The organism is Synechocystis sp. FACHB-383 (assembly GCF_014698605.1).
GTDB classification, from domain to species: domain Bacteria; phylum Cyanobacteriota; class Cyanobacteriia; order Cyanobacteriales; family Microcystaceae; genus Synechocystis; species Synechocystis salina.
Genome location: NZ_JACJTJ010000030.1, coordinates 1 through 114,361 on the forward strand (window position 1 = coordinate 1; position 114,361 = coordinate 114,361).

Consider the following 114,361-nt stretch of genomic DNA (forward strand, 5'->3'; position numbering starts at 1 on the left):
CCCTCAACCGGCTATGGCTTCCCGTCGTCAGCACCACCGCCGCCTTTATGCCCTTGAGTTTACTCTCCAGGTCTACTCCTACGAGTCCTCTTAAACTTTTGTCAGTCAATCAGGGTCATTTCTAAAGAAAATATAAAAAAGAGGGGAGAGAAGAAATTTAGTTTTTGTGGTGGAGTGGTAAAAATTGAGTATTGTGGATGAGCAGTTTACCCAATGTAGCCAATGTGAAACGTAAGCCATATGTGAGTGGAATGAGTGATGCAGAGTGGAAGATAATCGAGCCCAAGCTACCGGCACATAAGGGATTTGGGTGTCCCAGAGAGGTAGACCTGCGAGAAATTATCAATGCTATCTTCTATGTACAGCGCACAGGATGCCAGTGGGAGATGCTCCCCCATGATTTTCCGCCCCATCAGACAGTTTATAAATATTTTCACAAGTGGCAAAGGAAGGGTATCTGGCAAAGAATTTATGATGAATTACGTAAAGAAGCGAGAGAAAAGACGGGAAGAGTTCCCGACTCCAGTGTGGCAATGGCTGACTCCCAATCCGTTAAAACAACGGAAAAAAGGGGGAAGTCTATGGTTTTGACGGTGGCAAGAAAGTTAAAGGACGTAAACGGCACATCGTAGTGGATTCCCAGGGCTTTATTTTAGGATTATTAGTAACGGAAGCTAATGCTTCAGAGCGCTTAGGAGCGGTAGTGATTTTTGATGAGTTGCGTCAGCATTTATCCTCACTGGAAGTGATTTACCTAGACCAGGGCTATTGCGGGGAAAATTTTGCTCGGGCAATAAGGCAAGTGTGTGGAGAATCAGTACGGCTCGAGGTCGTCAAGCGTTCCTCCAAAGAATTTGAAGTTTTAGCCAAGCGTTGGGTGGTAGAGCGTACTTTTGGTTGCTTAAATTACTATCGAAGATTGAGCAAGGATTATGAACTTTATACCGAAATCAGTGAAGCCATGATTTACGGCGCCCTCATTCGTATTATGCTTTCCCGTATTACTTCTTAATTTTTACTTTAGAAATTAGCTCTTAGGGGGGGAACTGCAAAGCCACCCTGCCTCCTCAATTCTGAGGCGAATAGGATTCAAAGTCCCCCAATGTTTGGGGATTGAGGTGAAAAATTAACGCTTTTAACTCTGGAACGGAGGATTCCGCCTATTGTCAGAATGTAAGGCTCGCTACTCCTTGGGGTAGAGAGCTGTTCTTTGGATAGGAAGCTCCAACTTCAGCGCAAGCGAGTCGGGGTAGTTCACAACAGCCTCCTAAAGGTCGAGGAAAAAGTTATCGGATAATTCATAAATTTTGGCAATGTCTAACAAAAAATTAAGACATTGTTCCGGATCCATGGCGTTGGGGCGTAGGGTGGTAAAGCCGGAATACTTTAACACTAACGTCTTGACTTGCTCTGTCGACAAATCATTCACCGTGATGGCTTGCATAGACCAAACTTCAAAATTTCTGCTTTTAATCGGTACACACTCAATGATTTGGGGGGTATGGTGACGCTCGTCCTGGACGATGCGGTGATAGGTTTCATTGATTTGTTCACACTCCCCCTCCAACACCTGTAAAAAAGCGGGCTTGCTGTAGCAGAGCAGCCCGGTAATGCCATTGGCCGGATTATTTCTTTGGGAAGATTCTAAAATATCTTTTAAATCCTGGGGCTGTAGGTTGGGAATGCCCTGACTGCTGTAAATCAAACGATACAAACTCATTTTTGTGTTTAGCTTTTAGCTACTTTATAATTTTAGGATTAGTAATATTTTGGATTGCTGTCTGGATTAGGATTGAGAAGAACAGTGGCTGAAAAGTGAAATCAATCCCCTCAAACTGTCTGCCCATCACCCAGAAAAGCTGTCAGGAGTTGGTTTTATTAGTGGGAAGAAATTCTGCCAACCGACCAAGTAATTCCTCAGGTAGAAAAGGCTCGCTCAAGTACCCAGACGCTTGACAAAGTTTGGTACGGATACCGCTGATTAAATTGTCTCCTTTACCCAATAGTAGGATTGGCACATCTTTAAGTTGATTTGACTTACGACAAAACGAACAGAGCTGATAGCCGTTCATATCGGGCAGGTCAGTATTTATAATAATCAGATCGGGAGGAGAATTCAACAAAACTGTCAAGGCTCGGAAGGGATCCTCTAACACTGAAGTTCGATAGCCCTCTTTTCCTAAAGAATAGGCCATCATGCGTTGGTGAGCTTCCCTATGGTCAACATAAGCCACCAAATAGCGATCGTCCGTTTGAATTTCTTGATAGGGGAGCATTTTAATCTCACCAGTCTTGACCATGGGCTGTAACATCAATGCCAGCTCCAAAGTACTGATTTCTAAATGTCCAGCAATTTCGTACAAGCAATTTAAATTTTCCAAGCAAGTGTGGAAGCGCCTTAACCAATGTTGGCCATGGAGGTTATTTTTCACCAGATTTTGGCGCAAACTAAGCCAATTTTCCACTAGAGGTCGCTGGAAGGGCGAATTAATATAGGATCTTAGTTCCCACCAGTAGCGAATTTTATGCTTAATGGGAGTAATGGTTTTTTCTAACTCTAAATTTAAAAACAGTTCGCTCAGTTCTTTTTCCTGATTAAAACGATAGGATGTTTTGGGTAAAGAAAGCACCTGAACTAAGGCTTCTTGGCTGGCTTGGGTCAAAATCGAACGGGTTTGCTGAAAAGAAAAAACATCCTTTTTCCATAATCCGGAAAGAAAAAGATAATCGTCAGCAATTCTCGACGGCAGTTCGATACCCCTCTGACGGAGGGTGCTACCAATCAAATAGTTGAGTCTTTCTGAACAACCGTTGGCACTGTTAGCCAGGTGAATACGACCATCCCCTAAATACACTTGCCAATAAACAAACTCGTCGAAGGGGTTTTGAACCACTAGTTTGCCGCTGGCTTTTTGGTTAACAAGGGCATAGAGGAGCTTGGCGGGGATTGCCTGCTGAATTTGGACATTACCTGGGGAAGAGACGGATAAAACTGAATTGCTCATTATGGTGGTCGGACGGTGGATAGAAATTGACGATGTTGAAATTAGTTAATTAGCGGAGCAATTGGCTGATTGTTTAATGGTATTGTGCCTTATTTGATTTCTAAGACTTCGACTGTTTGGGCTAATTTAGCCAGATTGAGGGGCGAATTTAGTCTAAAGTTACCGATAAAATCCATGGGATATTGAAGCATTAATAAAAATATTAAAGATAAATTATTTAAACTGTGGCCAGGGGGCGGGAATCCAAAAAGGATGATGTTCTGAAAAGGGCAGTGGCATCTTGGTCCGTTAAAGGGCGACTGAATAGGTAACCTTGACCATAGTCACAATCCATGGATTTGAGCACAGCTAACTGTTCTGAACTTTCTACTCCTTCGGCAATAATTTTCAAGCCTAGGCGGTGCCCCAGTTCGATAATGGTTTGGAGAATTACTTGGTTTTTTTCCCTGGTCAAAAGGTCATCTAAGAAGGATTTATCAATTTTTAACGTCTGGAGAGGTAAATCCTTCAGGTAGGAGAGGGAGGAATAGCCGACACCAAAATCATCAATGGCAATTTGTATGCCCATATCATTTAGTTGATTGAGGTGGTGAATTGTTTCCCCTGGTTCGCAGAGCATAAGACTTTCTGTTACTTCTAGGGTTATTTGTTGGCAATTTATTTTAGTTTGGCTAACAATATTTTTTATTTCGCTTATCAGGTTTGTTTCTTGCAATTGACGCAGGGATAAATTGACCGATAACTTGAAAGGAGGAATGCCCTGGGAAAGCCAGCGTTGGTATTGAAGACAACTTTGCTGTAACACCCAGTAACCCATGGGGACAATTAAGCCAGTTTGTTCAGCAATGGGAATAAACTCGGCGGGGGAAATCAAGCCCAGGCGGGGATGATGCCAACGAATGAGGGTTTCGACCCCCAATAAAGCTCCAGTTTTGATGTCAACTTGCGGTTGGTAATGGAGATGAAATTTGTTCTGCTCTAGGGAATGGGCCATTTCCCAGGCTAGGTTTTGAATTGGGTGGTTAGATTGCGCAGAGTTGACAACCTTATTAACCCCATGTACGGTCAGGGATTTGTTACTAAAATTTGGGATAAGAAAGTTACGAAACCATTGTGACAAATTGTCCAACATTGCTTGCGGTGAGAAAACAAAATTTAGTGAGGAGGTAGGGAACCAATGGTAGATTTTATCACCACGGTAAGGCGAGGAATTCATAACATTTATTTGTTCCAAAAAGAGTAAAGTTATCGATTTTTAAATAAATGCAATTAAGTTATCCTAGACAAACACCAAGCTTAGATGCCAAGTTTGGAAGCAATTGAACTGCGCTTAATATTTTCTTTACATTCATTAAATCCTAACGTAGTCCAGGGAGAAAATTCAATGATCATTACAGACTAATTCCTCCTTGGAGTGCGGCTTTGCTGCTGCAATTAACAGTTTTGGGGATGGAACGCTTGGGCAATGGGCATGCGCCAACCACTGCCAAAGGCCCGATCCGTGACTTTCAGACCCGGGGCGGCCTGGCGACGTTTGAATTCAGATCTTTGCACTAATTGGCAAATTTTTAGTACAGTTTCACGTTCAAAGCCAGCGTTGATAATTTCCTGGGGGGATTGGTGTTTTTCAATTAATCTGCCGAGGATGCCATCCAAAATATCGTAGGGGGGAAGGGAGTCGGCGTCTACCTGCCCTGGTTTGAGTTCGGCGCTGGGGGGCTTGGTGAGGACGTTGGGGGGGATGATGGTTTGTTCCCGGTTGAGCCAACGGCACAGTTCAAATACTTGGGTTTTGGGCACGTCGGCGATCGCCGCTAGGCCACCGTTCATATCCCCATAGAGGGTGCAGTAACCCACCGCCATTTCTGACTTATTGCCAGTGCTGAGGAGTAGATGGCCAAATTTGTTGGCGATCGCCATGAGGAGGTTGCCCCGGATGCGGGACTGGAGATTTTCTTCCGCAATGCCAAAGGGAGTGCCCTGGAAGAGGGGTTCTAGGGCTTGGTCGTAGGTAGCCATAATTGGGCCAATGGCAATGGTCTGGGTAGCAATGCCCAAATTGTCCGCTAAGGCTAAAGCATCCTGAACAGAATGGTCGGAACTGTAGGGAGAAGGCATCAGAATTCCCAGGACATTTTCTTTTCCTAAAGCTTCGACGGCAATGGCCGCCACCAGAGATGAATCAATGCCGCCACTGAGGCCTAAAATTGCTTTACTAAAACCGCATTTATGGAGGTAATCCCCCACCCCCAATACCAGAGCTTGCCATAACTCTTCGGGGCCCGCCATGGGCAAGCTAGCTAATTTTTGCCCAATTAATTCCCCTTTATTGAGGTCATAATTTAATAGAGCTAAATCCTTCTGAAATAATGGCGATCGCCCGATAATTTTACCTTGATTATTGACCGCAAAACTACCACCATCAAAAATTAAATCGTCGTTGCCTCCCACTTGATTAACATAAATTAAAGGAACATTAGATCTTTTGGCACTGTGGCTAATTAAAGATTCTCGCAGGCGATGCTTGCCACAACTATAGGGAGAAGCGGACAGGTTAACAACTAAATTTACCCCCTGATCGATCAAATCCGTGAGGGGATTAACTTGGTAAAACTTTTGCCCCCAAAAGGCTTCATCGTTCCATAAATCTTCACAAATAGTTACACCAATTTTGACATTTTTGTAAGTAAAATATTTACTCTTGGGGGCCGAGGCAAAATAACGGTCTTCATCAAAGACATCGTAGGTGGGCAGGAGACATTTATGAAAGCGCTGTTTTACCTTTCCTTGCTCAATTAATACAGCACTATTCCAAAGTTTTTTTTGCCCCTGATGTTCTGCCTCGTGGTGCGGCGTAACAGTGCCCACCAAAACTGCCATAGAAGGGGGGATTTTTTCCGCCAACCGTTGTAATTCCCCCTCCAATTGCTGCACAAAACTTGGATTAAGTAACAAATCCTTAGGGGGATAACCACATAGGGCTAATTCCGGAGTTAATAGTAAATCAGCTCCCCTTGCCTGGGCTTGCAGGGCCGCAGTGACGATTTTTTTTGCATTCTCGGCGATCGCCCCAATGGTGGGATTAAGTTGGGCAAGGGCAATGGTAAACATAGTCAGAGGGGTATTATGGTAATTATCACTTTAATCCACCGACCTCAATTCAGACAAATATGAGGGCCTTATCTTTAAAAGGGGCAAAGGCCTGGGCATCAAAACGAAAAAGACTGGCGGGACGACCCACCCCTTTACTGATTTTTTGGCCAGTATCCTTGAGAAAACCCAACTTCAGTAAGCGGGAGCGGAAATTAGAATAATCAGAAAAATCTTCCCCTAAAACCGTGGTGTACAGTTGAAATAAATCGTTTAAGGTGAACAATTCTGGCAGCACTTCAAAGGCAATGGGACTGTATTCCAACTTATTACGGAGCCGTTGATAGCCATAGTCAAGGATTTGATTGTGGTCAAAGGCCAAGGGGGGAATGGCCGCCACATTATGCCAACTGACCTGACTGAGATTTTTGCTCATTAGCTGGGCATCTTCGTAGCGAATTAAAGCAAAATAGCTGACGGAGAGATACCTGACCCCGTACTGCTCCGGGGCCTCCCTGGGGTCTCGACCAGGGTTGCCAAATGTGTATAACTGTTCTAGGTAAAGATTTTTGACGGCAATTTTCTCTGACAAAATCCGGTGGGCGGCCCCCTCTAAGGTTTCCCCCATTCTCACTAAAGTACCGGGAAAGCTCCAATGATTTTTGTAGGGCTCATCTTCCCGTTTAACTAATAAGACCAATAAACGATGCAGGTGGGTATCGACGGAAAAAATCACATTATCCACACCCACTTTGAAGTCAGCTAAATAGTTTGGTCGAGGCTGGCCCATAGGATTTATCAATAATTTGTTTGACCTATATTTGTCGGCGTTTACCGGTCCAATTTTGGTTGACACTGGGGGCAAAAGTGGGCCGAACGGCCAGCTAATTTAAGTTTGGCGATCGCCGTACCACAATGGCGACAGGGTTCCCCTTCCCGACCATATACCTGGGCTATACCACCGTAATTACCATTGATACCCGTCACCTGACGATAGTCACTGAAGCTGGTGCCTCCCGCGGCGATGGCCGCCGTCAACGTGGCTTTGATTTGTTGATGTATCCTTTCACAGTCCTGCCTACTAACCTGATTACTGCCCATGGTAGGGTGCAAGCCACAAAAAAATAGCACCTCATCGGCGTAAATATTACCCAACCCCGCCACCAAGCGTTGATCCAACAACGCATTTTTTAAAGGACGGCGACTAGATTTCAGCTTTTCGTAGAGATATTCCGCCGTAAAATCCGCTCCAAATGGTTCTGGCCCCATCTGCCCCAGCCCCGTAATTACTTCGGCCCAAGGGCGATCGCCTGGTAGGAGCCAAATTTTACCAAAGGTGCGGGTATCGACAAAGCGTAACTCCCGGCCACCTTCGAACTGGAGCACCACCCTAGTGTGCTTTGGCCTCTGCTGACTCCGCTCCGCCCAGAGTAACTGTCCTGTCATGCGTAAATGGCATCCCAACCACCCTGTTGGGGCTTTGGTCTGACTTTTTCTGAGTTCCCCCAGCAAATACTTACCCCGCCGTTGCCAGCCCACCAAGCGACAACCGGTAATTTGACTTTGAAAATCCTCAACAGAAAAGGGGTAGGCAAGACTGCGATCAAGCAACACTTCCCCTCCCCCGATGGTCTGCTCCAGGGTCAAACGATTGAGCCCCCGGCATACTGTTTCCACTTCTGGTAGTTCTGGCACAGTTCAACGATGCAAATTTAGTCCATGGTCAAGACTATTTTGCCGCTGCTTGCACCAATTCCAATTCATTCTCGGCAAAGTTGTTGGTGTTTACCCCGGAAGCACTACCGCTGAAACCGTTGTAGTTCACCCGCTCGAAGCGCACAATCACCGGATAGAGAATGCCGCTTTTTTCCACACTAGCAACCGTGCCAACATCACCGTACCAGTAGGACTCAGTGCGTTTGATTCTAACTTTGTCACCACGATTTAAGGCCATGATTTAATTCCTTAGATAATTGCGATTTGTAAAAAACTATCCCGTTTGCTGGTGTCCCAAGGAAGCCCCAGGCAACAACCCAGCCCACTTAACGCCAAATTCTACCAGCTTTATTCTGCGTCCTCCCCCTTCCCCCGACTTTCCTAAAACAATTCTTTACATATCAATGCCCTGGGGACCAGTTCCAGAGATAAGATCTCGACCAAATGTCCCTTTCTGGAACAATGGATGGATAATGGAAGGACAATCGGTAGTGATAAATAATTTTAAATTTTCTTTAAACTCGCCCCTCCATTTACCAAAACCAAATAAAATTCTTTTGTACCGCAGTCCGGTATAGGGTTTGATTCCCAGACCGCCCGATGGTCTGAAGGTTTTCCTAGCAAGAAAACCATGGTGTAAGGGGAGTATGGGGTTGAAGACTGTGCCCCCAATCCCCAAGTCGAGAAATCATCAAAAAAGTCAAAATGACCTACAATCACTTTTTTAAATGTGACCGATGGCTAAGATTTTAGTAATTGAAGACCAGCTAGAGGTCAGGCAGAACATAGAAGATATCCTCACCTTGGAAGACTATGAAGTTATCTCTGCCCCCGATGGTGAAACCGGTCTGGCTTTGGCGAAGCAACATCTACCGGACTTAATTCTCTGTGATGTGATGATGCCCAGGGTAACGGGATTTGAGGTGTTGATGACCCTGCGTCAGGATCAGGAGTTGGCAGTTATTCCCTTTATCCTGTTGACAGCGAAGGCGGATCACCATGCATTTCGCCAGGGGATGGAATTGGGGGCGGATGATTATTTAACCAAACCCTTTACCATTGATGAATTACTCCATGCCATTACCAGCCGTTTAGACCGCCATTATCAGCGCCAGGCCATGGTGGAAAGTCGTCTGGATAATTTGCGCCAGCACGTCACCCGTTCCCTGCCCCATGAATTGTTGACCCCCCTGAACGGTATTTTGGGCACGTCCCAGTTGATGATCAATTTCTACGATTCCCTGTCCCACAATGAAGTGATGGAATCGTTGCATGACATCAAAACCTCTGGGGAGAGACTCTACCGTTTGGTGGAGAATTTTTTGTTAATGGCGGATTTAGACTTGCTGTTGGCCAGTCCCGCTCGTCTACAGGTGTGGCAATCCCGTTTGAGTCAATACACTGAATTACCATCGAGTTTGGTCCCGATGTTGGAAAATTTGGGACAGAATCAACCCCGCCGTCAGGACGTGGAAATGATGGTTGTGCCCCAGCGCATCCAAGTGGCCGAGCCGGATTTTCAGAAAATTATTCGAGAGTTGATCGACAATGCTTTTAAGTTTTCCCTGCCTGGCACCCCAGTGCAACTGGAAGCAGTGGTTAAAAATGGCCTCTGTGAACTGACTATCCAAGATCACGGTAGGGGCATGACCAAAGAGGAATTAGGTTCCATCGGCGCCCATGTCCAATTTCAGCGCTCTGAATTTGAGCAACAGGGTTCCGGCCTGGGGTTGACCTTAGCCCAACGGCTAACGGAACTCTACGGTGGCCAATTGGCGATCGCCAGTGTCCCCGGGGAAGGCACCACCATTACCATTCAGGGCTGGGAATCGACCCCCATTTAAAGCACTGATGAACTGGTGAATAGTATTGAAAGTGATATTTTCTAACATCTCCTGGCAGCGCCACAATCTGCCCCGCTTTAAATCCTAGGTAAGTTATTTTTAAAATATTGTCCCATTCTCCCTAGTTGATGGGAGCGTTGCCTGTTTGCCGATAGTTGTAATGTAATTCCCCATGGATAGCACTCCCCACCGTAAGTCCGACCATATCCGCATTGTCCTAGAAGAAGATGTCCTAGGCAAAGGGGTTTCCACCGGCTTTGAAAGATTGATGCTAGAACACTGTGCTCTGCCTGAAGTGGACTTGGACGGGGTGAATCTGGGGCTGAACCTCTGGGGGAAATCCCTCGCCTACCCCTGGTTGATTAGCAGTATGACCGGGGGCACTCCAGAGGCCAAGCAAATTAATTTGTTTTTGGCGGAGGTGGCCCAAACCTTGGGCATTGCCATGGGTTTAGGTTCCCAACGGGCCGCCATTGAAAATCCTGATTTAGCCGCCACCTATCAAGTCCGGTCCGTGGCGCCGGACATTTTACTTTTTGCCAATCTCGGATTAGTGCAGTTAAATTATGGCTACGGTTTGGCAGAAGCCCAGCGGGCCGTGGCCATGATCGAAGCGGACGCTTTGATTTTGCATCTCAACCCCCTCCAGGAAGCAGTGCAACCCGATGGCGATCGCCGTTGGTCGGGGCTCTGGTCCAAGCTGGAAACATTGGTACAGGGTTTGGAAGTGCCGGTCATTGTCAAAGAAGTGGGCAATGGTATTAGTGGCCCGGTGGCCAAAAGATTGCAGGAATGTGGCGTCAGGGCGATCGATGTGGCCGGAGCCGGGGGCACCAGTTGGAGTGAAGTGGAAGCCCATCGACAAACCGATCGCCAAGCGAAGGAAGTGGCCCATAATTTTGCCGATTGGGGATTGCCCACAGCGCTGAGTTTGCAACAGGTGGTGCAAAACACTGAACAGATTCCCATTTTCGCCAGCGGCGGTATTCGTTCCGGCATTGATGGGGCCAAGGCGATCGCCCTGGGGGCCACCTTGGTGGGTAGTGCTGCACCGGTATTGGCGGAAGCCACAGTCAACACCCAAAGGGTTTATGACCATTACCAGGCCCGCTTGAGGGAACTGAAAATCGCTGCCTTTTGTTGTGATGCGGCCAATCTGACCCAACTAGCCCAGGTTCCCCTCTGGGACAGACAATCAGGACAAAGGTTAACTAAACCTTAAGGGACATTTTGCTCTGGTTGACGATACAGTGAAGGCTGGACTGCTTGATCTCGATATAGCTGCGGAGTAGGGCATCAAGCCATAGTTTTCCTTCAATAATCCCCCCATGAAATGGCATAAAGAAAGCAAAGTATTATTACAAGGAGTACATCATCCCCTCGGTTTAACCTATCTAGAGCAGATGCGGAGTTGTGGTACCAAACTGGTGGCGGGGGTGAGTCCGGGCCATGGGGGGGAACTGATTGACGATTTGCCGGTATTTGACTTGGTAGATTTGGCCGTTAAAACCGTAGGCTCCGTGGACATTAGTTTAATTCTCAATCCCCCCTACCGAGTTTTAGATGCGGCCCTAGAGGCGATCGCCGCTGGCATTCGTCAACTGGTAATTGTGTCCGCCGGAGTCCCCCCCCTGGATATGATCACCCTCCTGCGGGAAGCCCAAGCTACCCACACCCTGATCCTTGGTTCCGGCAGCCAAGGCATTATGGTGCCCCAACAGTTTTCCGTCGGTACCCTGGACCCCAATTGTTACCTGCCTGGGCCCATCGGCATTATTAGCCACTGTGATCGCCTCACCGACGACATTGCCCAAACCTTAAGCGCGGCCGGCCTGGGGCAATCCATGGTAATCAGCCTGGGCACCGACGGCCTCAATGGTTCCAACTTTGAGCAATGGCTCCAGGTGCTGGAAGAAGACGAACAAACGGAAACTATTTTATTGCTGGGGCAACCCAACAGTAACGGGGAAATGAGGGCGGCGGATTATGTGGCCTCCGCCATAGAAAAACCCGTAGTGGCCTATCTAGCGGGGCGGGGCGCAAAAATCAAACGGCATTTTGGCGACTCCCTAACCATTGTGGCCAACCAACTATCCCATAAACGTCCCCTCTTAACCAGCGTCGAGCAAACGGTACAAGCCTTTGAGAAAGCTAACATTCCGGTGGCGGAAGCCCCCTGGGAACTGCCCATTTTTTTACCCCTAGCCATGGAAAGTCGCCATTTGGGCGGTGATTAGGGCAAAGATGATGGAGACAGCTTCTTTTTTTCCCTAGCGGTCACCATGGGGTTGGTTACCACCCCAAGCTTTCAGCTATGCTTATTGGAGTAGCGGGAAGAATCTTGATAGACTGGCTGGGAGCTATGCCAATTTGTGTGATTGAGTTTGAGGAAAATTGTTGATGAAAGCCATGATTTTGGCCGCCGGCAAGGGCACTCGGGTCAGACCAATCACCCACACCATTCCCAAGCCGATGATCCCCATTCTGCAAAAACCAGTGATGGAATTTTTGCTGGAGTTATTGCGGCAACACGGTTTTGATCAAATCATGGTCAATGTGAGCCATCTGGCGGAGGAGATAGAGAGTTATTTTCGGGATGGGCAGAGGTTCGGCGTACAAATAGCCTATTCCTTTGAAGGGAATATTGTCGATGGCGACCTGGTGGGCAAGGCCCTCGGATCGGCAGGGGGATTAAAAAAAATTCAGGAGTTTAATCCCTTTTTTGACGATACTTTTGTGGTGCTTTGTGGTGATGCACTAATTGATTTGGACCTCACCACTGCGGTCAAGCTCCACCGGGAAAAGGGAGCGATCGCCACCATTATCACCAAAACGGTGCCCAGGGAATTGGTCTCTAGCTATGGGGTAGTAGTTACCGATGACAATGGCAAAATTTTAACCTTCCAGGAAAAGCCAGCGGTGGAAGAGGCCCTGAGCACAGAAATTAACACGGGCATTTATATTTTTGAGCCGGAAGTGATTGACTACATTCCCTCCGGTCAGGAATACGACCTGGGGGGGGATCTATTTCCCAAGCTGGTGGACAGCGGCCTACCCTTTTACGCGGTCAATATGGACTTTGAGTGGGTGGATATTGGTAAAGTGCCGGACTATTGGCAGGCCATCCGGGGGGTACTTTCCCGGGAAATAAAAAATGTACAAATTCCCGGCATTGAAGTTAGACCGGGAGTCTATACCGGCATTAACGTGGCCGCTAACTGGGACAATATCGAAATTGAGGGCCCAGTGTATATTGGTGGCATGACCCGCATTGAAGATGGGGTAAAAATCATTGGCCCTTCCATGATTGGCCCCAGTTGCCTAATCTGTCAGGGGGCGGTGGTGGACAACAGCGTAATTTTTGAGTATTCCCGTTTAGGCCCCGGGGCCCGTTTGGTGGATAAATTAGTCTTTGGTCGTTACTGTGTGGATAAAACCGGAGCGGCGATCGATGTGCAGGCAGCGGCTTTGGATTGGTTAATCACCGATGCCCGCCATGCGGCCGTGCAATATCGCCAGGAGTATCCGCCCCAAAGGGAAATTTCCAAACTTCTCCAGCCGGAATAGTGGGAGAAATGGACTGGTGAGGAATTGTTTTCTTTTCCCCTGGTTACAAACTTTGATTGAATGGGGGAAACTTGGACAGATAACCTAGCTAGGCAATTCTAATTTTTGCAGGGATAGCTGGGCTGCCTGGGACACTTGGGGATGTTCGTCCCTAACCATGAAAGTCAGAGCGGAACGACTCTGGTCACAGGGTAAATTACCCAGGGCTTCCGCTAATCTTTGGCGAATTAACCAATCTTCGTGGGAAGCAAACGCCAAAATTGCCTCCACCGCATCCACCGCGCCAATTTCCCCTAGAGCCGCGATCGCCGCTTGTTGCACCACTGCTTCATCACTTTTCAGCGCTTCTAGCAAGACAGTTTGGGCTCGAATATCTTTTAAATTGCCTAGGGCCACCGCCGCACTGAATCGCACCAGCCATTCCGTATCTTCGTAAAAAGCTCGGCAGAGGGGATGGAAAGCCCGTTCGTCTTCTAGGTAACCCAGGGCCCCCGCCGCGTCGGCCCGGATGCCGTAATCTTCATCGGTTTCCAACAGCTTAACCAGAATGGGATAGCATTCCTCCGTTTGCTTAATGCCCAGGGCAAACACCGCCATGGAACGCACCTGCAAAGTATCGTCATCCAGAACTTTCTTAATCAGAGGCACCGCTTCCTCGCTGGAATAGGGTCTAAGGGAAGCTAGGGCAATGAGGCGATCGCGGGAATTGGGGCTGTCGAGTTGGCTGGCAATTTGTTCGAGGGTCAGGGCTGTCATGGCTAGGTTTCTGAGAATTTCTTCTGCCATTGTAACAAAACTTTATAAAACCATCTTGGTGTTCTCCCCCGGCGATCGGTCGGTAAACCCCCCACCGACAAATTTTCCCCAGGCAACATAATCCCGTAAACTTTCTTAATATAGTTCGTCCCCTGAGGACAGGAGGAAATTGCGGTGACCATTACCTTTGTCAAAGAGCAGAAAGATATTATTGTGGCCCAGGGTGCCAACCTAAGGGAAAAAGCCCTGCAGAATGGCGTTGATATTTACACCTTGAAGGGAAAGTTGATGAACTGTGGCGGCTACGGCCAATGTGGCACTTGCATAGTGGAAATCACAGCGGGCATGGAAAATCTTTCCCCCAAAACCGATTTTGAAAATAGGGTGTTACGCAAAAAGCCCGACAACTTTCGCCTCGCTTGCCAAACCTTGGTCAATGGGCCAGTGAGTGTGAATACCAAACCCAAAGGCTAGGGGCGATCGCCGAGGATTTAGGATTTGCTCAAGCCTTGTCGAGGGTAGGCATCCCCCTTAATATTAAGTTTCAAAATTACCCTCAAATCTAATTAATAACCGTCTCTTTCGAATCCCCAGGGTGGAGGCCGGGAGATTTCTGTTCTTCCCCTGGTCCGGCTGGAGCGGCATTCTGTTTGGCTAGTTCCCGTTCCAGGGTGCTGAGTTCAGACTGGAAGCGAATTTGTATTTTGGGTCCCGAACTGGCTAGACGCAGAACCATGCCATCCTTTAGGACGAGTTCTTCCACGGTTTCCGCTTCCATATAGGTGCCATTGGCCCCCAAGTTAACGGCAACCCAACCATCCCCTTCTGGTCGGAGCTCTAAATGGTGGCGGGATACTACAGCACTGTAGAGTACAACATCGTTATCCGCCGCCCTACCCACACGGATGCTTCGTTCCGATTCAAAGGTCCAGCTCTGGACAGCAACGCTTTTACCCGGCAGGAGGAGGGTGAGTGTGATGGCGGACATTCAAGTTATGCGTGCATTTGATTAACTGTTTCCCATTGTACGGTCTGTCCTGCTTTTGCACCCAGACAATCTTGACGGGGCTGATCGCCGGAGAGTCAGTCGTATTAAGGCGTCCTTAATGTCAACGAAGGAAATCAAGCCGAGGCCACAGGGCAGATTTTGCCAGCGCCATGTTTTGATAATATGGGAAGCCTAACTATCATGCCCGATTACCTCGGCATTGATAACAATTACCGACAAATTAACCCTAGAAAATTACCTGACTGCGTTTAGCGAAGGGGAGGATTGACCGCGATGGACAATAAGCAAATGTTGATGATTCCGGGGCCAACTCCCGTACCAGAAAAAGTTTTGTTGGCCATGGCAAAGCATCCCATTGGCCACCGCAGTGGTGATTTTAGCAAAATCATCGCTGAACTGACGGCAAACCTCAAATGGTTACACCAAACCCAAAATGATGTTTTGATGCTGACCACCAGCGGCACGGGGGCGATGGAGGCGGGCATAATTAACTTCCTCAGCCCTGGCGATCGGGTGTTGGTGGGTAATAACGGTAAATTTGGCGATCGTTGGGTTAAGGTGGCCAAAACCTTCGGTTTAGCAGTGGAAGAAGTTAAGGCCGAATGGGGCAAGCCTTTGGATCCCAATGCCTTTAAAACGCTGTTGGAAGCGGATACTGCCAAGACCATCAAAGCTTTGATCATTACCCATTCCGAAACCTCAACGGGGGTACTGAATGACTTGGCCGCCATCAATACCGCTGCCAAAGCCCACGGTGGAGCGTTAATGATTGTGGATGCGGTGACCAGTTTAGGAGCCACTCCAGTGGCGATCGATGAGCTGGGTCTAGACGTGGTGGCATCCGGTTCCCAAAAGGGCTACATGATTCCCCCTGGGCTGGGATTTGTCTCCGTCAGTCGCAAAGCTTGGCAGGCTTATGAAACTGCCACCATTCCCCGCTTCTATCTGGATTTGAAAAAATACAAAAAATCCACCGATGAAGATAGCTCCCCCTTCACTCCCCCCATCAACCTAATGTATGGGTTGCAAGCATCCCTGCAAATGATGAAAGCGGAGGGCCTAGAGGCTATTTTTGCCCGCCATCAACGGCACACCAATGCGACCCGGGCGGCCATGAAAGCTTTGAACCTACCCCTATTTGCCCCTGACAATGCGGCCAGTAATGCCATCACCGCCGTTGCGCCCCTGGGAGTGGAAGCGGAGAAAATTCGCAGTACCATGCGCAAAAAATTCGACATTGCCATGGCCGGTGGGCAGGATCACCTCAAAGGTAAAATCTTCCGGATTGGGCACCTGGGCTTTGTCTGTGACCGGGATATCCTCAGTTGCATCGGGGCTTTGGAAGCCACTTTGATTGAACTTGGTTATGAGGGTGTGAACCCTGGAGCTGGGGTGGCTGCTGCCGCTGGAGTTTTGGCCCAGGGTTAAAAAAGCCCTAGCAATCTCAAAATATCAACAATGGCGATCGCCAAATATCCCCACAGAGGGGAGGTAAACCAGGGAATGAAAATTCCGACCTTGGATTTATCTCCTCTTTTTCGGTGTCTGTATTTGGCTAGTGAGACTAACTAGAGTCACTGTCACCAAGCCGGCTTTCAAAAGAACTGATAGGGTGAAAGTAGTTGGACGCAGGGCTTAAATTTTTATGCAGTTATCCATTTGTTTGCCGGAAACTCCCCTCACCGTAACTCCGGAGCAATTTCTGGCGATCGCCGTTGCCAACCCAGACCTACGCTTAGAGAGAACTGCCAACGGAGAGTTAATTGTGAACCCACCAACGGGGAGTGAGTCCAGCCGCCGTAATCTGAGTATTACTGCACAGCTCTGGAATTGGGCTGAAAGCCATTCTGAGTTGGGAGTGGCATTTGAGTCTTCCTGTGGTTTTCGTTTACCTAATGGTTCTACCCGTGCCCCCGACGCGTCTTGGATCAGTCGTGAACGTTGGGAGGCCTTGAGTCCAGTGGAGAAAGAGGGATTTGCGCCCCTTTGTCCCGATTTTGTAGTCGAATTGCGCTCCAAAACTGATAGCCTGTCTACCTTGCAAGAAAAAATGCGGGAATATATGGAGAACGGTGCCCGTTTAGGCTGGTTAATCGATCCCCAGAACTGTCAAGTGGAGATTTATCGTTATCGTTCAAAGGAAAAAACGGTGGAGATTCTCGTGCAACCAGAGGCCCTATCGGGGGAAGATATATTGCCTGATTTTGTTCTTTCCTTGATCCGCATCTGGCCTTAACTGCATTTCAGACCACTATTTCTGCCTTAACCATTGCTTAATGGGGAAAACCGTGCTAAGCTTCCAACCCTATGCACTACGCCATCCCCAAAACCTACGCCGAACTAGATGCCCTACGCCGTTTCCCCGCTAACGAGGAATTGGTGGCAGTGGCGATCGCCGGGGTCATTAACTGGGCCCGGGCCAACGAGCAGTCTTTGGATGACGTGGTTCAGGAAATTTTGGCGGAGGATGGTTTATTGGATTATGTCCAAAGGGACCGCCTCAGTGAGATGATTGTGCAGGCTTGGCAGGCGTTACCGCATTTGCCCAATCCTTTGCCCAGTGGAGCACCGTCTGTACCCGGGAACTGGTGGGAGCCTCGCAGTAAAGCCGTAGTAAAGGTTCCGTCCCACTAAAACGAATTAATAGCCAACCGCCACCGGCCATGCGGAATTTGTAGCCGTCGGTGGTCAATAGATCTGTCACCTTTTCCCCAGCGATTTCCTTTAGGGGGTTTTCATTTAGGGTTTGTACCAAGGCAGTGCGGACAGCCATGCTGGCCAAAGGTAAATCAATGCGGTCATATTCACTAACAAAGCCGACTTTTTCCTGGAGCCGACCATATTGCTTACTAATATCCTGCCGGGACTGCACCACCGTTTCCAACACATACAGGGCCGATAACAGGGCATCCCGTTCAGGAATGTGACTCCCATAGCCAATGCCACCGGACTCTTCCCCACCAATCAACACTGGGCTAGTTAACATCCTGTCGGCTATGTACTTATAACCGATCGCCGTTTCTGTGAGGGGAATGCCGTAAAGCTCTGCCAATTTTGGGATTAGGTCGGAGCCGCTAACGGTTTTAACGATTTCCCCCTGGAGGCCCTTTTGGGTAGCCAGATGGTAAATCAAAATGGGAATTAAACCCTGGGAACTGAGAAAATTGCCCTGGCCGTCCACTGCGGCAATGCGGTCCGCATCCCCATCAAAAATCAAACCCACCCGCAACTCTGGCCCACCAGCTTCGGCCGCCGTTTTCAGCGCTGCTAATAATTTGGGGACATATTTGGGCAAAGGTTCCGGGGATCCACCACCAAACAAGGGATCCCGATCGCCGTTAATTTCATCGATGGGGCAACCAAGCAACCGTTCCAAGCCACTGGCGGCAGCCCCGTGCATCACATCGGCAAACACCCGCAATTTTCCTTGTTGAATCGCAGTTCTGATGGGCGTCACATCCACTTTGGCCTGTAAACCCTGGCAGTAACTAGGCCAGGGATCAAAATACTGCAAACTGCCTCCTGATGAGGGCGGGAGCAAGGGATTTTGTAATTGGGCTTCGATTTTTGCGGTAATGTCTCCCCCCACAGAACCCCCAAAGGCCCCTTTTACCTTGAGCCCTAAATAGTTGGCCGGGTTATGGCTAGCAGTTAAAACCAAGGCGCCTAGGGCATTTTCCCGGTGGGCAGCCCAACTAAAGGCCGGCGTGGGAGCATAACATTCGCTCAACCAAACTTCAAAGCCCAACTCCTGCACCGTCTGGGCCACCAAAAGTGCAAATTGTTCCGCCATAAAACGGCGATCGTATCCCACAATTAAGCGATGTTCCCGACCATTACCGCCAAATTCTTCTGCCAACACCTGGGCCGCCGCCGCCGCTACCAAAGCCACCCGCTCAAAGGTAAATTCTGCGGCAATTACCCCCCGCCAACCATCGGTACCAAATTTAATCGGAGCAGGAGTGTAAACCATGACAAACCCATTTATTTTTGGAGCAATTACCCGTGGCTATTTTACCCCAAGCCTTGGCTTTCCCTTTCCCCTGGGGCAGGATTTTCTAGAATGGGAGAGTCCCCCACCATCGCCCCCCTGAACGCCATTGAGCCGCACTTACCAAACCCTAGGCATTGTCGTTAAAGGTATGGCCTTTGGGGAATCCGATCGCCTAGTGACCATTTTTTCGCCGGAATATGGACTGATTCGAGCCATTGCCCCCGGGGCCAGAAAACCAAAATCTAGCCTCAGGGGCCGCACCGAGCTATTTGTAGTCAATCAGTTTCTGCTATTTGCGGGAAAAAGTTTAGACCGCATCAACCAGGCGGAAACCCAATACTCCTATCCCGGCCTGGGGCAAAATGTTTGTAATTTGGCGGCGGGGCAATATTTAATCGAACTAATCCTGGCCCTGGGGACGGAAGCCAGCGCCCAGGCATCTCTGTATGAACTGTTCACTGAACATTTACGCCGGTTGGAAACAGAAGCAACGGCGGAGGATATTTATGGCCATTTGGCCCAAGCGTTGTTCCATTGCCTGGGAGCGGAGGGCTTTGCACCCCAATTTCATCACTGTGCCATCACGACCCAAACCATTCGCCCTAATTTTTACGATCACCAATGGCGGGTGGGCTTTAGCCCGGAGTTGGGCGGTATTGTCGACCTGGGAAATAAGGAGGGTATCGGCCCCATTCCCCAAATGCGCCGCTTAACCGCCATGGAACTCAGTTTGTTACAACAACTCAACCAAGCGACTCTACCGGATCCCCAGCAATTCCTACCGGCGATCGCCCGGAAAAATTTTCGCCTCTGGGACTGGGTGAAAGCGGAAAATCTCATGCGCCACTACGCCCAACGTCAACTGGGAAAAAGCTTCCGGGCCGCTGTTTTGCTGGATAGTATGTGGGAAGTCGATTTCTAGACTAGCTTCCCCTCCCCGTTCATGCCCAATTAATCAATATCAATGCTTTGGGGGCGATTATCCTGGGTCGTTTGATTAATGTCTGCCCCAGAAAAGTCCGTTACCCCTTGCTTTTGTAGCCATTTTTTCAAGGGATCATCGGTCAGTTTTAGCCGCAGTACACCAGATACAAACCCCCCAGCGAAGGCGATCGGTTGTTGGCAAAGTTCACGGGTCACTGGTTTAAGTTCTTCAAGAAACATGGGCATTAGCAATAAAGTTCGAATGGCGAAAAATTGCGAGACAGGCAATACCCGTCATTATACTCAATTAACCTCTGGCTGAGTTTGGACAAGTACAACTAAAATCCTTGACAGATGAGGCTTTCACCATGTAATGTCCTGTCTTTTCAGTCGAATATCAACGCTAAAACGATTCTCAGGCTGGCCAAAACAGCAATAGCCCTAGGCGAGCAAACTTGGTTGTGCATTCTTGCGTCTCCATTGCCCTCCCCAGTCTAGGAGTTAGTTGATTATCATGATTTATTAAGACGCCGCAACAAATGATCTAATTTTACGTTAGCATTCCGTCAAGAATGATAATTTGTGCTGTGGCTTCACCCCTATATTTGATACATGTACGTAATTTACGTAATTATCGCACTTTGCCCAGTAGTCTTCAGTAGAATATCGAACACCGGAGGTTGATGTTTGCCAAAAATTTTTAAAAGATCAAGTAATTTATGATATTTTAAAGCGGTTATCTTCTTCTCAGGCTTTTGAATTAAGAGATGTTAAAATTTGAAAAATAAATATCTAATTTGACAATAAAATACCCAGGAAAAACAGAAGCTTATGACTGATAATGACCCGCTTAATCTTCGTCCCACCCAGGTGAAAGATTTGACTAGAATCTTACCCTTGGTTGAAGCATTTTATCAACATTTTAGTTATCCATTCAGTCAAACGGAAAAAGCTCAAACTCTACGAGAACTTTGGAACAATCCCGACAGAGGTTGTTTTTGGTTAATTGAGCAAGACCAAGGCGTTGTCGGTTATGTGTATGTTTCCTTTTATTTCAGCCTCGAATTTGGTGGCAGAACTGCTTTTATTGATGAATTATTTATTTCATCCGATCGCCGTGGTCAGGGAATTGGTTCACGCATCATCGAACTAGTGGAAGGGGAGTGCCGAAAGCTTAATCTCAAAGCATTACATTTAGAGTCGGAACGCAGTAATGAAAGAGCCACAGCTTTGTATAAAAGAATGGGTTTTGTCGACTATGATCGTCGTTTACTAACCAAACATTTGAATGATTGTTAAAAGGTAGGGATCGATTAGCCGAATCTGCCGGCCACGTAATCCCTGGTTTGGATTTCCTGGGGACTAGAGAAAATACTCTGGGTGCTATCAAATTCCACCAACTGACCGATGCGACTTTCGTCAGTATTAAAAAAAGCCGTGTAATCCGATACCCTCAGGGCCTGTTGCATATTGTGGGTAACAATGGTGATGGTCACCTTTTCCCGCAGACTTTTAATCAATTCCTCAATTTTGAGAGTGGAAATGGGATCGAGGGCGGAACAGGGCTCGTCCATTAGTAGCACTTTGGGATTAACCGCTAGAGCTCTGGCAATGCATAATCTTTGCTGTTGTCCCCCCGATAGACCCAAAGCGGACTTTTTCAAACTATCTTTGACCTCATCCCATAACACAGCCCTGGTGAGGGAGCGTTCCACAATTTCATCCAGTTCTCCCCGGCTAGCCCGGCCACTGAGCTTAACCCCATAGACAATGTTGTCGTAGATACTAGTGGGAAAAGGATTGGGCCGTTGAAAGACCATACCAATTTCCCGACGCAGACTGTTGATATTGACTTTAGGGTCGTAAATGTTTTGCCCCAAAAACTCCACTGTTCCCGTCACCTTGACCCGGCCTTCCAGTTCGGCAATGCGGTTAAAAGCCTTGAGCAAAGTTGATTTACCACAGCCAGAGGGACCAATCATAGCAGTGACCCTACCAACGGGGATTGCCATGGTTACCCCCTCCAACACTTTTTTGGTGCCGTAATAAAATCCCAAACCTTCAACCCTGAGGGCAGGTTGTACACCCGCTGTCATTGAACCGGACAAATTAGTCATAGATGGTAAACGGGGAAAACTGAAAAATTAACTATTGATGGCAGATTTAAAAACGCCGACGGATCAGCAAACGAGAAAATAAATTAATGGTTAAAACCAGCATTAACAGTACAAGGGAAGCGGTCCAGGCAATATCATTCTGTTCTTCAAAAGGAGAACTGGCATAGTTGTAAATCAGTACAGGAAGGGAAGGAGTGGGGGCCATTAACCCCTCCTGCCAGAATTGACTGAATAGGGCAGTGAACATTAAGGGAGCGGTTTCTCCAGCGGCCCTCGCCACCGCCAGCAGTACCCCTGTGGTAATGGCAGGAATGGCACAGGGAATCACCGTTTTGACTGTGGTTTCCCATTTGCTGGCCCCCAGGGCGGCGGAGCCTAGGCGATAGTGTATGGGGACTAACTTGAGGGCTTCCTCCGTGGTTAAGGCAATAATGGGAGTCATAATTACCCCCAAAGCCAGGCCTCCGGCATAGGCCGAAAATTGTTTGGTGGTAATAACCAATACTCCGTAGGCGAACACCCCCACAATTACCGAGGGCACACTACTCAGGATCACGGTGACAAACCGTACCCCATTGGCGATCGCCGAGCCAGCCGCAAACTCCGCTAAAAATACCCCGGTCATTACCCCCAGAGGAACACTAAAAAGAGCGCCTAAACCCACCATGGTCAGGGTTCCCACAATGGCATTGGCAAAACCGTTGGGTTCCCCCTCCACCCCCACCGGGGCCGGTAGATGGATAAACACTTCCCAGGAAAGGGTGGGCAAACCCCGTTGAATAATGGCGGCTAAGATGGCCAATAGGGGGAGCAGGGCCAGAAGGGTTAGGGTAAAGGACAACCCTCCCATTACCCAGGCAAAACCATTACGGAATAAAGGTAAGGGAGCAAGCAGACTACCAGGGTCCATATTTTTCATGGCTTTACTGTCCCTCCCCTTGGCGACGAATAGTTGCCACCATCAACACCGCCAGACTATTAATGCCTAGGGTGATAACAAAGAGAATTAAAGCTAAGTACATCAAAGCGCCGATGTGTAGCTCATCCACTGCTTCGGCAAACTGATTGGCCAGCACAGAGGGAATGGTGTACCCCGGTGCCAACAAAGAAGCAGAGATAATATTTGAGTTACCGATCACCATTGTTACTGCCATGGTTTCTCCCAGGGCCCTACCCAGGGCCAAAATAGTGGCACCGACAATTCCCGAACTAGCGGAAGGCAAAATTACCAGGCAAATAGTTTCCCACCGAGTTGCCCCCAAGGCCATGGACGCACTGCGGAGGCTGGGGGAAACAGAAAGTAAAATATCCCGGCTAATGGAGGCGATCGTGGGAATAATCATCACCGCTAGCACCAGTCCCGCCACCAGCATGCTGGGGCCAAAGGGTTCTGTGCCAAAGATTGGCAACCAACCTAGGTATTCAAACAATGCCACCTGCAATGGCATTAGCACGGGGATAAAGACAAAAATTCCCCACAGGCCAATGATTACACTGGGAATAGAAGCAATCAGTTCCACCAAAAAGGCAATGGGAACCCGCACTGGGGAAGGCAGAAGATTTTCGCTGGTCATCACGGCCACCGCCAGCCCCAACGGGAGGGCGAACACCAGGGCAATGAGGGAACTCACCACCGAACCCAAAATGTAGGGCAAGCCCCCAAACAGTTGTTCGCCGCTGTCCCACTGTTGACTGAGGATAAATTCCCAACCAAACTTGGCGATCGCCGGTTGGGCATCGGCAAAAACCACCCAGGCGATCCAACCGAGAATCACCACCACTCCGAGGGAACAGAGACGGGTCAACTGTTTAAAGCCCCAGTCCAAAGCACTGCCCAGGGCATTTCCTTGGGTAATATCTGCCCCCAGGACCGGGGGAATTTCCGGACGAGGCGAAAAACCTTCCACCATAGCTATTGCTCTAATCTTCAGTAAGTTTGCTGACTATTTAATTTTGTCCACCGCCGCAATTACCCGTTGGGCCACCGCCGGGGGAACTTTGGTGTATTCCAATTGGGTGTTGTAATTTTGACCAGTGGTTAAAATCCAGCGCACCAGAGCTTTGATGTCCTTAGCAGTGGCAGCATTTTTGTTGTTTTGGTACACCAACAACCAAGTCAAGCCCACAATGGGATAACCGGAAGCGGGATCATTTATTTCTGCCACAAAGTTAGCGTCAAACTTAGCTCCACTGATGGCTTTATTAGCTTCCGCCAAGCTCGGTTCCACATATTGGCCAGCTTTGTTTTGCACCTTAGCTGTTTGTAAATTTGGTCCCTCATTGCGACGGGCAAAGGTGTCCTGGACATAGCCGATCGCCCCGGGGGTTTGTTTAACCGTGGCGGCTACTCCATCATTTTTAGGACCCTTGAGCACCTGGAAACCCCAGTTGGGATCCTGACTGGCCCCAATCTTGCTCCTAAAGGTACTATTTATGGCACTGAGATGACTGGTAAAAATATCGGTGGTGCCACTACCATCAGCCCTTACCACCACCCGAATTGGCATATTGGGCAGCTTGGAATCGATCTGGTTCCAAGTTTTTAATTCCCCAGTAAAAATTTTACCCAGGGCTATCCTGGAAAGTTGGACTTTTTTGCCCGGTAAATTGTAAACCACTGCCACAGCTCCACCGGCGGTGGGAACCATGACCACCCCCCGTTTCATTTGTTGACGTTGGGCGGAAGTAGGCACTGCATCGGTAGCACCAAAGTCCACGGTTTCACCAATGAATTGACGGATACCAGCGCCACTACCAACGGAGTTGTAATTGACAGTGTTGCCGGTGGCTTTTTTATACTCGGCAAAATAGCGTTGATAGAGTGGTGCAGGAAAACTTGCCCCCGCCCCATTTAAGGTACCGGCGATGGCCTGACCAATACTACCAAAACCGACTATGACGCTAACTACTGAAAAGGTAGCAACTTTTTGGAATGAACTAAGCATAGGAACTTGCAATGGGAATATGGTGCAGTTGAAAAAGTCAGCCCTTCTTTACTGATAGGGCTTCCATTGGCATCGCTATCGACCGAAAAACGGCAAAAACCTCTGGTTAGACCGGCCGTTTACTGTCAATAAACCCAGAAACTTGTCTGGGGATTTCTAGCTAACAATATTAGTGGCATTTTGTTCATTTACAACCGCAAAAATATTTTTATTTTTAATGCATAAATTCCCCAGAAAGTCGATTAACTTCCGGTTAAATCTTGCTTATTTTACCCATGGTTATCATTTCATTAAGCCTAGATTAACGCCATATTAAGACTAGGTTAAAACGAGTAAAATTATTGTCTAAATACGACGACTATTTTTTCCGTCATCCTTGGGCAAAATTTTCCTGCCCTTGCCACATTTGATGTGTAAATTTGAGCCATTGGTAATGGACTTTAAATTCATCGACAAAATACTTACTCCCCCAGCCCAGAATGTAATTTGCGTATTCATGCACTAGTCCACGGTCAGAAGTAATTTAGGTTTATGATGGGTGGACAACTGTAAAGAAACTTTAAGCAGTTGCAACGTCTTTCCTTTCCCCCCAGCAAATTATTCCGTGAGTTCTTTCCAGGCCCTGCGCCAACTATCCCCCTCCACCCAAAAAACCTTTGCCCTGTTGTTTGCTTCAGTGCTGATGTTTTGGCTCAGCCTCACTTCCCTCCTGCCTACCCTGCCCATGTACGCCCAGGATGTGGGGGCGACGAAACAACAGGTGGGCTGGATTATGGGGAGTTTTGCCCTCGGCCTGTTGGGCTCCCGCGTTTGGATTGGTCAGTTGGTCGATCGCCAGGGGAGAAAAATTGCCATTGTCATTGGGGCATTGGTGGTGGCCCTGGCCCCATTGGGCTACCTACTCACTGCCACGGTGGGGACTTTAATGGCAATTAGAGCTTTCCATGGCATTTGCTTGGCCGCCTATACCACCGGCTATAACGCCCTAGTGGTGGATTTATCCCCGCCTCAGCAACGGGGGGAAATTATTGGCTATATGAGTTTGGCAGTGCCCATTGGCATGGGATTTGGACCGGCCATGGGAGCTTACATTTCCCAAGCCATAGGCTACGAAGTCCTGTTCATCATTTCTTCCCTGTTGGGCTTTATTTCTCTAGTCTTGGCCCTGCAGGTGCGGGAAAACCGTGCCCCAGACCAGTCGTCAGCAGAGGAGGTTTTCGGCGATCGCCCCCGACCCCGTTCCATTGGCAAACTAATCACCAGTCGATCCATGGCCGTACCCACCCTTGTGTTACTGCTGATTGGGCTTCTGTTTGGTAACTTAGCCACCTTTTTGCCCCTATTTGTGCGGGAAATTAACCTAGCCGCCTATGCCGGAGTTTTTTACAGTGTGGCGGCGATCGCCAGCTTTGTGCCCCGCCTCTTCCTTGGCCCCTTGGCAGACACCTATGGCCGGGGGCTATTCATTGCCGGTAGCTTGATTTGCTACTTGCTATCCATGGTGTGCCTGGCCCAGGCTGATAACTCTTGGGAATTATTGACTGCCGCCGCCCTGGAGGGAGCTGGCAGTGGCATTTTATTGCCCACCACCATTGCCTTAATTTCCGATCGTTCTTCCCTGGAGGAAAGGGGTCGGGTTTTCTCTGTTTGTATGAGTGGCTTTGATGGGGGCATTGCCATTGCCGCACCAATTATGGGGGTGCTGAACGAAATGTTTGGTTACCGCCATGTATTTTGGCTCAGCGGTGGATTGGCCCTGGCCGCCATCATGGTTTTTGGCATCTTTTCTAACCCCACCATCGGCCGTTCCCTCAAGTTTTGCATTGGTCGCAGTCGAGACCTCTACGCCACTCCTCAATAGACCCAATGGGCTTGGTTAATTCCTGTCAACGGTGGAAAATCTTGTTAAGCTAGAAGAACACTTAGGCGATCGTTCCTAGATTTTTCCTGCCCAGTTCCATGCTGAAAAAATTTTTCTACCATGGCGCTCAGCAGGGTCGCCATTGAACAATTGGGGAAAATTTCAGTGCTGCATCTTATCTATATTTTGGCCTTCACGGTGATTGCCTTCCTTGCGGTTAGCAACCTGATTCGGAGCTTAATTTCCGTCAGCATGGGTAGCCAGCGCACCCCGCCCAACAGTTTTTCCCGTCGCTTTGGCCAGAGTAGTCATCCAGAATTATTTGACGACCAGGGTGTGCCCATTAGCGAACCCTTATTGGTGATGCGCTCCGTTAATGTGGACGATGCCAGGGAAAAGTTGAATGCTATTTTTGATGCTTCCCCCAGCGTTACCCTCCAGGAAGGGGAAGACGAAAAATAATCCTATTAAGCGTCAGTAGAAATTAGTTTTTCCCTAGGCATAATGGCCATAATAGTCGGCTAGGTAGTGTCTCCCCGGCAACGCTAAAATGGGATTTATTCCGTATGCAATAACAATGGTTAAAGGTACACTGTAGCCTGAACCCTGTTGCCGTGACGGCCTGAAACCATCGCATTATGGATTTAAAAGCTTTAATTCGGGATATACCGGACTTCCCCAAGCCAGGCATTATGTTCCGGGATATTACCACCCTGCTCAACAGTCCAGAGGGACTGCGCTACACCATCGACTCCCTCGTGGAACAGTGTCAAGCAAAGGAACTGATGCCGGATCATGTGGTGGGCATGGAATCCAGGGGGTTCTTATTTGGCATGCCCCTTGCCTATCAAATGAACGCCGGTTTTATCCCTGTACGGAAGCCAGGTAAATTGCCCGCCCCAGTCCACCGAGTAGAGTATGATTTAGAGTACGGCAAAGATTCTTTGGAAATCCACCAAGATGCTGTGGCTCCCCACCACCGGGTCTTAATTGTGGATGACTTAATTGCCACGGGGGGAACCGCCAAGGCCACCGCTGAATTGCTGAGTCAGCTTGGCTGTGAGGTGTTGGGTTTTGCTTTTATCATCGAGCTTGTGGCCCTGAATGGTCGTCAGTGTTTACCAGATTTACCAATTATTTCTTTGGTGGAATATTAAGGGTTGGAATGGCATTCAGTTAGCTCCAAGAAACCATTGGCAAGATTTTAGTTAGCCCCCAAATCGACCGACTAAAGCTCCGGCAATACCAGAGCATTTTGGTCTGTCTAGCTCTTTCCCAAACTTGGGGACCCAAAGGCAATTTTAAAATCCACTCTAATTACCCTTACCTTTGTCGCCACCAGGTAAACACCGCCAGTCCCAGACCGATTAGGGGAACAATTACCCAGGTTAACCAGCCCAAAACCGTAGCCCTTCGTACCCCTAAATTAATACGGCGATCGGTGGGATCTTTGGCCCGCAAACCAAGGGGTTGGTCGATGTTTTCCGCCAACCATTGCACACTGTTGAGAAAAATATCACCGTTCACAGCTTCGTTAAACCAAGCATTGGTGGCAAAGGCCGCACTACCCACCACCACCATCTTGGCCGGGGGAAGCTCTGGGTTGGGCTTGCGATCTTGCTCTTCTGTTTGGGCTTGATCATTACCACTATCTCCGTTTTCTCTGGCCGGTGATTCCTCGTGATCTGCGGCTTGATCGCCATCATTTTCCTGCACCGCCTCTGGCTGATTGGTGCCATTGCTGGTGGGACTAGGGCTCGGAGTGGGAGAAACTGTGGGATTAGGGGAGGGGTTAATTGCTTCGGAGTCACTATCATTACTTGTCTCCGTTTCCTTGACTGAACTGGCTTCTTTTCCTTCCCTGGTCAAAGCTACAGCCACATCGAAGGGGCCTAACAAGTCCGTTTCTGGGTTTGGTTGCAAGTCTTCACTAATTAGTTGGGTGGCATACATTAAGTCCGATGCTTCCACTAGGGTAGTGGCTTGGATACCAGGTTCTTCCTTAGTGGCTACGGGGCGTACCAGGGGAAAAATGGCGATCGCCCCTTGGAATTTTTCGGTGATGGGATGGTTGCCGTAGCGATCAAAAATGGGGATGGTGGGGTCAAGGCCAAACACACTGCCAGCTCCAGAGAGATCAATTACCAATCTGGGGTCAAAACCAACACCCCAGGGCTCAAGGACGTCTTCTAGACCGGCATCGGCTTCCGGGGAGATCATCACCAATAAGTTACCCCCCTGGTCAGTGTACTGCTGTAGGGCGACAATTTCCGGCGCTAAAAACTTGCGGGTCGGCCCAGCAATGACCACTGCATCGGCGTCGGCCGGAATGCCCCCGTCGGTGACTACATTGAGGGACTGGACGGCCACACCAAGGTTTTCCAAGGCGGTCACTGCGGCGGAAACGCCCCCTGGTTCGTTATTGAGGGGCAGCTCCCCATGGCCCTGGACGAAGTAAATTTGTGGTGTTTCTTGCCGTTGGGCTTTAGCAATGGCATTGGTGAGTTGAATTTCTGAGAGGGCTTCCCGTTGTTGAAAGCTTAGGAGATTCTGTACTAGCTGCTTTTTGTCACCGTACTCGACAAATACATCTCCCTTATTTTGCACATTGAAGTCCTGCACCAGCTTGGGACGGCGATCGGGATGAACAAATTCAAAACTGAATTGATCGCTAAAACGTTGGTAATTTTGCAGGAGTTTACGATCCTGTTCACTGGGGGCATCGTCGAAAATCCAAACTTTCAGGGGTTGTTTCAGCTCTGCCACTAGGCTTTGGCTTTGGCGAGCGAGGGTAAAACGTTGATTTTCGGTTAAATCCCAGGTGACGGGATAGCGAAAAGCGATGTAGTTAATGAGGGTTAAAATCACCAGCACCGCTAGGGTGGAAGCAATGACGTTAGCGCTGGATTGGGTCGATCGCCGTCCGAGAAAACCTTGGGACCGTTGCCAGAGCCAGGTCCACCAGAGGAGAAAAAAAATCACCGCTATCCCCGTTAAACCTAGGTATAAACTACTCATCACCCCCGTTACCCCCAGGGCAATGCCCCCCGCCAAACCAAAGGCGATCGCCGGTAAAAAGGCATATTTCCCGTAAGTCCGAAATAGAGCAGTAAGCCGAGCCATAGTTTATGTGATGGGGAATCCTCCGTATCGTATCTTACCGAAATAGGCAACCCATACATGGGATCAGAGTTCCGGCCAGCTTAACCAAAACTTTTAAACTGGGTGACATTGGGCACGGATCAGCAAATAATTGGTGTTAGCCCTGCCGATGCTGATTACCTTTCGCCCACGCCATGACTACTGCTCTCTTCCTCTGTTTGTGCCTATTCCTCATTACCTATTTCATGGGTTCTATCCCCACCGGCTACCTAGCGGGTAAATTATTGTTAGGCATTGATATTCGGGAGCATGGTTCCAAATCCACCGGGGCCACCAATGTATTTCGCACCCTCGGGAAACCAGCGGCGATCGCCGTTTTAGCGATTGATATCAGTAAGGGGATCATGGCCGTGGCCTTGGTACGGGCCATTTACGGGGGCGACTGGTTACCAGCCTTACCAGCAGATTGGCAAAATTGGTTAACGTTGGGGGTGGCCATTGCGGTGGTGCTAGGGCACAGCAAATCCATTTTTCTCCGGTTTTCCGGCGGTAAATCCGTTGCTACCAGCCTAGGGGTGTTATTCATGCTCAATATTTGGTTGGCCCTGGGCACTTTGGTCACCTTTTTAGCTGTAATTTTCTTCACCCGCATTGTTTCCCTCAGTTCCATTGTGGCGGCGATCGCCGTTAATGGTATTGCGCTAGCGCTCCAATTGCCTCCGCCCTATCTTGCCTTTACCCTGCTGGCGGGTATGTACGTGATTGTTCGTCACCGCAGCAACATTGAACGAATCTTCCAGGGCACAGAGCCAAAATTAGGGGAGAAAGTCTCTTCTGTACCGGAGAGAAAAGGGGTCGCCTAACCATAGTTAGATCCTCCCGCTTGGCGAAGAATTCAGATTACTTTAATTCACCAGGGAAAAATGTTGGCGGTTTCAGCCAGGCTATCCAACTCCCGTTGCATCTGAGTTTTTACCAGTTGATAACACTGATCCACATAATCCTTATCTTTGGCAGCGTCGTTGCCGTAACGCTCAAAGTAGATCGGTGGACAGATGCGGGTGTGCATGGTTAACGGGAAGGGCACATGGGGGAGGGGCCCCAATGCTAGACCCCAGGGTAAACCCAAATAGATGGGAAAAACCACCGGATCAACGTCCAATAACCAAGGCATACCAAGGTCATGGAGATATTTAACCTGGTCGTAGCAGTCCCCCATAACTAACAGAGTTTCGTGGGAACCAACGGCGATCGCCGGCACAATGGGCACCTGCTGTCTCAGCGCCAATTTGATAAAACCTTTACGACCGGCAAAATAAATTTGGTGGCGTTGGTTAAAGGGACGAAACACATCCTGGGCTCCACCGGGATAGACCAACACGCTGGCCCCGGATTGCAGAGCGGCGATCGCCATTTTGGGGTGGGCTTGGACAGCCCCTACTTTAACGGCCAACTCCGCCATTGGGCGGCTCATTTTCCAAACGGTGGGATGCATCAAACCGTACACGGGACGGTGTAAACCCTGATGACGAAACCAGTCATAGATCATCATTACCATGTCTGGCGAAGAAAGGCCGCCATTATGGGACCCCACCAGCAATACCTGTTCCGGCGGCAAATTTTCCCAGCCACTGGTCTGCACCCGGAAATAGTATTTGTAAAACCATTCCCAAAAAGGCATTAATTGTTTGATGGTTTCCGGATCCCGTCCCCCCAAAGACCAACCATCCAGGGCAGGATTAGATTCAAAAAACGGCGATCGATCATTGGTCGCTCTTAGCACAAAAATATTAACCGTTTAGTAGGGCTTCAACAAATTCATAGCTGGAAAAGGGGCGCAAATCCTCAATGCCTTCCCCTGCTCCAATAAAACGAATGGGCAGATTCAACTGCTGGGCCACCGCCAGGGCTACCCCTCCCTTAGCACTGCCATCTAACTTGGTCAGCACCACACCGCTCAATTTAGCGGCCTCGGCAAATACTTCCGCCTGGCGTAAACCGTTTTGCCCCAGGGTAGCATCCAGCACCAATAGGGATTCCACGGTGGCATTGGGGGCTTTTTTGTCGATAATGCGACGAATTTTGGCCAGCTCGTCCATCAAATTTTTCTTATTTTGCAACCTCCCTGCCGTATCTACCAACAGCAGATTAACGTTACGGGACTGGGCCGCACTAATGCCGTCATAGACCACTGCTGCCGGGTCAGTGTTTTGTCCGGGGTTAGCAATGACCGGCACGCCACTCCTTTCCCCCCACACTTTTACCTGTTCCACCGCCGCTGCGCGAAAAGTGTCCGCCGCCGCAATCACGCATTCATAGCCCGATTGTTTAGCCATAAAAGCTAACTTACCAATGGTGGTGGTTTTGCCGGCCCCATTGACCCCCGTTAATAACCAAACATTCAACCCTTCCGCTTCCGGGGCAAATTCGGGACTGGGCAGGGATAGCAGAGGGCGATCGAGGATGGAACGCAAAATTTCCTTGAGGAATTCAATGGCCTGTTCCGGCGGCAACGCTTCCTCCCGCAATTTGTCCTGGAGGGTGGTGATGATGTAGTCGGTGGCTTCAATGCCCACATCGGCCTGGAGCAGAATGGCTTCAATTTCTTCCACCGCCGCTTCGTTGAGGGGTCCCTGGCCAACAATGGATTTAAGCTGGTTGACCAAGTTAACCCTGGTTTTGCTCAGCCCCTGGCGCAGTTTTCTCAGCCAATCAATTTCTTCTGCTGACACGTCCGCCGCCGATCGCCCCTGAGCCGCTAATACCTTAGCTGACCAGATGAAATCATCATCCATGGCCATGGATTCAGCGGTAAGAGTACCTGCCACTGTGGCCTCTTCCACCGCCGTTTCTTTTAGGGCTTCCAGGCGATCAGATTTTTGCAACCAAGCAGGGCCCGTTGCTTCTTCCAGCGGGGCAGTGGGGCTATCTTCTACCGTCACCGTTGCCGATGGTTGGTCGGATGCCAAGGGCATAAGATCAGCTTCCGCTTCATCCGTTTCTGTTTTCTCCTCCACCGTTGTCTCTGTAGAGGAGTCCGGCGGGGTAACAGTTTCCGCTTTACGGGCCTGAATATTTTGGTATGCCGTTTTAGCCCATTGGAGATAATCCTCGGGGTTGGCAGTGGGGGGGCTTGGTTCCTCCGGGGCGGGAGTAGCTAATTCCACCTTTGGAGAATCTTCCTCGCTGGGGGATTCAGTTTCTGCCTGCATTACCTCCGGTGCCAATTCAGGACTAACCTCCGCCCCTTCTGGGGGAGCAGACTCGGGGGCGGTGTTATCTTTACCAAACTGACGACGGAACCAATTAAACATACATTTGCGAAAAAATACGAAGCCGGCCAAAATTCTAGGCGATCGCCCTGGGACGGAAACCCCATGCATGCTAGATGACCACTGTGCCTAGTCTATCGAAAAAATGGGTTTAAAACCCCGTCCCTTAGCTTAGGACGTCTTTGTGTTAACCTGTGGATGCCCGCGCCACGAGAGGCAAGATTGGTGGTTCTCGCCGACTAGAATGCATGACCAAAAGGAAATACCTGAACACAGGGGCGTCATAGTCTAGGAATGAGAAAATCGAAACTATAAATTAAAAGTTTGTTTTGTCTGCGGTGGGGCACATCGTGGACGTAAAAACAAATGTCTGTGGAGGGGAATCTGGACGGGGTCTTGCGGGGTCTTGGAACAGAGATGGCACAAGACTAGACAAACCCAGTGAAGCAGGAATCCCTCACCTAAAGGCGTGGGAGCTGTCAACGGTTTTTCTTGCCCTGGGGAGGCGGAGGCCAAAAACCCGGGTAATTTTTCCACCGGCCCCTTGGGAATGAGCGCTTCAGTTTTCCTGGACAGTTTAATTGTTCTGTTCCCTCACAGTGATCGGTAAATCCGTTGCTCCCGCATAGAACACGAGAATCTTGACGGGGCTATCCCCGACGTTGCGGCCATTGTGTACTGTATTTACCACCTCAGCGATGGCTTCCCCCGCTTTAATTAACTTTTTTTGACCATCCAGGAGGGTAACTTCCAATTCCCCTTCCATAAGCACACCAAAGGAGGGTACTGGATGGGAATGCCAACCCGTTTCAGCACCGGGGGCAAGTTCGATGATCATGCCGGTGATTTCCGCCTGCCCTTCCGGATACGTCAGGGGTTGACCATCCCAACTAGTTTCGGTTTTGAGGATGGTGTTAACTTTGATCGTTTCCGCAGGCTCAAAGGCAAAAACTCGGGGCTGACAAACAATGACTGTGGCCAGGGCAAACAAGCTGGGGATAAACTTCATGGCGATAAAGGTCTGATTCTACCGGTCTTAACCAATTTTGCGCTATGGACCACAATTCAAGACCAAAATTCTCCATTGGCTAGGTTTTCTGCCAGAAAGTTTTGGCGATCGCCTTGCCAGGAAAATTAATAAAGTTCATACTTCAGCAGGGTACAGGGCAAACCGCCATTGTTAATGGGGAAACGGGCGGAGGTTCTCAAGCCAATGCGTTTTGTCAAAGCCTTGTTACCGCTCAAAATGAAGGCCGTCCAGCCCTTAAATCTTTGCTTGAGCACATCCCCTATTTGTTGATAAAAATCTCCCAAAGCTTCTGCTTGGCCAATGCGCTTACCGTAGGGAGGATTACAAATTAGCATGCCCTGGGCTGCTGGTGGTTCAATGTCGGCAAAATCGAGTTGTTGCCAATTGATCTTTCCTGCCAACTGACATTGCTGGGCATTGCTTTTAGCCTCCTGAATTACCCCCCGATCGCCGTCACTGCCCCACAGGGGAGCCTGGAGTGTATCCTTTTCCCCGGCCTTAGCTTCCTCAAGGAGGGATTGCCAGAGGTCTTGGTCAAAATCGGGCCATTGCTGGAAGCAAAAACCAGGCTGGAATTTGCCAGGAGCAATGTTTAAACTTTGTAGCCCTGCTTCCAACAGAAATGTGCCAGAGCCACAGAGGGGATCATAGAGGGGCTGTTCCGGGGTCCATGCCGCTATGGTTAGCAAAGCAGAAGCCAGGGTTTCCTTCAGGGGAGCTTGGCCCATGGCTGGACGATAACCCCGACGGTGCAAACTGAAGCCGGTGCTGTCAAGGCTAAGTTGGCAATGGTTTTGGTGAATGTGGGCATTGATAACAATATCTGGCTGCTCCAGGTCAACACTAGAGCGGCGTTGATGGCGATCGCGCTGTTGATCGACAATGGCATTTTTCACCTGGAGGGCGGTGAAGTGGCTATGGTTAAGCTGGGGATTTTTGCCAGTGCAGTTAATTTGTATGGTCTGGTCGGGGCTGAGAAATTCATCCCAGTCTATTTTTTTAATACTGCGGTATAGGTCCTGGGCGTTAAAGGCTTTGACCGTGGCCATGGGCATCAGCACCCGGTAGATTAACCGAGACCAGAGGTTAATGCGATACAGCAAGGCCCGATCGCCTATGAAGGCAACCCCAGCAAATTCCGGCTTTACCTGTTCTGCCCCCAATTGACTCAATTCCTGGGCGGCGATCGCCTCTAGTCCCCGGGCTACGGTGGCAAAATAGGGCCGAGTTGTTGCAGAAAAGGCACGGGTATCTGGCATAGCAAATGGTAAAGGATGGGAGGGACTGCTCATCTCCATGGTCAACGAACTAAACTAAGTCCCCGCTTCCCCGCACTGCCATTTAGCTAAAACGGGGAGTCGTGCAATAGGGACAATCAAGCCATTCCTGTTGCAGTTCCGCCGCACAAACACGACAGGTTAAGGCACTCTTGCGCTTAGCCCGCATTTCCGACTCCAGTCCCGTATCGGTGAAGGTGACCCGTTCCACTTCTTCCAAGGTGGTGTAGCCTTCCTGCACCAAATTAAGACTATAGGCCAATAGGGTAATCATGCCCTCTTCCACGGCACAGTCCTTAATGCGGTCAGTGGTGGCCCCTTGGTTAATCAACTCAGCAATACGCTCAGAATTACGCATCACCTCATAGACCCCCACCCGGCCCTTATAACCACTGCCACTACATTTTTGACATAAACTGCCCTGTTGCCGTGCCAAATGAATCTCATCGGGACTAAGGGTATTGGCTTTATAAAAAGTGACCACTTCATCCCCGGAGGCGGACAGCCCAAAGCGGGATAATTCCTCCTTGGTGGGATGGTAAGCAATCCGACATTCCGTACAAACCTTCCTCATTAGCCGTTGGGCCAACACCCCCAGCAATGACCCAGAAACCATAAACGGTTCCACCCCCATTTCATCCAACCTGGCGATCGCCCCCGCCGCATCATTGGTGTGGAGAGTAGTTAGAACCAAGTGTCCAGTCAGAGCCGCCTCAATGGCCGTTTTGGCCGTCTCCTTATCTCTGGTTTCCCCCACCAGAATCACATCGGGGTCTTGGCGCATAAATGCCCGCAGAATATTAGAAAAATCCATGCCCTTTTCCCGAATCACCTGTACCTGGGTGATGCCCGGTAAAGCATACTCAATCGGATCTTCCGCCGTGTTGATATTCACCTCATGACTATTGCGTTCCGCCAGTACCGAGTACAGGGTGGTGGATTTCCCCGATCCGGTGGGTCCCGTCACCAACATCAAGCCATAGGGCCGAGCGGCCAATTCCCGCACCGTTTGTAGGGTTTCAGGGTTAGTAATCAAGAAATCCAAACCCAGTTGGGTGGCGGAGTTGTCCAAAATCCGTAAACACACCTTTTCTCCATAGCGGCTTGGTAGGGTGTTAACCCGAAAATCCACTTTCCTACCCTGGTAAATACGGCGAATTTTGCCATCCTGGGGCGACCTCCTTTCGGCAATGTCCATATCCGCCATAATTTTGAAACGGGCCACCACTGCGGGGGTAATCTTCCGGGGCAGAGGATCAAAAGCCTGATTTAAAACCCCATCCTTACGGAAACGAATTCTCAGGGTTTCCTCCTGGGGCTCAACGTGAATATCAGAAGTACCCTCCTGTAAAGCCTTAGCCAAAATTTTATTAACTAGGTTAATGACCGGAGCTTGGTTGGCGTCGTTAGAATCCAGCGCATTGTCAACGTCATCCTTATCCTCGGACAAATTCATGTCGATGGAGCCGACAATATCCGTCAAATCATTAAGTTTATCAAGGGCCCTTTCCTGGTCTTTTTTATCCTGGGCCGCCTCCCACTCCTCCCGGATGGAATAATACTGGTCTAGGAGTTGGTTAAAATCATCCTGGGTAACCACCAAACGGCGTAATTCAAAACCTTTGACCCGCAAAATTCGGTTCAGTTCATCCTGGGCGGCTAAGTTATCGGGGTCTACCATGGCCACCAACACACTGGGAGGATCCCCATCCTGTTGGGCTAGGGGAAGAAACTTGAAGCGCCGACAGGTATCCAAAGGGAAAAATCGGCCGATCAGTTCCGCCATCTGCTGGGTGGCAACTGGAGCAACCTCCGGATCGACACTGTCCACCCCGTAGAGTACTTTGAGCTCAAATAATTGATTTTTTTTGTACTGTCGCAGTAGTTCTGGAGACAATTCCCGACCGGTGAGCGCCTTAAGCTCCTCGGGCAAAGACCGTCCGGTTTTTTTAACCTGAACCAGGGCCTGTCGCAATTGTTCGGCATCCACATGGCCCCCCGCCACCAATTTATTACCGAAGGGGGAAAAATAATTCCGTAGGGCAACGGCACGGCTTTTCTTGGAAGAGGAGGAAGATGTCATAGCAAGACCTACCCAGATTCGTATAATGTAAACTATTCCCTAGCCAATGGTGACCATCGGTGATTATTCCCAATCATAATCCCCTGGTCTAGTCAAATGGCTGCACTAACTCACCTGAATTGAAATAACATCTTCACAACTCCACCAATTCATAATTCGGAGTTTTTTTCAGGTCGAGTTACGCTTAGATAAAGTGTACAACTAGGTTTCGCCTTATACGATGAACGAAGATCAAGTTTCCCTCGAAAATCAAACCAACCCAGTTCCCCCAGAGGCTGGTAATATTCCCACCGCCACTCCGGAGGAAAGTCCCCAACCTACTGATGCCGTGTTAGAGGGACAGTCCGGGGAGCAGTCGGAGGGCCCAGAAATCGATGTGGAAGCTGGGCCAGCAGGGGATGATGTCGAGGAAAAAAGTAGTGAAGAAATAATCGCCATCCTGCAAAAGGATTTGGCTAGCCATCGTCAGGAATTGGCTGAGCAGTCGGAGCAACTAGACTCCGTCAAAAAACGCTATGTGGCCCTGGCTGCTGAGTTTGATAATTTTCGCAAGCGTACCCAAAGGGAAAAAGAGGAGCAGGCAAAAGTTATCAAGGGAAGAACAATCACAGAACTTTTGCCAGTGGTGGACAATTTTGAGCGGGCTCGCACCCAGATTAAGCCGAACTCCGACGGAGAAAATCTGATCCACAAAAGTTATCAAGGGGTCTACAAAAATCTGGTGGACAGCCTTAAAAGTTTAGGAGTAGCTCCCATGCGTCCTGAGGGAAAACCCTTTGATCCCAAATACCATGAGGCGATGCTCCGGGAACCCACCGCTGAATATCCTGAGGATACGGTGATTGAAGAGTTGGTACGGGGTTATCTTTTAGACGACATCGTACTGCGTCACTCCATGGTTAAGGTGGCAGTGGCTCCGGAAGAGGGAGTAGAGTCCGGAGAAGAAGACACTAACCCCTAGGGCTTATTGGTCTGAGGGCAGTGGTTTCCCATGGTCATTTTTCAGGGATTTTGGTCTTTGGGAAAGGTCTGGGGACCTGTCTCTTCCCCCCGATCGCCCCAGTATTAAAGAATTGGCAGAACGGAATGGGAACATAAAATTGGTTCTAAGGATGACCAAGTGGGGCGTAATGGTCTAAATTTGCATCAAAAGGCTTAAATTTTCCTAGAAAATACTTAGAAGTCAACAATTGTTTTTCGGGGTCAGCAGTTATGGGCAAAGTCATTGGCATTGATTTGGGAACCACCAACAGTTGTGCTTCTGTGTTGGAAGGGGGTAAACCCATTGTGATTACCAATACGGAAGGGGGCCGTACCACGCCGAGCATTGTTGGTTTTAGCAAGGGTTCCCAAAGATTGGTGGGGCAATTGGCTAAGCGTCAATCGGTGACCAATGCGGAAAATACGGTGTATAGCATTAAGCGATTCATTGGGCGGCGTTGGGATGACACAGTGGAGGAACGTTCCCGGGTGCCCTATAACTGCGTCAAGGGGCGGGATGATACTGTCAGTGTGTCCATCCGGGGTCAGTCCTATACTCCCCAGGAAATTTCCGCCATGATTTTGCAAAAACTGAAGGCGGACTCCGAGGCTTTTTTGGGGGAGCCGGTTACCCAAGCAGTCATTACGGTGCCGGCCTATTTCACCGATGCCCAGCGCCAAGCGACCAAGGATGCGGGGACGATCGCCGGCTTGGAAGTAATGCGGATTATCAATGAGCCCACGGCGGCGGCTTTGGCCTATGGACTGGATAAACAGGAAACGGAAGAGTTAATTTTGGTGTTTGACTTAGGAGGGGGAACATTTGATGTTTCCCTACTGCAGTTGGGCAATGGGGTATTTGAAGTGCTATCCACCTCCGGTAATAATCATTTGGGGGGGGACGATTTTGATAATTGTGTTGTCCAGTGGATGGCAGAATCCTTTAGGCAGAAGGAAAATATTGACCTGAGCACGGATAAAATGGCAATTCAACGACTGCGGGAGGCAGCGGAGAAGGCCAAAATTGAGCTCTCTAGCATGCTGAACACAACCATTAACTTGCCTTTTATCACGGCGGATGAGACGGGGCCCAAACATTTGGAAATGGAACTTGCCCGGAGTCAGTTTGAGGAACTGACTAAGCAGTTGCTGGAGGACACAAGGGTTCCCCTCACCCGGGCGTTGGACGACGGTGAGATCAAGGCTAGTGATGTCCACCGGGTCATTTTAGTGGGAGGTTCTACCCGTATTCCGGCCATTCAACGGGTTATTCAAGAGTTTTTCCCCGATAGTCAGTTGGAGCGTTCCGTTAACCCTGATGAGGCGGTGGCGTTGGGAGCCGCTATTCAAGCCGGGGTCATTGGGGGCGAGGTGGAGGATGTGTTGCTGTTGGATGTAACGCCTTTATCCCTAGGTTTGGAGACTTTAGGGGAGGTGACAACGAAAATCATTGAACGCAATACCACCATCCCCACTAGTCGCTCAGAGGTTTTTTCCACGGCGATCGACGGACAAACGTCGGTGGAAATCCATGTGCTCCAAGGGGAAAGGGCCATGGCCAGGGATAACAAAAGCCTAGGTAAGTTTTTGCTGGCAGGGATTCCTCCCGCTCCCCGGGGGATGCCCCAAATTGAGGTCAGTTTTGAAATTGATGTTAATGGTATTCTCAAGGTCTCCGCCCAGGACCAAGGCACCGGCAAGGAACAGAGCATTGTCATTAGCCATACCGGTGGCTTGAGCGGTGGGGAAATTGAAAAGATGCGCCAGGATGCTGAACAGTATGCTGCCCAGGATCAACTCCGTCTGCGGATGATGGAGCTACAGAATCAAGCGGAGAGCCTTTTCCACACCTACGAGACTACGCTCCAGGAAAATGGCGAACTGGTGCGGGAAGAACTCAAATCTTCCAGTAAGCAGAAGAAGGACCAATTGGCGATCGCCTTACGGACTCCCAATACTCCAGTGGAGAAATTGCAGACCTTGGTGGAGGAATTCCGGCAGATTATCTTACTTATTGGGACGGAAGTCTATCAACAGGGCAAGGGAGTTGGTAGTAATGAATTTGCTAATTTTGTTCAGGGCACCAGCAGTGGCGCGAGCCAAATGATTGAACCGCTGGAAACCAATTTGAATACACCCCAGACCTCTCCTGCCATCACCATGACTCCCGGCACCATGATCAATGGCACCATCAATCCCGGTGGTATGGATTATGTGGAAACTGCTCCGGTGTACGGTTTAGATGATGGGGAGGAGTTTGATTTTGACTCTGACGAAACTGTTTACAGTGATTATGAAGCAATCGATTAGTCTAGGTTAATTGCCTGTTTAACTATCTTATTTTTTGATGAATTGGCCCAATATGCCCCCTGGCGATCGCCGTTGGTTGTGGATTGGTCTAACGTTGCCCCTGTGCCTGCTCAACGGTTGGGTGCTACTGCAGCTATTGGATTATTTTCAGTCCCCCCTGAGAATTTTTATTATTGCCAACCTGATCGCTTTTATTCTTGGCTATCCGGTGCGTTGGCTCCAGCGATATCCCCGTCTGAAATTGCCCTACGCAGTGATATTGGTATTGCTCACTACGGCGATTATTTTGGCGGCGATTGGCCTGTTAATAATTCCTAAATTAGTGGATCAAATTCGTACTGTTTTACAGCTTTTGCCCCATCTCAATACCCTAGGCGATCGTCACTTAGAAAACTTGGACAATCTAAGTAGTCAGTGGGAGATTCCCACCAATTTCCGTGCTTGGGGTCGGGAATTGTCCAGTGAATTTCCCAATCAAATTCGCTCCATTACTAATCAACTAGTAAATTTATTAATTTGGACTGCGGGTAGCTTAGTGGAAGCTGGCTTTATTTTCATTATGACCGTCTATTTGTTACTGCGGGGGCAGACATTTTGGGACGGTATGTTCCGTTGGCTACCCATTGATTGGCGTCATAAGGTAAGGCAAAGATTACGCCACAGTTTTCAAAATTATTACATTGGCCAAGCCACCGTAGCGGCCCTACTGGGGGTCAGTTTAATCATCGCTTTGAGCATTTTTCAAGTGCCCCTGGCCCTGCTGTTTGGTATGTTTGTGGGCTTTATGGCCTTTTTCCCTTTTGGCGGCGGCACTAGTATTGTTTTAATCAGTATTATTGCCAGTTTTCAAAGTATTTGGTTGGGCATTAAAGTCCTGGCGATCGCCACTGTGGTGGACCAGGTGGTGGAAAATGGCCTAGCCCCGAGATTACTGGGTCGTGTCACTGGAGTGCATCCCGTCTGGATTTTACTTTCTTTGATGATTGGAGCCAAGGTGGCTGGATTATTGGGCATTTTAGTGGCGATCCCCATTGCTAGTTTTGTACGGGATATGCTCAGTGATTTTATCTAGTATCTAGTGCCATGGATCACAATGGGGCAATTGAATTAACGTTGAGGACTAACTTCCAACTTCACAGTGCCATCTTCTATCTGTAAGCCCTGTAAATTTAATTCATCCAGATTTACCTGTAGTATCTGCTTTAACTTCTCCGGTGGCACATTCAACCGTTGGGCCACATCCGCGACACTAAAGCTCAATTCACCAATTTTAATGCGGGAATTTTCGGTCATGATCAGTTGCCCTGCTTCCAGTTGGGGCGCCCCTTCTATGCCGACATAAAAAGGCTGATTTTGACTGGGTAGCAGTGGTAAAACCCGCTCCACAATGCGTTGTTGCCCCGGGGACAGTCGGGCATTGTTTAACATGTTGGGGTCTAACACCGTGCCTACTTCTAAGGATTTCTCCCTAATTTGGGTTTGGATCCGGGGTACAGATTCCATCTTCAGTTGACGACCCACTTCCCCTTGTAATACCTGTCCCAATTCTTTTTCCGTCAAGGTGACCCTAACTGGTTCCAGGCGATCGCCATCATTTCCTTGGACCACTTCCCGACGAATCTTCTCTTGGAGAAAATCTGCCGGAGGAGCAATGGCTGGCGTAGATGTTTCCGCCTCAAACCAAGCCGGGATTTGGGTTGCCCTGCGCCAAAAATAGTAGCCTAACCCCGCTCCGGCGATCGCCAATAGCACGAGGAGAGTAAAAATCTTTTTCAGCATTGTCAACGGTTAGCAGTTAGTTTGCCCTGGGCCCATAATCATAACAATGTTGATATGAAGTCTTTGCATTCTCTCTGCCATCAGTTCACAAAGAATACTTGAACCCAACGTTCCTCGCCCAATATTAATTGACCAAGCTAGACCACCAGCGCCGCTGACCGGCCAACTGCCAAATTTGTAACACCCCTTTGATTAGAGACCAACGTTTTAGCAAAAGATTGTACTGCTGCCGTAGCTGTCGGTTTTTTTGGGCCAGATTAGTCAACAAAGCAGGGGCCGGAGCAAAAAGATTATGACAACAGCTTTCCCAATGATCGAGACGCTTGGTGAGTCGTTGTAACTGTCGATAGATGAAATAAAGCCTAATTGCGAGGAAGATATTGCCCAGGGCCAGACCAAAGTTAAAACAGATAACGAACAGCAACATCGAATGTTAAAATGGGGGGTCAGTTCGGGGAATTAGCTCAGTTGGTAGAGCGCTGCGATCGCACCGCAGAGGTCAGGGATTCGAGTTCCCTATTCTCCATAAACTCTACCGTGCCATGGTTTTACCACGGTCCAGCCGGGCAGGTAATTCCCGCCTAGCGTTAACGCCAACGTTGATTTTCCAGGTCACGAATTTGTCGTTCCAGGCGATCGATGCGCCCCCGCAACTCGTCCATTTCCGACTGACGGGGTAAGCCCAAATCCTGGAGCATATTTCGCAGTTGTCTTTCTAAATTTGCTTCAATTTGTCCCTGCTCACTTTTGATTTGGCTCATTAAATCGTCCACAAAAGCGGTGGCTTGGTCGGCGTTAATTTTGCCTTCTTTCACCCATTGGTCACTCACATCGCTGAGTTTTTCCGCCACTAGGGTGGTGGTGCCCACACCAATCATCAAGAGTTGTTTTAGCCAGTCGTTTGTATCCATGGAGGGTTACGGGATTGAACAAAGTTGATAATTTGCCGAAAGTTGAGCTGAAGAATGGCGACCCAATTCCTCCTTGCCCTTCTCGTCAACCATAGCAAAAACCACCTTAAACGTTTTAACTTTCCAGTTCTGGGTTGCCAGTGGTCCACGGCCATACCCTCCCTGGGCTGTTGCTATATAATGGGCGGCACGGTCTTATGGGCGATCGCCGCTGAAATATTTATTTTTGAGAGTATGAATTTGATTACTTGGTTAGCTGATTTTTCCCGGGGCCACTGCGTTGGCATTTGCGCCGCCCTGGTACCGTCAATTTTACTCTGCACCACCATTTGCGCCGGTTTAATTGCCCTGGACCGACCCCGCTGGTCAGTTAACACTGCCTACGTTGCCACCCTAGCCGCCTGTGGCGTAATGGTGCTCCACGTTGCTTCTTGGTTCAGTATTGGGGTCATTACCCCGGTCACCTTTATTTTGTTGGGGCTTTCCCTGTCCTGTGGGGGCTTAGCTACCCTGTTCTGGCGATGCTCTCCCCAATGGCAAGAATTTTATCACTCTGGATTGAGGGAAATAATCAAAGCTAAATGGCCCCAGACCTTAAAGATTTGACATTCCCACGACCCCTGTGGTCGAGGCTCTCTGCGAGATCGCCAACTATGACAGAACCAGCCAACAATCATCCCAGTCCCCCGCCGCAAAATTGGTTGTTCAAATGGTGGAATTCCCTCAACGCCATCACTCGTCTCTTGGTGTTGGTGCTGGGGGCTCCTCTGATGGTGCTCAATGCCAGGGCCCTATCCTCCATTTTTGGCTATTTTGAGTCCCTTTTTGTCATCAGCCTAATTGCCTCCGTCATCGCCTTTTTACTCAATTACCCAGTGGCGTGGCTAGAAAAACAGGGGGCAAAACGTTTTGTTGCAGCCAGTTTTGTCTTCCTCACCGCCCTAATCATTTTCACCGCCTTGGGGGTAACCCTCATTCCCCTCGCCCTATCCCAGGCCCAACAACTAGTGGCCCGCCTACCGGATTGGCTCGATTCGGGTCAGAAGCAATTGGTATTGTTGGATCAAAAAGCAGAAATTCTTGGTTGGCCGGTTAACTTTGACGGTCTCATTCCCCAAATTAATAGCCGCCTAGCCGCTGAGCTACAAAACCTGGCCGGTAGCACTCTCAACTTAGCCCTGAGCCTAACCGTGTTCACCGTGGTGCGTTTGCTGGACGTGCTATTAACGATAATTTTGACCTTTTATCTACTCCTCCATACTGACGACGTTTGGCAAAGCATCATTGGTTGGTTGCCAGAGCGCTTCCAAAAACCTTTTTCCGATACCCTACGCCGCAGTTTCCAAAACTATTTCCTCGGTCAATTGGTCTCCGCCACTTGCATGGCCCTGGGACTGATTTCTGGCTTTTTACTACTCAAGGTTCCCTTTGGCTTACTTTTTGGCCTCACGGTGGGGGTGATGGCCCTGATTCCCTTTGGTGGCTCTGTGGGCATTGTGCTAGTCACTTTTTTGGTGGCCCTGCGGGACATTGGCATGGCTTTGCAACTACTGGCGGTGGCCTTAGTTATCCAGCAAATTGTTGAAAATGGCATTGCCCCCAGGGTGCTGGGGAGTGTGACGGGGTTAAATCCCTTTTGGGTTTTGATTTCCCTCTTAACCGGAGCCAGAATCGGTGGCCTACTGGGGGTGATAGTGGCTGTGCCTTCGGCGGTGATGATTAAAGAGGCCCTGGGGGCAATCCGCAGTATGAAGCCCTTGGTGCCAGCCCCAGACCCTAATCAAGATCCTTTGTATTTTAAGGGACAGGAAGAGGTGCGTCCCTTACCGCCCCGCCCCTGAATGTTAGGGTTTGCTTCGTATCAAAAACTACAGCAAATTTGAAATTGATTGACCCTAAGAGCTTAAGGAGAGACAGGACGGGGTAAGATTACTCTCTAGCCAGTGACAGCCATCTCGGTTGGCAATTTGTCCTTGCCCTAACTCCCCGATCTCAATGAGTAACGAAATTTACCTTAACCATCCGACCTTCGGGCTTTTGTATCAGATCTGTTTTTTGGATGACAATCAGGAAATTTTTACTACCCTTTATGCCCAAAGGTTATTTTTTTTGGTAAAAACTACGCCAAATAATACGCAGTTCGAACCAATTACCAGGGCAGACGCCAAACTGCTAATTGAAAATCGTCTGAGATTTTTGCGCCGGGCGGGGGATTTTAAAGCCTATGACGTGTTGGCAAAGTTGCATAAAAACACTTTTTGAGATTGATTTCTTGGCCAACATTGTCGGAGATTACGCTGTGATAAAACATTTTTTCATTCCCCTAGGGTATTTTGTCTGGGCCCAAGCAAACTAATTGCGCTACCCTGAGCCTGGATAAACCCTTGGTAAATTAAAACGAATTTAAGGATTGAAATTTATGTTGCTCAAAAGTGCTGTTGCTTGGTTGGCTTTAACCTTTACCACTGGCCTAGCGGCGATCGCCCCGGTGCAGGCGGAAACGGTGTTGGAGAGGGTGGCCCGCACAGGGGAATTACGGGCTGGAACCCGCATCGATGCGGTGCCGTTTGGTTTTCAACTGGCCAATGGGGACATAGAGGGTTATGGAGTTGATTTAATGGCCTTAATTGGTCTAAAGTTAGCGGCAGAGAAGGGCAAGACCATTACCGTTGATTTAGATACAGTTACCCTCCAGAATCGTTTTCAGGCGATCGCCAGTGGGGAATTAGATATAGTTTGTGAAGCCACGACCATTACCCAAGACCGCTTGGAATTGGTGGATTTTTCGGCGCCATTTTTCATTTCTGGGGCCAAGTTTTTAATGAAACAAGCCAGTGTGGATGGTTTTCAAATTAATGGCACCCTGGAGGGGATTCCCATTGCCTACATTGAAAACACCACCACCTTCGACATTATTCCCCAGATTTATCCCTTGGCCCAGTGGGTGGCCGTTCAGGATCGTGAGGAAGGCATTGCCCAATTGGATAAGGGACAGGTAACTGCGGTGGTCAGTGACGGTATTTTGTTGGTGGGGGAACTGCTGAAGCAGGGTAAAGATCCCGCTGATTATGCTTTGGGGCCCTATCAACCCATTACCACGGAACTCTACGCCTGTATTCTGCCCCAGGGGGACCGGGACTGGAAAAGGTTTGTGGACGAGGTCATTTCCAGCACGGAAAACCATGACCTGTTGCAAGAATGGTTCAACCTTGACCAGAGCAATGTGGTGCGGGTTGATCCTCTCTAGATTTCCATAAATTTTGCATGGGCGATCGCCGGGGGACAGGGCCGGAGTCCCCCCATTGCGGCAATAAACTAAACCTTTTTCCTTAGGGGTTAGGGACCAGTTAGCAAGATTTCGGTTGGCTCCCCAAACCGGCCTACTAAAGCTCCGGCAATGATGGGAAACCAGCTCTGATCCTGATCTCACTCTGCTACCCCAATTTGGCAGGAAGGGGGCTCTTAAAACCCCTTGTTAGTGCTCTATATGCCCGCATGGCCGAGGGCTAGACCAGTGGCTAACATACCAAACACCAGAAATGGCTGGGCACTGGCTTGATATTTGACATCATTTTCCAGGGGATTACGGAGAAAATACATATCCTGAAAAGTTATCTGGGGAATGAGCAGTAGCAACACAATGGTGGCGTAAAGCTGTTGGTGCACATAAATCAGGTATCCTGCAATACCCGCTTGGAAAACGTCGATCATGATCACACAAATCCAGGCTGCTGTCCCGATGCCAAACATCACCGGCAAAGACTTTAACCCCAATTGGCGATCGCCTTCCACACTTTTAAAATCGTTAACCACCGCAATGCCCAAACCAGCCAAGCTATAAATCAGGGTCAACACCATAATGGTGGGGTTGAGAGTACCAAACAGAGCATGGCCTGCCCACCATGGTAGGGCAATGTAGCTAGCCCCCAGGGCATAGTTTCCCAACCAACCGTTTTGTTTAAGCTTCAACGGCGGTGCGGAGTAAATATAGGCAATAAATGCTCCCCCCAGGGTCAGCACGGTCATAATGGGAAAATCATGGTGAGCCCACACATCCAGACCATAGGCAACACCAATACCCACCACCAACAGGATCAAAATTTGCGCCACCACCTGGGGCACAGAAATGGCCCCGGAAGGAATGGGTCGGTAGGGTTCATTGATGGCGTCGATTTCCCGGTCGTAAAAATCATTGAGGGTTTGGGTATAGCCGGTCATTAACGGGCCGGATAACAACATACAGGTGAGGGCTTTGAGAGAATCCTCCACTGACCAGATGTAGCCCCCCGACGAAGCGGCCCCACAGACCACCCCCCAGATCAGGGGAATCCAAGTGATGGGCTTCATCAACTGGAGCCGAATTTTCCAAATGGAACTTTCCCCTGGGGCAGCCCCTTTCATGCCCAGTAACTGCCGAGCCTTGGCTTGGTTTTGGCCGGTATTTTGTGTGTCAGACATAAATGATTCAAAGGTTGACTAGCGTACCCAAAAACACTGACCCAGCCTATCACCCTTGGGGCTAGGAATGCCATGAAACAGCGGGGGTTTGTCCAAGGTGGAGATTTTTTTAACCCAGGCTCTGGAGAAAGTTTTCCAACATTTGTTTACCTTCCTTGGTCAGAATACTTTCCGGGTGGAATTGCACGCTCTGCACATGGGGATAGTCCCGGTGTCGGAAAGCCATTACCATACCATCAGCTAACCACGCCGTCACCTCCAGGCACTCCGGTAAACTCTCCCGCTCCACAATCAAACTATGGTAACGGGTTGCTTGCACGGGACTGGCCAGGCCAGCAAAAATGCCCTGTTGTTTATGATAAATCTGGGAAGTTTTGCCATGCATTAATTCCGGGGCGGCCACCACCTTGCCCCCAAATACCTGCCCGATGCTCTGGTGCCCCAGGCAAACCCCTAAGATTGGTGTGGAGGCGCTCAGCTTTTCGATTAACTGGAGGGAAATGCCCGCATCGTCGGGACGGCCAGGGCCGGGGGAAATGACAATGGCATCGGGCTGGAGGGATTTAACTTCTTCGAGGCTAATTTGATCGTTGCGATACACCCGTAGATCTTCGGCCACGGCATACTTCTGCCCCAATTCGCCTAAATACTGAACGAGGTTGTAGGTAAAACTGTCGTAGTTATCTATAACCAGAATCAACTGGAATGCTCCTTTGCGGTCAAATGTGGACGGGGATTAGACCATCAAGGATAGCAGTGGTGGTAATAATAAACAGCCCCCCACTATCACTGCGGCGATCGCCGCTAACAATACTGCCCCGGCCGCACAGTCCTTGGCAATTTTGGCTAGCTCATGGTAGGACTGCCCTACCGTTAAATCCACCACTGATTCCAAGGCTGTATTTAACAACTCCAAAATCATTACCAGGGAGGAAGTCAGGGCCAACACCGCCACGGCGATCGGAGCTAACTGCAACAGAAAACCCGCTGTGACCACCACTGTACCCATAAAAGTATGAATACGAAAATTCCGTTGGGTGACAAAAGCATAGCTAACGCCGGCCCAGGCGTAACGAAAACTTACCAACAGATTGGGGGCCACCTGCCAGGCATTTTTTCTCAACGGCTTTTTAGCGCCGGGCTTGGGGGCAGGCACCACCAGAGCCAAGGGAGGAGGGGACTGGGTCTGCTTAGCCTTGCCGGATAAACCCTGATCAGCAAAAACCGCCGAGGATGGGGAAGACATGGGATATACCGATTTCATGAGCTACGACTCCGAGCAGTGTAGTCGACAGAACAATTCTCCTATGTAACCTGGGTTACAAGTTTCTAGACTAATAGGGGAGGATGCTGGCCGATTAAGGTTAACAAATAGGATTGCTGGGACAACATGGTGGTGAGGGAGGCTTCGTCAGGATGGTCCCAACCGAGGAGATGGAGTAGGCCGTGGGCCGTTAACCACACGACTTCTAATTTTGTACTATGACCCCGTTCCTTGGCTTGCTGGTCAGCCCGTTCTAGGGAAATTACTATATCACCCAAATAAAGAGGTTCCCCCATTTCTTCAGATTCTGTTAAGGGGAAATCCACTTCCAGGGCCGCAAAAGCCAACACGTCGGTGGGCTTATCCTGGTGACGAAATTGCTGATTTAACTCTTGGATACGGCGATCGCCGGTAAATAGTAGAGTCAGTTCGTAGCTGGGGGCGGGGGGCAAATTCTCGGCCAGACAATTTAGCCAGCTTTGACACCACCCTTGCCAGGGATTGGCCAACAACTCTTCCACCCACGGGCCAGCCACGGCAGAACCAGTTAAGTCAGTTTGTAGGCTTAGTTCCACTGCAATTTGGTGAATGGAGGTAGGGGCCATGGCCTTAGCGGGTTAGGTAGGAAATCCCCACCAGCACTCCGAGGAGGGCACTGGCGGACAGAAAGAAATGGGTCAGGGATTTGCCCTTTTTCCGCACCATGTTACGCATGGCCAACTTGACATAGGTTGGTGGTGGTTCCGCCGGGGACGGATTAGTAACTTCTGGTGCTTCTGGGGTGGGTAAATCACTCATGGTGGATAGATGGGGATTGGCTAGGCCAAATTAGGTGAGGTGAGTAGTTTGAAATAAACCTATTTGTTGGAGTTATTGGTCAACTCAAGGGCTTTTATGGTGGTAGAACTTAAAAACCAAACCCCAGCCACATAGCTTTGGTGACCATAATTGGGCCGGAAGTTAGTCCCGGAGGCAGAGAAATTTAAAGCTAAGGTCCAACGGACTAGATGCTCAGCCACCCTAACTCTAGTGAGGAATTTTGCAAAATGCAAGCTTGCCCGGTAGCCATGGTAGGATAGAAGGCTGGATTTATCCAAAGATTTCATTAACTTTGCACGACTGGGCTTTAATTTAACCCAGGCCGGCGGAATTTTACCCCAATACCCCCCGGCGATCGCCTTCTTTGCCCCCCATGAAACACACCCTCTCTGTTTTAGTTGAAGATGAAGCCGGAGTTCTAACCCGCATTGCCGGACTATTTGCCCGCCGTGGTTTTAACATTGAGAGCTTGGCGGTGGGATCGGCGGAACAGGGGGACGTTTCCCGCATCACCATGGTGGTGCCAGGGGATGAGAACACCATCGAACAACTAACCAAGCAACTTTACAAGTTGGTTAATGTAATCAAAGTGCAGGACATCACCGAAACCCCCTGTGTGGAAAGGGAATTGATGTTGGTCAAGGTGAGTGCCAACGCCCCCAACCGGGCGGAGGTAATTGAACTGGCCCAGGTATTCCGGGCCCGCATTGTGGATATTTCTGAAGACACCGTCACCATCGAAGTGGTGGGAGACCCAGGTAAAATGGTGGCAATCCTCCAGATGTTGGCCAAGTTCGGCATTAAAGAGGTGGCTCGAACGGGCAAAATTGCATTAGTGCGGGAGTCCGGCGTCAACACGGAATATCTGAAATCCCTGGAGTCCAAGTTTTAGGGCCTATCCCTCATTGGTTGACCGTTCATCAATCACTTTTTCCCCAGGGTTGTCCTGAGCTCTTTGCCCAGTATTTGCAAACATCTCCATGGCTGATCGATTTTCCCCATCAGATCCCTCCCTCGCATCCCAACTGGAAGCTACCCTGGGGCAACTTGAACAGGTAATCCAAAAGTTACAGGCCAATCCCCAACAGAGCGTCCAGCTTCCTCGGGCCGCCGTTGACCGCCTCCAGGCTACGGCCAGTCGATTAGCAGTGTTGGTCAGTAACGCTCCTAATTCTGCCCCCCCTCCTCTGCAATCAGGGCCCCTCCCTGGCGATCGCCAAACGGAGCAGTGGGATGACTTTTTTGCCGATGCCATCGCCGACCAGACCACGACATCTCTCGCCCCGACCCCCTCTGTTAAACCAGCCAAGAAAGCAAAATTTGGTATTCTAGCCACCCTGGCCACTGCGTTGTTAGGAATTTTGGTGGGGGTTGTGCTCTGGATCGGGGTTCCCTCCATTAATGTGCCCCCCCTTTGGGACCAGTTGGTGGCCCAATGGGCCAAAGTAACTGCCCTACTACCGGAGTCAGAGCAACCTCCAGTGACGGCCCCGATCGCCGATTCGGCACCGGTAAGCCCTGGGGTAACGCCCGGAGAAGCAACGAATTCAGCTCAAGAAACTGGTTTGCCCTCCGTGTTGGAAGCCCCCTCTCCCCCGGCTCCCGTGGCCATTTCGCCCCTGCCTCTGGCCCCCCTAACCCCGGAACAGAGTTTATTGGCGGTGATTCAGCGGGAATTGGTGGATTTAGAGGGACTTTATCCTCCCCAGTTGATGGAACGCATTGAACCGAACTTTTTAGCCAGCCGTTTGACTTTGACGGTGGGAAATTCGTGGCAAGAATTGTCCTCCAAACAGCAACAAACTCTCCTAGATGCCCTATGGCAGAGGGCCCAAAAGCTTTCCTTCCAACGGCTATGGATTTACGATCTAAGGGGAGAACTCATTGCCCGATCGCCGGTGGTGGGACAGGATATGGTGATTTTTGAGCTTCCCTAGAACCATGGGATTCGTTAGTTTTCCCGCCTTGGTGTCGATACGTCTTGTGTCCGGGGACTAAGAACCGGGAAACTGTGGATGGAATCCCGTTTTCCCATAACCGTCAACAAAATTAGGTCAACTCGGAGAAAAACATGATCAAACTATACGGTGCTCCCCAAAGTCGAGCCTCCATCATCCAGTGGTACCTGGAAGAATTATCCCTGCCCTACGAATTTGTTAACGTTAACCTCAAGGAAGGGGAACATCGCCAAGCTCCCTACCTGGCCATTAATCCCTTTGGCAAAGTGCCGGCGATCGCCGATGGGGACTTTTACCTTTGGGAGTCCGGTGCAATTCTGCTCTACCTAGCGGAAAAAGCCAGTACCATTCCCGCCGATATCCAAGTCAGAGCAGTGGTTAACCAATGGATACTGTTTGCCAATTCCACCCTGGCCAATGGTTTATTTATTGAAGCGGTGCGGGAAAAGGAAATGCCCCGACTGTTGCAATCTTTGGAGGAAATTCTAGGGCGATCGCCATTTATCCTCGGAGAAAAATTTTCGGTGGTGGATGTGGCGGTGGGGTCAATTTTGGCCTATGTCCCCATCATGCTCAAACTTAACTTTGATGGCTACCCTGCGGTGGCAGCATACGTCCAAAACTTGGTGCAAAGGCCAGCCTTCCAAGCTTCCATTGGTGCCCGCTGACCACTAGCCAGCCAAGCTAAAAAAACTCAAAGCCCATGGCGGCAACTATAGTCTGTTTCTATAGTTAAACTAAACTATATGATTGGCAGAAATCCAAATTTGCCGGTAATTTGCCCCAGTCAACGGTTGGGGGGTAGGTAGATTTGGTACAGTGAATGCCAGAGGGGATTTTTTTGCTTTTAACTTTAACCTAAATCCCTGGCGATCGCCCCTAATCCTTGCTTCCTTCCCACCTTGTTGGCAACTACCATGGTCCACTCCTCCAGCCTTTCAGGGACAGCGAACAATCACCACGGTCAAGGAAATAACCAGGAAATTTCCCCGACGATCCCCGACTGGCCTGCGGTATGTCAACAGTTGCTCTACCGGGCCTTACCCTGCACTTCAGTGCAAACCCAGCCGGAATTCGTTGTGAAAAAGCCCGGTCGCATTCCCCGTTCCCTTAAGGTCATTGCCAGCGAAGCCACCAGCGAGCACAACGCCCAGACTAGCTATGGCCCCCTGGAATTTTTGGACAGTCTATTGGCTCCAATTGCCGAAGGAGGGGAAAAAAGCCGCTACTTAGCCATTATGGGGGAAGCGGGATCTGGGAAAACAATTTTTTTACAACATTTTGCCCAGGGTCTATGGCAACGCTACCAAGAGGGCCGAGCCCATTGCTTACCCATCTGGCTTAACCCCTCCCGCTTTAAACACCGGAGCATTAAAGATTATTTGTTTGGCCCTTGGTTACAGGAAGCCATGACCCTCAATGGGGAAATTCCCCCGACGACCTGGCGGGAGAGTTTACAACTAGGACTCCAGGCGGGGCAGTTTTGGTTGGTGCTAGACGGAGTTGATTACACCTTTACCGACCCGGGGCAAATGTCTGCGGCCCAGGGAAGCCTAACTTGGCTCAAGGATAGCTTGGCGGAAGTGCCCGCCACCCCAGTGCTATTGAGTTGTCGTCCAGACACCAGGCGCAATGATCCCCGGGGACTGGCCGGTTTTACCCGTTATCAGTTGGAGCCATTACTCTATCCTGGGGAGGTGGAAATTGCCATTGAAGATTATTTCACCCCCGATCGCCCAGCTCAATCGGAAAACCAAGGCCAACCCAATGCCCTAGCTACTGCTCTCAAGGAAGCGTTGGCCAATCCGTTGGTGAGCCATTTACGGCCCTATTTGCTCCGGCCCCGGCGCTTAATGTTGTGCTGTCGCTTTTGGCGGGATCAACCGAGGGATTTTCCTGTCAGCAGTGGAGCTTTGTATCGCCAATTAACTAAGGCTTTTTACCTGTGGCAAAGCGAATGGGCCTCCAGTAAACCAGGCCAGCAAGAGGAGTTGGCCCAATTGTTGGGTCAATTGGCCAAGCAAATGCTGGGGGAAAATCCAGTTGACCATCGCCCCCTATCCCCGGCGGAGGTGGAAAAAATATTTGGCAAAGATTCCCCCCTGTTGCGTTCGGCGTTGCAATTGGGCTGGTTAATGCCCAAGACCGCTGTGCGTAAGGGAGTTTGGGAAAGGGGTTATGGCTTTGCCGACGATACTTTTCGGGATTATTTTGCTGCCCAGGCGATCGCCGATTGGCACTTTTTCCTCGATATTTATCGGCATCAGTATCGTATTTTTGCTCCGGAGTGGCAGGGAGTATTGACCTTTTGGTGGGGACGGGAGGATATCGGCCTAGTCAATAAACAGGCTTTTCTCCAGGTGATGTTGGAGTTTGACGACCGTTGTAGCCCGGAAAATTTCTATGGACTCAGGGCTTTAGAGAGTGCGGCCTTGGCCCTGCGGGAATGCCCAGACCTCACCCAGGCCGATGAGATTGTGGCCAGATTGTTAGCCCAAGGTTTAACCCCAGTGGGAGGTAATGGCAGCCAACAAAAATGGGCCATGGAGATTTTAGCGACAACCCACCGTCCGCCGGTGATCCAAGCCCTCCTCAAAACTCTGCAAACCACCGAGGATGACCGAGTATATGGCCAATGTTGCCAATGGCTGGGGCAGTGGGGCCAGGGATTTCCCCAGGTGATCGGAATTTTAGAGCAACAGCTAGCCCTCCATCAACAATCCAGTTTACGCTTTGCCATTGCTTCGGCGCTGATCTTAATTGATCCCGCCAGTTCCCCTGGAGTAGCTACTTTCTTGGCAGCCCTGCACCCTGACCAAAAAGATTACAGCTTAGCTTTCCAAACCCTGGCCCATTGCGGCGTGGGCAATTTGTTAGTGATTAAAGCTCTGCTGGATTTGCTTTCTCCAAAATTATCGGTGCTGCACCATCGTCAGGTATTGCAATGTTTGGAAGCGGTAGGCAAAAACCAGAACCTAGTCATTGCCAGTGTGCTGCAAAAACTCAGGCTTTATCCTCCTGGGGCATTTCTCTGTCAGATGGCCGAAAGTCTTGAAAGGATCGACCCCGGAAATCCTACGGCCCTGGTGGTTTTGCAACGGCATATCCAAGCGGATCAACCCCTACCCTTGCGAAAACAGGCCATCTATAGTTTGGGGGAAGTGGGGGTGCCATCGCCCGCAGTGGTGGCCAGCCTAGCAGATCTACTAATGGCGGAGGAGGATGTTTTTGTCCGTTGGTTGATTGTCAGTAGTCTTGCCAAAATTGCCCAGGGAGACCCCACGGCGATCGCCACCTTAACTACCCTAGTGGAAAAGGCCGTGGCCCAACCCCGCAGTGAAGAAGGGGACTGGCTGCTCAATGAAACTATCCAAGCTCTGCTGAAGGTCGATCCCCACAACGTCGGTATTTTGCCTTCCCTAGTCTATCTGTTGGAAAACACGGCAACCAGCGAGCATCTACAAATTTGGGCCGAAATTTTGGGGCGCCTTGACCCGGGCAATCCCATTGCCATTAATACCCTCCTCCGTCTGTTGCGTAACAAGGAGGATCCCTATAGCCAACGGCAAGCGGCCACCAGTTTAGCCACCATTGATCCAGGCAATCTCTCTGCCCTCATGGCCCTGATTAATCTCCTGCAAAATAGCGATAACGAAAGTATCCGCCTAACTGCCGCCCAAGATTTAGCCCTAGTGGGAAAAAATAATCCCGCCGTGTTGGCTGCCCTGATCCGCGTTGTTGGCACCAATGCCGAGGGGGAAATTCTCCGGGCGGTGGTGAAAACCCTGGCCCAAATCGGTCCCAACAATCGAGAGGTAGCCCAGGCTCTGTTGGGGTTATTGCTGGAAAAACCTGAAGATCGGGTCCGTCAGGATGCGGCCCAGGCTTTGATCAAGATTGTGCCCCGTAAGTTGCTCCCCACGGTGGTTCATCAGTTGCAGGAGCTATGTGCCCAGGCCCAGGGGGAAAACTCGGGAGACCATTGGCAAATTTTTTGGTACTGCGCCCAACAAATGACCTATGCTGATTTTTATCAAGCATGGCATCAAACTCCCCTAGCGGTTTCTGGCACCAGTATTCCTGGGAAAAGTTCTAAACAAAGATCTTTTTTCCGTTACTCCCTGGCACAAACTTTACAGGGGGAAAATGCTCCCCTGAATGGTTGTCAGGTAATTTGGATTGATACTAGTCAATTTTTGAGTTTGGATAATCCCAGTGTAGATATCTACGACCAAATGCTTGACCAAAATTGTCCCGAATTTGATGGGGCTATCCCAGATAATTTGTCCAAGCTACGGTTCTACTGGCATCAATTGCAACGCAAGCAAGGCCATCCCCTGCTGTTGTTATTTGAACAGTTGAGTCCCTCCCCCCTAGGTCTCGAACAACTTTGGCAGCAGTTGGCCACCTTCCATGGCCCGATCGCCATTTTGGGAGTGACACCGGCCCCGAAAACTGTGGTGTTGCCCTATTTTCAGTTGCGGGAATCCCAAACTACGGCGGGGGAAATTGTCGCTTGGTTGCAAAATTGTCTCACCTCCACTTGAAATCTTGAAATCATTACACTTTGGCTATGACCTATTGTTTGGGTTTAATTAATCGTTTTGGCATGGTCATGGGGGCAGATTCCCGCACCAATGCTGGAGTGGATTACACTTCCGCCTACAGGAAATTATTTGATTATTCCCTCCCCGGCGATCGGGTTTTAATTCTTTGCACCTCCGGCAACTTAGCCATTACCCAGGCCGTACTTCATCAGATTGACCGGGATATTCAGCGGGACGACGGTGAGCATCTCCATAACATTGCCACTATGCACGAAGTTGCCACCTACATCGGTGGTAAAGTGCGGGAAATGCAGGAAAAAGACCGACCCTGGCTGGAAAAAGACGGCATTGATTTTCAGTGTAATTTTCTCTTGGGTGGACAAATTAAGGGGGAACCCCACCAGGAATTGTACTTAATTTATCCCCAGGGCAATTTCATCCAAGCCACCAAGGAAACCCCCTTCCTACAAATTGGCGAAACTAAGTACGGCAAGCCGTTGCTGGACCGCACCATCACCTATGACACTCCTCTGGAAGCCATGGCCAAATGTGCCTTGCTTTCCATTGACTCCACTATGAAGTCGAATATTTCCGTTGGCCCTCCCATTAATCTGACCATGGTGGAAGCCAATCATTTCTCTGTGCGCCACACCCTGCAACTACGCCTGGGGGATCCCTACCTCGCTAAAATGCGTAGTCTCTGGGAATCCTATGTTCGCCAAGCCTTCGAGTCCATGCCCAATGTGGAATGGGAAGCCAACCAAATCGATTCCGGCGAGGATGTCTTGATTGATTGAACTACAACAGGGTTACAATGCCGGAGCCCAGATTGTAGTAAGCACCAACTATTGTCAGCTTTTCTTCAGCCATCAATTCGCTTAGCACCGAGGATTGTTTTAGCACTGCCATTTGGTGTTCAACATTGGCTTTGGTGGCCATGGTCACACTGGCGGCATTGCTGTTGTCATCGGTAACAGAGCCGATATCAATTTTTTTAATCACACTGCCAATTTGCCCCGGTAATTCACCCCCATCCATGGCCGCTTTCACCGCCCCACAACCCTGGTGTCCTAAAACCATCAACACCTTTGCTCCTAAAACCAAAGTGCCAAATTCCAGGCTTCCCACTTCTTGAGGAGTAGCCACGTTGCCAGCAATGCGACAGATGAATAAATCTCCCAAACCCTGATCAAAAATAATTTCTGGTGGCACTCGGGAATCAGCGCAACTGAGGATAGCAGCAAAAGGATTTTGACCTTGGGCCACTTCTGTCAGACGGTTAAAATCCTGATTAGCTTTCAGTCTTCTTTGTTCACTAAAACGCCCGTTGCCCTCCATCAATTGATTTAAGAGTTCCTGGGGAGTTTGATTAATGGTCTGGGCTTGCACCTTGGGGTTACTAACAATTTGATTGCCCAGCACGGTGGCCATCAAGCTAGTGCCGAGGAAAGCTCCGCCGTATTGGATTAACTGACGGCGATCGATGGGGGGAATTGGGCTCATGGCTGGTACTTGAGGGAATGATTAGCGCAATGGAAAGTTCTGCTTAATTTTCTCGTCTTTTCCATCCCATCACCGGACTCTCCAGCAAGGGAGAATTAGTTAAGCATATAGGAGAATAACGAAGAAAAACCGAGCAATTTCGACTAAGGGAAAATTTCTTAGTCCTCCCCATCATAATCACAAACACCTTTGGAGGTCAGTAGATGGGAAAATAGCGGAGTGGACTGTGTGTAATGTTCCTAAGGCTGTATTTTATTGTCTTTAATGCAAAATCTCACTGCAACACTGCTTGTTTCCTGTCCTGACCAACCGGGTATTGTGGCCCAAATTGCCCAATTTATTTACCAAAACCAGGGCAATATTATCCACGCCGACCAGCATACGGACTTCTCCAGTGGGCTTTTTTTGAATCGGGTGGAGTGGCAGTTGGACAATTTTCGGCTATCCCGTCCGGAGTTGTTGTCCGCTTGGTCCCAATTAGCTGAGCAACTCCAGGCCACTTGGCAAATTCATTTTTCTGACCAGTTGCCCCGTTTAGCCCTCTGGGTCTCCAAGCAAGACCATTGTCTGCTCGACATTCTCTGGCGCTGGCGATCGGGGGAATTGCGTTGTGAAATTCCCCTCATTATTAGTAATCATCCTGACTTGAAACCCATTGCCGACCAATTTGACATTGATTTCCATTGTTTGCCCATTACCAAAGAAAATAAGCTAGCCCAAGAAGCAGCGGAATTAGCTTTATTAAAACAGTATCAAATTGATCTGGTGGTGTTAGCAAAATATCTACAGATTTTAACCACCGACTTTGTGGGTCAATTTCCCAATATCATTAATATTCACCACTCTTTTTTACCTGCCTTCCCTGGGGCAAATCCCTATCATCGAGCCCATGAGCGGGGAGTAAAAATCATTGGAGCCACCGCCCATTATGCCACTGCCCAATTGGATGAAGGCCCGATTATTGAACAGGACGTGGTAAGGGTTAGTCATCGGGATAATGTGGAGGATTTAATCCGTAAGGGTCGAGATTTGGAAAGGGTGGTACTGGCTAGGGCCGTGCGTTTGCATTTGCAACACCGAATTCTTGTTTACGATAATCGCACTGTGGTATTTGCTTAAATTAACATCCCTTCAGAGTGACAATTGCAATTAAATCAAGTAACACCACTCCATTAACTTATACAAATTTTTATATTTTTAATTTAAATTTCAATGCATAAACTTTACTTTTTATTACCAGGATTAGGTGGTAAATTTGCCTGTGGTGGTCTGTGGGCAGAATTAAAAACCATCAAGCTGGTGCAAGAAATTTGTCCAGCAACTATTGTTACCTATAAACAGCGGGAACCAAACACACTTTTTTTAGATGATATCTTAGCTCAAGGAAATCTAGGCCGAGTCATTTTTGTGATTAGTTGGGGCTTTGATATTCCAAAATTGGCGAAAAAATTGCAGGGTTATCGAGTAATTTACCACGCCCACAGCACTGGCTATGGTTTTAATTTACCCACTGCTTTGCCCATTGTTTGCATTAGTCGTAACACCATGGGTTATTGGGGGCAACGATCGCCCCATTCCTTGTTGTATTATTTGCCCAACCATATTTCTGAAGACTTTAGTGATTTGGGACTAACTCGGGACACTGATGTATTAGTGCAAGCCCGCAAATCGTCCCACTATTTATTAAAACAATTAATTCCTGCTTTACAAAGTCAATGTAATGTAAAAGTAATCGACAGTTACGTCGAAGATTTAACAGGAATGTTTAACCGAGCAAAAGTGTATCTTTACGATTCGGCAGAATATTGGGCCCAACAGGGAGTAAGTGAAGGTTTTGGCCTACAACCAATGGAAGCCATGGCCTGTGGCTGTCATGTTTTTTCCAGCGTTAACGGGGGACTGTCCGACTATCTAGACCCTGGGTTTAATTGTGAAAAAATTGCTGGCTATGCCCTAGATTATGATTGCCAAAGAATTTTAGGTGTGGTGAACGGTTCTAGGCAATGGCGTAGGGTAGATCCTCGTTTGTTAGCGGAGTATCGCCGGGAAAATATTTTGGAACGATTAAGAATAATTTTATTGGATATTAACGAATTTTTTGATTGTGATCCTAGTTTTAGTCAGACTATTGAACCCTTGACCCAGAGGAGAGTTACCTGGCTGAAATTCAAAAGTTTATTGACAAAAGTAAAAAATAAATTTAAGCCAAACTAAAACTTGATTGTAATAATTTTGGTAATTCTCCATGACTAATATTTCTTACCGAGAAAATTTACGGCAACTTTGTCAGCAAGCGGGTTATCTTTCCCTTCCTAAACTGGCAGAAGCGGCAGACATTTCTACCTGGTATCTTTCCCGTTTAGAGTGGGGTCTGATAGCCCAAATTCCCCTGGGCATTATGGTCAAATTGGCGATCGCCTTGGGTTTGACCCTAGAGGAACTGTGGCAGCAGTTGGGGGAAGCCATGCCCTTACCGGAACCTCAAACCAATCAGCCCTCGGCAGATGAAATTTTGTCTCTAAAGCGAACCATTGAAGCTTTAGAAACTGAATATGCCAGACTACAACAGCAATTGAATAACCAATCCCAGCAACTAGAAAGTCAATGGCAACAGCAAGCCCTGGAAATTCTTGAACCCTGGTTACTGCAATGGCCTACCGCCGCCGCCGCCGCTCAACAAAATCCCCAATGGCCAGCCCAAAAGCTTTTGCCCCTCACTAAACCCATAGCCACCCTACTGCAACAATGGCAAGTAGAGGCAATCGCCGCTCTGGGGGAAATGGTACCCTACGATCCCCAGTGCCATGAATTTATTGGTCCGGGGCCAGGGCCAGAAATCGGGACAATGGTGGTGGTGCGTTACGTGGGTTATCGTCGCAACGACGCTTTACTATATCGAGCCAAAGTTGGTTATGCAGGGGATGGCTGAGGGGCTGACATTGCCGTGGCGGACTCGGCTTTTCGACGGGGAATTTCCACTGTTAAAAAATCCCTGGCCAAACGAGTATTGGGAAAAATGGCTTGGGCTTCCGCTAGTAAATTTTCCAATTGCAAGGGATTGCCGGGGGCATAGCGGGGACTAAAGTGGGTCATGATCAACTGATTGACATTGGCCAATAAAGCCACCTGGGCCGCCATGGTGGAAGTGGAATGGAGCCGGTCAAAGGCTAATTGGGCGTCTTGATGGGCAAAAGTAGCCTCATGCACCAACAAATCTGCATCCTGGGCCAAGGCGATCGCCCCTTCACAGAAAACCGTATCAGTACAGTAAACAAATTTCCGACCCGGTTCCGGCGGTTCACAAAGCTCCTGACCACGAATGCGGCGGCCGTCCTCCAGGGTGACGGTTTTCCCTTGTTTTAACTGACCGTAAATGGGACCAAAGGGAATGCCCAAAGCCTCCGCTTGCTCCACATTAAATCTTCCCGGCCGTTGTTTTTCCTCCACCCGGTAACCATAGGCAGGAATGCGATGTTTTAATAGGCCGCAGTGGACTTGGAAGTCCTTATCTTCGTAAATTAGCCCATTTTTCCGGATAGTATGGACTTTGAGGCGTTTGCCCAGATGGGTGCTAGAAAAACGGCAACAGGCTTCTAAATAATCCCCTAAGCCCTCCGGCCCGTAAAGTTCAATCCCTTGCCCCGAACCAGCTAAACCGGAGCTTGCCAATAAGCCCATGAGCCCAAAAATATGGTCCCCGTGGAGATGGGTAATGAAAATGCGGGTTAATTGGGAAATTTTGACTTCACTGCGCAAAAACTGGTGTTGGGTGCCTTCTCCGCAATCAAATAACCACAATTCAGCCCTTTGGGGTAAACGGAGGGCAATGCTGGAAACATTGCGGTTGCGGGTGGGAACGCCAGAGCTGGTACCAAGAAAAGTAATTTCCACAGAAAAAGTGCTTACAAAGAAAGTTTGGGGCTAAGAACCATTCTAGGCGGTGCCATACCCCTACCAATTAAAAGCTAGCCACCCCCCACAATGGTAACCACTTCTAGGCGATCATCCTACAGAAGATTGATAAATTCATCCACACTTAAATCAATTTCCCGCAAAATCCCTCGCAAGGTTCCTTTGGCCAAGACAGGATGATCGGGCACGACAATTTGGGCAAAGGGGTCATCCCTTCTCAGAATTATGTGGCTACTTTATCGTCGTTTTAGATAAAATCCGATTTTCTCCAAAGCTTTTACACAGGCTTTACCCGAGACGCTGGGAAGCTTACTCATAGAACAACAAGAAAGGTCTCAAATGTTTCTTCTGGTATGGGCAAACCATCTTCTTCTAGGGCTGAAATATAGCCAGAAATAGCCTCTTTAATGTTTTTTAAAGCAATTTCTTTCGTTTCTCCCTGGCTGATACAGCCTTTTAAACTAGGACATTCAGCGATCCAATAGTTATCTTCATCTTTATAGGTAATAACTTGTCTCATAAAGTTTTCTCAGATTAAAAACCTAGGATTGTCCAAAGGAATCTTGCCAAAGTTTCTTGGATAACGATTACTAAAACTATCAGTAACTTTGCTTGAGTTTTATGGAAGCTTTAGCCACCCCCCACAATGGTAACCACTTCTAGGCGATCGCCGTTTTGCAGTTGGGTTTCGGGCCAAAACTGTCGATGGAGAATTTCACCGTTATATTCCACTGCAATTAAACGGAGGTTAAACCCTTGATTTTGCAGAAAATCAGGCAATGTGACCGGGCTAGAAGCCATTTGGCGATCGCCGTTGACGAGGAGGGTAATGGGATCAGAAGTCATCGAAAATTGCTTTAAAAACTAGTCATCAAAAGGAAAAGGGCCGTTAATCACTTCATGCCAGGGCAAGCCGAGGGAACCGAGTTTTTCCAGAAACGGATCGGGGTCCATTTCTTCCACATTGAAAACCCCAGCTTGTTTCCATTTGCCCTGTACCATCATCAGTCCCCCTAGGGCGGCGGGCACCCCAGTGGTATAGGAAATGGCTTGGGAGCCAACTTCGGTAAAGCAGGCGGCATGGTCACAATTGTTATAGATGTAATAGGTTTTGGTTTGACCATCCTTAACCCCCTTGATATAACAACCAATGGAGGTTTGACCAGAATAATTTTCTGCCAGGGAAGCCGGTTCCGGTAACACAGCCTTCAGGAACTGCAACGGTACGATTTTTTGCCCCTGGTATTCCACTTCATCAATGCGGGTCATGCCCACCGCCTCCAGCACCCGCAAATGGGTAATGTAAGCTTCTGAAAAAGTCATCCAAAAGCGGGCCCTTTTCAGGGTGGGAATATTTTTCACCAGGGATTCCAACTCCTCGTGGTAGAGCAAATAGGAAGGGCGATCGCCAATGTGGGGATAGTTAATATCCCGGTGCACAGAAAGGGGATCAATTTCCTGCCAAACGCCATCTTCGTAATAACGACCCTTTTGGGTAATTTCCCGAATGTTAATCTCCGGGTTGAAATTGGTGGCAAAGGCCTGGCCATGGCTACCTGCATTACAATCCACAATATCGAGGTAATGGATTTCATCAAAATGGTGCTTGAGGGCATAGGCGGTAAAAATCCCCGTTACCCCTGGGTCAAAACCACAGCCCAACAGGGCCATTAACCCCGCTTCCTTGAATTGGTCTTGGTAAGCCCACTGCCAACTATATTCAAACTTGGCCACGTCCGGGGGCTCATAGTTAGCAGTGTCGAGGTAATCCACCCCCGCTTCCAGGCAAGCATCCATCAGCACCAAATCTTGGTAAGGCAAGGCCACGTTAATGAGCAAATCCGCCCCAAAGTCCCGCAGGAGTTGCACCGTGTCACCAACCTCAAAAGCATCCAGTGCGGCAGTTTTAACCTTCGGGGAGCCAATGTGGGCCGCAATTTGGTCACATTTAGCCACCGTGCGACTGGCCAAAAGAATGTTGGTAAAATCCTCCAGGGCCGCACATTTATGGGCCACCACACTGCCCACACCTCCGGCGCCCACAATCATCACTTTTGCCATGGTTAAACCCTCCAGTGCCCCAAATGTTGTCCGACAAAATCTTAACAGTTAAACAAATCCATGTTCAGCCAAATAACTGGCGATCGCCTTGATAATTTCCGTGGGGTTGGCCAGGTGGGGAAAATGACCAGGGGTATCAATCCAATAAAGCTCACTGTTTTTCATGGTCCGGTAAAGATAGGCCCCCACTGTGGCTGGGACAAATATGTCTTCCTGGGGTTGCACAATCAAAGTGGGTAGTTCCACTTGAGCCACTTCCCGACGGTAATCGGACATGATGATGAGGCTAAACACCACCAGGCCAATGTCAGGACGCAGTTGCAGAAGACAATGGGAAAATTCTTCCACCAATTCCGGCTTGTTGGGATCATTAACCGCCGCGGGAGCATAGGTGCGAATCCACTCGGCATAGTTATGACTCATTTCATTGAGGATTGTGGCAATTTTTTCCTGGCTAAAACCGCCCTTGTAATTCCCATCGTCCCGATAGCGGGGAGAACCGCAGATGAAAACCATGCCCTTAAATAAATCCGGATCTCGCAAACTGGCCAGGGCCCCGATCATGCAACTAGCGGAGTGGGCAATTAAAATCCCCCGACGCACCCCAACCAGGTGGGTTATCTCCATCAAATCATCGGCATAATCATTGAGGGAATTGTAATTCTGAATGTCAAAATTTTTACTGTTAGAAGGTTTGCTACCGGGAAAGTCAAATAAAACAATGCGATAATTTTCTTCGAAGGCCGGATAGATAAATCGCCAGGCGTTTTGTTCGCTGCCAAAACCATGGGCAAAAACTAAAGTTTCCTCGGAGTTAACATTGCCTAACACCTGGATGTTGTATTTTTCCATGCTGAAGTTTTCCGGTTCATCGCACTCGACTATCCTATTCTATCGATCATATCCATGGAACTTTACCTTATTCGCCACGGCATTGCCCAGGAACAGTCCCCCACTATCCCCGACGGCGATCGCCAGTTGACTAAAAAAGGTAAAGACAAAACCCAACGGGTGGCCCAGCGCCTCCAGGCGATCGGAGTGGAATTTGACCTCATTATCACCAGTCCTTTAGTACGAGCCCAACAAACAGCCCAGATCCTGATGGACCAGGGCCTTGCCCCCCAACTGGAAAGTTTTTCCCCCCTCGCCCCTGGAGAAGACATTCCCCAAGGCATAGCCCATTTAACCGCAGAATATCGTCACCGCAGTCACCGTTGCCTTGCCCTAGTGGGCCATCAACCGGATTTAGCTAACTGGGCCGAATATCTCATTTTTGGTAGCCCCCAAGGCAAATTAATTGTTAAAAAAGCTGGCATTATTGGTTTAACGTTGCCCTCTTGGGACTGTCCACCAGGTGAGGGGCAACTGTTTTTACTCACTCCTCCCCGTTGGCTGGTCTAAATCTAGCCCACAGTGGATCGGAGCTTGCCGGGCCAGTAACGGGCTCAATCCAGGAGTAGGAGTAAATTTCCAGAATTCCTTCAGATTCCTTAATATGGATATGGGGGCAGGCTGGCCCAGGCCGGCAAAATTTTTTCTCAATCCGAATCTAAGCAACAACAGTAGTGGCATTGTCCGTTATAGGTGAACTGTATGATGACTGATAGCGAAGTGTTTAAAGAAGGCCTAGCCGGAGTCCCCGCTGCTAAATCTAGGGTGAGCCACGTGGATGGCACCGACGGTATTTTGGAATACCGGGGCATTCGCATCGAAGAATTAGCCAAATCCAGTAGTTTCATTGAAGTAGCCTATCTGCTCATCTGGGGCAAATTGCCTACCCAGGGGGAGTTAGAGGAATTCGAGTACGAAATTCGTACCCATCGACGCATTAAGTACCACATCCGGGACATGATGAAATGCTTTCCCGAAACAGGGCACCCCATGGATGCTCTACAAACTTCAGCGGCGGCCTTGGGATTGTTCTCTGCTCGACGGGCCTTGGACGACCCCAACTATATCCGGGCAGCAGTAGTACGTCTGTTGGCCAAAATCCCCACCATGGTGGCAGCTTTCCATATGATCCGGGAAGGTAATGATCCAATTCAGCCCAACGATAAATTGGACTACGCTTCCAACTTCCTTTATATGCTGACGGAGAAGGAGCCCGATCCTTTTGCCGCCAAGGTGTTTGACGTGTGTTTGACCCTCCATGCGGAGCACACCATGAATGCCTCCACTTTTTCGGCCCGGGTGACGGCTTCCACTCTGACGGATCCCTATGCTGTCATTGCTTCGGCGGTGGGGACATTGGCGGGGCCTCTCCACGGAGGAGCTAACGAGGAAGTGCTGAATATGCTCGAAGAAATTGGTTCGGTGGAAAATGTCCGGCCCTATGTGGAAAAATGCCTGGCCAATAAACAGCGCATCATGGGCTTTGGGCACCGGGTCTATAAAGTCAAGGACCCCCGGGCAATTATTTTGCAGGATTTGGCCGAGCAGTTATTCGCCAAAATGGGCCACGACGAATATTACGAAATAGCGGTGGAGTTAGAAAAAGTTGTGGAAGAATACGTCGGCCAAAAAGGCATTTACCCCAATGTGGACTTCTACTCCGGTTTGGTTTACCGCAAGCTAGACATTCCTTCTGACCTGTTTACGCCCCTATTTGCGATCGCCAGGGTGGCGGGGTGGTTGGCCCATTGGAAGGAACAATTATCCGTCAATAAAATCTACCGTCCTACCCAAATTTACATCGGCGACCATAACTTATCTTATGTTCCCATGACAGAACGGGTGGTTTCCGTGGCCCGCAATGAAGACCCCAATGCGATTATTTAAACTGAGCTTAATCTTGTTTAACTAAATCGACTCAATTCCAGTTCCCTTGCTGGAGTTGAAATCCTTTGTCTGACTAGCCTTAGCCGTTTTTTGCTGTTGTTTACCCCAGGGATGTTTTGATTATGCAACTAACCCAGCGTGTTAGCCAAGTTGTGCCTTCCATCACCCTTGAAATCACGGCAAAGGCCAAGGCAATGCGGGCCGAGGGTATTGATGTGCTGAGCTTCACCGCTGGGGAACCGGATTTTGCCACTCCTCCCCACATTGTGGAAGCGGCCAAGTTGGCCCTGGATGAGGGAAAAACCCGCTATGGCCCCGCCGCTGGGGAACCGGCCCTCCGTCAGGCGATCGCCAAAAAGTTACGGGAAAAGAATAACTTGCTCTATGAAGCGGCCAACGTTTTAGTTACCAATGGCGGTAAACATTCCCTGTTTAACTTGATGCTGGCCATGATTGAGCAGGGGGATGAGGTCATTATTCCCGCTCCCTATTGGCTCAGCTATCCAGAAATGGTGCGCCTAGCGGAGGGAACTCCAGTCATTGTCAACACCACAGCGGCAACGGATTATAAAATCACCCCGGAACAACTGCGCCAGGCCATCACCCCGAAAAGCAAGCTTTTTGTGCTTAATTCCCCCTCCAATCCCACCGGGGCAGTCTATACCCCTGGGGAAATTAGGGCTTTGGCAGAAGTAATTTTAGAGTACGACCATTTGTATGTAGTATCCGATGAGATCTATGAGCGCATCCTCTACGACGGCACGGAGCACCTCAGCATTGGGGCGGTCAACGACGAAATTTTCCGGCGCACCATCATCAGCAATGGTTTTGCCAAAAGTTATTCCATGACCGGTTGGCGGGTGGGTTACTTGGCGGGGGAATTACCCTTGATCAAGGCCTGTAGCACCATCCAGGGCCATAGCACCTCCAACGTTTGTACCTTTGCTCAGTACGGGGCGATCGCCGCTCTGGAAAATCCCCAAACCTGTGTGGAAACCATGGTCAAGGCTTTTACGGCAAGAAGACAGGTGATGGTGGAGGGGATTAATCAAATTAAGGGGCTGAGTTGTCCCAACCCCAAAGGGGCATTTTATGTTTTTGTAGACATTGCCAAAACAGGGCTTAATTCCCTGGAGTTCAGTGCCCAGTTGTTGGAATCTCAGCAGGTGGCGGTGATCCCTGGAGTTGCCTTTGGAGCCGATGACTGCGTGCGTTTTTCCTATGCTACTGATATGGACACCATTAAACGGGGTTTGGCTAAATTGGGAGAATTTGTCAGCACCTTGGTGTGATTGCCCCCAAAATTTTGCTGGTTAAAGATATTTACCCATGGCCAAGAGTTCTTTCAATCGGTAACAGTCCACCAGCTCAGGGCATATTTTTCTGGTCGAGCCATGGCTCCACCGCCTTGGTGTTTGACTTGAATGGTGTAATTGCCAGTGGTAGCAATGGGACAAAGAAAATGTTCCACATTATCGACTTTGCTTTGGGATGCACAAACCACCGAGCCATTATCGTCTTGGGAAACCATTAATAAGTCTAGGTTGCTTAAGGGCAGGCCCTGAAAACTTTCCCCCAGGTCGTATTGTTGATTACCATTGGTATCCAATAATTGCACTGGTCTTTCCCACACGAGGGTGGCGCTAGCAAACTCTCCTCCTTTAAGGGGTTGGGATAGGTCGTAACTAATGATTTGACCCGGTTGAATTTCTCCATAATCCCAGGCGATCGCCGGGAGATAATTTTCCCCAGCCCCATAGGCTCCAGACTGGAATTGTTCTAGGGCTCGGCGGGCGTTGAGTTGACCAGCCCCCATTTCCAAATCCAACGGCAGGGTAGGATCTCGGTAGGCTTCCGTGGCCAGCCAATCGCGGTTTTTGCTGCTGTAGAGGTTATAATCCGTGCCCAAAGCAGCGTTGCGAATTTTTACCGCTGAATTGAGTAATACGGCTTTCATCACCATGGGTCTGCGGGCATCTAAATTCCAGCGGCTACCATTGGGATTAGTTAATAACTGGAGATCGCCAAATTCTTGTAACAAAGCAACAGTTCCGGTTACCAAAGGAGCGGCAAAACTACTACCACTGACCCATTCCACCCGACCGTTGATGTCATATAAATAAAAATCACTACCCGGAGCCACTAAGCTCACCCCCCGGCGCCCCCCCTGATTGATTTCCCGTTCCACTATTCTTTTGCCCATGCCTTCCGGTTCCCGACTTAAATTCGTAAAGGCCATGCGGTCATAACGGCCTTGGCGATCGGGGGATTGGACAGTATAGGCGACGGTAATACCGTTGTAGTTATCCGTGGGAATGGCGATGCCCCCTGTACCTTGATTGCCCGCTACCACAAAGAGCAAATTCTGTTGTTGGGTCAGCCAGTCTAAACACAAAGTTAACAGCGCATTGCCATCCAACTGAGGATTTCCTCTGGTGTCCCGTTCCAACGACTCCCCATAGCTCAAATTGACTGCCCGGAGATTGCCCCCATCTTGGCGACTAACAAATTGTCCGGCCAAGCATTGCTGGGGTTGTAGATTTTCGGCTAGCGGCCCCATAGCAGTGGCATAAAGCCGAGCCTCCGGTGCCACTCCAGGAAAACGTTTATCCTGGCTAACCATGGCCTGGGCTACCATACCGGCGTGACTATCAAAAAAACGATTGCGGGGGGAAATTTGATTGAGGTGAAATACCCCCACCAAAGTATAGGGAGGCTTCCAACTGCCCAACTTATCCCAAAGATATTGCACTGGCCGACCCATTTCCATCTGGCCAATGGCTATCTTACGACCAGTTAGACCATGGGGATACTGATTTAAAGACTCACTTTCAATGCCCTTTTCGGTGAGATAACTAGGGTAAACCTCATTGGCACAGACAGAGCTAGCCAACAGCATTCCCTGGCAAAGGATTGCAAAATGAAGCGCAAATATTTTCCTAATTGGCCGAGTTTGGTTCAATCGATGACTGCAATTATGTTGGAGCAAAGTTTCCTGCCATTGGGTCAAAGTAATATTCGCAATTAGCGGGAAAATTTTAACCAAGAAAAGATTTGCTCCGTGGTTAGTTGTAAATCTAAACCAGACAGCACAGGTAAAATTTCTTGGCCATTATTAATCTCTGGATCATCGCTCAGATAACACTGGGGTGCTTGCTGGGATAGAAGAACTAGAATGGATCGTTCTTCCGGATTAATCAGCCAGCCCAACTCACTACCCTGCTCTAAACAATAGAGAATATTTTTCATCACCTTGGCTAAACTTTGTTGGGGAGAAAGGATTTCAATCACCCAATCCGGTGCAAAACTAATTGCTTGATCTTCTAGCTCTCCGGAATCATTAATCGGCAGACGCTCCCAACCTAAAACTACAATATCCGGCACTATTGATCTTTCAGTCAAATTACACCGTAGTTCAGTGAAAGCCAAAACACTTTTGTTACTTTCTCCTGCTAAATCGATCATGCTAGCTAGTTTTAGTTGCAGTCGGCTATGGAAGGTCTTAGGCATTGGTTTTTGCGCAATTGTTCCGTTTACGTATTCCCAAGCTGGCGAGTCATCGATATAGGGCAATGCCAAAAAGTCGGCTATGGTTAGGGTTGGGTTGGGGCTAGAAGCAAGCATAGTTACTTTCTCCAAGGGGTTAGCAATGGTTACGCTATTGTAGTCAGACTATTGAAAAAAACATTGATTGAGGTACTGGAATAACAACAAAAAAGGCAGGAGAAAAGTAATTGCCAAAATTTTCCCTGCCATATTCTTGATGATTCTGTCACTGGTCTTCTTCCAGTTAGTTAGAGTTTGGCTCCACAACCGGAACAGAAGCGATGGGTGATGAAATTTTGGGTCTGGCAATGGTTGCACTCCACCATCTGGGGACCATTGTCTCGCACTGGTACTTCCGGTAAGCCTAGCATTTGGGCATTACTCATGCCGGGGGCAATCATGGGGTAACAGTTTTCATCTTTTTTGACTACCACATCCATTACCACAGGGCCATTGTGGGCTAGCATTTCGGCGATCGCCGGGGCCAAATCTTCCCGCTTACGCACGGTAATCCCCTTGATGCCATAGGCTTCACAGAGGAGATTAATATCTGGCATCCCCTGGGACATATTAGAAGCAGAATAGCGCTCTTCATAGAAGGTTTGTTGCCACTGACGCACCATTCCCTGCCAACCGTTATTGAGAATAATAGTTTTAACCTGGATGTCGTACTGGGCTAAGGTCCCTAGCTCCTGGAGATTCATTTGGAAACTGGCATCCCCACTGATGCAAATGACGGCTTCCTCCCCCACTCCCACTTTGGCTCCCATGGCGGCCGGTAAGCCGAAGCCCATGGTGCCCAAACCAGCACTGGAAATCCACCGCCGGGGCCCATTGTTCAAAAACTGGGCTGCCCACATTTGGTGCTGTCCCACATCGGTGGTGTAGTAGGCATCGGGGGCCTGACGACCAATTTCATGTACTACCTCCTGGGGCGCAATGGTGTCTTCATAGTGGGGCACCTGGAGAGGATAATCAATACGCCAATGATCAATACGGTTTAACCATTCCTGGGTGGCATGGGGACGGCTGGGGTAATCCAATTCCCGGGCCCGCTGTAAAAGTTGTTCCAACACATGGCGTACATCCCCGACAATGGGCACATCGGGAGCCTTGTTTTTCCCCACTTCTGCCGGGTCGATGTCGATGTGAATTACCTTGGCTCGGCTAGCAAATTCGTCTAGTTTGCCAGTCACCCGGTCGTCAAAACGAGCCCCCACCGCAATTAAAAGATCACATTCACTAACAGCAAAGTTGGCATAGGCAGTGCCGTGCATACCCAACATCCCCACCGAAAGGGGGTGGTTTTCGTCAAAAGCCCCAATCCCCATCAGGGTGGTCGTTACCGGCAATTGGAATCTTTCAGCAAATTCCTGCACTTGGGCATGGGCATTGGCGGCGATCGCCCCTCCTCCCACGTAGAGCAAGGGATTTTTGGCCTGTTCTAACAACTGCAACGCCGCATTAATCTGCCGGGGATTACCTTTAACTGTGGGACGATAACCGGGCAAATTAACATCCCCTGGCTCAAGGGGAATATATTCACATTCTTCCAAACCCACATCCTTGGGAATATCGATTAAAACTGGCCCGGGGCGGCCGGTGCTAGCCAGATGGAAAGCTTCAGTAACAATGCGGGCCATATCCGCCGCACTACGCACTACATAGGAATGTTTGACAATGGGCAGGGTGATGCCAAAAATATCAATTTCCTGGAAGGCATCACTACCAATCATGGCACGACCCACCTGGCCGGTAATGACCACCATGGGCACCGAGTCCAAATGGGCATTGGCAATGCCGGTCACCAAGTTAGTTGCCCCTGGTCCAGAGGTACCAAAACAAACCCCCACCTTACCCGTGGCCCTGGCATACCCGTCGGCGGCATGGGACGCTCCCTGTTCATGGCGCACCAGAATATGCTCAACTTCCCCCGCCGCTTCAAAACGGTACAACTCATCATAGATGGGTAAAATTGCCCCACCAGGATAACCAAAAATATGTTTGACCCCGTGGCGTTTCAGGCTATCCATCAGGATGTAAGCCCCGGTCTGCCGTTGGCTAGGAACAGTTTTCAGGAAATTTGTTTTGGGATTAGGAATTGATGCAACCACAGGACAAAGCGCTTTAGGAAGCGTAGGCTAAGTCATTTAATTTTAACCCAATCGGCGATGGGCTCCCTATGGCAAAGGAGGGAAAGTTAACAGGACTTAAATTTCTTGCCAGAACTAAAGTAAATTTAAACCATATTGCAGCCCGGGCTTGGCTCCCAATGGACAAAAATGGGATGGGTGCCAAACAAAATTATAAAGGCCTTTTTTGATGGGCATCTCAGTCCATAAACTTTCTTGCTTTTAATTAAGTTGCTTGTAATCCAGTCAACAGTCACTGATGGCAGGGTTTCAAAGCATCGTTTCAGTCAGTGCGGAGATGTAAATCCCGCTGGGGATAGGGAATTTCAATGTCGAGTTCCTTGAACTTTTGCCAAATTCTACAACGGAGCTCGCTGGAAACCTTCTTCCTACTTACGGGATTATCAAGCCAAAACTTGATTTCAAAATTCATACTGGAGTCGGCAAAATCTAACAAAAAAGCGGCGGGCTTAGGTTGGGGAAGAATATCAGGATTATCTGTGGCTAAATCTAGTAATAAATCAATGACTTGACGAGGATTTGCTTTATAACTAGCCCCCACTATCACACTACAATAAACAAGGTGATTTCTACCAGTATAAGTATTAACTTCTTCTGTAAAAAAGACTTGATTGGGAATAATTCGATCAGTATTATCTCGAATAATGTTAACCGTGGCAGCCCGTAGCCCTAATCGTTCCACCCGACTCATCTCTCCTCCTACATTAATCACATCTCCTGGTTTTAAAGCCCCTTCCATCAATAACCAGACTCCACTGACAAAATTACTGATTACTTCTTTTAGACCAAAGCCAATTCCAACAGATAGCCCCCCTGTAACTGTGGCAAAAATAGCTGGATTAATGCCCACATAGCCTAAAATACCAAAAAGACCAAAGCCAATTAAACCGTAATTAATTAACACTGAAACTGCCCGAATAAAACCAGGATCAAATTGGCTGCCATTGGAGATTAAATAAATAATTATTTTACAAATTAAGGAGGAAAGTATCACCCAGAGATAAACCCCAAAGGTGATCAATAAAATACTCCTAATGGTGACAGGGGTTTGAAAGGCATCAAAAAATGGAGTGCTGACCAAAGGAAGATAATCTTCTACTAAATTAATTGTGCTAGCTACAAAGAAATAAAAGAGTATTGGACGGAATAAATGGGAGCGATAATATTCAATTTCTTGAATGGGAAAACAAAAGCTAGCAAAAAAAATAACAGCCCGATAAAATATAAATATTAATGTTAAGATAATAGCGTGATCAATTAGTCCATCATAATAGCTATGTTGTCGATAAATAGTATGAACAAATAATAACAGTAAAAATAGAAGCGATGGTAATAGAAAAAAATGCCCAGCCCATAGCAAGCAATCAAGGGGCGATCGCCGGGGAGAATAATTTAAAAAAAATTGGGCACTGTGATACTTTTTTCTTAACCACCACCAGATGATTTTAGCCGTGGCATAGGCGGTAATCATAGCTCCCAAGATTAAGACCAATTGTCCCTGCACCAAAGGCCGTTGCCCCATATGCCAAAAACTGAAGAAAACTGACTCTAAAGGGGAAAAGTCAAGGTCACTGATGCTTTGATTCATGGTCTGCTTGCTCACCAAAATATTGATTGGTTTGTTCCGTAATTTCCTGGGCCGCTGCTTGGGAAGTAATTGCCCCAGAAAGGACACTGGTGTAAAATCTTTCGCCAATATCTAGCATAAATTCTATTTTATCGATTTCTTTCATGCTATAAGAAGTAGCGGTTAAGGATTGTTTTTTTAATTGCGCTTGGATGGTAAAAAGACTAGATGGTATTTGCACATGAACATTAACTGGAATGGCAGATCTAGACTCTAAAATCCATTGTTGCTGCTGTTCAGTATTGGTAAAAAAAGTAGCAGCTTTTAGGGCTAAACCGCGCTGTTCGTCATTGCTTGTTGGATTTAAAACAAAAGAAAAACCAGTTAATGCTGGCGAAGAAGGGGCTCCCGGTAGACCGGGCAGGGGAGCAATGCCCAAATTTTCCAGACCTACACTGGCAATTAGTTCTGGGATAGCCAAACTCCAACAGGTAATGTAGGCTAATCTCCCTTCGCTAAAAGCCCGATTAGTAGCTAAGGAAGTGGGAATAAAAACAACGTTTGGTTCATTTTTGATGGTAATTAGAAATTCCATCCACTTACTCCAAGCCCCCTGGTTTAAAATCACTTCTCCTTCTTGATTAAAAACTTTGCCACCAAAGGCTCCTAGTCCCCATAAAGTATCACTAAAATTTGAAGTAATGCCAAAGGAATAGCCCTGACGAGAAAGGCTAACTATTTCATCTAAATTAGTGGGAACTTGTTTAACTTTTTTCTTGTTATAACAAAGGGTTTGGGTGCCTAAAGTAACGGGAATTGCATACAACTTTCCTCCATATTCCATCTGGCTGAGGGCATCCTGACGAAAATTATCCAGCGCAATCTCATTGTAAGGAATTGGAAACAGAGCATTGCGTTCCATTAATCGCCCTAAATACAGATTTTTAGTCAAAACTAAATCAGGGCCAAAACCGTGGTCAATATCGTGCAGGTAGGGTTCTAAAAGGTCGTCACTGGCAACAAATTTATAATTGACTTTAACGTTAGGATAAGCTTTTTTAAATTCATCCACCATGCCCGCTAAATATTGATGATAGCGTTCTACTTGGGACTCATGTAGGTAAGCAGAATCTAGAGCGAACCAAATGAGTAAAGTACCTTTATCAGGATTAATATTTCCACTGGGAACTGATTCTTGAAAATTTCTCAGAAATACTGGGTAGCTAGTAATGTCCGTTCCACAGCCGCCAGCTAAAAAAGATATTGCTGTAAACAGAACTATCCCCATTGCCCCAGGGAAATTTAAAAAGGGAAAAAATCTGTCCCACCAGGGTTGATTAACCTTAGGCATTAACTTTGATCTCGCTGTTCAGATCACCCTGTCCTTGCTCGGCGATCGCCAATATTTCTCGCTCAAAAGCTACCTGGGCCCGGTTAGTTCTTCCTCCTAAATAGATCTCTCCTTGACCATCCCTCTGGACACTCAATAACCATACTTGGGAATGGGAAACATAACTCATCATTACCCCCAGCATCAATAAACCAAAGCCAAGATAAACAAAGGGAATGCCCGGATCAGCTTTAATTTGCAAACCAGTACTACCCACTAATTCTTTAATTGTTATATTGACTCCGTTAATTTCCACTGTAGAACCAGCCCGCACCGCATCGGTTAAATTTCCCGCTTGGTCATAAATGATCATCGTACCTTGGAGGTCTTTAACTAATAGGGCTGCACCTTCGCTAAAGTCGGTTTTAGTGGGAATGTAAGCTCCCCACAACTGGCCACCATTGGCGGTTTGTAAAGGGGCCATGGGAAGTTGCAACACAGGACTATTGTTGAGCTGCACTTTCACCCCGGCAATGCCCCAATTGGTTTGATAAAAAGTAACTCCCTGATGACGTAAAGGGTGATTAACGGAGATGGTTTGGCGGTCTAATTCTTCTCCCTCACTGCTAACCACAGACAAATCAGAATAGAATTGATCGATGGCCCCATCTTCCGTGTAATCAATCCAAAAACGATTAACTTTGATACCCCAATCTTTAGGGATTTGCTTGTCGGCAAGGGGACCTTTTTCGATAATGTTATTTACTTGAAATGTTTCGCCACTGGGAATCATATGTTGGGCAAAAAATCCTGTTAATGCGCCCCAAATTGCCCCTCCCAGAATAATTAACATGGCGGCATGGACAATGATAGGACCTATTTTTCCCATTAAACCTTTACGGGCGTAAATACTGTCACCTTCTTGGAAAATTTTGTATCCCCTATTCTGGAGTAAATCTTCAATTTTGTTTCTATCTCCATGGGGCAGGGAAAAACTTAGGGCTAGTTTGTTAAACTGCCTTGGTTGGTGATAAAATTGCCAACTGCGGGCCGCTTTTAAAGCAGGAAATTGGCGGTTAAATGTACAAGCAGTTAGGCTAGAACCAAAAAGTATTAGCAAGCCCAAAAACCACCAGGTTCGATAGACCTGATTCAAACCTAGTTGTAAAATTACCTGCCAACTTAAGAATCCAAATAATGCCGGATCTTCAGGATAATTTTGTTGATAAAAACTCAAACTTTCCCCCTGTTCAATTACCGTGCCACTGATACTAAAAACGGCAATCAATAGCAAAAGGGCGATCGCCAGACGGAGATCTGCCAGGGTTTTCAGGCACTGTCGACCTAACTGCTGCAAAAAGTTGGTAGGGGAAGAATTGGCAAGGGTCATGAAAGTGGCGACAGTTTTGAAGATAGCCCTATCATTGTGCCCCGATCGCCGGCTCCATGGCAACGAACCCTAAAGTGGGAGCCACAACCACACCTAGAGTCTATCGTTCTGGGAAATTCTACTCATTGACTAATGGTTAGCCCCGAGAGAATATGGCAGCATGGTCTTGATGGATCTTAAGCAGGCTTTCATCACTTTAGTTTGCCATTAGTTCAACAGCAGGTACGAATAAGTACACAAGAACCTACTGCCATTAGGAACCACATTCCAAACAAGCCAAGTAACCCCCTTATTCCCAGTCCTTCCCTTACAGGCAAGTATTTCCCTGACAGGAGAGTGGGGGAGTTAGTTCGATCTAAAAAATTTTCTTGATCCCCACACAATCAAAAAGGAAAAACCATGGTTAATAGCCAAGTACCGGCCGGTAAATGTCCTGTACTGCACGGAGCAAATACGACCGAGCAGAAAAATAACCTCAATTGGTGGCCCAATGGGTTGAACTTAGACATATTGCACCAGCATGACCAGAAAACAAACCCAATGGACGATGGGTTTAATTACGCGGAAGCCTTTCAGCAACTCGATTTGGCCGCCGTCAAAAAAGATCTACACCATCTGATGACCGATAGCCAGAGTTGGTGGCCCGCCGACTGGGGCCATTATGGCGGGTTGATGATTCGTATGGCCTGGCATGCCGCTGGCACCTATCGCATTGCTGATGGTCGGGGCGGTGCCGCTACTGGTAACCAACGTTTTGCCCCCCTTAATAGCTGGCCTGATAACGTCAATTTGGACAAAGCCCGTCGCCTGCTCTGGCCAATTAAAAAGAAATACGGAAATAAACTTTCCTGGGGAGATTTGATCATTCTGGCCGGCACCATGGCCTATGAGTCTATGGGGCTCAAGGTTTATGGTTTTGCTGGTGGTCGGGAAGACATTTGGCACCCGGAAAAGGACATTTACTGGGGGTCAGAAAAGGAATGGCTTGCTTCCAGTGATCACCGCTATGGCAGTGAAGACCGGGAAAGCTTAGACAATCCCTTGGCCGCCGTACAAATGGGATTAATTTACGTTAACCCTGAGGGGGTGGATGGCCAGCCGGATCCTTTGCGTACAGCCCAGGATGTCCGCACTACCTTTGCCCGCATGGCCATGAATGATGAGGAAACCGTTGCCCTTACCGCCGGGGGCCATACCGTAGGAAAATGCCATGGCAACAGTAAAGCTGAGCTGATGGGGCCAGAACCGGAAGGGGCCGATGTGGCGGAGCAGGGCTTGGGTTGGCATAACCGGAACGGCAAAGGTGTCGGACGGGAGGCCATGACCAGCGGCATTGAAGGAGCGTGGACTACCCACCCGACCCAGTGGGATAACGGTTACTTTTACATGTTGTTTAACCACGAGTGGGAACTGAAGAAAAGTCCTGCCGGGGCTTGGCAATGGGAGCCGGTCAGCATTAAAGAGGAAGATAAACCCGTCGATGTGGAGGATCCAAATGTCCGCCACAATCCCATCATGACTGATGCAGATATGGCCATGATCAAGGACCCCATCTACCGAGAAATTTCGGAGCGTTTCTATCGGGAGCCGGATTATTTTGCGGAGGTATTTGCCAAGGCCTGGTTTAAGTTGACCCATCGGGATCTGGGACCTAAAAGCCGTTACCTTGGCCCCGATGTGCCCCAGGAAGATTTGATTTGGCAAGACCCCATTCCCTCAGTGGACTACAGTCTTTCTGAAGGGGAAATTAAGGAGTTAGAACAACAAATCCTTGCCTCTGGCCTCACCGTTGCCGAATTGGTCTGTACTGCTTGGGATAGCGCCCGTACCTTCCGTAGCTCGGATTATCGGGGAGGAGCCAATGGGGCCCGAATTCGTTTGGAACCTCAAAAGAATTGGCTCGGCAATGAAACCGCTCGATTAGCCAAAGTCTTGACTGTGCTAGAAAATATCCAAGCTAATTTTGCTAAGCCGGTTAGTCTAGCGGATTTAATTGTGCTGGGAGGGGGAGCGGCGATCGCCAAAGCAGCCCTTGATGGGGGGATTGAAGTTAATGTCCCCTTTTCACCCGGTCGGGGGGATGCCACCCAAGCCATGACCGATGCCGAATCCTTTGCCCCCCTAGAACCGGTCCACGATGGCTATCGTAACTGGCTCAAACAGGATTATGCTGTGTCACCGGAAGAGTTACTGTTGGAGCGCACCCAACTCATGGGGCTAACGGCACCGGAAATGACTGTTTTAATCGGTGGTATGCGGGTGTTGGGCACCAACCATGGGGGTGCTAGCCATGGTGTCTTCACCGATCGGGTGGGGGTATTGAGTAACGACTTCTTTGTCAATTTGACTGACATGGCCTACCAATGGCGGCCGGCGGGCAACAATCTCTATGAAGTCGGCGATCGCCAAACGGAGGAAGTGAAATGGACTGCCACCAAAGTTGACCTAGTGTTTGGTTCCAACTCAATCCTGCGCTCCTATGCAGAGGTGTATGCCCAGGACGACAATCGGGAAAAATTTGTCCATGATTTTGTGGCCGCCTGGAATAAGGTGATGAATGCTGACCGGTTTGATCTCCCTAGGGACTAGTTGGCAAAATAGAAGAATCACAAAATTCAGGCAACATTTCAGCAATCCATGGCAGATCAATTAATCCGCGCCACCGCCGCCGATGGGGGTATTCGCGCAGTGGGGGTAATTACCACCAACCTGACCGAAGAAGCCCGCCAACGCCATCGACTTTCCTACGTTGCCACCGCTGCTCTCGGCCGCACCATGGCCGCCGGGTTACTGTTGGCTTCCAGCATGAAGCAGGAGAAATCCCGGGTAAATATCCGCATCCGTGGTAATGGTCCCCTGGGGGGTCTGTTGGTGGATGCGGGCTTAGACGGTACAGTGCGGGGTTACGTACAAAATCCCTCGGTGGAACTACCTCCCAATGCCCAAGGTAAGTTGGACGTGGGGGGCGCAGTGGGTCAGGATGGCTTTCTCTATGTGGTACGGGATGTGGGCTTTGGCTATCCCTACTCCAGCACGGTGGAGTTAGTTTCCGGGGAAATTGGTGAGGATGTCACCCATTATTTGGTTACCTCCGAACAGACTCCCTCCGCCCTATTATTGGGAGTTTTTGTGGGCAAGGATGGGGTAACCGCCGCTGGGGGTCTACTGTTACAGGTAATGCCCAAGGCCGCCCGGGACGAAGCCTTAGTTGCCGCTCTGGAATCCCGGCTGGGACACCTGACTGGCTTCACTCCCCTTTTACGTTCGGGCAAATCCCTCAAAGATATCTTTCAAGAATTGTTGGGGGATTTTGGTCTGGCCATTTTGCCGGAAGTGCAACTTTTGCGCTTTGATTGTCGCTGTTCCTTTCCTCGGGTATTGGGCGCTCTAAAAATCCTGGGGCAAGATGAACTAGAAGATATGATCGAAAAGGACAATGGAGCCGAAGCCACCTGCGATTTTTGTGGTGAGGTCTACCAGGCCGATCGCCATCATCTGGCCCAGTTAATTGGGGAAATTCAGCGAGAAAAAGCCGAACAGCTTTAACTAACTGCATCTGCCCAGAAATAGCTAATAAGTGATTAGGGGGAAAGGTAGCAAACAGTTAACGGTTGGCCCTTAACCATTGACGAAACTCCTTCAGGGCCGCCGTCTCCCCGATCGCCAAACTACGTTCAATTAGTAAAGGCACCTGTTCCAGGGACAAAAACGGAAAGGTGGGACTCTGATTCACGGGCTCGTATTGCCTCGACTCTGGATTAAGAACAAATACAGCTAGGCGATCGCCGTCATAACGCCAAATTTCCGGTATGCCTAAATTGCTGTAGATGGGAAACTTATCCAAGGAGCCACTGGTAATATCAATTTCTAAAACTAAATCGGGCGGCGGATCCACTGTGAGGTCAATGTGTTGCTTGCCCCGCACCTGGGGTTCATTTTTTATGTAATAACAGGAATCCGGCTCTACCCCTTGTTTAGTTCGATCAATTTTTAATGTTAATGAGCCAAACTTTTTAAGATTTAAACCTAGTTCATCGGCGATCGCTCGAATGAGGTCATCAATAAAGCGATTGTTGTTTTCGTGAACACCCAAGGGACTCATGATTTCTAAAATTCCACAGTCATACGCAAGTCTTTGCCCTCGTTTTTCTCCTAACTCTTCTAGTAACTGATTGAACGTATTCCAACTAACTGGATTGAGCAAAATCAAATGCTCCGCTTTGGGCTTAGTTAAATTTTCTTGTTGACGAGTTTCTAGATCAACCACCATCTCACTATCTCCCCCCAGGAATTCTATGCTTGTTAAAAAACAATCTTTTTACCCTGATCCTACTCCGGGATGCTTGGTCTGAATAAGTCCGAAGACTTAATTCACCGGCCAAAGATAGAGCAAAATAAACAAAATAATCCAAATAACATCGACAAAATGCCAAAACAAGGCGATCGCCGTCACCCCCTCATGGCCCCCATCAAAATTATGGGGCTGGAGAGAGCGCCAATACATATAAAGCAAAAGGCAAACCCCGGTAAAAACGTGCAGTCCGTGGAAACCAGTCAGCAAGAAGAAAGTTCCTCCCGCTGATCCCGCATCCAGACCAAAGGGCATACCAGCCCACTCCGCCGCCTGACCAAAAAGAAAAACAATACCTAGACTGATGGTGGCTAACCACAATAGGCGAAACAACTTCATTTCTCCCCGATGCAGGGCTTTTTCCGCCAAAATAATCGCCCCGCTACTGGTGACTAGCACCACGGTGTTAATGGCTCCCCTAGTCACATCTAAACCGTCTACTCCAGGGGGAAACCAGGGTTTATTGGTCAGCCGCAGAATGGTGTAGGTAACAAAAAAGCTGAGAAATACCACACTTTCCGACATTAAAAAGACGGGAAAACCAAAGCCTAAATTATCCGGTTCCTGCTCTTCCGTCGGTTCGCTATGGGGGAGATGATTACCTGATTCCATAAAATTTCCTCGTATGCTTGCTCAGTTAACGGGGTCAACGGCGGAAAAAGCCCACCCTAAGTCGTTACTTCCGTGGTCAAATCTGTAGGGCGATCGTAGCCATAGGGTTCCACTGTAATGGTGGGAATAACTTCAAAATTTTCCTCCGGTGGCGGTGAAGGTGTGGTCCACTCCAAACCTAAAGAATTCCAGGGATTATTGCCCACCCGACGACCCTGAAAAGCAGATGCCACCATATTGGCAATGAAGGGCAAAGTGGACATGCCCAGCAAGAACGCTCCTAAACTAGCCACCACATTCCAAGCTGTGTATTCCGGGTCGTAGGAAGAAATGCGCCGTAACATCCCCTGTAGTCCGATGGGATGCATGGGGAAAAAGTTTAGGTTGGCACCAATGAAAGTCAAAGCAAAATGGAGCTTACCCCAGGCTTCGTTATACATACGCCCAGTCATTTTCGGGAACCAGAAGTAAATCGCCCCATAAATGGCCATGGTCACGGTGCCGAAGACAACGTAATGGAAATGCCCCACCACAAAGTAGGTGTTATTAACGTGTAAATCGAAGGGGGCGGAAGCTAACATAATGCCCGTAATGCCAGCAAATAGGAACATCAAAATTCCCCCTAAGCAAAACAACATGGGGGTTTTCAGGCGCAAACTTCCTCGCCACACCGTGGCTGTCCAGGCCAAAACCTTAATGCCGGTGGGCACCGCAATAAGCATGGTGCTAGCCATGAAAAACATTCGCATCCAGTTGGGGGTGGCACTGGTAAACATGTGGTGTACCCAGACGAAGGTGCCTTGGATAGCAATGAGAAAAGAAGAGATGGCGACGGTTTTATAGCCAAAGAGTGGTTTACGGGCAAAAACCGGTAGTATTTCCGAAAATACCCCAAAGGCGGGCAGGGCCATGACGTACACGGCCGGGTGGGAATAGAACCAAAATAAGTGTTGGTAAATAATCGGGTTGCCCTGGTTAAAGGGGTCAAAAAAGGTGGTGCCAAAGGAGAGGTCAAATAGCAACATGATGGCCCCGCCTGTCAACGCTGGCAGACAAAAGAGTTGCAAAATTTGGGCACTTAAAATTGTCCAGACGTAAACAGGCATTTTTAGCAAAGTCAGTCCCGGTGCCCGCAATTTCCAAACGGTGGTGACAAAGTTAACCCCCCCCATGATGGAGGAAACACCGGAAGTGGCTACTGCCAAAAGCCAAAGAAATTCACCATTAATAAAATTGCCCGACGGATTTTGGATGCTCACCGGCGGATAGGACCACCAGCCGGCCTGGGCTGTGCCAGTGGGCAGAAAAAAGCTACTAATCAGTAATACTCCCACCACGGGCATGAGCCAAAAGGCGATCGCATTTAACACTGGAAAAGCTACGTCTTTAGCACCAATCATTAGGGGAATTAAGTAATTGGCTAATCCCACATTGGCGGGAAAAATCCAGAGGAAAATCATCATGGTGCCGTGGAGGGTGAATAGACCGTTGTAGAGGCTACGGTCCACCACGTCCAATTGGGGGGTAAGCAATTCTGCCCGGATAATCATGGCCAATAATCCCGCCACTAAGAAAAAGCAGAAGGACATCAGCAAATATTGAATGCCGATGACTTTATGGTCCGTGCTGAATTTGAGATAGTCGTGCCAGGGGCGTTGAAAGGGAACCGATGCGGTGGGCTGGTGGGTCATGCGCTCTGAGCGGGAAAGGGCAGTGCTTGTTTATTTTTAACAGAAAGCCATGCCGGGGGCACCGATTGTTCCTAAATTCGTTCTGGATTAATGCTCAATTTCCCTAATTTATCCCCCTGGCGATCGCCGTTCTCAATTTATCCATCCCTATTGTCCATAGGCTAATACTTGTCCTGCCGTCAGATTGAGGTCAGGAAATTGGGAAGAGATAATAGGATCATCTCCGCGCAACAGTTGCATTTGATAGTCACCGTCAACCAATTGGCAGATTGTTAGGGTTGGTTGCTTGGGGCGGCCAATGTAACGAGTTCCTCCCAGCCCGCTATGATCAACAATCCAATATTCGGGAATACCCAAAGTGGCATAGTCCTCGACTTTACGGGCATAGTCGTTTTGCCAATTACCACTCACCACTTCTGCGATTAGTCGAATGGAACTCCCCAAGGTAAGAATGGATTGTTCTGGCCACAGGGTTTCCTCAATCAGGGCAGGGCGATCAACAACCATCACATCGGGACGAAAAGCAGTCATAGTCGTACTACTTGGCCGTAAAAGTCCCCTTTGTAGAATAAACCAGGGGAAATTGGCTTTGTCAATTTGGGTGCAGAGTTTGAGGGTGATAAAGGCGGCAATCTCTTCGTGGATTCCTGTCGGTTCCAAGTCAATCAGTTCTCCGTCAATTAATTCATAGCGATTGTCATCCCCATAGTGGAGACAAAACTGCTCGATGTTTAAAAGTGTTTTCTGGAAATCCCTATTGTTCAGAAGGATCATCGGTTATTTCCCCTGGCGATCGCCATTGGTTCACTTAATATAACTTTCCCGATCGCCGTTGGTTTGTTGTAAAAGACGATGGAGTTCAGACCATTGTTGGTTATTAATCAGGGTAATCAGGTTATCCAACTGTTGGCGATAATCTTGCAAGCTTTTGAGCAAAGCCTGTTGGTTATAGGTGGCCATCATGGTGCCCAACTCCGGGTTGCCTCCCCCCACCCGGCTGGTATCCCGAAAGCCCGAACTGGCTAGGTTTTGGGCTAATGTGAGAATATCCGCATTTTTTTCTCCAGCACAGGCTTGGATCAAAGCAGCACTGACCATCACCGGTAGGTGGGAAATCCAGGCCACCGCCTGGTCATGGTCTTCTGGGGTACAAAGGTAAGTTTTTACCCCCAGGGGTTCCAACACTGAACGCAAACAAGCTAATTGAGCAGGGTTGGTATGTTCCGTGGGAGTAAGCACATAAGGAGCATTGACAAACAAATCTTCTTCCGCCCCATCAATGCCCTGGGCCGCTGTGCCCGCCATGGGATGGCCCCCAATAAACCCTGGCCAAAGTTGACTGGCTGGTGCGGCGATCGCCGTTTTGACCGAGGCCACATCGGTGACAATGGCCGTGGGAGCTAGGTGGGGAATAAGCTTCTCCAGGGTGGGCAAAATTAGTTGGATCGGAGTGCAAAGAAAAATCATTTTCGCTGTGTGCAGAAGAGATAAATCTTGCCCCGCTTCATCCACCAATTGCCTTTTTACTGCTTTTTCACAGGTGCTTTGTTGCCGGGATACTCCTATCAGATAATGGCCCTGACGACGCAAATCTCCCGCCAGGGAAGCTCCAATTAAACCTAAACCAACAACACCAATTTTCATTTGCCCAACTAAATTATTTTTAGACAACTCTCCATTCTGCAATCCCATACGAACTGAGTCTATTGTTGGTGCGCTTCCATATAGGCTCTTAGCAACTGATTGATTTGAGTTTGATAACCCCTCCCTTGGGATTTAAACCATTGCAAGACATCACTATCGATGCGGAGTGTGATTTGGGCTTTAGTTTTGGTCGCAGGTAAACCCCGCCGAACTATCGCCTTGGCAAACATTTCTGGGGTAACCTCCGGGCAATCGGACAAATCAATGTCTTCATCTTCCATGGCATCCAACCTTTGCCAATCAGTTTGAGAGTTGCTCGAAGTAAATTTTTTGTTCATATTTCGTTGCTTTTCTAGCGGAAATAATACGGGTGCAGTGCTTTGACTCAACATGGACAACAGCAACAACTCGCCCCTCCAATAAACCAAGTGTGACAAAACGTTGCTCTCCATAATCAGCACGATTATCTTCAACCGTGACAATGTCGCTATTAAACACGGCTGGAACATCGGCAAAATCTATGCCGTGCTTACGAAGATTGGAAAGACGTTTTGCTTCATCCCATTCATAGTCCATAACTAAACGGACACTAAGGTTTCTCAATTGTAGCTACATTTTGTCGTTACGCACATGTAATTGGAAAAATCTTCACTGCTTAAACTCTGCCAAAAACTCCAATAGGGCCAGGGGAGCTACCGGGTTTCCTTGTTCATTCAAAGGGGGGCTATAGCAAGCAAAAATGGTCGGTGACTGGGCTGGCAAACAGGCCAAAATCAAACCACTCACTCCCGACTTGCAAATAAATCCTGTGCGCTGAAAAAACGCTTCCGACATTTCATAAAGTCCTGCTTTGGCCATGGTTCCCTTGACTCTGACAGTGTTCTCCAGTTGTAGCGGCGCTTGGGGACACTGTAATGCCAGGCCAAGCTTGAATAAATCCTTGAGGCAACCACTCAAGCAACAAAGTTGGTTATAGGTTTCCAGAGCTAGGGCCGCATCTTCTACATAGCCTTTTTCCGCCAACAAATGGGCGATCGCCAGATTGCGGGGATTGGGTAGGGCATGGACGGAGGCCAATAGTTCTGGATCAAGCCAAAGTTGACATTGGGCGGTGTGATTTAACCAGGTGAGAAAATTTCTGCACCGTTGATTTGTTGTGGCCCCAGGGATATGACCTGCTAAACAAATGGCGCCACTGTTGACCATGGTATTGCGGGGATAACCCCCATCCTGCTCCAATTGCTCCACGGAATTAAACGGTAAATGGGAAGGGCGATCGCCAACTTTTTGCTGGGCCCACTGCCAACCCCGGTGATGGAGTATGTACAGCCACAGAAAGGGTTTAACCACACTCATCAAACTAAACGTTAGGTCGGTATCCCCTGTTTCGTAAATAATGCCGTGTTGGTCACCAATGTCTAGGGCAAAATTGCCTGGATTAACCAAGCCTAACTGGGGAATGTATTGGGGTAACTTACCGCTGAGGGCTCGGTGCTGGGCCGTTTCCACCCATTCTTGCCACTGGTGCGGTGTAATGGCTCTGTAATTGGCGATCGCCATGGTATTGGGTATAGATTGATGGTGTACGACTTTGGGATCCGAGTTTAGGCCAATCCCCATCGTTATTCACCCTTTGCGATCCGTTGCGTCCCCCATGACCGTTCCCCCTTTCGATTTCAGCCACTATTTCACCTACAAAGAAATAGACCAGTTTTTGCAACAACTTCAAACTAGTTACGGTTCCTTGCTAACGGTGCAAACCATTGGCCAAAGCTATGCTGGTAGAAACATTTGGGTGGCGATCGCCACTAATCAGGCCACAGGGGACTATCGTCATAAACCCGGTTACTGGATCGATGCCAACACCCATGCCGGAGAGGTAACGGGGTCGGCGGTGGCTTTGTATTGCCTGCATCAACTGATGACCAAGTATGAGGAAGATGCCCAAATTACCCACTTGCTCGACAATTACACAGTTTACGTCCTGCCCCGGTTAGCCATGGATGGGGCGGAGAAATATTTAACTACCCCCTACCTGTTACGTTCCAGTGTGCGACCCTACCCCTACCCCGAAGAACGGGATGGTTTATACCCCGAGGATGTCAACGGTGACGGTTTAATTTTACAAATGCGCCTTCCTGATCCCTGTGGGGCCTGGAAAATTTCTGACCAAGACCCCAGAGTCATGATCGGGCGATCGCCAGAGGAATTTGGCGGTGAATATTACACTTTGTTGCCAGAGGGTCTGATTCGCAACTATGACGGCTACGAGTTTGACCTCGCCCCCAGCCAGGAAGGATTGGACTTTAACCGCAACTATCCCCACCAATGGGCCCCGGAGGGACAACAGCAGGGGGCCGGAGATTTTCCTTTTTCTGAGCCGGAAACTAGGGCAGAGGCGGAATTTTGGCAACAGCATCGCAATATTAACGGTTTCATTAGCTACCACACCTATTCCGCCGTGATTCTGCGTCCCTACGCCTCCCAAGCAGATGAAAATTTACCCGTAGAGGATTTAAATGTGTACAAAATTCTGGGGGAAAAAGGCAAAGAATTAACCGGCTATAACTGCATTTCCGCCTACCACGATTTTCGCTACCATCCCAAGGAAGTCATCTATGGGGTGATGGATGATTATGCCTATGATCACTACGGTTGGTTTGGCTTTACAGTGGAACTTTGGGATGCTCCCACTGCGGCGGGCATTGAAAAAGAAGATTTAATCGAATGGTTCCGTTGGCATCCCCCGGAGGATGATTACAAGCTAATGCGATGGAATGACCAAGCCTTGAACGGCGAGGGTTTTGTCCATTGGCAACCCTTTGACCATCCCCAACTGGGTAAGGTGGAAATTGGCGGTTGGAGTTTTAAAACCATGTGGCAAAATGCCCCGGCCCAGTTTTTGCCCGAACTTTGCGAGCAACAGTTTCGCTTTGCCCTCACCCATGCCCTGATGTCCCCCTGCTTAGCAGTGGCTAAAACCGAAATCACCGCCCAGGGAGAAAATATTTACCAAATCACAGTGCAATGGGAAAACCAAGGTTTTTTACCCACCTACACTAGTCAAAAAGCGCTGGAACGAAAAGCGGTGCGCCCCATTCAAGTTTGCTTACAAAAGCCGGATAGCATGACCCTAATCACCGGCAAAGTTCACCAGGAATTACCTCATCTGGAAGGACGTTCCAATAAAACGAAATCTTCCTTAGCCAATGGAATTGATTATCGCTGTCACTTAACTTGGCTAATTAAGGGTCAGTCTGGAGAAAAGTTGACCATCACTGCCCAAGCTGAAAGGGCTGGCACGGTGCAAACAGAGTTAGTTTTATCCTAGGGGGTGGGCAATGGCAAAATCTTTTGCAAGTAACTTAATAAATCAGAAAAAGAGGTATGGACATGACTGTAGTTTTGATATTGGTAGTGCTAGTAATAATTTTTCTATTAACAATTTTTTTCCAGGGAGGTTCACCCACAATTAGCAAAGATTTTACTAATTCAAGAGACACTATTCAGCAACTGTCGGACGGTGAGAAGAAAGAAATTACGGCACTGTTAAGGCAAGGCAAGAAAATTGAGGCGATCAAAATCTGCCGCTCCCTCACTGGTTGTGGTCTCAAGGAAGCCAAAGACATGATGGAAAGATTGGAACGGGAAACCTGAATTGACCCTTTTCTCTGCATTATTTTCATCAACTCCGACCCTATAGAACTTCGCTCCACCATTTTTTCTTGGATGTAACCATAGGAGTCGCCGCATTCAAAGAAAACAAATTGTCAAAATAATTATCAAAATATTATTGATGGGTCTGGGCCGATACCTCGAACTCAGAAACGTTTAGTCAAATTCTCCATTCAACGAGCCAAAAACTAAATTAAAGACGGGGAATGATTAAAGAAATTAATGTGATCGATTAACAGAAAAAATTAGTGCCTAAATGTCGGTGAAAAATTTTTGTCAGTCAGAGTAAGGCTTTCCCGCATCATCACCGTCATAATCGGCGATCGCCAAGGGAGATGTTCAGATTGAGCATTTTTTTTCAAAAGCCCTTGCTAAAACAGACCACATATGCAGGGCGCCCCCAATTTTGACCAATCAGCGACTTCAAACCCCATTTTTTCCTCGGGGTTGCTAGGTTGGCCCGCCGTTTTGGGCAAGCTTGTATAGGCAGATACTGTTAATCAGGTCAACTTTTTGTTACATTTGTTTACAATAGAAAGGTAACCGCCTTGGAGGGCAACAGCTATGAAACCTGAATCCTTCGACCTCACCATTGAGCAGATGTTTGAGTTCCGCCGTATGCAGGACGCCGCCGCCGACATCAGCCAGGAGCAAGCCCTGGAACTTTTAGTGCAGGCTTCCCGACTGTTGATGATCAAATCCAACGTCATCCGGGACTTAATGCGCCAAGCTCCCCTGGAGCCCCTCGGTTAAGCACAGCCAAGCACAAAATTTAGCTTGCTTTCTTAGCCATTATTCACAATTTTTGACCGCCCCATTCTTTCAGGAGTGCGATCGCCATGATCAACAACGAAGCCTTTAACCTATCCTTAGAGCAGAAATTTCAACTGCAGTGTTTGCAACAGGAATATCAAGAACTAGACCGGGAGCAGACCGTTAACTATTTACTGGAAACCATGCAACAAATCATGGTGCGGGATAACCTGATCCGGGATTTGATGAAAAACTCCCTCCTCCCCTAGCCTGACTCTGGTTTTAGGCATCAAGTAGGGCCGCAACGGAAACCTTCGATGAAATCAAACAATCTGACCACCTTGCTTGACCAGCCACAGAGGAGTTTCAAAATCGACGGTGACTGTCAACAATTATCGAAAATCAACAACCCCCACTCCTCACCGTTGACCGTATGTTGTTAAACATTGTCACTACATTGACTTTCGCTTTTTTGCTTTCCTAGCAGGCGGCCTGCATCTGGCGATGGCGCTGGGCTACCTGCCAACACTCTGTCACCAAATTATGCCAGGGGACCAGGACACTAAACTCAACTCCCACCTGCTCCCCGGTGGCTTGGAACATTAATTTAGTACACCTCACTTCATCCCGCGCCCGTCTTACCCGGTCAAGCAGATCTTGCTGTTGTTCTGGGGTGAAAAAAGCCAAACGCTGGCTTTCTAATAGCTGGCAGGAGCGGCTAAACCAGTGCTCAAAATCCTCCAATAGAGGCTCTAAGATGGTTTTGAGTAGTTCCTTTTCGTCCGGTTGGGGATTGATCATAGTGATGAAATGGGCTTTGGTTAAATAAAGTTTTCTGAGAATATCCTTTACATTTGTTTATATTTTAACCAAAATTGCTGAGATTATGCCAGGGGAGGGCTACTCCACAGCAACAAGGCGATCGCCAACTCACTGCTCCAGAGCATCAGAGTAAAGAGTAGTAGCAATAAGTACATCCATGGTTGGGAGAGGGGGCGCACATCTTGGGTATCAATGCCCGTATGTTCGCTCACCAGTTGGGTCAACCGATTAAAGCCCGCCACCCGCATGGGCAAAAGATAGGCTTTGTCTTGAGCTGGGGTAAGGAAATAGTAAACTAAGCCTCCCTGGCCCGTGGTGCGACATTTCAACGCAGTGACATCGGACCAAGATAATTGCCAACCGGATCGGAAAAATTTGGGTACCCAGCGGGGATAACGCACCGCAATTTCCTCCTGATTGAGTACCACTTCCTCGGCTAAGGCTGCCACCAGAGCGATTAGCCCCACCATTAGCCCAACGGTTAACAGTAGGGTAAGGACAGTATTACCTTGGGTGAGCTGGGCCAAAATGGGCAGCGGGACCGTCAGGGCCAGGTAGAGATTGACAAGGGTAATTTTAATCAGGGGCGAAAGGGGAAATATTTCCTGGCGATCGCCGCTTAGGGCATTAACAGAGGAGGTGGACGCAGATGGCTGGGAAAAAGCAGATGGCATAAAAAGCTAAGGTCAAGAATGGTATGCTCTAGGCGAGGCAACAGCTAGGGTTAATAGTCGACAATGGCCACGCAACAAACAATTTTGGTCACTGGAGGGGCGGGTTACATTGGCTCCCATGGGGTGCTGGCCCTACAACAGGCAGGCTTTGACGTTCTTATCTACGATAACCTCAGCTACGGTCACAGGGAACTAGTGCAATCCCTCGGAGTGGAATTGGTGGTTGGTCACACTGGCGATCGGCAAAAACTAGACCAACTTTTTGCTACGAGGGACATTGCCGCTGTCATGCACTTTGCTGCCTTCATCGCGGTGGGGGAATCGGTGCAAAAGCCTGACATTTACTACCAAAACAATGTAGTGGGTACCCTCACCCTCTTGGAAGCCATGCTAGCGGCGGATATTAAAAAATTTGTTTTTTCCTCTACCTGTGCGGTCTATGGCATGCCGAAGGAAATTCCGATGACAGAAAGCCATCCCATCGATCCCCTTAGTCCCTATGCCGCCAGTAAACGCATGGTGGAACAGATCTTGGCCGACTTTGACCAAGCCTACGGCTTAAAATCAGTCATCTTCCGTTATTTCAATGCTTCCGGGGCGGACCCCCAGGGACGTTTGGGGGAAGACCATAACCCTGAAACCCACCTTATCCCCCTGGCCCTCTTAACTGCCTTGAAAAAACGTCCCCAACTGGCCATTTTCGGTACCGATTACGACACCCCCGACGGTACTGCCCTCAGAGACTACATCCACGTCTGTGACTTGGCGATCGCCCATGTATTAGGCTTGCAATATTTACTAGAAGGAGGGGAAAGCAATATCTTTAACCTCGGTAACGGTAATGGCTTTTCCGTACGGCAAGTGATCGAAGTTGCTAAAACGGTCACCGGACTAGATATTCCCTATCAACTATGTCCCCGCCGCCCCGGTGATGCCCCCATCCTAGTGGGAAGTAGTGCAAAGGCTAAACATGTCCTGGGCTGGAATCCCCAATACCCCGATTTACACACCATTATCGACCACGCCTGGCGGTGGCACCAAAAGCGCCATGGAGATTAAAAGAAAAAGCAGTGGGGATAGTGATGTCTAAAAAAATGAAATTTTCAATTATTAATTCATGTAGTGGGGACAGAACAGTAAATGTAAAAAGTTCTTAAGAGCCTGTTTGTAAAGTCTTATTTTGCCCCCTAAAGCTCCGGCAATACTGGGGGACTTTGACTCTGTTTCCTCAAAAAAATTGGGGTCAGGGGGGCTTTTCAAACACGCTCTAAGGTTAAATGACTTTCGGGATAAATGTTATTACATTTATAAATTAAGTACACAGTTCTGTGCTGTCACACCGGCAAAAAATTTTCGCGCTACCATTGAGGGCAACAAAATTGGACTTGGGCAGTCTAGATCTGCCAATCCCTTTGGGAAAAGTTCTTATTGTGGCCAAGACCCATCACTTTGGGGAGCTCTGGAATTGTTGTTGTTGCCGCGAGGCGAAATTTTTGTTATGCACTATACCTTTGACATTTTGGGGGTAACGCCGGTTTTCACCTTTTTTAACTATCAACAAGAGGTGGAAAATAATCCCCGCCGCAGTATGGCCTATCTAGGCAGTCCCGAATGCACTTTGGACGGTCTGATCCAAGCCACGGAATTAATTCCCGAAAAGCCTGATTGGGACTGGGATGCAGTGGTTAAAACCATGGTTAACTTTTGGCTACACCACGAACCCCATATCCAAACCTGGCGACAGGAAATGGCCAGTTTTAGTGAGGCGACTCTGCTGGTGGCACGGGTTGCTAATACCCAAGTGCTCCGCCAAGAGTTTGAAGCATTGCTCTAATTATTTTGCATGTGATCAAACCCATTTGCCAATCCATGGTCACTAGGGACGGGATTCGTTTAGACAGTGATCTGTACTATCCCAATTCCGGCGGGCCATGGCCGGCCCTATTGATGCGCCAACCCTATGGCCGTCGTTTAGCATCCACCCTGGTGTATGGCCATCCCCATTGGTACGCTGCCCAGGGTTACTTAGTTGTCATCCAGGATGTGCGGGGTCGGGGCAGTTCCCAGGGAGAGTTTGACCTGTTCGCCCACGAAGTAGAAGACGGCGAAGATTGCCTTAATTGGGTTTCCCAGTTGCCCCAATGTGATGGCTCTGTGGCCATGTATGGCTTTTCCTACCAGGGCATGACCCAACTTTACGCTGCGGCCAATCATTACCCTTGTTTGAAAACCATTTGCCCGGCCATGGTTGCCTGGGATTTGTACCGGGATTGGGGCTATGAGAATGGAGCTTTTTGCCTACAAAATAACCTCGGCTGGGCCCTACAGTTGGCGGCGGATTCGGCTAAACGTCGGGGAGATGGGAAAACTTTTCACCAATTAATGAGCCTTGCTAAAAGTTACGATTTTTCTGATCTTCAACCAGCCCTTCCCGATCGCCTGGGGGAGTTGGCAGCGGATTCCTTTTACCACCAATGGATTAGTCAAGCTCCGGAGTCGGATTATTGGCAACGGAGATCGCCGGATAAACGGTGGCAAATCAGAGCAAAAACTGACATTCCCGTTTTACAAATTGGCGGTTGGTTTGATCCCCATCTGCGGGGCAATTTGCGTTTATATGGGGCGCTGGAAAGATGTGATATTAAGCAAAAAATGGTGGTGGGGCCCTGGGGCCATTTTCCCTGGGGCAGTCGGGTCGGGGGGCAAAATTATGGTGAGTCTGCCATCAGTGCGGTGGATCAGTTGCAGTTGGCCTGGTTTGATCATTTTCTCAAGGGGCAAGAACCCCGCTTTAATCAGGCCAAGTTGGAGTTATTTGACCTGGGCACTAAACAATGGCGATATTTAGCTGACTGGCCTGCGACGTCCCAAAGTTGGTTTTTGCAATGTTCCGGTTTAGGCACCACCCAGGGCAGTACTTTGACCCCGACGGCCCCCAACGAAAAATTAACCACCGGCATTACCGATGTATGGGTCCACGATCCCTGGCGACCTGTACCCAGTTGGGGGGGGCATAGCGGCTATCCCCAAGGGGTGAAGGAAAGAAGCCTAGTAGATGATCGCAGTGATGTGGTTACCTACACGTCTGAGCCCTTGAAGGAGAGGGTAACTATCTGCGGCACGCCCCAAATTTTACTCATGGTGGCATCCGATCGCCCTAGTTTTGATGTGGCAGTGAGTTTGTCTCAGGTTAGCAACACAGGGGAAGTGTGGGCCCTCAGCCATGGTTATTGTACTATCTTGGAAGAACAAGCCACGTTGGCAATTTTTCTCCAGGCAATATGTGCGACTCTGTCCGTTGGCGATCGCCTGCGTATCAGTTTAGCGGGGGCAAGTTTTCCAGCCTATGGAGTAAATCCTGGCACTGGTCAGGAGGCAGTTTTGGCAAATTTAGTCGAGCAACAAATTATTACCCTGGCTTTGGTTACCAATGGAACAACTCAAAATCATTTGCAGTTGCCCATTCTCCTAGGGGAGTGAAAAACAGGTTTTGACTATCTAATGGCGATCGCCTGTGTTTCCTCTACCACTCCAAGGCCGCCGCCACCGTGGGGAAATGCTCCATAAAAATTTTCCGGGCCGCCAAGGCAATTTCCCGGTGTTCCTTTTGGGTGGCCTGGTCACAACGGACACTGAAGTAGTGGATCCAACTACGCACAGAGCCCTTCATATACAAACGGGTAACAGTATTGAGGGGCAAAATAGAACGGGCACATTCTTTGGCAATGCCCTTGGTTAAGGCCTCTTCATAGAGTTGATAACTCTTATCCCACACGTCAGCCTGGGCTTGGTTGAACCATTGCTTGGTGTTTTCATCAAAATCATCGAGGGAATTTTGACGGTTTTTCACATCCTGGCGGCGGGCTTCATAGCACTCATATTCGGTAGCACATGAGTATCTTAAACTAAACTCCTGAAAGCAAAACGACCGATGTCGCAAAATTTGGGGGGCGATCGCCCTGGTGGTGGTAATTTCCAGGGTCATATCCACCATTTCAAAAATGCTCCAATGGCCTTCCCGGATACAAAATTGCAACAGCTTAGTGTAGTTGGGGTTTTCCTGGTTAGGACTAGAAACCCTAGCGCAATAGGCAATTAGTCCCTCGGGGGAAAGGGGCTCCCCGTCAATGACAATTTCGGGTTTGGTGAGGGAAATGAAACGAACATCCATGGTTAAAAAAGGGCCACTATGGGGAGGAGGTTTACCGTTGGTCTTGGTCAAGGCAGGACAAAAGGAGCATTGCCCCCACAAAAAAATTCCCCAGCTATGGCCAACGGGGGACAACTTGGGGATATCAGCTTAGTTGTGGTCAAATGATTTTATTTAAGCGACCAGGTAAAATGACAAGCCCCAGGGGCGATCGCCAGTTTATTTAAAACCAACCGCCGCTTGCCAAACAAAGGCCAAAGCCAGAAAGAAGAGGGGAATGATTGGCAGAACGTCCACCAGGGGGTCAAAAATCTGATAGGCTTCCGGCAATTTAGCGAGCAAATAAATTGTTTCCATTATTTGAGTTTCCTGACTGACAAAGAATAAAATCTTAATTTACGGTAAATCTTATCATGATGGCCCCTTCCCCCATTAGCCGTTTTGGCGAAATTTATGAAGCGGCGATCGCCTGACAGAGAGAGGCATTCTCGGAACCGTAAAGGTTCTGCATTCTATGGGCCAAACAACGGGTAAGTTTTTGGGAGCTAGCCTTGATGGTACTGGGGTCGTAGTCTTTGGCGGCAATGCCCTGGCCGAAATTAATTTCCACCGCCGTTCCTTTGCCTGGGTAAGGGTCACTATAGGCGATGGTCACCGGAATAACTTTGATGTCAGTGTCGGGATTTTGCTTACAAACTTCCATGGCAATGCGCCCAACGCCCCGTTTGAGGGGATGGACGGTGTGTTGATCCCGAAAAATGCCCCCTTCAGGAAAAATCACCAACATTTCCCCTGCTTGGAGTAGCTGTACACTGTAGCTCAAACTGCTGATTTCTGGTCTTTTCACATCGATGGGAAATCCCCCTAGATGGCGAATAAACCATCCCTGTAGGCCCTGTACTTCCGTTACCGCCACCATAAAACGCAGATCTCGGCCCGTTACGTTCCGACCGGCGGCTAGGGAGAGCAAAATGGCATCCCAACGGGAACGATGGGTAGGGGCTAGAATGATCGGACCACTGGTGGGTAAATTCTCCTGACCATGGATGGCGATCGGTCCAAAATACCAATGCAAAAACTTCGTGCCCAGGGGATAAATCAATTTGATCAACCAGGGGGAAACCTGGGAAGGGCCAATGACAGCCGGGTCGATCGCCAAGGGAGAATGGGTCATGGTTGCAAAAGAATTTAGTTTTTTCCTCTGACGGGCAATTAACATAGTGGTACTAAATTGCTTAACGCAGGGGTTGGTCTCTATTTCCAAGTTAAATTAACTATTCTGGTTTGGGGACGAGCCATGGGACAGTTAAATAACAGTTAAACAACGAAATTTTTCCCACCATGTTGGGGGCTGAACCTTTCAGCTACAGTAGTTAGATAGTTACCTTGGGGACCATACTTGCCCTGTGCCCCGGCCCATTGCTAGAAATAATCATGATTAGCCTCGATCAAGTCAAACAACAAATCCAAGCCGCCCTACCCGATGCCGAAGTGATGGTCAATGACCTGGGGGGAGGGGATCACCTGGAAGCGGTGGTGGTGTCCGCCGCCTTTACTGGCCAATCCCGGGTTAAACAACATCAAATGGTTTATGGTGCCCTCAAGGATGCTTTGGCTTCGGAAGCAATCCATGCCCTGGCGCTGAAAACCTTTACTCCAGAAGCCTGGACCGTGGCCCGGCAGACTGCCTAGGTTTTTCCCCTCCCTCGAAAATTGACTCTATAAATTTGAATTGAGGGGTAAAATGGCAATATTTAAACAACATTGAAGTTGTTAAACTCGCACCCATCCCCCATTTGTCCTTGAAGAGGAGTTATCTAATGAATCCGGAAACGAAAGCAAGAATTGATCAGTTGGTCACCACCAATAAGGTGATGGTCTTTATGAAGGGCACCAAGCTGATGCCCCAATGTGGTTTTTCCAACAATGTGGTGCAAATTCTCAATATGTTGGGCATTCCATTTGAAACTTTAGATGTGTTGGCCGATGCGGAAATTCGTCAAGGTATTAAGGAATATTCCAATTGGCCCACCATCCCCCAGGTTTACGTCAATGGTGAGTTTGTGGGTGGCTCCGACATTCTGATTGAACTCTATCAAAATGGTGAGTTGCAGGAAATGTTGGAAGTGGCCTTGGCTTCCTAAGGCTCAATGTCTGATGTGCACCCTTGGCGATCGCCGTGGGGGGAAGCTCTCATTTATGGGGGGCTTCTTTTGCCCCTGCCGTTGGCCCATAAGATGGCGGAGACGGTGGGATATAATCGGACAGGCTTTAGCTGGGGCTTTGTTTGTTTGCACCTCAGCAATTTTGCCGCTTGCTCAACTACAACTTTTGTTTAATCACTTAGAAATCAATTCCCATGGCACAAGGTAAAGGCAAAGGCTTCGGATTCGGCCTCGGTAAAATCAAGGAATTACAGGAAGCTTTCCAAAAAGCCCAACAGGTTCAAGAAGGGGCCAAAGTACTCCAGGAAGAGCTGGAAAGAATGGAAATTCCTGGCAAAAGTGCCGATGGATTGGTGACGGTGTTGATGAGTGGTAACCAAGAACCCCTCAGTATTGAAATTGATCCCAGTGCCCTCGAAAAAGGCGTGGAAGGGCTATCGGCGTCCATCACCGAAGCGATGAAAGCAGCCTATGCTGAGTCTACGGAAACCATGCGCTCTAAAATGGAAGAGTTAACCAGCGGTTTGAATCTACCCGGTATGTAGGTTTGCCGCCCTTGCCCCCAATCGGAGAGGGATCTGTGACTCGTATTCTTAAGCTCTCGCACCTTACCCCCCCACAATTAATCCAACTCAAACGTCGCTCGGAACAAAACATTGACCAAGCACTGGCGATCGCCAAGGACGTTATTGAGCAGGTGAGGACGGAGGGAGATGCGGGGGTTTTGCATTACAGCCGTCAGTTTGACTTTGCCGGAGCCACTGCGGACAATTTGCGGGTCAGTGAAGCGGAATTTGCCGAAGCGGAAAAGTTGGTGGACCCCCAATTACGTCGGGCGGTGGAACATGCTTTTCGCAACATTGAAAAAGTCCACGCTGGGCAAATGCCCCCCCCCATGCACCTAGCGGAGATTGAACCGGGGGTATTTGCGGGGGAAAAAATTACGCCTCTCCCCACGGTGGGTTTGTATGTGCCCAGGGGTAAGGGGGCTTTCCCTTCTATGATGCTGATGCTGGCGGTGCCGGCCAGGGTGGCGGGGGTGAAAAAAATTGTGGTCTGTACCCCTCCAGATCAAGAAGGTAAAGTGGAGCCGGTTTCTTTGGTTACTGCCCGCATGGCCGGAGTGGATGAAGTGTATAAATTGGGCGGTGTGCAGGCCCTAGCGGCGATCGCCTACGGCACGAAAACGGTCAGCAAGGTGGATAAACTCATTGGCCCCTGTAGCGTCTACGGTGCGGCGGCTAAAAGATTACTATCCGGCATTGTCGATGTGGGTTTACCGGCAGGGCCCAGCGAGTCCATTGTTTTAGCTGATGAAACCACTGACCCCAGGCTGGCGGCGTTGGATTTGTTGATCGAAGCGGAACACGGCTCCGACTCGGCGGCGTTGTTAGTGACCCACTGTGAAAACTTTGCGGAAAAGGCGCTGGGCTATTTAGGGGAATACCTGGAAAAACTCCCTCCCTGGCGGAAAAAGTTTTGCGAAGATGGTTTAGGCTCCTATGGCGGCATTTTGCTCACTGACAGTTTGCAAGCTTCCTTGGATTTCATTAACGATTATGCTCCGGAACATTTGCAGGTGTTGACGGCGGACCCCCTCAAGTTGGTGGGCAAAATCGACAATGCCGGGGAAATTTTGCTGGGTAATTACACTCCTTCTTCGGCAGCGACCTATGCCATTGGGGTCAATGCAGTGCTGCCCACGGGGGGCTTTGCCCGTTCCTATTCGGCGGTGTCAGTGTTCGATTTCCTCAAGCGTTCTACCCTAGCCTATTTAACGGCTGAAGGTTTTGCTGGGGTGAAGGAAACGGTCACTACCCTAGCGGATTACGAGGATTTTCCAGCCCATGCCCTGGCCATACGGGAACGGCAAAATTTGCTTTAGTTTAGAGTTATTTACTGTCTCTGTGTAAGTCTTGAAAAAATCAACCGAGCTTTGATGTTTTGGTTGATATCAATCACTCTCACCGTTGGTGGATGTGAACCTGGTGATAAATGGCGTACTTTCGTTAGTTGTGTTTGACGCCGGAAGTTACGAAGAATCAAAACAAGCATCCCCAGCCCCCAATATCAAAGTCAGAAAAAGGATACTGACAAGTGCTGCCCTACTTCCTAGCGCCCCATGGTCAGTCGGGAGGCTAAAATTGGATTAGCCCGGTCTATTTTCTGGTTAGATTTGTGGCTAGGATGTTCTATCCGCTGTCCATTCTTGCAAGGATTTTTTTATGAAAGGTAAACCCGCCGTCCTCACCCAACTCCATAAGCTACTGCGTGGAGAGCTGGCCGCTAGGGATCAATATTTCATCCATTCCCGTATGTACCAGGATTGGGGTTTGGAAAAGCTTTATGACCGGATTAATCACGAAATGCAGGATGAAACGGCCCATGCCAGCCTGTTAATTGAGCGTATTCTCTTTTTGGAAGAAACCCCAGACCTTTCCCAACAGGATCCAATCCGGGTGGGGAAAACGGTACCGGAAATGTTGCAATACGACCTGGACTATGAATACCAAGTCATTGCCAACCTCAAGGAAGCAATGGCGGTGTGTGAACAGGAGCAGGACTACCAAAGCCGGGATCTGTTGCTGAAAATCCTAGCAGACACTGAAGAAGACCATGCCTACTGGTTGGAAAAACAGTTGGGGCTGATTGAAAAAATTGGTCTCCAAAATTATTTGCAATCCCAAATGGGCTAGGTTTGCTTGCTTGTGAGCAACGATGGCCCCATCGATCTCCCTATTTCAAGGCTTAGGGGTTTTAGGGGGGCGGTTTAGGGCCGGTTTTCCATAGCTAAAATCTACTCCACTAAAACTCTCTGTCAAGATCGGCTGGACAAAAAATCAGGGTCGGCCCCATTCCAGCCAGCGAATTGCCAGTTTTTCCCCCTGTTGGTGAACGATAACCGATACAGCTTCGAGAAAATCTTCCCCTTCAAGGGAAACATACACCCAGGCTAAATCATTAGCTTCCATGGGGGGATACTGCCACTCCGTGAGGAGGAACTCTGCCATGGCGATCGCCCTGTGGATGGGGCCAGAACCATAGTCAATCATGGCCCCCACCTCGGCCTGTAGAGTGGAGGGGGAGTACTGTTGTTGGAGTGCGGGGCACAGCAGCCCGTGGGCGGCATCATAATCACCATGGGCGAGGTAATCCCCAAATCGTTGGGCAAGGCCAATGGCTGGGTTAGGCATTTGAAAGTAGCTTAATGATTTTTACTGAGTGAAGTCTCCCAACATTTTTACTTCCGGCTCTAACAAAATGCCATGGTGTTTTTCCACTTCCCCTTGCACATGGAAAATGAGGTTGAACACATCCTGGGCTTTAGCGTTGTCGATATTAACGATGAAGTTGGCATGACGTTGGGATACTTCCGCCCCACCAATGCGGTGGCCCTTTAGTCCCAATTCTTCAATTAGGCGGGCTGAGTAGAGGGGAGTGGGATTGCGGAACACACTGCCACAGTTGGGTTTGTCGTAGGGCTGAGTACTTTTGCGCTGATGGAGATTGCGGGTGGTGCGGGCCATAATTTCTTCCCTGGTAAATCCCGGCTTCAACTGAAAGGTGGCATCCACCACTAGGCGTCCGCCCAAATGTTTTTGTAAATTGGAAGTGCGATAACTGAAGCCTAGCTGTCCATTACTCAAAATTTCTAAACTGCCGTCGGGGTGCATTACCGTAGCTTTTACCAAGGTTTCCGCAGTGCATTGATTGTGGGCCCCGGCATTCATCACCACTGCGCCCCCCACCGTACCAGGAATGCCCACGGCCCACTCCAGCCCCTGCCAACCTCGTTTGGCGGCCTGCCAACCCACTTTGGCGATCGGTTCCCCCGCAGCCACGGTAATTAAACCCTGTTCTTCATCAAACTTGCTTTGCCGCAGATAACGGGTACTAACTACTAACCCGGTAATGCCCTGGTCACTGATCAACAGGTTGGAGCCAGCCCCTAAAAAAGTCAGTGGTAAGTCCTGACCTTGAAACCATGCCAACACGGCACCTAAGTCCTCCAGGGAACGGGGAGCCGCATACCACTCAGCTTTACCTCCCACCCGATAGGTGGTGAATTCCGCCAGATTTGTGTGGGGTTGAATGATGGTCGCTGTCCCCGCCAAGGCGATCGCCGATGGTTCCATGGGGGTGGGACGGGTAGCGGGGGAAATAATCATGGCGGTTAGTCCGGAAAATTAGCAGGACGAGGAAAAATCGGTCGCAGATAACCCTAGGTTAGCTTGCCCAGCCTAGGCACAGGCCGCCAGCACCGGCGCAATCTGCTGATTGAGGTTGCCTGCCCCTAAAAATAGCGCCAAATCACCACTCCGCAGAATTTTAGGCAAAAATTCCCTCAATTCCGTCAATTGGGGCTGGTAAACCACATGGCCATGGCATTGGCCTACGGCCTTGGCCAAATCTTCTCCTCGGACGTTGTGGGGATTCTGCTCCCCGGCACTGTAAATATCGGTTAAGACCACCAAATCCGCATCCTTAAAGGCAGTGGCAAATTCCGCCATAAAGGTGTGGGTCCGACTGTAGCGATGGGGCTGGAAAATGGCCACAACTCGTTCATATTTTCCGTGGGTTACCTTTTGTCGGGCGGCGGCCAGGGTTGCCAGTAGTTCACTGGGATGGTGGGCATAGTCATCAATGAAGGTAATGCCGTTGCAATAACCTTTGCATTCAAAGCGGCGTTTGGCTCCATTAAAGTTGGCGATCGCCTGGGCAATAACAGGGAAATCTAAACCTAGTAAACGGCCCACCGCCACCGCTGCCAAGGCATTACTAATGTTGTGGTCCCCCGGCAGAGTCACAGTCATGGTGCCCAAACAGACTCCCCGTTCCCACACCTCCACCTCATTACCATGGGCTTGACGCTTAATTTGCCGGGCTTGGTAATCCGCTTCGGGACGATTTTCTAGACTGTAGGTGATGCTAGGGGAAAGGTGTTGCCGCACCACGCCACAATCGAGGCAACCGATCAGGGTTTGGCAATGGGACTCAAAACTATGGAAGATTTCCACCACCTCGGCCAAGGTGGAGTAGTGATCAGGATGGTCCAATTCAATGTTGGTAACAATGCCGATCTCTGGATGGTGTTTGGTTAAGGAGCCATCGGACTCGTCCACTTCCGCCACCAAATATTCCCCTGAACCAAGATAGGCATTACCCTGCCAAGCATCCACTTCACCGCCTACCACAATGGTGGGGTCTAGCCCAGCTTCCTTTAACACATAGCCAATTAAGCTACTGGTGGTGGTTTTGCCATGGGTACCAGCCACCCCAATGCCCCGGGACTCCGCAATCATAGCCGCCAAAATATCGGAGCGGTGATAAATGGGACAATTTTTGGCGATCGCCCCTTGGTATTCCACATTGCCTTCATTGATGGCAGTGGAGCACACCACCTGGGGCAGACAATGGGTCTGGTAGCGGCCATTGCCGTTGACGCCGTTACTGGCTGATTCAGCGATCTGTTCCAGGGTCAAACCTAAACCAGGGGAACCAGTGGGTATAGCCACCGCCGGATTGACTTGCAGAGATTGAAAATATTCTAAATTTTCCGGCACCTGTTCTTGGAAGATTTTTGCCCCCACGGATTCCAGGCGATCGGTGATATGGGTACGGCGTAGATCGGATCCCGACACAGGGAGATGGCGTTTTGCGAGGACGTAGGCCAAAGCCGACATACCAATGCCCCCAATTCCTAAAAAATGGAAGGGACGACCACTAAAATCCACAGCACCCACAGCAACGCTCCTCACAAGCCATAAATGTTAACGTCTACAATCACCTGCCGGTTCACCGCACCTGTAATTGAGCGACATCATAACAAAAACTCTACCCCCAGGCATAGACAAAACCCAGAGTCCACGGTAAACAGCGACGGAGAGGAGGAGAAAAAGATTCCCACCCCCCTTTTAAATTCAGGATCTAAGTGTTCAGGCAATAGGATATGATTGGTGTCATTAATAATCCTTAAATGTACTGAGCTAAAACAGAGAGGGCAAGACGAACGTGACTAGAGTAGCAATTAACGGATTTGGACGGATCGGACGCAATTTTCTCCGCTGCTGGCTGGGGCGCACCGATAGCCAGTTGGAAGTGGTCGGCATCAACGACACTTCCGATCCCAGAACCAATGCTCACCTTTTGCGCTACGACTCCATGTTGGGTAAGTTGGATGCGGACATTAGCGCCGACGAAAACTCCATTACCGTCAACGGCAAGACTATTAAATGTGTTTCCGACCGGAACCCCCTAAATTTGCCCTGGGCAGAATGGAACGTAGACCTAGTCATCGAAGCCACCGGTGTTTTTGTTACCCATGAAGGGGCCACCAAGCACGTTCAGGCCGGCGCCAAAAAGGTTTTAATCACCGCCCCCGGAAAGGGTCCCAACATCGGCACCTATGTGGTAGGGGTCAACGCCCACGAGTACAAACACGAAGAATACGAAGTCATCAGTAACGCTAGCTGTACTACCAACTGCCTCGCCCCGATCGCCAAGGTAGTTAACGATAACTTTGGCATTATTAAAGGCACCATGACCACTACCCACAGCTACACCGGGGACCAACGGATCCTCGATGCTAGCCACCGGGATTTACGCCGGGCCCGGGCCGCCGCTGTTAACATTGTGCCCACCTCCACCGGTGCCGCCAAAGCCGTAGCCCTGGTCATCCCCGAACTGCAAGGCAAATTAAACGGTATTGCCCTGCGGGTGCCCACCCCCAACGTTTCCGTAGTGGATTTAGTGGTACAGGTAGAGAAAAATACCATTGCTGAACAGGTTAACGGGGTGCTGAAGGAAGCCGCCACCACTGGCCTGAAAGGAATTTTGGATTACACCGATTTGGAACTGGTCTCCAGCGACTTCCGGGGTACGGATTGCTCTTCCACCGTGGATGGTAGCCTTACCATGGTAATGGGCGGTGACATGGTCAAAGTGATTGCTTGGTACGACAACGAATGGGGCTATTCCCAACGGGTTGTCGACTTGGCAGAAATCGTCGCTAAGAATTGGAAATAGATTATCCGACTGGGTTATGGGTCGATCCCCCCATGGCTGACAACTAAATAATGAACCATTTTGCCCAATCCTCCTTTCCCAGGGGGATTTTTCTTATCCATGTCCATGCTTGTCAGGGAAAGGCTTTCAGGGTTATGGTTTGAGGAGTATATTCTCCTTACCCCGGCGCAAATTTCCCCATGTCGTTTTTAACCTTTGATACCGAGTCCAACCAACGGAAAAGCTTTGAGTTGCCCGGCGCTAAGCCCCACTACAACCCCGATCGCCCTGGGCAGGTAAATCATATCTTTTTGGACTTAAAAATCAACCTGGCAGAACGGCATTTACAGGGGGTTTGTCGTCTTACCCTCACCCCGGTGCGCCCTGGTATTCAACAACTGGTGTTGGATGCGGTGGATCTAAAAATTGCCTGGGTCTTGGTGAAAGGAATAAGTCAACATTTTGACCATGACGGCGATCGTCTGACCATTGATTTACTGCAACCGTTAAGCGTTGAGCCGGTGACCCTGGAAATTCAGTATGAGTTGAAAAATCCCCGCCGGGGCATCTATTTTATCCAGCCCGATCGCCATTATCCCGATAAGCCGGTGCAGGTCTGGACCCAGGGGGAAGATGAAGATTCCCGTTATTGGTTCCCCTGTTTTGATTATCCGGGGCAGTTGGCCACATCGGAAATTCGGGTGCAGGTAGCCAAGCCCTATCGGGTGATTTCCAACGGCAGTTTAATTGAGCAAACAGATCTGGGCAATGAACAGGTTTTCCATTGGTCCCAAAGCCAAATTCATCCCACCTATTTAATGACCCTGGCGATCGGGGACTTTGCTGAATTGACCGATAGTTACGGCGATCTGCCAGTGCGCTACTACGTCGAAAAAGGTCGGGAAGCGGACGGTCAAAGGAGCATGGGCAAAACCCCCCGTATGATCGAGTTTTTTAACCAAACTTTTGGTTATCCCTACGCCTATCCCAACTATGACCAAGTGTGTGTAGCGGATTTTATTTTTGGCGGCATGGAAAATACTTCGACAACGTTACTAATGGATCGTTGTTTATTAGATGAACGGGCGGCATTAGATAACCGCAACACGGAAAGTTTAGTCGCCCATGAGTTAGCCCACCAATGGTTTGGGGACTTGGTGGTGATTAAACATTGGTCCCATGCTTGGCTCAAGGAGGGTATGGCTTCCTATGCAGAAGTTTTGTGGACAGACCACGAATACGGTCAAGATGATGCCGCCTATTACCTGTTGGGGGAAGCAAGGAATTACCTAGCGGAAGATAGTTCCCGTTACCGCCGCCCCATTGTCACCCACGTTTATCGAGAAGCCATCGAACTTTATGATCGCCATTTGTATGAAAAGGGAGCCTGTGTTTATCACATGATCCGGACGGTATTGGGGGATGAGCTATTCTTTAAAGCTGTCCACACCTTTGTTAATGACCATGCCCACAGCACTGTGGAAACCATTGATTTATTGCGGGCCATTGAAAAAGCAACGGGCTTCAATCTACTTTGGTTGTTTGATCAGTATGTTTTTCGGGGTGGTCATCCCGAATTTAAAGTTAGCTATAGCTGGGACAATGACAATAAGTTAGCCAAGTTAACCATCACCCAAACCCAAGCCAAAGCCAACAGCGATCACAAGGATTTATTTAACTTAAAAATTCCCGTTGCCTTTAATTTTTTAGAAGGAGAAAAAGTAACAAGCCAAGTAATTCCCTTGCAACTCAAAGAACGGGAGCAAGTCTTTTATTTTCCCTTAATCCGTAAGCCAGATTTTATTAGCTTTGACCAAGGCAATAATTTTCTCAAAACGGTGGAATTAGCCTATCCCCTAGCGGAGTTAAAAGCCCAATGTACCCACGATACTGACCCCATTGCTCGCATTCAAGCGGCGATCGCCATTGCCAAACAGGGGGGCTTGGAAGCGGTGGAATTCCTAGGGGAAAGATTGCAAAACGATCCTTTCTGGGGAGTGCGGGTAGAAATCGCTGAACAGTTGGCGGGCATTAACTTGGATCAAGCAGGAACCCTATTGCTCCAGGGATTGGCAAAGAATGACCACCCCAAGGTGCGACGGGCGATCATTGCTTCTTTAGCCAAGATCAAAACCTCCGCCAGTTATGAAGCGATCAAAAAATGTTTAGCCCAGGGGGAAGCGAGTTACTATGCAGAGTCAGCGGCGGCTAGTGCCCTCGGTGCTTTGGGGTCTGGTCTGCTCAAGGACAATGAAGGGGAAATTGTCGAACAGTTAACAACGGTTTTGCAAACTCGCCCTGGTTGGAATGAAGTGGTGCGTTGTGGGGCGATCGCCGGTCTGAGTCAATTGACCACTTCCGCCCAAGCAGTGGATACGATTTTGACCTACACCGCCAATGGGGTGCCCCAACCTCTGCGACTGGCCTCCATTCGAGCTTTAGGAGCCGTTTCCGTTGGGCAATCACCCGAAAAACTGACAGAAATTCTGGAGCAACTAACGGCGATCGCCCAGGAAGAATTTTTCCTCACTCAAGTTTCTATTACTTCTGCCCTAGGTCAAATGGAAACCCCCAAGGCGATCGGCATTTTGCAAAATTTGGCCAACCAAACCCCCGATGGTCGGGTACGGCGCATGGCGGAAGAAGCGGTGAAAAAAGTCCAAGCCAAAATTGGCAGCGACGAAAAAATCAAGGATCTGCAAACCAATTTGGAAAAACTCCAACAGGAGAATCAAGATCTCCAGAGTCGTCTTGCTAAATTGGAAACTATGGTCAAAACATCCACGAATGAGACCAAATAATCTTAAGGCTTTTGGCTCTACCCATTTTTAGGTAGATTTTTAGCCCTCCCAAGCTAGATTGATCTTAATTCTTGGGATACATACCCCGCAGCTTGCTGCGACTACAAATGAAAACGATGTCCGAAGGGCATTGTAAAGCGTAACTGAACCACGAAGTGTGTGAAGTGAAGCGCAGTGATACCCCGTTGCTTGCAGCGGGGAAGTTCATTCTACAAACAGCAAAATGTTTGCGGCAGTGCAATGCAATGCAAAGCGGGCTGTTGATTCAGATACGGTAGTTATTGTCGAACCCTGTCCATGTCCACCGAGTTTATTTCGTACAGTCGGAACTCCACTCTCAAGTATTACGCGGAGATTCTTAACATGGCATTCCATAAATGTCGGGAAAAGTTCGTTGGCTATGCAAACGTCAATTAGTTTCTTGGCTGTATCATTAGTTTGGTATTTCCATCCCTTCAAATCGCAAATTGTTTTCATGGTACTCTCAAATGCCTTCAGACATTCTTTATATCGACCATGCCTATAATGTTCGTGGGCCTTGAGAAATTCATCATTAGCTCCTTTGAACCTTGGGTTAGAAAGTAGCTTTAGAGCTGGTTTGACAACATCATTGTGGATTAACTGTGAATCTATTCGGATGATTTCGCCAGAAACATACTCAAAACCAATACCATGTTCCTTAAATCTTGTATTGACTTCAAAAATTGTATCATCTGGGCTTGTAGCACAGCCTATATGCTGCCATCCTTCTCTTCTTACAATGGTGTCTACAGAACGAAGACCTAATTCAAAAATATCAATAATTTGTTCAATATCTTCGGTTTCGAGTAGGTAATTCGCAATCGACTCCCAATCCGATAAATAACGATTATTTGTGAGGGAGAAAACACCATATTCTCTACACAAAATCTTGTGAATTTCCGAATAGATAGATAACGAAACACGATGATATCTTTCGTCGCCGATGCCATCGCTTAGTATTTGAATCAGCTGAACACGTAGCGGTTTAGGAACATTGTCATATACATAAACTTCAGGTACTTCGCCACGTAATCGCTTTTGGCGTTTAGAAAATAAATCAAAAAGAGCCATTAACAAAACCTCTTGTTTGTGAACAACTGCAAGTTATAGTAGAAAAATCAAATAAAAATCTCTATAGTAATAATATATGAAAATTCTCCATGATGCTTAAAGTTAACCCGAGCACCAGAAAGTATTTATCTATCTTTATCGCTAGCGGTGAGCACTAGATTGGTGCTTGCTAGAAAGTAAATAGCTTCATTTGCCGGGGCGGGCTCAATATTTTTGATAACTGTTAATAACTAAAATCTATTCGCTTAATGAACGATTCTTCAGCTCCTGCCAAAAAAATTAAACAGCGATGGCTCAAATCTTTGATCAATTGAGATAGCCGTCCTTGCAACCCGGCTAAGACAATCGCCATTTTGCCTTTTACTTTTACTTGTGGCTTACTGTTGCCATGGCAGTTCATAAGTTCTTCTGTTTTAATTGGCTTTTTATTAAGCAACCACAACCGGGGTCAGATGGTAAATACGAGCAAGACCAGAAGCGGTTTTAATATCATTTTGGCGCAGGGCTAATCTGAGTTGATCAAGTTTTTGCGCTTCTGCGAGAGATAGGTAGGGTGACCAATCATGGCTAGTGTAGGTTAGTTCAACTTGAATTTCTGCCATATAGTCACCTTCATGAATAATTTTTGTTTGGACTTTGGTGTTCATAATTTTCTGGTTTTGTAGTCGTTTTCCCATTTGTTATCACTGGGCCGGTAGGCAGTGATTAACACGGCAGGGGAGTCTGAATTTTGGGGTATTCCCCCAACCGTATGAATAGGTAGATTTTGTGAATCCCTCTGTAAAACAAGAACGCAGGTTCCTTTTTGATAATTGGGATAGTCTTCTATGACTTCAGCTTCGTTCACACCCACCATAAGGTCATTTACAAAAATGCCGTTGCGGGCCAGGGCGATCGCCAGTCCGTTATGGAAGCAAGGTGGGGCTAACCACACCAGTCCCAGCGCCGTTAACCCTTTTCTCCATCCCCTAGGCATCTTGCAGAAATCCTGGCCGCTCGTTACAATCCTTCAAAATATTCTCACTTTGTAAGGGATAATGGATAAAACTTGACTCTGTCCGTCTTGTTCGGTTAACACAACCTATAGACAAGGGTTTTATTTACCCAACGCAGAATAAAAATTAAATCGTCTTTTAAGACACAAAACACTATTCGTTACTAGAAGGAGCGTCAATGGGACTACCTTGGTATCGCGTTCATACAGTTGTCCTGAATGATCCAGGGCGACTCATCTCTGTCCATTTAATGCACACAGCCCTTGTGGCTGGCTGGGCTGGATCCATGGCTCTCTATGAGTTGGCCATTTTTGACTCCAGCGATGCTGTGCTCAACCCCATGTGGCGGCAAGGCATGTTTGTGTTGCCCTTCATGGCCCGCCTCGGTGTCACCAGTTCCTGGAATGGCTGGAGCGTCACCGGAGAAACTGGTTTGGATCCCGGTTTCTGGTCCTTTGAAGGGGTAGCCGCTGCCCACATCGTCCTCTCTGGTCTGCTGTTCCTAGCTGCCGTATGGCACTGGGTTTTTTGGGACTTGGAATTATTTGTTGACCCCCGTACCGGTGAATCTGCCTTAGATTTGCCGAAAATGTTTGGTATTCACCTTTTCCTCTCCGGTTTACTCTGCTTTGGCTTTGGTGCCTTCCACCTCACCGGTGTTTGGGGCCCTGGGATGTGGGTTTCCGATCCCTATGGCTTAACGGGCCATGTACAACCAGTAGCGCCGGAATGGGGACCATCAGGTTTTAACCCCTTTAACCCCGGCGGGGTAGTGGCCCACCACATTGCCGCTGGTATTGTCGGTATTATTGCCGGTCTTTTCCACCTTACGGTACGGCCTCCTGAGCGCTTGTATAAAGCTCTCCGCATGGGGAACATTGAAACCGTATTGTCCAGCAGTATTGCCGCTGTATTTTTCGCCGCTTTCGTTGTGGCCGGTACCATGTGGTACGGCAACGCCACCACCCCCATCGAACTTTTTGGCCCTACCCGTTACCAATGGGATAAGGGTTATTTCCAAGAAGAAATTCAACGACGGGTTGATGGCCAGTTAGCTGAAGGTGCTTCCCTATCTGAAGCCTGGTCTACTATCCCTGAAAAGTTGGCTTTCTACGATTACGTTGGTAACAGCCCCGCCAAAGGTGGTTTGTTCCGTACCGGTGCCATGAACAGTGGCGATGGCATTGCCCAAGAATGGATTGGTCACCCAGTCTTCAAAGATAAAGAAGGTCGGGTACTGGATGTCCGTCGTATGCCCAACTTCTTTGAAACCTTCCCCGTCATCATGACCGATGAAGATGGAGTTGTGCGCGCCGACATTCCTTTCCGTCGTTCCGAGTCTAAATTTAGTGTGGAACAAACCGGTGTTACCGTCAGCTTCTATGGTGGTGCCTTGGATGGCCAAACCTTCAACAATCCTAGCGATGTGAAGAAATTTGCCCGGAAAGCCCAATTGGGTGAAGCCTTTGACTTCGACACTGAAACCTTTAACTCCGATGGTGTGTTCCGCACCAGTCCCCGGGGTTGGTTTACCTTTGGCCACGCCGTCTTCGCCTTGCTGTTCTTCTTTGGTCACATCTGGCATGGTTCCCGTACTCTGTTCCGGGATGTATTTGCTGGGGTTGATCCTGGTTTGGAAGAGCAAGTGGAATTTGGGGTATTTGCTAAAGTTGGTGACCTTTCCACCCGGAAAGAAGCCTAGGTTCCCCGAGGCCTTGAGCTAAAAATTAAGTTTTTGAGAATACCTACCTTTGCGGGGTTAACTCAATAACAATTTGACATTTACAGAAACTATTTCTATGGCGATTTCTTCTACGGGAGAAGTCGCTTTTTGTTGTTGTTTTTCGATTATTGATCATCTTACCAGTGTGCTATGATTCCAGGGTCAAAGCTCGTGGTAAGCAATTGAATTTTGTTGCTTTTACTGATTTTTTAACAGCCTTTAATTATCACCATGGCCGAATTAGCCGGATTAACTGAGAATCACTACATCCTTCAGCAGGAGCTAGCCGATGCCCTCCAAGCTCTCGGCCGTAGTATTCATTCTTTGGAAAGGGACATAATTATCAGCCATTGTGAAATTAATGCTGATCATGGGGTGGGGGTTTTACTACAAAGACTTTTTCCCAACTCTGACGAGCTATTGACAATTCGCTCCCATGATCTTTACGGCGGGCAACAGGAGTTTGGCGATCGCCATTTTTTGGTGCAGGGAGAAAGTTTTGTCACCATTGCCCAACAGGTGCAGTGGCTGTTGCATTATTACGCTCCCCGAAGACTTTTATCGGTACCCTATTTCCCAGAGGATTATCAAATTTCCATTGCCTTAAAGCGACTGTATAACTGTCCATTGTGTGTTTTCATCATGGACGATCAAAATATTTACTCTCCTCAGGTTCCCGATAGTTTGGTAGAAGAATTATTGTACCGAGCTGATATTTGCTTAGGAATTTCCCGTCCCCTCTGTGATGCCTACGAAGCCAAATTTAAGCGTAAGTTTTGGTTTGTGCCTCCGGTGGTGCAGGGGCATTTACTCCAAACTGAACCACCCCAGAGCTGGGACCGATCGCCGAGTGAGCGCCAGGGAGTGATGATTGGCAATGTCTGGAGTCAACAATGGTTAGATCAACTGCGGTCTTTGTGTCGAGCCACGGGGGTAAAAATTGATTGGTATGGTAACCCCAACCGGGATTGGCTAAATTTTACCGAAGCAGAGTTGGGGGAAGACGGCATTAACTTTAAGGGCTTTGTGCCGGAAGATGAGTTGATTAATATCCTCCGAACCGCTGATTTTGCCCTTATTCCCACAGGTAATTCTGACCAAAGCGGCGATCGTCCAGAGTTAACAAAACTAAGCCTGCCTTCCCGCAGTTGCTTTATCACCGCCACCGCCAATTTACCAATTCTGGTGGTGGGTTCCCCCGAAAGTGCCGTGGCCCAATTTGTCCAGAGCCAGGGCATTGGTGTTGTCTGTGCTTACCAACCGGAGGACTTTTCCGCCAAAATTGATTACTTGTTAGAAAACCAAGGGCGCATTCGCCAACAAGCTTTTAAGCTTGGGAAAAACCTCAGTGCAGACGGCATTGCCCAATGGATTTGGGATTCCCTTGCCCAAGGTCAAGCTATGGATGCACGTTTTGAAGTTCAACAAAAACCGGCCAAGATCATTGATGCCAGTGTGGTCATTACCCCCAACGAAGTCACCTATCGCCACGGCACAGGAGCTTTGATCAAGCGGGTATTTCCCAACGATGGGCAAATTGTTTCTGTGCGATCTGACAATCATTACGGCGGTGACCATAACTTTGGTCTCGAGTCTTACCATCTTTCCCAGAGGGGTTGGAGTCGTAAACAAGTTTTCACCAATATTGCCCAAATTTTCGCTGACCACGAAGTTAGCCGGATCTTTTGTGTTCCTTATTACAGGGAGGATGTGCTGACGGCGATCGCCATTAAGGAATTATTTGGAGTGCCCTTGGCCGTCTGGATCATGGATGATCAAAATGTTCGGGTCAACAATGTTCCCGATGCCCTCATGGAGGAATTTTTGCAAAAGGCAGATGTGCGCTTTGCCACCCATCCGGAACTGCGGGATGCGTACGAAAATAAATTTGGTTTAAAGTTTTGGATTTTGCCAGCGGTGGTTCCCCATGGGTTAATCAAAACAGAAATTTTTCAACCCACTTCAGACAATTGTGAACAAAAACGGGGTGCTCTATTAGGTAGTATTTGGAGTGAAAAATGGTTTGCTGACCTCTGCTGCAGTACGAAGGAAGCTGGTGTGCAGTTAGATTGGTATGGTAACTCCAAATATTATTGGCTGACGGAATGTAATGAAGATTTACGGGCTAAAGGTATTTATCCCCAAGGGCTTTTTCCGGAAGATAAATTGGTGGAAAAGCTGAAAGAATATCCTTTCATTGTGGTTCCCACTGGCACCATGGATGAGCGCGACGACCAGCCCCAGCTTTCCCAACTGAGTTTGCCGGGAAGGATTTTATTTGCCCTGGCCACATCTAACACCCCAGTAATTTTGATGGGAAGTGCCAAAACTTCCGCCGCTAGTTTCATTAATCGTTTTCAGATTGGGGTGGTCTGTGACTATACCCCAGAGAGTTTTGGGGCCGCCGTGGCCGAAGTGTTAGACCCCCAACGTCAAAGAGTTCTTAGGGAAAATGCCGTAGCCGTGGCGGAAAAATTTGGAGATCAAAATATTGATAGTTGGATTTGGGACTCCCTGGCTGAAGGACAGGCCGCCGATGACCGCTTTGAATCCCTCTTTCGGCGATCGCCGATTGACTTAGTGCATTTCATTGAACCTCCAGTACCCAGCCTGATCTACAAAGATTATGCCCAGGTGTATCAAGTGATGCGGCGCTTAAAGGTTAATAATTATCGTCCAGATTTTGTCATGGATGTGGGGGCTTCCCACGGCATTTGGTCCCACACCGCCAGCCAACTGTTTCCCGAAGCACGGTTTATTTTGATTGATCCTCTGATTAATCGCTATGAACAGGCCGCCCGTAATTACTACCTTAAAAACATCCCCAAAGCTAAGTTTTTAGAAATTGCCGTTTCTGATGAGTCAGGGCAACTCAGTTTTCAGGTTTCCCCTGATCTTTACGGTAGTTCCCTACTCACCCCAGCAGACTTTCGGGATTATGAAACGGTGACAGTGGCAGTCAAAACCCTCGACCAGGTGGCTGAGGAAGAAAATCTCCAAGGGCGGGGCATCCTCAAACTTGATGTGCAGTGCGCCGAACATATTGTTTTGGCGGGGGCAAACACTTTCCTCGAGCAGGTGGATCTAGTGGTGGCAGAACTTTCCTATGTCCGCTACGACGAAAATGCCTTGGTCTTTTTAGAGATGCTTAATCTCTTGGAGCAATTGGGTTTCCGTTATTACGATGAAACTGGCGAATGGCGATCGCCGATTGATGGTACCCTCTTGCAGAAAGAAGTAGTGTTCATCCGCCAGGATTTGTTAGTGCCTGAAACCAGTCGTAAAATCTAGTTTTTTTCTGGTTCCTCTATTCTATTTAAATTTTTTTTCATTTTTTTGTGATTCTAAT

115 protein-coding genes and 1 tRNA gene are annotated in these 114,361 nt (G+C 48.7%); 53 read left to right on the forward strand and 63 right to left on the reverse strand.

Features of this window, described 5'->3' with window-relative positions:
- Positions 1–197: 197 nt before the first annotated feature.
- Positions 198–1,012 (forward strand): IS5 family transposase gene (locus H6G45_RS08100; protein ID WP_190597954.1). Its coding sequence is split into 2 segments (ribosomal slippage): positions 198–564 and positions 564–1,012, totalling 816 coding nucleotides; the frame shifts between segments, so codons are not numbered across the junction.
- A gap of 255 nt (positions 1,013–1,267) precedes the next feature.
- On the opposite strand, the gene H6G45_RS08105 is transcribed toward H6G45_RS08100, so the two are convergent.
- The 7 genes from H6G45_RS08105 to H6G45_RS08135 all read right to left on the reverse strand — a co-directional run bounded on the left by H6G45_RS08105 (position 1,268) and on the right by H6G45_RS08135 (position 8,049).
- On the reverse strand, positions 1,268–1,720 hold the full coding sequence (locus tag H6G45_RS08105; protein WP_190597955.1) for a BLUF domain-containing protein: 453 nt from the start codon (positions 1,718–1,720) through the stop codon (positions 1,268–1,270).
- 142 nt (positions 1,721–1,862) lie between these two features.
- Positions 1,863–3,005 carry a response regulator gene (locus H6G45_RS08110; RefSeq protein WP_190597956.1) on the reverse strand — a complete coding sequence of 381 codons (1,143 nt, stop codon included), beginning with the start codon at positions 3,003–3,005 and terminating at the stop codon, positions 1,863–1,865.
- Positions 3,006–3,222: 217 nt separating this feature from the next.
- Positions 3,223–3,999, reverse strand: coding sequence for an EAL domain-containing protein (locus H6G45_RS08115; RefSeq protein ID WP_242018101.1), 777 nt, complete (start codon positions 3,997–3,999; stop codon positions 3,223–3,225).
- 440 nt (positions 4,000–4,439) lie between these two features.
- Positions 4,440–6,116 carry an NAD+ synthase gene (locus tag H6G45_RS08120; RefSeq protein WP_190597958.1) on the reverse strand — a complete coding sequence of 559 codons (1,677 nt, stop codon included), beginning with the start codon at positions 6,114–6,116 and terminating at the stop codon, positions 4,440–4,442.
- 49 nt (positions 6,117–6,165) lie between these two features.
- Positions 6,166–6,885 carry an NUDIX domain-containing protein gene (locus tag H6G45_RS08125; protein ID WP_190597959.1) on the reverse strand — a complete coding sequence of 240 codons (720 nt, stop codon included), beginning with the start codon at positions 6,883–6,885 and terminating at the stop codon, positions 6,166–6,168.
- 41 nt (positions 6,886–6,926) lie between these two features.
- The gene (locus H6G45_RS08130; RefSeq protein WP_190597960.1) at positions 6,927–7,790 is read right to left on the reverse strand and encodes a DNA-formamidopyrimidine glycosylase; all 864 of its coding nucleotides are present in this window, start codon (positions 7,788–7,790) and stop codon (positions 6,927–6,929) included.
- Positions 7,791–7,824: 34 nt separating this feature from the next.
- Positions 7,825–8,049, reverse strand: coding sequence for a photosystem I reaction center subunit IV (locus H6G45_RS08135; protein ID WP_190597961.1), 225 nt, complete (start codon positions 8,047–8,049; stop codon positions 7,825–7,827).
- Between the two features lie 499 nt (positions 8,050–8,548).
- Here H6G45_RS08135 and H6G45_RS08140 point away from each other — a divergent pair, with 499 nt between their 5' ends.
- The 4 genes from H6G45_RS08140 (at position 8,549) to H6G45_RS08155 (ending at position 13,222) form a co-directional block, all read left to right on the forward strand.
- Positions 8,549–9,655 (forward strand): hybrid sensor histidine kinase/response regulator, encoded by a 1,107-nt coding sequence (locus H6G45_RS08140; RefSeq protein WP_190597962.1) that lies wholly within the window; start codon positions 8,549–8,551, stop codon positions 9,653–9,655.
- A gap of 172 nt (positions 9,656–9,827) precedes the next feature.
- Positions 9,828–10,877, forward strand: a complete 1,050-nt coding sequence (fni, locus tag H6G45_RS08145) for a type 2 isopentenyl-diphosphate Delta-isomerase (protein WP_190597963.1) — start codon at positions 9,828–9,830, stop codon at positions 10,875–10,877.
- A gap of 106 nt (positions 10,878–10,983) precedes the next feature.
- Positions 10,984–11,892 (forward strand): CoA-binding protein, encoded by a 909-nt coding sequence (locus H6G45_RS08150; protein ID WP_190597964.1) that lies wholly within the window; start codon positions 10,984–10,986, stop codon positions 11,890–11,892.
- Between the two features lie 163 nt (positions 11,893–12,055).
- A complete protein-coding gene (locus tag H6G45_RS08155; RefSeq protein WP_190597965.1) occupies positions 12,056–13,222 on the forward strand; it encodes an NDP-sugar synthase in 1,167 nt (388 codons plus the stop codon).
- 84 nt (positions 13,223–13,306) lie between these two features.
- Here H6G45_RS08155 and H6G45_RS08160 read toward each other — a convergent pair whose 3' ends face one another.
- Positions 13,307–14,008: a HEAT repeat domain-containing protein gene (locus H6G45_RS08160; RefSeq protein WP_190597966.1), complete on the reverse strand. Its 702-nt coding sequence runs from the start codon at positions 14,006–14,008 to the stop codon at positions 13,307–13,309.
- Positions 14,009–14,152: 144 nt separating this feature from the next.
- Between H6G45_RS08160 and H6G45_RS08165 the strand changes: the two genes are divergently transcribed.
- Entirely contained in the window at positions 14,153–14,452 is a 300-nt protein-coding gene (locus tag H6G45_RS08165) for a 2Fe-2S iron-sulfur cluster-binding protein (protein ID WP_190597967.1), read from the forward strand.
- 88 nt (positions 14,453–14,540) lie between these two features.
- Here H6G45_RS08165 and H6G45_RS08170 read toward each other — a convergent pair whose 3' ends face one another.
- Positions 14,541–14,966 (reverse strand): FHA domain-containing protein, encoded by a 426-nt coding sequence (locus tag H6G45_RS08170; RefSeq protein ID WP_190597968.1) that lies wholly within the window; start codon positions 14,964–14,966, stop codon positions 14,541–14,543.
- Positions 14,967–15,260: 294 nt separating this feature from the next.
- On the opposite strand from H6G45_RS08170, the gene H6G45_RS08175 reads away from it, so the two are divergent.
- Positions 15,261–16,415: an alanine--glyoxylate aminotransferase family protein gene (locus H6G45_RS08175; protein ID WP_190597969.1), complete on the forward strand. Its 1,155-nt coding sequence runs from the start codon at positions 15,261–15,263 to the stop codon at positions 16,413–16,415.
- A gap of 217 nt (positions 16,416–16,632) precedes the next feature.
- A complete protein-coding gene (locus tag H6G45_RS08180; RefSeq protein WP_190597970.1) occupies positions 16,633–17,223 on the forward strand; it encodes a Uma2 family endonuclease in 591 nt (196 codons plus the stop codon).
- Positions 17,224–17,487: 264 nt separating this feature from the next.
- Here H6G45_RS08180 and H6G45_RS08190 read toward each other — a convergent pair whose 3' ends face one another.
- Positions 17,488–18,960 carry a phosphoglucomutase/phosphomannomutase family protein gene (locus H6G45_RS08190; protein ID WP_190597971.1) on the reverse strand — a complete coding sequence of 491 codons (1,473 nt, stop codon included), beginning with the start codon at positions 18,958–18,960 and terminating at the stop codon, positions 17,488–17,490.
- Between H6G45_RS08190 and H6G45_RS19820 the strand changes: the two genes are divergently transcribed.
- On the forward strand, positions 18,959–19,081 hold the full coding sequence (locus H6G45_RS19820; RefSeq protein ID WP_277922714.1) for a hypothetical protein: 123 nt from the start codon (positions 18,959–18,961) through the stop codon (positions 19,079–19,081). The two genes, H6G45_RS08190 and H6G45_RS19820, sit on opposite strands and share 2 nt — an antisense overlap.
- A 6-nt stretch (positions 19,082–19,087) precedes the next feature.
- On the forward strand, positions 19,088–19,903 hold the full coding sequence (recO, locus tag H6G45_RS08195; protein WP_190597972.1) for a DNA repair protein RecO: 816 nt from the start codon (positions 19,088–19,090) through the stop codon (positions 19,901–19,903).
- A 29-nt stretch (positions 19,904–19,932) separates the two neighbouring features.
- Here the strand turns inward: recO and H6G45_RS08200 are convergent, their stop codons facing one another.
- A complete protein-coding gene (locus tag H6G45_RS08200; protein WP_190597973.1) occupies positions 19,933–20,145 on the reverse strand; it encodes a hypothetical protein in 213 nt (70 codons plus the stop codon).
- Positions 20,146–20,736: 591 nt separating this feature from the next.
- On the opposite strand from H6G45_RS08200, the gene H6G45_RS08205 reads away from it, so the two are divergent.
- Positions 20,737–21,204, forward strand: coding sequence for a GNAT family N-acetyltransferase (locus tag H6G45_RS08205; RefSeq protein WP_190597974.1), 468 nt, complete (start codon positions 20,737–20,739; stop codon positions 21,202–21,204).
- 14 nt (positions 21,205–21,218) lie between these two features.
- Here the strand turns inward: H6G45_RS08205 and pstB are convergent, their stop codons facing one another.
- The 5 genes from pstB to H6G45_RS08230 form a co-directional block, all read right to left on the reverse strand.
- Positions 21,219–22,022: a phosphate ABC transporter ATP-binding protein PstB gene (pstB, locus tag H6G45_RS08210; protein ID WP_199309644.1), complete on the reverse strand. Its 804-nt coding sequence runs from the start codon at positions 22,020–22,022 to the stop codon at positions 21,219–21,221.
- A gap of 46 nt (positions 22,023–22,068) precedes the next feature.
- Positions 22,069–22,941: a phosphate ABC transporter permease PstA gene (gene pstA / locus H6G45_RS08215; RefSeq protein ID WP_190597975.1), complete on the reverse strand. Its 873-nt coding sequence runs from the start codon at positions 22,939–22,941 to the stop codon at positions 22,069–22,071.
- 4 nt (positions 22,942–22,945) lie between these two features.
- Positions 22,946–23,932 carry a phosphate ABC transporter permease subunit PstC gene (pstC, locus tag H6G45_RS08220; protein WP_190597976.1) on the reverse strand — a complete coding sequence of 329 codons (987 nt, stop codon included), beginning with the start codon at positions 23,930–23,932 and terminating at the stop codon, positions 22,946–22,948.
- 33 nt (positions 23,933–23,965) lie between these two features.
- Entirely contained in the window at positions 23,966–24,967 is a 1,002-nt protein-coding gene (pstS, locus tag H6G45_RS08225; RefSeq protein ID WP_190597977.1) for a phosphate ABC transporter substrate-binding protein PstS, read from the reverse strand.
- A gap of 345 nt (positions 24,968–25,312) precedes the next feature.
- On the reverse strand, positions 25,313–25,465 hold the full coding sequence (locus tag H6G45_RS08230; RefSeq protein WP_190597978.1) for a hypothetical protein: 153 nt from the start codon (positions 25,463–25,465) through the stop codon (positions 25,313–25,315).
- A 106-nt stretch (positions 25,466–25,571) separates the two neighbouring features.
- Between H6G45_RS08230 and H6G45_RS08235 the strand changes: the two genes are divergently transcribed.
- The 3 genes from H6G45_RS08235 to apt all read left to right on the forward strand — a co-directional run bounded on the left by H6G45_RS08235 (position 25,572) and on the right by apt (position 27,985).
- Positions 25,572–26,828, forward strand: a complete 1,257-nt coding sequence (locus tag H6G45_RS08235) for an MFS transporter (protein ID WP_190597979.1) — start codon at positions 25,572–25,574, stop codon at positions 26,826–26,828.
- Positions 26,829–26,948: 120 nt separating this feature from the next.
- The gene (locus tag H6G45_RS08240; protein ID WP_190597980.1) at positions 26,949–27,290 is read left to right on the forward strand and encodes a DUF2973 domain-containing protein; all 342 of its coding nucleotides are present in this window, start codon (positions 26,949–26,951) and stop codon (positions 27,288–27,290) included.
- 176 nt (positions 27,291–27,466) lie between these two features.
- On the forward strand, positions 27,467–27,985 hold the full coding sequence (gene apt, locus H6G45_RS08245) for an adenine phosphoribosyltransferase (RefSeq protein ID WP_190597981.1): 519 nt from the start codon (positions 27,467–27,469) through the stop codon (positions 27,983–27,985).
- Between the two features lie 166 nt (positions 27,986–28,151).
- Here apt and H6G45_RS08250 read toward each other — a convergent pair whose 3' ends face one another.
- Positions 28,152–29,951 carry a Gldg family protein gene (locus H6G45_RS08250; protein WP_190597982.1) on the reverse strand — a complete coding sequence of 600 codons (1,800 nt, stop codon included), beginning with the start codon at positions 29,949–29,951 and terminating at the stop codon, positions 28,152–28,154.
- 173 nt (positions 29,952–30,124) lie between these two features.
- Here H6G45_RS08250 and plsY point away from each other — a divergent pair, with 173 nt between their 5' ends.
- Entirely contained in the window at positions 30,125–30,793 is a 669-nt protein-coding gene (gene plsY, locus H6G45_RS08255) for a glycerol-3-phosphate 1-O-acyltransferase PlsY (RefSeq protein ID WP_190597983.1), read from the forward strand.
- Between the two features lie 47 nt (positions 30,794–30,840).
- Here plsY and H6G45_RS08260 read toward each other — a convergent pair whose 3' ends face one another.
- The 5 genes from H6G45_RS08260 to H6G45_RS08280 form a co-directional block, all read right to left on the reverse strand.
- Positions 30,841–31,713, reverse strand: a complete 873-nt coding sequence (locus tag H6G45_RS08260; protein ID WP_190597984.1) for a lysophospholipid acyltransferase family protein — start codon at positions 31,711–31,713, stop codon at positions 30,841–30,843.
- 7 nt (positions 31,714–31,720) lie between these two features.
- Positions 31,721–33,244 (reverse strand): signal recognition particle-docking protein FtsY, encoded by a 1,524-nt coding sequence (gene ftsY / locus H6G45_RS08265; RefSeq protein WP_190598096.1) that lies wholly within the window; start codon positions 33,242–33,244, stop codon positions 31,721–31,723.
- Positions 33,245–33,779: 535 nt separating this feature from the next.
- Positions 33,780–34,211: a cupin domain-containing protein gene (locus H6G45_RS08270; RefSeq protein ID WP_190597985.1), complete on the reverse strand. Its 432-nt coding sequence runs from the start codon at positions 34,209–34,211 to the stop codon at positions 33,780–33,782.
- Between the two features lie 125 nt (positions 34,212–34,336).
- Positions 34,337–35,491, reverse strand: a complete 1,155-nt coding sequence (locus tag H6G45_RS08275) for a class I SAM-dependent RNA methyltransferase (protein ID WP_190597986.1) — start codon at positions 35,489–35,491, stop codon at positions 34,337–34,339.
- 82 nt (positions 35,492–35,573) lie between these two features.
- Positions 35,574–37,592 carry a GspE/PulE family protein gene (locus tag H6G45_RS08280; protein WP_190597987.1) on the reverse strand — a complete coding sequence of 673 codons (2,019 nt, stop codon included), beginning with the start codon at positions 37,590–37,592 and terminating at the stop codon, positions 35,574–35,576.
- 220 nt (positions 37,593–37,812) lie between these two features.
- Here H6G45_RS08280 and grpE point away from each other — a divergent pair, with 220 nt between their 5' ends.
- The 3 genes from grpE to H6G45_RS08295 all read left to right on the forward strand — a co-directional run bounded on the left by grpE (position 37,813) and on the right by H6G45_RS08295 (position 41,955).
- Positions 37,813–38,553, forward strand: coding sequence for a nucleotide exchange factor GrpE (gene grpE, locus H6G45_RS08285; protein WP_190597988.1), 741 nt, complete (start codon positions 37,813–37,815; stop codon positions 38,551–38,553).
- A 251-nt stretch (positions 38,554–38,804) separates the two neighbouring features.
- Entirely contained in the window at positions 38,805–40,883 is a 2,079-nt protein-coding gene (dnaK, locus tag H6G45_RS08290) for a molecular chaperone DnaK (protein WP_190597989.1), read from the forward strand.
- A 37-nt stretch (positions 40,884–40,920) separates the two neighbouring features.
- Positions 40,921–41,955 carry an AI-2E family transporter gene (locus tag H6G45_RS08295; protein ID WP_190597990.1) on the forward strand — a complete coding sequence of 345 codons (1,035 nt, stop codon included), beginning with the start codon at positions 40,921–40,923 and terminating at the stop codon, positions 41,953–41,955.
- A 35-nt stretch (positions 41,956–41,990) separates the two neighbouring features.
- Here H6G45_RS08295 and H6G45_RS08300 read toward each other — a convergent pair whose 3' ends face one another.
- Both H6G45_RS08300 and H6G45_RS08305 read right to left on the reverse strand, forming a co-directional pair.
- Positions 41,991–42,662 (reverse strand): hypothetical protein, encoded by a 672-nt coding sequence (locus H6G45_RS08300; RefSeq protein WP_190597991.1) that lies wholly within the window; start codon positions 42,660–42,662, stop codon positions 41,991–41,993.
- A 124-nt stretch (positions 42,663–42,786) separates the two neighbouring features.
- Positions 42,787–43,089, reverse strand: coding sequence for a hypothetical protein (locus H6G45_RS08305; RefSeq protein ID WP_190597992.1), 303 nt, complete (start codon positions 43,087–43,089; stop codon positions 42,787–42,789).
- 26 nt (positions 43,090–43,115) lie between these two features.
- Between H6G45_RS08305 and H6G45_RS08310 the strand changes: the two genes are divergently transcribed.
- Positions 43,116–43,188 (forward strand) — tRNA-Ala (locus H6G45_RS08310).
- Between the two features lie 61 nt (positions 43,189–43,249).
- On the opposite strand, the gene H6G45_RS08315 is transcribed toward H6G45_RS08310, so the two are convergent.
- Positions 43,250–43,573 carry a phasin family protein gene (locus H6G45_RS08315; RefSeq protein WP_190597993.1) on the reverse strand — a complete coding sequence of 108 codons (324 nt, stop codon included), beginning with the start codon at positions 43,571–43,573 and terminating at the stop codon, positions 43,250–43,252.
- A gap of 180 nt (positions 43,574–43,753) precedes the next feature.
- On the opposite strand from H6G45_RS08315, the gene H6G45_RS08320 reads away from it, so the two are divergent.
- The 4 genes from H6G45_RS08320 (at position 43,754) to H6G45_RS08335 (ending at position 46,820) form a co-directional block, all read left to right on the forward strand.
- Positions 43,754–44,179, forward strand: coding sequence for a hypothetical protein (locus H6G45_RS08320; protein WP_199309645.1), 426 nt, complete (start codon positions 43,754–43,756; stop codon positions 44,177–44,179).
- Between the two features lie 47 nt (positions 44,180–44,226).
- Positions 44,227–45,414, forward strand: a complete 1,188-nt coding sequence (locus H6G45_RS08325) for an AI-2E family transporter (RefSeq protein ID WP_190597994.1) — start codon at positions 44,227–44,229, stop codon at positions 45,412–45,414.
- A 154-nt stretch (positions 45,415–45,568) separates the two neighbouring features.
- Positions 45,569–45,835: a transcriptional coactivator PipX gene (gene pipX / locus H6G45_RS08330; RefSeq protein ID WP_010873509.1), complete on the forward strand. Its 267-nt coding sequence runs from the start codon at positions 45,569–45,571 to the stop codon at positions 45,833–45,835.
- 157 nt (positions 45,836–45,992) lie between these two features.
- Positions 45,993–46,820, forward strand: coding sequence for an amino acid ABC transporter substrate-binding protein (locus tag H6G45_RS08335; protein WP_190597995.1), 828 nt, complete (start codon positions 45,993–45,995; stop codon positions 46,818–46,820).
- Between the two features lie 236 nt (positions 46,821–47,056).
- On the opposite strand, the gene chlG is transcribed toward H6G45_RS08335, so the two are convergent.
- The 5 genes from chlG to H6G45_RS08360 form a co-directional block, all read right to left on the reverse strand.
- A complete protein-coding gene (chlG, locus tag H6G45_RS08340; RefSeq protein WP_190597996.1) occupies positions 47,057–48,031 on the reverse strand; it encodes a chlorophyll synthase ChlG in 975 nt (324 codons plus the stop codon).
- Positions 48,032–48,140: 109 nt separating this feature from the next.
- Positions 48,141–48,731 carry an aminodeoxychorismate/anthranilate synthase component II gene (locus H6G45_RS08345; protein ID WP_190597997.1) on the reverse strand — a complete coding sequence of 197 codons (591 nt, stop codon included), beginning with the start codon at positions 48,729–48,731 and terminating at the stop codon, positions 48,141–48,143.
- Positions 48,732–48,767: 36 nt separating this feature from the next.
- On the reverse strand, positions 48,768–49,295 hold the full coding sequence (locus tag H6G45_RS08350; RefSeq protein ID WP_190597998.1) for a diacylglycerol kinase family protein: 528 nt from the start codon (positions 49,293–49,295) through the stop codon (positions 48,768–48,770).
- Between the two features lie 65 nt (positions 49,296–49,360).
- Positions 49,361–49,900, reverse strand: coding sequence for an rRNA maturation RNase YbeY (gene ybeY / locus H6G45_RS08355; RefSeq protein ID WP_190597999.1), 540 nt, complete (start codon positions 49,898–49,900; stop codon positions 49,361–49,363).
- A gap of 4 nt (positions 49,901–49,904) precedes the next feature.
- Positions 49,905–50,093, reverse strand: coding sequence for a DUF3285 domain-containing protein (locus H6G45_RS08360; protein WP_190598000.1), 189 nt, complete (start codon positions 50,091–50,093; stop codon positions 49,905–49,907).
- A 394-nt stretch (positions 50,094–50,487) separates the two neighbouring features.
- On the opposite strand from H6G45_RS08360, the gene ilvN reads away from it, so the two are divergent.
- The 5 genes from ilvN (at position 50,488) to H6G45_RS08385 (ending at position 57,416) form a co-directional block, all read left to right on the forward strand.
- Complete coding sequence (ilvN, locus tag H6G45_RS08365) at positions 50,488–51,006, forward strand: acetolactate synthase small subunit (protein WP_014407139.1); 519 nt, start codon at positions 50,488–50,490, stop codon at positions 51,004–51,006.
- An 88-nt stretch (positions 51,007–51,094) separates the two neighbouring features.
- The gene (locus tag H6G45_RS08370; protein WP_190598001.1) at positions 51,095–52,051 is read left to right on the forward strand and encodes a hypothetical protein; all 957 of its coding nucleotides are present in this window, start codon (positions 51,095–51,097) and stop codon (positions 52,049–52,051) included.
- Between the two features lie 134 nt (positions 52,052–52,185).
- Positions 52,186–52,740 carry a glutathione S-transferase family protein gene (locus H6G45_RS08375; protein WP_190598002.1) on the forward strand — a complete coding sequence of 185 codons (555 nt, stop codon included), beginning with the start codon at positions 52,186–52,188 and terminating at the stop codon, positions 52,738–52,740.
- A gap of 249 nt (positions 52,741–52,989) precedes the next feature.
- Positions 52,990–56,619: a HEAT repeat domain-containing protein gene (locus H6G45_RS08380; RefSeq protein ID WP_242018102.1), complete on the forward strand. Its 3,630-nt coding sequence runs from the start codon at positions 52,990–52,992 to the stop codon at positions 56,617–56,619.
- A gap of 26 nt (positions 56,620–56,645) precedes the next feature.
- On the forward strand, positions 56,646–57,416 hold the full coding sequence (locus tag H6G45_RS08385; RefSeq protein ID WP_190598003.1) for a peptidase: 771 nt from the start codon (positions 56,646–56,648) through the stop codon (positions 57,414–57,416).
- Position 57,417: 1 nt separating this feature from the next.
- Here the strand turns inward: H6G45_RS08385 and H6G45_RS08390 are convergent, their stop codons facing one another.
- A complete protein-coding gene (locus tag H6G45_RS08390; protein ID WP_190598004.1) occupies positions 57,418–58,122 on the reverse strand; it encodes a carbonic anhydrase in 705 nt (234 codons plus the stop codon).
- A gap of 264 nt (positions 58,123–58,386) precedes the next feature.
- Between H6G45_RS08390 and purU the strand changes: the two genes are divergently transcribed.
- The 3 genes from purU to H6G45_RS08405 all read left to right on the forward strand — a co-directional run bounded on the left by purU (position 58,387) and on the right by H6G45_RS08405 (position 61,051).
- The gene (purU, locus tag H6G45_RS08395; protein WP_190598005.1) at positions 58,387–59,241 is read left to right on the forward strand and encodes a formyltetrahydrofolate deformylase; all 855 of its coding nucleotides are present in this window, start codon (positions 58,387–58,389) and stop codon (positions 59,239–59,241) included.
- Positions 59,242–59,334: 93 nt separating this feature from the next.
- On the forward strand, positions 59,335–60,336 hold the full coding sequence (locus H6G45_RS08400) for a glycosyltransferase (protein ID WP_190598006.1): 1,002 nt from the start codon (positions 59,335–59,337) through the stop codon (positions 60,334–60,336).
- Positions 60,337–60,367: 31 nt separating this feature from the next.
- Positions 60,368–61,051: a helix-turn-helix domain-containing protein gene (locus H6G45_RS08405; RefSeq protein WP_190598007.1), complete on the forward strand. Its 684-nt coding sequence runs from the start codon at positions 60,368–60,370 to the stop codon at positions 61,049–61,051.
- Here the strand turns inward: H6G45_RS08405 and H6G45_RS08410 are convergent.
- From H6G45_RS08410 to H6G45_RS08435, 6 genes are all read right to left on the reverse strand, one after another.
- Complete coding sequence (locus tag H6G45_RS08410) at positions 61,033–62,013, reverse strand: ribonuclease Z (RefSeq protein WP_190598008.1); 981 nt, start codon at positions 62,011–62,013, stop codon at positions 61,033–61,035. The genes H6G45_RS08405 and H6G45_RS08410 overlap by 19 nt on opposite strands.
- Positions 62,014–62,129: 116 nt before the next feature.
- The gene (locus H6G45_RS19275) at positions 62,130–62,261 is read right to left on the reverse strand and encodes a type II toxin-antitoxin system HicA family toxin (RefSeq protein WP_347338258.1); all 132 of its coding nucleotides are present in this window, start codon (positions 62,259–62,261) and stop codon (positions 62,130–62,132) included.
- Positions 62,262–62,347: 86 nt separating this feature from the next.
- Entirely contained in the window at positions 62,348–62,554 is a 207-nt protein-coding gene (locus tag H6G45_RS08420) for a type II toxin-antitoxin system HicB family antitoxin (RefSeq protein ID WP_190598009.1), read from the reverse strand.
- Between the two features lie 110 nt (positions 62,555–62,664).
- Positions 62,665–62,880, reverse strand: a complete 216-nt coding sequence (gene thiS / locus H6G45_RS08425; RefSeq protein WP_190598010.1) for a sulfur carrier protein ThiS — start codon at positions 62,878–62,880, stop codon at positions 62,665–62,667.
- Between the two features lie 18 nt (positions 62,881–62,898).
- A complete protein-coding gene (locus tag H6G45_RS08430) occupies positions 62,899–64,095 on the reverse strand; it encodes a saccharopine dehydrogenase family protein (RefSeq protein WP_190598011.1) in 1,197 nt (398 codons plus the stop codon).
- 48 nt (positions 64,096–64,143) lie between these two features.
- A complete protein-coding gene (locus tag H6G45_RS08435) occupies positions 64,144–64,947 on the reverse strand; it encodes an alpha/beta hydrolase (protein ID WP_190598012.1) in 804 nt (267 codons plus the stop codon).
- Between the two features lie 54 nt (positions 64,948–65,001).
- On the opposite strand from H6G45_RS08435, the gene sixA reads away from it, so the two are divergent.
- The 3 genes from sixA to H6G45_RS08450 all read left to right on the forward strand — a co-directional run bounded on the left by sixA (position 65,002) and on the right by H6G45_RS08450 (position 68,165).
- Positions 65,002–65,496 (forward strand): phosphohistidine phosphatase SixA, encoded by a 495-nt coding sequence (gene sixA / locus H6G45_RS08440; RefSeq protein WP_190598013.1) that lies wholly within the window; start codon positions 65,002–65,004, stop codon positions 65,494–65,496.
- Between the two features lie 183 nt (positions 65,497–65,679).
- Positions 65,680–66,873 (forward strand): citrate synthase, encoded by a 1,194-nt coding sequence (locus H6G45_RS08445; RefSeq protein WP_190598014.1) that lies wholly within the window; start codon positions 65,680–65,682, stop codon positions 66,871–66,873.
- Between the two features lie 122 nt (positions 66,874–66,995).
- Positions 66,996–68,165, forward strand: coding sequence for a pyridoxal phosphate-dependent aminotransferase (locus H6G45_RS08450; protein WP_190598015.1), 1,170 nt, complete (start codon positions 66,996–66,998; stop codon positions 68,163–68,165).
- A gap of 53 nt (positions 68,166–68,218) precedes the next feature.
- Here H6G45_RS08450 and H6G45_RS08455 read toward each other — a convergent pair whose 3' ends face one another.
- The 6 genes from H6G45_RS08455 to H6G45_RS08480 all read right to left on the reverse strand — a co-directional run bounded on the left by H6G45_RS08455 (position 68,219) and on the right by H6G45_RS08480 (position 76,859).
- Positions 68,219–69,772, reverse strand: a complete 1,554-nt coding sequence (locus tag H6G45_RS08455; protein ID WP_242018103.1) for a S8 family serine peptidase — start codon at positions 69,770–69,772, stop codon at positions 68,219–68,221.
- 125 nt (positions 69,773–69,897) lie between these two features.
- Complete coding sequence (locus H6G45_RS08460) at positions 69,898–70,497, reverse strand: Uma2 family endonuclease (protein WP_190598016.1); 600 nt, start codon at positions 70,495–70,497, stop codon at positions 69,898–69,900.
- Between the two features lie 170 nt (positions 70,498–70,667).
- Complete coding sequence (gene ilvB, locus H6G45_RS08465) at positions 70,668–72,533, reverse strand: biosynthetic-type acetolactate synthase large subunit (protein ID WP_190598017.1); 1,866 nt, start codon at positions 72,531–72,533, stop codon at positions 70,668–70,670.
- 301 nt (positions 72,534–72,834) lie between these two features.
- A complete protein-coding gene (locus H6G45_RS08470) occupies positions 72,835–74,160 on the reverse strand; it encodes a mechanosensitive ion channel domain-containing protein (protein ID WP_190598018.1) in 1,326 nt (441 codons plus the stop codon).
- Positions 74,141–75,490, reverse strand: a complete 1,350-nt coding sequence (locus H6G45_RS08475; RefSeq protein WP_190598019.1) for an extracellular solute-binding protein — start codon at positions 75,488–75,490, stop codon at positions 74,141–74,143. The genes H6G45_RS08470 and H6G45_RS08475 overlap by 20 nt, the downstream gene beginning before the upstream one ends.
- A complete protein-coding gene (locus H6G45_RS08480) occupies positions 75,483–76,859 on the reverse strand; it encodes a cytochrome c biogenesis protein (RefSeq protein WP_190598020.1) in 1,377 nt (458 codons plus the stop codon). Before H6G45_RS08480 ends, H6G45_RS08475 begins: the two co-directional genes overlap by 8 nt.
- Before the next feature lie 399 nt (positions 76,860–77,258).
- Between H6G45_RS08480 and katG the strand changes: the two genes are divergently transcribed.
- Both katG and hslO read left to right on the forward strand, forming a co-directional pair.
- A complete protein-coding gene (gene katG, locus H6G45_RS08485; RefSeq protein WP_190598021.1) occupies positions 77,259–79,448 on the forward strand; it encodes a catalase/peroxidase HPI in 2,190 nt (729 codons plus the stop codon).
- 48 nt (positions 79,449–79,496) lie between these two features.
- Positions 79,497–80,405, forward strand: coding sequence for an Hsp33 family molecular chaperone HslO (gene hslO, locus H6G45_RS08490; RefSeq protein ID WP_190598022.1), 909 nt, complete (start codon positions 79,497–79,499; stop codon positions 80,403–80,405).
- Between the two features lie 58 nt (positions 80,406–80,463).
- Here hslO and H6G45_RS08495 read toward each other — a convergent pair whose 3' ends face one another.
- The 8 genes from H6G45_RS08495 to H6G45_RS08530 form a co-directional block, all read right to left on the reverse strand.
- A complete protein-coding gene (locus H6G45_RS08495) occupies positions 80,464–81,129 on the reverse strand; it encodes a Uma2 family endonuclease (protein ID WP_190598023.1) in 666 nt (221 codons plus the stop codon).
- 96 nt (positions 81,130–81,225) lie between these two features.
- Entirely contained in the window at positions 81,226–81,822 is a 597-nt protein-coding gene (locus H6G45_RS08500) for a heme-copper oxidase subunit III (protein WP_190598024.1), read from the reverse strand.
- 56 nt (positions 81,823–81,878) lie between these two features.
- The gene (locus H6G45_RS08505) at positions 81,879–83,513 is read right to left on the reverse strand and encodes a cbb3-type cytochrome c oxidase subunit I (protein ID WP_190598025.1); all 1,635 of its coding nucleotides are present in this window, start codon (positions 83,511–83,513) and stop codon (positions 81,879–81,881) included.
- 147 nt (positions 83,514–83,660) lie between these two features.
- Complete coding sequence (locus tag H6G45_RS08510) at positions 83,661–84,287, reverse strand: Uma2 family endonuclease (protein WP_190598026.1); 627 nt, start codon at positions 84,285–84,287, stop codon at positions 83,661–83,663.
- 30 nt (positions 84,288–84,317) lie between these two features.
- A complete protein-coding gene (locus H6G45_RS08515) occupies positions 84,318–85,157 on the reverse strand; it encodes a prephenate/arogenate dehydrogenase (protein WP_190598027.1) in 840 nt (279 codons plus the stop codon).
- Positions 85,158–85,216: 59 nt separating this feature from the next.
- A complete protein-coding gene (locus H6G45_RS08520) occupies positions 85,217–85,495 on the reverse strand; it encodes a BrnA antitoxin family protein (protein ID WP_190598028.1) in 279 nt (92 codons plus the stop codon).
- Positions 85,458–85,733 (reverse strand): BrnT family toxin, encoded by a 276-nt coding sequence (locus H6G45_RS08525; protein ID WP_190598029.1) that lies wholly within the window; start codon positions 85,731–85,733, stop codon positions 85,458–85,460. The genes H6G45_RS08520 and H6G45_RS08525 overlap by 38 nt, the downstream gene beginning before the upstream one ends.
- Before the next feature lie 72 nt (positions 85,734–85,805).
- Positions 85,806–86,777, reverse strand: coding sequence for a glutaminase (locus tag H6G45_RS08530; RefSeq protein WP_190598030.1), 972 nt, complete (start codon positions 86,775–86,777; stop codon positions 85,806–85,808).
- A gap of 34 nt (positions 86,778–86,811) precedes the next feature.
- Here H6G45_RS08530 and H6G45_RS08535 point away from each other — a divergent pair, with 34 nt between their 5' ends.
- The 4 genes from H6G45_RS08535 (at position 86,812) to H6G45_RS08550 (ending at position 89,854) form a co-directional block, all read left to right on the forward strand.
- Positions 86,812–88,488 (forward strand): M14 family metallopeptidase, encoded by a 1,677-nt coding sequence (locus H6G45_RS08535; protein ID WP_190598031.1) that lies wholly within the window; start codon positions 86,812–86,814, stop codon positions 88,486–88,488.
- Positions 88,489–88,550: 62 nt separating this feature from the next.
- On the forward strand, positions 88,551–88,814 hold the full coding sequence (locus H6G45_RS08540) for a 50S ribosomal protein L7/L12 (protein ID WP_228017159.1): 264 nt from the start codon (positions 88,551–88,553) through the stop codon (positions 88,812–88,814).
- A 582-nt stretch (positions 88,815–89,396) separates the two neighbouring features.
- Positions 89,397–89,585: an NblA/ycf18 family protein gene (locus H6G45_RS08545; RefSeq protein WP_190598033.1), complete on the forward strand. Its 189-nt coding sequence runs from the start codon at positions 89,397–89,399 to the stop codon at positions 89,583–89,585.
- A gap of 86 nt (positions 89,586–89,671) precedes the next feature.
- On the forward strand, positions 89,672–89,854 hold the full coding sequence (locus H6G45_RS08550; RefSeq protein WP_010872581.1) for an NblA/ycf18 family protein: 183 nt from the start codon (positions 89,672–89,674) through the stop codon (positions 89,852–89,854).
- Between the two features lie 211 nt (positions 89,855–90,065).
- Here the strand turns inward: H6G45_RS08550 and H6G45_RS08555 are convergent, their stop codons facing one another.
- Both H6G45_RS08555 and H6G45_RS08560 read right to left on the reverse strand, forming a co-directional pair.
- Complete coding sequence (locus H6G45_RS08555) at positions 90,066–90,386, reverse strand: DUF2605 domain-containing protein (protein WP_190598034.1); 321 nt, start codon at positions 90,384–90,386, stop codon at positions 90,066–90,068.
- Between the two features lie 83 nt (positions 90,387–90,469).
- Positions 90,470–91,081, reverse strand: a complete 612-nt coding sequence (locus H6G45_RS08560) for a hypothetical protein (RefSeq protein WP_190598035.1) — start codon at positions 91,079–91,081, stop codon at positions 90,470–90,472.
- Positions 91,082–91,144: 63 nt separating this feature from the next.
- Between H6G45_RS08560 and galE the strand changes: the two genes are divergently transcribed.
- The 3 genes from galE to H6G45_RS08575 all read left to right on the forward strand — a co-directional run bounded on the left by galE (position 91,145) and on the right by H6G45_RS08575 (position 94,561).
- Complete coding sequence (gene galE, locus H6G45_RS08565; RefSeq protein ID WP_190598036.1) at positions 91,145–92,140, forward strand: UDP-glucose 4-epimerase GalE; 996 nt, start codon at positions 91,145–91,147, stop codon at positions 92,138–92,140.
- 439 nt (positions 92,141–92,579) lie between these two features.
- Positions 92,580–92,915, forward strand: a complete 336-nt coding sequence (locus H6G45_RS08570; RefSeq protein ID WP_190598037.1) for a hypothetical protein — start codon at positions 92,580–92,582, stop codon at positions 92,913–92,915.
- Between the two features lie 11 nt (positions 92,916–92,926).
- The gene (locus H6G45_RS08575; RefSeq protein WP_347338255.1) at positions 92,927–94,561 is read left to right on the forward strand and encodes a CocE/NonD family hydrolase; all 1,635 of its coding nucleotides are present in this window, start codon (positions 92,927–92,929) and stop codon (positions 94,559–94,561) included.
- A gap of 43 nt (positions 94,562–94,604) precedes the next feature.
- Here H6G45_RS08575 and thyX read toward each other — a convergent pair whose 3' ends face one another.
- The 3 genes from thyX to H6G45_RS08590 form a co-directional block, all read right to left on the reverse strand.
- Positions 94,605–95,252, reverse strand: coding sequence for an FAD-dependent thymidylate synthase (gene thyX / locus H6G45_RS08580; RefSeq protein WP_190598099.1), 648 nt, complete (start codon positions 95,250–95,252; stop codon positions 94,605–94,607).
- Positions 95,253–95,450: 198 nt separating this feature from the next.
- A complete protein-coding gene (locus H6G45_RS08585) occupies positions 95,451–95,588 on the reverse strand; it encodes a photosystem II reaction center protein K (protein WP_028948731.1) in 138 nt (45 codons plus the stop codon).
- Between the two features lie 94 nt (positions 95,589–95,682).
- Positions 95,683–96,405, reverse strand: a complete 723-nt coding sequence (locus H6G45_RS08590; RefSeq protein WP_190598039.1) for a 1-acyl-sn-glycerol-3-phosphate acyltransferase — start codon at positions 96,403–96,405, stop codon at positions 95,683–95,685.
- Between the two features lie 260 nt (positions 96,406–96,665).
- Between H6G45_RS08590 and H6G45_RS08595 the strand changes: the two genes are divergently transcribed.
- The 6 genes from H6G45_RS08595 (at position 96,666) to bfr (ending at position 100,092) form a co-directional block, all read left to right on the forward strand.
- Entirely contained in the window at positions 96,666–96,923 is a 258-nt protein-coding gene (locus H6G45_RS08595; RefSeq protein ID WP_190598040.1) for a BolA family transcriptional regulator, read from the forward strand.
- A 128-nt stretch (positions 96,924–97,051) separates the two neighbouring features.
- Positions 97,052–97,375 (forward strand): Grx4 family monothiol glutaredoxin, encoded by a 324-nt coding sequence (gene grxD, locus H6G45_RS08600; protein ID WP_190598041.1) that lies wholly within the window; start codon positions 97,052–97,054, stop codon positions 97,373–97,375.
- 6 nt (positions 97,376–97,381) lie between these two features.
- Entirely contained in the window at positions 97,382–97,570 is a 189-nt protein-coding gene (locus H6G45_RS08605; RefSeq protein WP_190598042.1) for a hypothetical protein, read from the forward strand.
- Positions 97,571–97,590: 20 nt separating this feature from the next.
- Positions 97,591–97,941 carry a YbaB/EbfC family nucleoid-associated protein gene (locus H6G45_RS08610; protein WP_190598043.1) on the forward strand — a complete coding sequence of 117 codons (351 nt, stop codon included), beginning with the start codon at positions 97,591–97,593 and terminating at the stop codon, positions 97,939–97,941.
- Positions 97,942–97,976: 35 nt separating this feature from the next.
- Entirely contained in the window at positions 97,977–99,281 is a 1,305-nt protein-coding gene (hisD, locus tag H6G45_RS08615; RefSeq protein ID WP_190598044.1) for a histidinol dehydrogenase, read from the forward strand.
- 340 nt (positions 99,282–99,621) lie between these two features.
- Positions 99,622–100,092 (forward strand): bacterioferritin, encoded by a 471-nt coding sequence (gene bfr / locus H6G45_RS08620; RefSeq protein WP_190598045.1) that lies wholly within the window; start codon positions 99,622–99,624, stop codon positions 100,090–100,092.
- 144 nt (positions 100,093–100,236) lie between these two features.
- On the opposite strand, the gene H6G45_RS08625 is transcribed toward bfr, so the two are convergent.
- The 3 genes from H6G45_RS08625 to murC form a co-directional block, all read right to left on the reverse strand.
- Complete coding sequence (locus tag H6G45_RS08625) at positions 100,237–100,590, reverse strand: hypothetical protein (protein ID WP_190598046.1); 354 nt, start codon at positions 100,588–100,590, stop codon at positions 100,237–100,239.
- A 21-nt stretch (positions 100,591–100,611) separates the two neighbouring features.
- Positions 100,612–101,565 (reverse strand): UDP-N-acetylmuramate dehydrogenase, encoded by a 954-nt coding sequence (gene murB, locus H6G45_RS08630; RefSeq protein ID WP_190598047.1) that lies wholly within the window; start codon positions 101,563–101,565, stop codon positions 100,612–100,614.
- 72 nt (positions 101,566–101,637) lie between these two features.
- A complete protein-coding gene (murC, locus tag H6G45_RS08635; protein ID WP_190598048.1) occupies positions 101,638–103,155 on the reverse strand; it encodes a UDP-N-acetylmuramate--L-alanine ligase in 1,518 nt (505 codons plus the stop codon).
- A gap of 253 nt (positions 103,156–103,408) precedes the next feature.
- Here murC and H6G45_RS08640 point away from each other — a divergent pair, with 253 nt between their 5' ends.
- Both H6G45_RS08640 and H6G45_RS08645 read left to right on the forward strand, forming a co-directional pair.
- A complete protein-coding gene (locus tag H6G45_RS08640) occupies positions 103,409–104,422 on the forward strand; it encodes a type I glyceraldehyde-3-phosphate dehydrogenase (RefSeq protein WP_190598049.1) in 1,014 nt (337 codons plus the stop codon).
- A gap of 179 nt (positions 104,423–104,601) precedes the next feature.
- On the forward strand, positions 104,602–107,202 hold the full coding sequence (locus H6G45_RS08645) for a M1 family metallopeptidase (RefSeq protein ID WP_190598050.1): 2,601 nt from the start codon (positions 104,602–104,604) through the stop codon (positions 107,200–107,202).
- Positions 107,203–107,406: 204 nt separating this feature from the next.
- On the opposite strand, the gene H6G45_RS08650 is transcribed toward H6G45_RS08645, so the two are convergent.
- From H6G45_RS08650 to H6G45_RS08665, 4 genes are all read right to left on the reverse strand, one after another.
- A complete protein-coding gene (locus tag H6G45_RS08650; protein ID WP_190598051.1) occupies positions 107,407–108,294 on the reverse strand; it encodes a hypothetical protein in 888 nt (295 codons plus the stop codon).
- A 223-nt stretch (positions 108,295–108,517) separates the two neighbouring features.
- The gene (locus H6G45_RS08655; protein WP_190598052.1) at positions 108,518–108,730 is read right to left on the reverse strand and encodes a hypothetical protein; all 213 of its coding nucleotides are present in this window, start codon (positions 108,728–108,730) and stop codon (positions 108,518–108,520) included.
- Positions 108,723–108,941: a hypothetical protein gene (locus tag H6G45_RS08660; protein WP_190598053.1), complete on the reverse strand. Its 219-nt coding sequence runs from the start codon at positions 108,939–108,941 to the stop codon at positions 108,723–108,725. Before H6G45_RS08660 ends, H6G45_RS08655 begins: the two co-directional genes overlap by 8 nt.
- Positions 108,938–109,228, reverse strand: a complete 291-nt coding sequence (locus H6G45_RS08665; RefSeq protein WP_347338256.1) for a DUF4258 domain-containing protein — start codon at positions 109,226–109,228, stop codon at positions 108,938–108,940. Before H6G45_RS08665 ends, H6G45_RS08660 begins: the two co-directional genes overlap by 4 nt.
- 239 nt (positions 109,229–109,467) lie before the next feature.
- On the opposite strand from H6G45_RS08665, the gene psbB reads away from it, so the two are divergent.
- Both psbB and H6G45_RS08675 read left to right on the forward strand, forming a co-directional pair.
- Positions 109,468–110,991: a photosystem II chlorophyll-binding protein CP47 gene (gene psbB, locus H6G45_RS08670; protein ID WP_190598054.1), complete on the forward strand. Its 1,524-nt coding sequence runs from the start codon at positions 109,468–109,470 to the stop codon at positions 110,989–110,991.
- Positions 110,992–111,243: 252 nt separating this feature from the next.
- Positions 111,244–114,303, forward strand: a complete 3,060-nt coding sequence (locus tag H6G45_RS08675; protein ID WP_190598055.1) for an FkbM family methyltransferase — start codon at positions 111,244–111,246, stop codon at positions 114,301–114,303.
- The last annotated feature ends 58 nt before the right edge of the window (positions 114,304–114,361 follow it).

Excerpts from the sequence above, each read along its gene's own strand:
- H6G45_RS08105 (WP_190597955.1), bottom strand. The coding sequence starts at position 1,720 with ATGAGTTTGTATCGTTTGATTTACAGCAGTCAGGGCATTCCCAACCTA.
- H6G45_RS08110 (WP_190597956.1), bottom strand. The coding sequence starts at position 3,005 with ATGAGCAATTCAGTTTTATCCGTCTCTTCCCCAGGTAATGTCCAAATT.
- H6G45_RS08115 (WP_242018101.1), bottom strand. The coding sequence starts at position 3,999 with ATGGCCCATTCCCTAGAGCAGAACAAATTTCATCTCCATTACCAACCG.
- H6G45_RS08120 (WP_190597958.1), bottom strand. The coding sequence starts at position 6,116 with ATGTTTACCATTGCCCTTGCCCAACTTAATCCCACCATTGGGGCGATC.
- H6G45_RS08125 (WP_190597959.1), bottom strand. The coding sequence starts at position 6,885 with ATGGGCCAGCCTCGACCAAACTATTTAGCTGACTTCAAAGTGGGTGTG.
- H6G45_RS08135 (WP_190597961.1), bottom strand. The coding sequence starts at position 8,049 with ATGGCCTTAAATCGTGGTGACAAAGTTAGAATCAAACGCACTGAGTCC.
- H6G45_RS08140 (WP_190597962.1), top strand. The coding sequence starts at position 8,549 with ATGGCTAAGATTTTAGTAATTGAAGACCAGCTAGAGGTCAGGCAGAAC.
- fni (WP_190597963.1), top strand. The coding sequence starts at position 9,828 with ATGGATAGCACTCCCCACCGTAAGTCCGACCATATCCGCATTGTCCTA.
- H6G45_RS08150 (WP_190597964.1), top strand. The coding sequence starts at position 10,984 with ATGAAATGGCATAAAGAAAGCAAAGTATTATTACAAGGAGTACATCAT.
- H6G45_RS08155 (WP_190597965.1), top strand. The coding sequence starts at position 12,056 with ATGAAAGCCATGATTTTGGCCGCCGGCAAGGGCACTCGGGTCAGACCA.
- H6G45_RS08160 (WP_190597966.1), bottom strand. The coding sequence starts at position 14,008 with ATGGCAGAAGAAATTCTCAGAAACCTAGCCATGACAGCCCTGACCCTC.
- H6G45_RS08170 (WP_190597968.1), bottom strand. The coding sequence starts at position 14,966 with ATGTCCGCCATCACACTCACCCTCCTCCTGCCGGGTAAAAGCGTTGCT.
- H6G45_RS08175 (WP_190597969.1), top strand. The coding sequence starts at position 15,261 with ATGGACAATAAGCAAATGTTGATGATTCCGGGGCCAACTCCCGTACCA.
- H6G45_RS08180 (WP_190597970.1), top strand. The coding sequence starts at position 16,633 with ATGCAGTTATCCATTTGTTTGCCGGAAACTCCCCTCACCGTAACTCCG.
- H6G45_RS19820 (WP_277922714.1), top strand. The coding sequence starts at position 18,959 with ATGACAAACCCATTTATTTTTGGAGCAATTACCCGTGGCTATTTTACC.
- H6G45_RS08190 (WP_190597971.1), bottom strand. The coding sequence starts at position 18,960 with ATGGTTTACACTCCTGCTCCGATTAAATTTGGTACCGATGGTTGGCGG.
- H6G45_RS08200 (WP_190597973.1), bottom strand. The coding sequence starts at position 20,145 with ATGTTTCTTGAAGAACTTAAACCAGTGACCCGTGAACTTTGCCAACAA.
- H6G45_RS08205 (WP_190597974.1), top strand. The coding sequence starts at position 20,737 with ATGACTGATAATGACCCGCTTAATCTTCGTCCCACCCAGGTGAAAGAT.
- pstB (WP_199309644.1), bottom strand. The coding sequence starts at position 22,022 with ATGACTAATTTGTCCGGTTCAATGACAGCGGGTGTACAACCTGCCCTC.
- pstA (WP_190597975.1), bottom strand. The coding sequence starts at position 22,941 with ATGAAAAATATGGACCCTGGTAGTCTGCTTGCTCCCTTACCTTTATTC.
- pstC (WP_190597976.1), bottom strand. The coding sequence starts at position 23,932 with ATGGTGGAAGGTTTTTCGCCTCGTCCGGAAATTCCCCCGGTCCTGGGG.
- pstS (WP_190597977.1), bottom strand. The coding sequence starts at position 24,967 with ATGCTTAGTTCATTCCAAAAAGTTGCTACCTTTTCAGTAGTTAGCGTC.
- H6G45_RS08230 (WP_190597978.1), bottom strand. The coding sequence starts at position 25,465 with ATGAATACGCAAATTACATTCTGGGCTGGGGGAGTAAGTATTTTGTCG.
- H6G45_RS08240 (WP_190597980.1), top strand. The coding sequence starts at position 26,949 with ATGGCGCTCAGCAGGGTCGCCATTGAACAATTGGGGAAAATTTCAGTG.
- apt (WP_190597981.1), top strand. The coding sequence starts at position 27,467 with ATGGATTTAAAAGCTTTAATTCGGGATATACCGGACTTCCCCAAGCCA.
- H6G45_RS08250 (WP_190597982.1), bottom strand. The coding sequence starts at position 29,951 with ATGGCTCGGCTTACTGCTCTATTTCGGACTTACGGGAAATATGCCTTT.
- plsY (WP_190597983.1), top strand. The coding sequence starts at position 30,125 with ATGACTACTGCTCTCTTCCTCTGTTTGTGCCTATTCCTCATTACCTAT.
- ftsY (WP_190598096.1), bottom strand. The coding sequence starts at position 33,244 with ATGTTTAATTGGTTCCGTCGTCAGTTTGGTAAAGATAACACCGCCCCC.
- H6G45_RS08270 (WP_190597985.1), bottom strand. The coding sequence starts at position 34,211 with ATGAAGTTTATCCCCAGCTTGTTTGCCCTGGCCACAGTCATTGTTTGT.
- H6G45_RS08275 (WP_190597986.1), bottom strand. The coding sequence starts at position 35,491 with ATGCCAGATACCCGTGCCTTTTCTGCAACAACTCGGCCCTATTTTGCC.
- H6G45_RS08280 (WP_190597987.1), bottom strand. The coding sequence starts at position 37,592 with ATGACATCTTCCTCCTCTTCCAAGAAAAGCCGTGCCGTTGCCCTACGG.
- grpE (WP_190597988.1), top strand. The coding sequence starts at position 37,813 with ATGAACGAAGATCAAGTTTCCCTCGAAAATCAAACCAACCCAGTTCCC.
- dnaK (WP_190597989.1), top strand. The coding sequence starts at position 38,805 with ATGGGCAAAGTCATTGGCATTGATTTGGGAACCACCAACAGTTGTGCT.
- H6G45_RS08295 (WP_190597990.1), top strand. The coding sequence starts at position 40,921 with ATGAATTGGCCCAATATGCCCCCTGGCGATCGCCGTTGGTTGTGGATT.
- H6G45_RS08300 (WP_190597991.1), bottom strand. The coding sequence starts at position 42,662 with ATGCTGAAAAAGATTTTTACTCTCCTCGTGCTATTGGCGATCGCCGGA.
- H6G45_RS08305 (WP_190597992.1), bottom strand. The coding sequence starts at position 43,089 with ATGTTGCTGTTCGTTATCTGTTTTAACTTTGGTCTGGCCCTGGGCAAT.
- H6G45_RS08315 (WP_190597993.1), bottom strand. The coding sequence starts at position 43,573 with ATGGATACAAACGACTGGCTAAAACAACTCTTGATGATTGGTGTGGGC.
- H6G45_RS08320 (WP_199309645.1), top strand. The coding sequence starts at position 43,754 with ATGGGCGGCACGGTCTTATGGGCGATCGCCGCTGAAATATTTATTTTT.
- H6G45_RS08325 (WP_190597994.1), top strand. The coding sequence starts at position 44,227 with ATGACAGAACCAGCCAACAATCATCCCAGTCCCCCGCCGCAAAATTGG.
- pipX (WP_010873509.1), top strand. The coding sequence starts at position 45,569 with ATGAGTAACGAAATTTACCTTAACCATCCGACCTTCGGGCTTTTGTAT.
- H6G45_RS08335 (WP_190597995.1), top strand. The coding sequence starts at position 45,993 with ATGTTGCTCAAAAGTGCTGTTGCTTGGTTGGCTTTAACCTTTACCACT.
- chlG (WP_190597996.1), bottom strand. The coding sequence starts at position 48,031 with ATGTCTGACACACAAAATACCGGCCAAAACCAAGCCAAGGCTCGGCAG.
- H6G45_RS08350 (WP_190597998.1), bottom strand. The coding sequence starts at position 49,295 with ATGAAATCGGTATATCCCATGTCTTCCCCATCCTCGGCGGTTTTTGCT.
- ybeY (WP_190597999.1), bottom strand. The coding sequence starts at position 49,900 with ATGGCCCCTACCTCCATTCACCAAATTGCAGTGGAACTAAGCCTACAA.
- H6G45_RS08360 (WP_190598000.1), bottom strand. The coding sequence starts at position 50,093 with ATGAGTGATTTACCCACCCCAGAAGCACCAGAAGTTACTAATCCGTCC.
- ilvN (WP_014407139.1), top strand. The coding sequence starts at position 50,488 with ATGAAACACACCCTCTCTGTTTTAGTTGAAGATGAAGCCGGAGTTCTA.
- H6G45_RS08370 (WP_190598001.1), top strand. The coding sequence starts at position 51,095 with ATGGCTGATCGATTTTCCCCATCAGATCCCTCCCTCGCATCCCAACTG.
- H6G45_RS08375 (WP_190598002.1), top strand. The coding sequence starts at position 52,186 with ATGATCAAACTATACGGTGCTCCCCAAAGTCGAGCCTCCATCATCCAG.
- H6G45_RS08380 (WP_242018102.1), top strand. The coding sequence starts at position 52,990 with ATGGTCCACTCCTCCAGCCTTTCAGGGACAGCGAACAATCACCACGGT.
- H6G45_RS08385 (WP_190598003.1), top strand. The coding sequence starts at position 56,646 with ATGACCTATTGTTTGGGTTTAATTAATCGTTTTGGCATGGTCATGGGG.
- H6G45_RS08390 (WP_190598004.1), bottom strand. The coding sequence starts at position 58,122 with ATGAGCCCAATTCCCCCCATCGATCGCCGTCAGTTAATCCAATACGGC.
- purU (WP_190598005.1), top strand. The coding sequence starts at position 58,387 with ATGCAAAATCTCACTGCAACACTGCTTGTTTCCTGTCCTGACCAACCG.
- H6G45_RS08400 (WP_190598006.1), top strand. The coding sequence starts at position 59,335 with ATGCATAAACTTTACTTTTTATTACCAGGATTAGGTGGTAAATTTGCC.
- H6G45_RS08405 (WP_190598007.1), top strand. The coding sequence starts at position 60,368 with ATGACTAATATTTCTTACCGAGAAAATTTACGGCAACTTTGTCAGCAA.
- H6G45_RS08420 (WP_190598009.1), bottom strand. The coding sequence starts at position 62,554 with ATGAGACAAGTTATTACCTATAAAGATGAAGATAACTATTGGATCGCT.
- thiS (WP_190598010.1), bottom strand. The coding sequence starts at position 62,880 with ATGACTTCTGATCCCATTACCCTCCTCGTCAACGGCGATCGCCAAATG.
- H6G45_RS08430 (WP_190598011.1), bottom strand. The coding sequence starts at position 64,095 with ATGGCAAAAGTGATGATTGTGGGCGCCGGAGGTGTGGGCAGTGTGGTG.
- H6G45_RS08435 (WP_190598012.1), bottom strand. The coding sequence starts at position 64,947 with ATGGAAAAATACAACATCCAGGTGTTAGGCAATGTTAACTCCGAGGAA.
- sixA (WP_190598013.1), top strand. The coding sequence starts at position 65,002 with ATGGAACTTTACCTTATTCGCCACGGCATTGCCCAGGAACAGTCCCCC.
- H6G45_RS08450 (WP_190598015.1), top strand. The coding sequence starts at position 66,996 with ATGCAACTAACCCAGCGTGTTAGCCAAGTTGTGCCTTCCATCACCCTT.
- H6G45_RS08455 (WP_242018103.1), bottom strand. The coding sequence starts at position 69,772 with ATGCTGTTGGCTAGCTCTGTCTGTGCCAATGAGGTTTACCCTAGTTAT.
- H6G45_RS08460 (WP_190598016.1), bottom strand. The coding sequence starts at position 70,497 with ATGCTTGCTTCTAGCCCCAACCCAACCCTAACCATAGCCGACTTTTTG.
- H6G45_RS08470 (WP_190598018.1), bottom strand. The coding sequence starts at position 74,160 with ATGAATCAAAGCATCAGTGACCTTGACTTTTCCCCTTTAGAGTCAGTT.
- H6G45_RS08475 (WP_190598019.1), bottom strand. The coding sequence starts at position 75,490 with ATGCCTAAGGTTAATCAACCCTGGTGGGACAGATTTTTTCCCTTTTTA.
- H6G45_RS08480 (WP_190598020.1), bottom strand. The coding sequence starts at position 76,859 with ATGACCCTTGCCAATTCTTCCCCTACCAACTTTTTGCAGCAGTTAGGT.
- katG (WP_190598021.1), top strand. The coding sequence starts at position 77,259 with ATGGTTAATAGCCAAGTACCGGCCGGTAAATGTCCTGTACTGCACGGA.
- hslO (WP_190598022.1), top strand. The coding sequence starts at position 79,497 with ATGGCAGATCAATTAATCCGCGCCACCGCCGCCGATGGGGGTATTCGC.
- H6G45_RS08495 (WP_190598023.1), bottom strand. The coding sequence starts at position 81,129 with ATGGTGGTTGATCTAGAAACTCGTCAACAAGAAAATTTAACTAAGCCC.
- H6G45_RS08500 (WP_190598024.1), bottom strand. The coding sequence starts at position 81,822 with ATGGAATCAGGTAATCATCTCCCCCATAGCGAACCGACGGAAGAGCAG.
- H6G45_RS08505 (WP_190598025.1), bottom strand. The coding sequence starts at position 83,513 with ATGACCCACCAGCCCACCGCATCGGTTCCCTTTCAACGCCCCTGGCAC.
- H6G45_RS08510 (WP_190598026.1), bottom strand. The coding sequence starts at position 84,287 with ATGATCCTTCTGAACAATAGGGATTTCCAGAAAACACTTTTAAACATC.
- H6G45_RS08515 (WP_190598027.1), bottom strand. The coding sequence starts at position 85,157 with ATGAAAATTGGTGTTGTTGGTTTAGGTTTAATTGGAGCTTCCCTGGCG.
- H6G45_RS08520 (WP_190598028.1), bottom strand. The coding sequence starts at position 85,495 with ATGAACAAAAAATTTACTTCGAGCAACTCTCAAACTGATTGGCAAAGG.
- H6G45_RS08525 (WP_190598029.1), bottom strand. The coding sequence starts at position 85,733 with ATGGACTATGAATGGGATGAAGCAAAACGTCTTTCCAATCTTCGTAAG.
- H6G45_RS08530 (WP_190598030.1), bottom strand. The coding sequence starts at position 86,777 with ATGGGGATTGGCCTAAACTCGGATCCCAAAGTCGTACACCATCAATCT.
- H6G45_RS08535 (WP_190598031.1), top strand. The coding sequence starts at position 86,812 with ATGACCGTTCCCCCTTTCGATTTCAGCCACTATTTCACCTACAAAGAA.
- H6G45_RS08540 (WP_228017159.1), top strand. The coding sequence starts at position 88,551 with ATGACTGTAGTTTTGATATTGGTAGTGCTAGTAATAATTTTTCTATTA.
- H6G45_RS08545 (WP_190598033.1), top strand. The coding sequence starts at position 89,397 with ATGAAACCTGAATCCTTCGACCTCACCATTGAGCAGATGTTTGAGTTC.
- H6G45_RS08550 (WP_010872581.1), top strand. The coding sequence starts at position 89,672 with ATGATCAACAACGAAGCCTTTAACCTATCCTTAGAGCAGAAATTTCAA.
- H6G45_RS08555 (WP_190598034.1), bottom strand. The coding sequence starts at position 90,386 with ATGATCAATCCCCAACCGGACGAAAAGGAACTACTCAAAACCATCTTA.
- H6G45_RS08560 (WP_190598035.1), bottom strand. The coding sequence starts at position 91,081 with ATGCCATCTGCTTTTTCCCAGCCATCTGCGTCCACCTCCTCTGTTAAT.
- galE (WP_190598036.1), top strand. The coding sequence starts at position 91,145 with ATGGCCACGCAACAAACAATTTTGGTCACTGGAGGGGCGGGTTACATT.
- H6G45_RS08570 (WP_190598037.1), top strand. The coding sequence starts at position 92,580 with ATGCACTATACCTTTGACATTTTGGGGGTAACGCCGGTTTTCACCTTT.
- thyX (WP_190598099.1), bottom strand. The coding sequence starts at position 95,252 with ATGGATGTTCGTTTCATTTCCCTCACCAAACCCGAAATTGTCATTGAC.
- H6G45_RS08585 (WP_028948731.1), bottom strand. The coding sequence starts at position 95,588 with ATGGAAACAATTTATTTGCTCGCTAAATTGCCGGAAGCCTATCAGATT.
- H6G45_RS08590 (WP_190598039.1), bottom strand. The coding sequence starts at position 96,405 with ATGACCCATTCTCCCTTGGCGATCGACCCGGCTGTCATTGGCCCTTCC.
- H6G45_RS08595 (WP_190598040.1), top strand. The coding sequence starts at position 96,666 with ATGATTAGCCTCGATCAAGTCAAACAACAAATCCAAGCCGCCCTACCC.
- grxD (WP_190598041.1), top strand. The coding sequence starts at position 97,052 with ATGAATCCGGAAACGAAAGCAAGAATTGATCAGTTGGTCACCACCAAT.
- H6G45_RS08605 (WP_190598042.1), top strand. The coding sequence starts at position 97,382 with ATGTCTGATGTGCACCCTTGGCGATCGCCGTGGGGGGAAGCTCTCATT.
- H6G45_RS08610 (WP_190598043.1), top strand. The coding sequence starts at position 97,591 with ATGGCACAAGGTAAAGGCAAAGGCTTCGGATTCGGCCTCGGTAAAATC.
- bfr (WP_190598045.1), top strand. The coding sequence starts at position 99,622 with ATGAAAGGTAAACCCGCCGTCCTCACCCAACTCCATAAGCTACTGCGT.
- H6G45_RS08625 (WP_190598046.1), bottom strand. The coding sequence starts at position 100,590 with ATGCCTAACCCAGCCATTGGCCTTGCCCAACGATTTGGGGATTACCTC.
- murB (WP_190598047.1), bottom strand. The coding sequence starts at position 101,565 with ATGATTATTTCCCCCGCTACCCGTCCCACCCCCATGGAACCATCGGCG.
- H6G45_RS08645 (WP_190598050.1), top strand. The coding sequence starts at position 104,602 with ATGTCGTTTTTAACCTTTGATACCGAGTCCAACCAACGGAAAAGCTTT.
- H6G45_RS08650 (WP_190598051.1), bottom strand. The coding sequence starts at position 108,294 with ATGGCTCTTTTTGATTTATTTTCTAAACGCCAAAAGCGATTACGTGGC.
- H6G45_RS08660 (WP_190598053.1), bottom strand. The coding sequence starts at position 108,941 with ATGAACACCAAAGTCCAAACAAAAATTATTCATGAAGGTGACTATATG.
- psbB (WP_190598054.1), top strand. The coding sequence starts at position 109,468 with ATGGGACTACCTTGGTATCGCGTTCATACAGTTGTCCTGAATGATCCA.
- H6G45_RS08675 (WP_190598055.1), top strand. The coding sequence starts at position 111,244 with ATGGCCGAATTAGCCGGATTAACTGAGAATCACTACATCCTTCAGCAG.